Origin of the sequence: Paenibacillus sp. FJAT-27812 (assembly GCF_001273905.1) — a bacterium.
Taxonomy (GTDB): Bacteria; Bacillota; Bacilli; order Paenibacillales; family Paenibacillaceae; genus Pristimantibacillus.
Genome location: NZ_LIGH01000001.1, coordinates 3,062,502 through 3,148,928, shown reverse-complemented (window position 1 = coordinate 3,148,928; position 86,427 = coordinate 3,062,502). Strand labels below are relative to the sequence as shown.

The following is an 86,427-nucleotide window of genomic DNA, read 5'->3' as shown; positions in this document are numbered from 1 at the left end:
CGAGACTACATCACTTACTATAACGCAATTCGTATTCAAACGAAACTAAAGAACCAGTCGCCGATTGATTACAGGCGACTGGCCGTTTAAACTTGAAAGGTGTTTTGATCCCTGTCTCATAAATGGGGTCAGTCCCCTGCGCCGTTCACGAGGCTTCTTTTATGCTTGTTGGCTGGTATGCAGATACTTACGCTCCGTCCGCTATGGACGAAGCGCTGCATGCGCGAAACACGGCTTCCGCTGCGCCTAACCTCGACAAATCGGGGCCGCCGTCCTTATCGAACAATGACTTGCTCTCATCCGTCTCTACGATAACGATTAGCGAGCCGCTTTGCAGAGCGTCACTGCATAGCTTTACTTCATCGCCATCCAGCCCAAGCGCCTGCAGCGTGTCGCTATGTTCGTCGTCACCCAGCAGCATTGCTGCCGCAAAGGGATAGCCGCCCGCAATATAGGGCGCTGAACCATAGCCTGTTATGCCATACACGGCATTGACGCCTGCTCCGCCAAATCCCGATGCAGCAGCCATGCCTAGGCTGCCGAGCCCTTGGCGATCCGGCATATCCTCAAGCTCGCTAAGCTCATCCACATGAACGTTGCTCTCTGCTTCGACGCGCCGGGAATGATAGGAATCCTTCGCCAGCACCTTAAGCTCGCTTTTTACGAACCCTGCTTGCTCAAGCTGCTCTATAGCCGTTATCGCTTGCTGCTCTGTGTCGAATACGCCTATTTTTTTTGCCATGTTTTCTCCTCCTAAATGACTTTGCAAATGCAAAAAGTGAATTGGAATGCAGCTGCTTGGCACACTTAAATCGTCTTATGATACAAGCTAATGTTGGTATGCCCTGTTTTATGCGGAATAAGTCGGATCGTGTCGGATTAAGGCACGTGCATGTAAAGGTTTTGTCTAATCCGCTTGGCAGGTTGTGCAAGCCTGCAGTTCGCGGTATGATGGAGAAATAGATATTGGAAAATCGGACAAGCAGGAGGCAAAGCGATGATCCATCGGATGCTTCGCTATCCCGCAGGATGGGAATGGCATGTGCTGCAGCAAGCAAGGGGCGAAGCCGTAAGGAAAGAACCCTTGCCAAGCAGAAAAGATGCGAATAAACAAACATCAGCTTCACACGAAGAGCGAAGAGCCGTCAAAGCCATTTCAAAAATGGAGCAGGATGAAGCGGTATCGCAAACGGATGAGTTAAAGAAGCTTTATCCGGAGTGCGCTTCCTGGATTGACGAATGCGCGGGAAGACGGACTAATAATATATCGGTTGGCGATGCATCCACCTCGGAGAAGCTGCTATACGGAACGGTCATGTTCCAAGTATCAGAGGATCAAACGGACATTCAACCCTTTCATTTCTGGCTGACAGATAAACGCCTGATTACGATGCATGAGGATATGCGCCTCCCGCTGCGGCTGCAAGCCATTGAGCATACGCCCAAGCTTGAAAGCTGCGAGACGGCGCCAGAAGCCTTATTTATAATGATCAGCATCATTTTAGACACCTTCCACGCCGGACTCGACGGCTTCGAGACGCGGCTCGGCGAGCTTGAAACGACGATGCGCAGGGAAAACCGCACCGGTCTTATCGATATTATTTTTGAGAGACGGTACGATCTGCTGCACTGGAGCCATCTGTTCATTCCGGTTAGAGAGGTGCATAGCGCCGCTCAAGAAGCTTTTATGGACGAGCTGACTGAAACGGACAGCTTCAAGCGGATCTCACATAAGCTTGAGCGAATCGAGGCGCTGCTGAAGCACTACGCTTTGGAGATTGATACGCTCATTTCGATGGATGACGCGATCTCAAACTTTCGCGGCAACGATATTATGAAGACGCTGACGATCTTTACGGTGCTCTTCCTTCCCGCTACGATCATAGGCGGCATTTGGGGAGTCAACTTCGAGAACCTTCCTTTTAAAGAAAACAAATGGAGCTTTGCCGCGATGATAGCGGCGATTGCTGCCATTACGGGCTTTATGTATATATGGCTGTGGAAGAAGGGTTGGACGGGCGATTTGCTAAACGGGCGCAATCCGAAGGAAATTGTCGCGGACAGCTCGACCACGCGCCTCAAGAGATCGCAGCGCACGAAAGCCAGCCGTTCCGAGCAAGCCGCTTCGGCTGCTGCCGAGCAACCTCAGGCGAATACGCGCTCTGCAAGAAAACGCAGGTAATGCAATCTCTCTCTTTTTCAAAAAAAACCGTGCACCAAGGCAAAAGCCTCGATGCACGGTTTTTTACTTTTTTACAGCTTCACCGGCAGCCCTGTGCGCGCAGAATCATTTGCTGCAATCGTCACGTTATGCGTTAGCACAGCATCTGCATAGGTTGAGCGAATTTGCGAAGTATCGCCCGTTTTAAGCGCATGAAGGAAAGCTTCGTTCTCTCGCTCGTAAGGATCGGATGCATTGGCATATTCCGTCTTGCGTCCTGCTTCCGTATCGATCAGCCCGCCATGGGTCAGCTCAAGCACGCCTTTATTCGTATAGATATGAAGTCCAGCGCGGTCACCTGCAGGAATTGCGCATGTATTGCTGATCGTCGCCACCGCGCCCCCAACCAGCTTTAAGGTAACGGTTCCAACATCGGGCACGGTTACGCCGTCCTCCACGCTGCTCATAAAACGATCGCCATATGCGGCATATACCTCGCTTACTTCGCCTACCGTATATCTCAGCAAGTCGACGATATGGGTCGTTTGCTCGACAAATTGCCCGCCGGAGCCTTCCATTTTGCGCCACCAGCTCACGCCCGGCATCGATCCCATCCAGTAACCTAGCGCCATGAGCGCCGTCCGATCGCGCAGCAGCTCTTTAGCGCGGTCTGTTCCGTCCATGTAACGGAAGTGATAGCCTACTGATGTAATCAGCTTTTTCTCTTGTATCCCTTGCAAAATCTCCGAAGGAAGCTGCTCGTCTACGCCAATCGGCTTCTCTACCAGGAAAGGAATGCCGCGCTCAATCAGCGCTTTCTCGATTTCTCCGTGCGCGAACGGCGGCACACAAATATAAACGGCATCAAGCTTCCGATCATCCAGCATTTGATGAATAGATTCATAACCGCGTGCACCATCAAAGCGCCGTGCTGCCAAATCCGCTTTTTGCTGATTCGTGGCCACGAAAGCCGTTACCTTAACGCCAGGCAGCTTAGCCAGCTTCTCCGCGTGCATCATTCCAAACCAGCCTGTCCCAACAATACCTATTTGAAGTGTCATATATGAATCCCCTTTCATAATGGGTTTACTCCCCGATTATACTTGCAGCTGCAGCGTAAAGTCCATTTTCTATCCGCTGGTACCCATCCGCCCATAGCGTCATACAATACAACATCAGTATGGCCGGAGTGGTATGAGCGGAGGGATGATATGAGAGCCAAAACAAGAAACACGGTTGCAACGCAGCAACTCGATCTTCGAACTGCCCTATTTTTAGCTGCGGTTTGCGGACAAACGTACCTGCAATACAATAACAAGGACGGACTGTTTCTGGTACCAAGAACCTATAGCTTAGTAAGCGAATTCACAGCAAGAGCCTATGAGAGCAGCGATGAGAGATTCGGCTTTGTGCTGACCTCGGAGCGTGCGTCTGTGCTTGCTTTTCGCGGAAGCGGCTCGGCCGTCGATTGGGTATCGGATTTCATCGCTCAGCAGACGACTTATCGTCCGGTCAAAAATACGGGCCTCACCCACAAAGGCTTCACTGACATTTACATGTCCGCCCGCACTCAAATCTTCGAAATATTAAAGCAGCTGCCGCCGGATAGGCCGTTATTCATTACCGGCCACAGCCTTGGAGGGGCGCTTGCTACGCTGGCATCAATTGATCTGGCCCTCAATTCCGAGTTTACACCTATCGTATATACTTTTGGCGCTCCGCGAGTCGGCGATCCGAAGTTTGCAAGCAGCTATAACGCAGCCGTCGCGACGCATTGGCGTTTTCAAAACGAGTTTGATATCGTCCCTCATCTGCCTACGCTCGTCTATCAATCGCCAAATACGAAACAAACCTATTACTACATGCACGTAAAGGGCGAGGTGAAGCGGTCCTTCCGGATGGGCTCCGTCGCCGGCAACCACATCTTATCCAGCTATTTCGCTGATCTGGTCAATGAAGAACCCGAGTTTGCTCTAACCGTATGCACGGAGCCGCCGGGCTGGTGCCCTGCGATTGAGCTTTAATCTATGTTAGCCCAAATAAAAATAGTGAAGGCCGTATTATTCACCAAGAAGCTAACTTCACGTTGAATAATATGCCTTCACTATTTTCGAATAAGGCTTCTATTTTGGTGCGGCTTCGTCACGCCGGCAGCACATACAGCAAAATGGCGAAGAAATGGACGATCGACCCGCCCAGAACAAACAAATGCCATACGGCATGGTGATACGGAAAGCTGCGCCACATATAAAATACGGTACCAAACGTATACAGCAAACCTCCGGTAATGAGCAGCTGCACGCCGCCTGGCGCAAGGTGAGCGGTCAACGGTTTCCATGCGAATACGATAATCCAGCCCATTGCGATGTATACAAGGGTTGATGTGAACAGGAAACGCGAGGCGAAAAACGCTTTGAACGCAACGCCGACTACGGCCGCTCCCCAGACGATGCCAAACAGCACCCAGCCCAGCTTCCCCTGCACGATATGGCATAGAATCGGCGTATAGGTGCCGGCAATAAATACATAAATAAAGGAATGGTCCAGCGATTCGAACACGCGCTTCGCCTTCCCCTCAGGAAAGCTATGTACGAGTGTGGAAGCCAAATAAAGCAGCAGCATCGCTGATCCATATATAGTAAAGCTAACGACATGAAAGGGCGTTCCTTTGGTTGCCGCGAATACGATAAGCACAACTAATGCTGCAACGCTGAGCCCTGCGCCGATGCCATGTGTAATTGCATTCGCTATTTCTTCCTTCTTGGAGTACGTATGGGTATTCGCCATAGGCTACTCACCTCCTAAGTGGCAAACAATCGCTGAAAAATGATTTTAGCGCTGTTTGCTCTCCCCTTAGTGTAAAGGATCACACCCACCCTTTCAACCAGTCGCGCATGCGATCAACGGTTTTGTCGAGATTGCAGACAGCCTCTTGGTCCGTATAGTCCTGTGTATGGCGAAAATAATCGGCATGCCCGCCGACCATCGGAATGCCTTCCACATAGCCAGGCGCATATTTCATGCGGTTCCACCTCGGCACCTTAAATCCCGTTCTGCTCCAGCCGCCCCATGTTCCGATTCGGCTGATCGGATCGTTCAGCTTGCCAAGGCTGTCGATCGAATGAAAATAACTGACGCGGTCCTGGAGCTTAGGCTCGATTGGCGTTCTTGGCGAACCGACCTGCACGATGCGAAAATCCTCGATGCTGTCTTGTTCATATAGCATCTTAGCCGCTTGGTAAGCTGCCGCGCCGCCTCCGCTGTGACCGATCAGCAGCAGACGTTCGCTGGTTAACGTTTCTTTGATTTTGCTGAGCGCTAGCTGCCCGCCGATACGTCCAGCCGTAAGCCGGTTGGACAAGTCGCTCTTCACCTCAAGCACCTGCCTAACCACGCTGCGGCTGGCATCCCCATATGGAAAGATGACATGGATGGCTGGCTCGATTCCGTCTGATTGGAACATTTTTTCGAGCTTTATTTTGCATTCGGTAAAAATACTATTGGATGTTGCCACACCGGCAAGCAAATAAATGCTCATTCGTGATGGTTTGGTCGCCGTCATAACGAATCCCTCCGTAATTCCTTCGTAATAAAGGTTAAACAGCCTTGCTTTTAATAAGCATCATCGTATATTCATTATGTGGGTTTGCTGCTGAAATCATTCTTGTATATAAATGTTATTCCCGTATAGGTTGACCTCATATCCGATGCCTTTCGCTGTTTGCTTTAGGGGCAATGCTTGTACATTTCGGTAAATAAGCCGCTGATCTCTCGTTTTTGTCCCCGTCCATATTTTACGTTGAATGACCTTAACAGGTGCCATCGCAGCCATCGTGCCGTCCTTATGGAAAATACGGGCGGTTTGTGCCCCGCTTCTATCCTGCCCCAGCTTCACCTGCAGCTGCATCACCCGCGAGAAAAATTGCTCATCCACATACGTAATCCCGTTCTCCCGGAAAACATAACCGCGGTACGTGAAGCGCTGCTCGACCGGTTCTTTTGGCAGCGACTGCGCATCCGGCATTTTGCTCAAAAAATGCTCCGACTCCGTAGCCTTCCGATACGCCTCAAGCAGCTCCTGATCGCTTGTTATCGAATAGTCATTAACCTTGCGCGCTTCATTATAGGCCTCTACATTGTTCACGTCAAAATAAAAGACCGCTTTAACTCTCGGGTAGTCATTCCGCAGGTGGCGGTATAAGCGGGAAATCCGATTAATCGCGAAGCTGTTGTCCTTTTGTCCGTCCGTCGTGTTGTAATGGGTTACCCCGAATTCAGACAGCTGAATCGGCTTCGTTCGGCTAAAACGGTTATATACATAATTGATCAAATCAAGCGGATCCTCGTCGCTTGCTTGATGAACTTTGTCGCCATTATGATACTTCACATTGTAAACATTCACGCCAACCCAATCCACATACGCATCGCCGGGATAAAAGCTCTCGATCGTCCTCATCGGAAAGGTAAGCACCGTCCATACCATCACCACATTCGGTGCATGCTCCGCAAATAGGTTATGAACCATCCGCCAGGACCGCTTATAGGCTTCCGGATCGCCGCTGTAATTCGTCCATGTGCCGTTCATTTCAGAAGCAAACCGCAAAAAGACGGGAACTCCCGCTTGCTTCGCCTGCTCCGCGAATGATCGAATGTAAGCAGCGTCCTTCACCTCATCCAGCCCTTTATTCGGCTCCCAAGCAATATGCGGAAATGCGCCTACCGCTTTCACCTCCTCGACCCATTCTGAAGGAAATGGCTTGCCGAAGCCGACGTACTTGAAGAAGCTCGCGTGCTGCTTGCCTGTCCGCTCGTTAAAAGCATGCATGCTGTATCCTATTGCGGCATCCTGCAGGACGTACGCACCCAAGTATACGCCTTCCACAGGCTCAGCATTAGCCAGCTTGTAGGACGGCTCAGATGGAATAAAGTGAACGGTCCAATCCTCCTTAGGAGCGACTTTAAGCTCAGGGCTTTCAAATCTGGAATGCCTGTCCGCTGGCGCGCCTTCTACGCTTGGAACTGCTTGCAGCAAGGCTGCTATAACAAAAACAAACACGAATAACCTCTTCCGCCTTGAACGTCCGGCGCTGCTTGGGCTAGCTGTATATTGCTCCATCACCTTTATTCTCCTTCCAACACAGAAACAATCGGTCTATTGCTCTCAGCATTTGCTATCTGGGCCGTCGTTATTCCACCTGACGCTAAACTGCCTTTGGACAAAAGAAAGAGCGCCTGGCTGTTGCCAGCCGGCGCCCTTCTTCGTTGCTATATCTGCGGCCAAAATAACGACTCCAGCAGCTATACACCCATTTTTTTACGCTGATTGTTTACCTTCTTCGTGTTTTGGCTCTTCAGTGCCTGCGTCCCTGTGGAAAGATGCGTTTGGCCAGGAGCTCCGCCAGCTTTCGCTTGCTTCTTCTGAGCGAGCAGTTGCTTCGCTTTCTCCGCTTGAGTCAGCTGCTTCGGCTGCTCTTCGGATTGGTTTTGATCAATTGTAGACATAGGTTCACCTCGTTTCATGCGCTACATAATTCTTATTCTACTACACTTATATATCTGGTAAAAGAGGCTTTACTCAGGGTTGTGCTTTTCGTTATCCGCCAGGATGCTTTCTCGAGCTGCGCGGCGATCGGAACAGTCGTCACAATAACCGCCCGCTTCGCCCATTTCCTTATGGCTAGCAGCATTTCAAGCTGCTCTTCCTCCGGCAGCACGGAGCATAAATTGTAAGGCATATCTACAATCGCCGCATCGTATTGCCCTTCCAGCAGCCTCATATCGCCAAGCTTCACCCGGTCCGGATAACCAAAATGGGCCAGATTGATGCGCGCGCCCCTCACCGCAAGCGGATTAAGGTCCACGCCCTCTATGTCGATGCCCATCGACATCGCTTCGATTAGAACCGTGCCCATTCCGCAGCACGGATCGATGACCCGCAGCTGCCCAATGGCCGGCCCTGCCGCAACATTAACCAATGCTCTCGCCGCTCTTGTCGGAAGCGCCGTCGAATAGTTTTGCGGCTTGCTCTGATGCTTCAGCCAAGCGGCGCCGTTTTCCTCGCACGGCCCGAAATACCAGCGTCCGTTCAGCTTCGTCAAGCCATAGAGACATTCCGCTCTCCGCATATCCGCCTTGCCGCGAATTACAGCGCCTGCTGCCCGCTCATGCTGGCGCTGCTCCTCAAAAGCAAATGACTCATCGCCGGGTGTAAACAACACTTTAAACGTTTTGCCTCCGAGCTCTAAGGCAGGAAGCTGCAAGGCAAGCTCCTCAAAGCTGTTGGCTTCCAGCATTACGGATATTCGCCGCTTCATGAACGGGCTGCGATCGACCGGCAGCTCATAGGGGCTGCTAATCGCTCCACCGCAAACGTCCTCGTAACCAAACAGCGTTTGCAGCTCGAGCTGGCATAAGTTTGCCTCATCCTCATGGCATGCATACGTATAAATAAACATGATTGGCCTCGCTATCTAAGTTGTGTTAGTCGACTTGCGGCGCTGCTTCCGCTTGTTTCGGCTCAGAGCCCAGCACTGACGGGGAAATGCCAAGCCGTTCTGCTTCAGCCGTCAGGGAAGCCAGCTGCTTCTCCAACGATTTTACGGTTCGCTGAAGGCGGATCTGGCGAATGAGGCCTAGCAGCCCTACCGTTACGCCTCCAAGCAGCGTCGATACCAATATGACGAGAATAAGCGGAAGCGTCGTCTTCGCAAAGAAAAAGTTAACCTGTACGGAATCGACATTAATTACAGCAAATATCGCAATAAGAAGCGCAAACACTAACGCGGATATAAGTACGCCTTGTCCCTTCACTCCGTTCCCTCCCTTTTCCAGAAATCATACCATAAACCCCATCGATTCGCCTATCATCGCCGAATAGGGAATTCGCCTCGCAAAAAAGCAGATGCCTGCTTATGGGCACCTGCCTTTGCACAATTACTTTACATTTGCTGTCTTGCGCGCCGGCGCCGATTTGAGAAGCTGCGTCACGCACACTTTAACGATAATGTACGCAAGCACCGCCAGCTGCGGCAGCGTTGTTTCCCATGTCGGATAGACGCCAAGCGCCCCTATGGTCGGCAAGCCCGCTGCTGTATGCGACGATACCCATCCCGATACCTGCAGCGAGTGAATGCTCTCGCCTAGGAAACGAATGACCAAATAATAGATAAGCGCAGAAGCCACTAGAAAGAATGGGCGAATCGGTAGCTTGCTGCTGAACTTGATTATGGCAAAGCCAAGTGCGAGCAGCAGCACGAACGTAACGCCAAAGCCTAGCGCGAGCTGAAGCGGATCGATGGAAGGAGCCATTCCGACATAAAAGATTGTCGTCTCCGCGCCCTCGCGGAAAATCGCCAGCCCCGATACAGCGAACAGCGACCACAGGCTGCCCCGCGCCAGCGCGCTGCCCATTTGTTTATCGATATATTGATTCCAGTTGTTCATATTCGATTTTTTGTGCAGCCAGTTGCCGACTGTGAGCATCAGCACGACGGATAACAAGCCTGCGATCCCTTCAATCGCCTCCCGCATGCTGCCGGCCGCAATCTGGGCAATCGCGTAAGTAAGCACAAAGGCCATAATACCGCTTAATAATAGCCCTACCCATACGCCGGACCATACCCATTTGCGCTTATCATGATTGCCCGTACGCTGCAAATAAGCCAGCAATGCGGCAAGGACCAATATCGCTTCAAGCCCTTCGCGCAGCAAAATCATGCCCGCATCCCAAGCGGTATAACGCGTCTCCTGCATCATCGGCTCAAGCTGGCCCAGCATCTTGCCAATCAGCTCCTCAGCCTTGCCTGCCGCAGGCGGATCGGACAGCAAATATCCGCCTACCTCTGCCATGCTAATCTCGATGCTATTGTACAGCGTGGCGGACCGCAGCCGAACCGTTCCCTCGACCGCCGGCCACTGCATGATAAAGGCTTCCATTTGACCGGATGCCTCAGTAAAATGTCCCTGCTGAACGTCACGCAGCGCTTGATTAAGTATTTCGACTTGATCCGTAATCGTCAGGCCCGAGTCCTTCGGAGCAGCGGCAACTTTACCATCGCGGTAATCATTAATTAATTGAATGAGCGCAGCCGCTTCCGTCTTCGCTTGCTCTGCGCGCGGCGGTTCGGCTTGCACGGCGATCCGAAGCATGCTCATCTTCGTCTCCATGCCACCGTACACGCTGGAATTATCCGCCCGAACCGCAGGCTCGACCTTCGGCCAGCTGGCGTTCAACTGCAGATAATCAGCCTTTGCCTTTTCCCAGTCGCCAGCCTGTACGCTTGCCAGCAGCTGCTCCGTAAGCGGCAGCATGTTTACCGCCGCCTCTTGACCGGTTAACTGCGGCGTTTCCGGCTGCAAGCTCTTCACATATTTATTAAATGCCTTCGCCAGCGACGATAACGAAGCCTTCGCGGCATCTGAATCATCCGCAGATCCGGATAACGCTTTAGCAGCTCCCGCTAGCGCGGAATCTACAGCCGCGGCTTCCTTCGACGCCGCCGGGTCCAGCTGCTTCCACTTTGCGGCAGCTTCCTCCACATGCGCTGCAGCTTCCTCCCATTTGCCTTGCCCGACCTCAACAAGCGCACTGCCGACTAGCGGGAGAAGCCGATCCAGCTCGGCCGCTTGGTCTCCCTCAGCATATGCGTGCAATCCACTACTGCTTACCATTATCAATAGAAAAACAACGGAGAAGAAACGTAATACATGCCGTTTCATACCGTTGTTAGGTTGTGCGAACATCATCGTCCGCCCCTTTCGTCATAAAACTTCTATTTTATTTATGAATGCGCTTAGCTATCCGTTAAAACAGCGTCTCACCGATATATCCGCCTTGACGCACGCCAGGAAAACATGCAAACATCGCGCTGCCAGTATGAACGATATACTCGTTTAGCAAATCGCTTTGTCCAAGCTTCTGCTGCATCGGAATAAATTGCTTGCGCGAATCGCGATTAAAGCAAATAAACAACAGCCCCGCATCCAGCTGGCCTGTCTTATGATCCATACCGCTTGAATAGGAGAACGAACGGCGCAATATTTTGACCGAGCCGTCTCCATGCGCTAGGCGGATATGTGAATTCATCGGGATAACCGGCTTGCCCTTCTCATCCTTTTTGTCCAAATCGATTTTATCCGTTTCATGTACGGAGCCGATCGGAGCGCCGCTGTTGCGGTGACGGCCAAAGGTCGCTTCCTGATCGCCAAGCGTAGAGCGGTCCCACACCTCGATGCGCACCCGAATACGCCTTACGACCATATAGCTGCCTTGATCCATCCAAGGCGTCCCATCGGAAGCGGCTGCCCAAACAACCTTTTTCATCTCCGCTTCATCGCTGACGTCGGGGTTATTCGTCCCATCCTTAAAGCCCATCAGGTTACGCGGCGTTGCACCCGCAGGATCAGCGCCGCTGGTCCGCTGGAAACCTTCCTGCGTCCAGCGGAGAACGGCCTTCCCCCTCGCGATGCGGGCAAGGTTGCGTATCGCATGAAAGGCAATTTGCAGATCATTCGCATTCACCTGCACGCCAATGTCGCCGCCTGACCATTCCTCGCGAAGCTCATCGCCGCCGAAGGCGGGCAGATCAGCCAGCGCGGCTGGCCTCTTGCCTGCAAGGCCATACCTTCCGTCAAAGAAGGATGCGCCCACGCCGAACGTAATCGTCGTGCGAGAAGGCGACAGCCCCTCTGCTTCACCCGTATCCGATGGCGGCAAATTCAGATTCTCGTTGTTGCTGCCAAGCATCTCCCCGCTTGTCATCGCAGCGGCTGCAGCCGTCCACGCCTGGAACAGCTTGCGAACATCGTCCAGCGAATTCGCCGTTAAATCAAAAGCGGCAAAAACGATAAAGTCCTGCGGCGGGGTCGTAATGCCCGCCTGATGCGCGCCATAAAAATCAACGATTTGACCGCTATCCGCTTTAGCTGCTTTGGAAGCGGGCTTCGCCGAGCTTCGCTCCTGCACAGAGAATAGCCCGCCCATTCCCGTCGCACCAAGCAAAAGCCCTGCTCCGCCTACGCCAGCCATGCGCAGCAAATCTCTCCGGCTGATTTTTTTGTCGATAATGCCCGGCTTGCCTTCTTCTTGAGATTGTCCATTCTGTTCTGAATCGCTAGGTCGTTTCATGTTGTTTTACGCCTCCAAAATAGTTCCCATTTGCGAAAGCGGTTCTGCGAGCGCATCGATAAGCTGGCTTAGCTTCTTTGTATCTTCCTGTTTCAATTCCAAATAGGATACGTAACCATCACCTGATTTGTAAGCAGCCAGCGCTTGCTCCAAATCTGCGAAGCCTTTGCCGATCTGCTCATCAAGCGCAGCATCCTTCTTATTCAGATCCGCCTTAACCAGCTGATAGATTTTGTTCGCGCCTTCTACGTTTGCAGCAAAATCATAAAGATCCGTATGCGAATAACGTTCTTCCTCGCCCGTTACCTTCGAGGCGGATACCTCATTAAGCAGTTCCACCGCACCGGTAACAAGCAAGCTAGGCTCAACCTCTACCGTTTCCATCAAAGCGCGAAGCAGCTTCGCGTCCTCGAGAAGACGATCCGCATAGTCTCCCATGCCTTCTGTCGTGTTTTTCTCCCAAAGCGCTTGCTCTAGGCGGTGGAATCCGCGCCAGTCCTTCTCTTCTACATCGTTCTCACGCGCATCGATATTCGGGTCTAAGTCGCCAAGCGCTTCAGCAATCGGCTCAATCCGCTCGTAGTACATGCGAGTCGGCGCGTACAGCTTCTTAGCCGTCTCGATATCGCCGGCTTTGACCGCATTTACAAATTTCTCTGTTTCCAGAATAAACGTATCTGCCTGTTCAATCGTAAACTGGCGGTAGCTCTCCAAAATCGGAGCCCAATCTTCCTTAGCAACGGCTGTTTCAGCCGTTTTATTGCCTTCTGCTTCTGTTTTAGCCGGTTCATTCTTCTCCGCTGCATTCGATCCGCAACCTGTAAATACGATCGTACATGCCAGTAAAAAAATGGATAACTTAAGCTTCATTATAATAGCTCCCCTGCTCCAATAAATTCGTTCTGTTTTTGTCCTAAAATGAAGTATATTCGCAATTGATAATCATTGTCAATCCGAATGTTTTGGAAGAAAAAAAAGGACTTTCCCTGATGCTGTGTAAGCATTCACGCAAGTCCCTCATCAATCGTTATTTCATTTTAGATGCTGCTTCAATAAATCAAGTGAAGACCTCTGCATTTCGCCCAATCTCCATATCGCCGCTTTGCCGTATCCGGCTTGCCCGGCAACCTCGATCCATTGCGACAACGTTTCTTCGTCCGCATACCATACCGTATGCTTCACTTGATCCTCGGCCGTATAATCAAAATATACGCTCCCGCTTGCTTCATCGCGCCGAATCGTACTGCCTGTCTGCTTTGCCAAAATGGACGCCTGCACCTCAGTCAATGCCTTTGCCTTGCCGCCCTCCTGCCAGTCAAACCCTCCGACAGAGAACGCAATATACGGCTGTCCAGGCAAAGAGCCCATTCGGCTCGTTAATTCCTTAATAAAAGCATGGTCAGCCTTCGGCCCCGGACCGCTGTGTGAGCCATATAAATTATAAGCCATCATGACATAATCAGGCCCCTCCGGAAGCTTAAGCTCCTCGATCTTCGCCCTAGTCTCGAGCACGATGCGAAGCGACTTCCCTTTTTCCTGCAGGCGAGGGTATAGGTCGGAGAAAAACAGCAGCAGATTGTCCCAATCCTCATCCGCCACTCTCTCATAGTCCAACTCGATGCCGCCGAAGCCGTACTGCTCCAAGGCCGCTATCAATTCATCCGCATGTTTCCTGCGGCTCTCCACCGTGCCCATCAAACGCGTAATCAAAGCCGGGTCCTTCTGCACCGATTCGCCGCTCGGCTGGAATTGATCATTCACAACGGTCAAATAGACGTGATCAAGCCCGCTATGCTCATAAAGCTTTAATACCTCAGGCAGTGCCTCGTGGAAGCTATCGGTGAAATAGAGGCTGTCCGTTTGATCAAAATAGGCAGCGAACATCTGCAGGCTCGTCAAGCTTCCCTTTATTGCATCCAAATTCTCAAGCCCGGTTTGCCATTGCCAATCCGCAAGCCACGCAGAGAGCTCGGACGTCTGCCCCTCCTCTTTAGAAGGCCCGACCAGTTCATCCATACATACCGCTGCGCCAATGAACAAGATAAGCAAGCTCGCTGTTAAAAACACCTTCCGGCTTCTAACCAATCTTAACACCCCGTTTTTGTCATTCATAATCAACCTAGAAGGTGTCGATCGCCCAGTCAAAGGAAGCATTAACCGCATTCCTGATTCTGCTGATTATTCCTTCAATGCCGGCGTATCCATTTTTGTACAACAGCTTCTGCTCGCTTCCAGCTTCCGTTACGGACATCACTTTGATGTCATCAAATACCGCATCGTATATGTCGTCCTTCAAATTCGCCCTGCTGGCTTCCGACGCAAGCGCAATCTCGCCGCCGTTGATCGTGCCTTTAATCTGCTGCCCGTTAAACAGCTGAACATCATCCAGAGACAGCTTCAATTGATTGCCGTGCATAACGATCTCCAGCTTCTTGGCAGCATCTTCTGCCGCGTTCTTCAGGGTATACTCTTGAAGCTTCTCTGCCTTGCCGCCCTTTTCCTTCTGCTCAACGATTATCTTGTTGTCCTCAAGCGATATGCGCACATAGGAATCCTGCTTCCGGTTATACCTCACATAAACCGACTGTTGGCCAATCGCGTGGCCCTTTAGCTCTGCGGTTAGCTTAACATCGCTATAAGCCCCGCTGCCCTTCAAATAAAGCAGGCCTTTGCCTGCCGGAAGCGACGTTAACGCGATGCGGTTATCAGCGAACTCAGCAGCGCCGCTGCCAAGGGTCCATTTTGCCGCACGCTTCTGATCGCCGGTTACAAAGCTGACTTTCTCGCCCGTATCCTTGCGCAGCTTCATAAGCAAATGATTCGTATACCAATAAGACGCCGGCTGCACTCTTGTTAGATCATATAAACTCTCATCGCTATCATTGAAGGAGAATCCTTCGCGGTTAAAATGCATGCCGAACATCGACTTAATGTTATCGGCATTCACATTTTCAACTAGCCGGTTCATCCCTCCGTAAAGATAGTTGGCATGCATGATCATATACACATTAGGCACAAAACCGAGCGTGCGCTTATAAATGTCGTTCATGGACTTATAATCCGCATTTATGCGGGCTTCCATTTGCTTGCGGTTCTCGGTGGGCACAAGATTCTCATCCCGAATGAAGTCCATCAGATAGTGGGTATAGTAGCTTGCGTTTTCTCTATCCTTAAATTCATTCTCGTCCTTCACCCCGATCAGCTTGCCTGCCTTGTCAAAAATATTAATGTACGTGAGGCGGTAGCCATTGCTGCCCAGCTCCCAGTAGCCGGTTTTCATCATTTTGAGCATGTCCTTGGGTTGAAGGAACTTGGATTCCTTGCTGCCAACCTTGTTCGCATACGACAAAATGGTTGCCTTGAAGTTGTACTTCTCAAGCAGCGGCTGCGCAAATAAGCTCGAATCGTTTCTTCCGTCCTCGAACGAGAGGAATAGCGCTTTAGGCGGCAATGGCTTGCCGCTCTTGTAGTAGTCCAATACATCCTGCTGCGAAATTGTCGTATAACCTTGATCGTAAAGCGCCTGAAGCTGCTGATCCAATCGTTTTTTGGCAATCAGCTCCGAGGTGCCCGTTCTTGCCACGCCAAAATAAGACAGCGCAACAAATCCGTTCGTGTTGCTCCACTGCGCATGGTCAGGCACCGCATACTGCTTCGTATCGAAAATCGCATGATAAAGAATGAAGCCAACAACAAGCAAAATAATCGATTGTATAATCGTTTTGATAATCTTTATTTTATTCTTTTTCTTATAATCAAAGGCTCCACTCGCAATTCCCTTTTTCATGGCGGCCATCCTTCATCCTTGAAATAGGCCATGCTTGCTCTAAAGCGGCACGTCCATATTTTTTTTGTTTTTGTTCTTCCTGGCTTCCTTTTTATTCCTAGCCTCGATATCCTGCGGCGTTTCTCTCGTTCCCCAAGTCGACTTCCAGAACGTTACCCACGCGACAGGCATTTGCCACAGCAGCACGAGCTCGTAGAAGACACAGAATACGATCCCAAAAACCCACAGCTTGCTCTTGCGAAACAGCAGATGGGCAAAGCTCATGAGCAGCGCCATCAGCAGCAGCCCCATTAGAAAGGTGCTCGGGAATACGTGATGCACGATCGGCACATAAAACAAGTTGTATAACACGATAACCGGCGCGGCTATCGGAACGATAAGCCCGATGTAGAAAAACAATGCCATAAACGGCTCTTTGCGCCAAATAAATCCGCCTGCCCGAAGCGATTCGCGCAGCCAGGAACGCTTCCACCGCATTTGCTGCTTTAAGAAAACAAACATGTCGGATGGCACGATCGTCGAGCAAATCGCCGTGTCCTGGTAGCCTGTCCGATGGGTTTTCAAAATAAAATTCGTCATGCTTCGGTCATCCCCGAACGTTGCCGGCTGACCGAGAAACTTCTGATTAAGCCAAGCATCCTTGTGCTTCAGGACCAGCTCTTTCCGGTAACAGGACAAAGGCCCGGACAAGCAGGTTACGCTGTCGAACCATGACTCCGCTGCCTTCATAATGCGGAAAGCGATGTAATAGCGCACCGTTTGCAGCTTCGTAATGGAGTTGGTGTATTTATTCTCTACGTCCGTTCTTCCAGCTACGCCTCCCATTTGCGGATCTTGAAACGGCTGAACGAGATGCCTGATCGCGGTTGGCTCCAAGAAGCTGTCCGAGTCGACGAATACGACCAAATTATGCTTCGCCATCTCTACGCCCTTGACGAGCGCGACGCGTTTGCCTCCGTTTTCGGCGAGCACATGCATTTTCAACCGATCCTTCGTTGCATACCGCGCCGCCTCTTGATGAACAAGATCGATGACCTTCTGGATTTGCTCTACCGAACGGTCCTTGGAGCGGTCATCGACAACGATCACTTCAAGCTTATCGACAGGGTAGTCCTGATTCATACAGCTCAAAATCGTGCGGTGAATCCATTTTTCTTCATTGAAGCAGGGAATGATTATCGACACGCCAGGCGTATAGTAAGGGTCAATCGGCACATCCCGGTGCAGCGCCCCGAAGAAATAACGCGTCAGCAGGAAGGCCGCCGCCGTGATGCTGTATAAATAAAGCAGAAAGTTGTATTTGAAATAAATGATGCTCTCCACGCGCATCAGCATAATGATGCCGACGGCAACAAACAGCAAGCTGCTCGCCATATAGACGGAGTAACCCCATCGTTTCCGCTGCAAGTACGCCGATATCGGCTTAACGAATTGGAAAGCGATTAATAGCTTTATTCCTTCTTCACTATCGCGCGTGAATGTCCGAATAATGACGGCTTCCAGCTTTACCGACGATTCAAAACCTTCCGGCATCGTACCCGGAGGAATATCGAAGCTGAGCTGATAGTTGCCTCCCTCCCGTAACGAATGGTCGGCAAGGCCAGGGTCCAGCTCAATTAAGATGCCAGTGGAAGAAATATCGACCGCCTGTCCTTTTATCCGTGACTTCTTGCTTCGTCCTTTTCGAAGAAACCAAACGTCAAAGCTCGCCTCGTAGCGCAAGCTTAGCTCACGCATTTTTTTCATATTAGCCGAATCAAAATAGCCGTCAGCAGGTTGTCCCTCGGCCGCTCCTCTTCGATCAACCTTTAATCTAAGCTGTTCCGGGTCAGGTACGTTAGAGAGGGTTCGCCTGTCCGTTCTTGGAACAGACAGCACTTCTTCAGGCTTCTTTTTTTGTCGCTTAAACATAGCTGCTGTCTCCAATCTGGCACTACAGGCTCCAATACTCGTAACGGTGTTCCTCAAATTCGTTTTTATTGAATATTCCTTTTATATCAATGAGTAGCTTCGTTTTATGATCCTCGTACAGCTTGTCAAAATCACTCACGCCCATCTGCTTAAACTGACTGTGGGGCACGGCCACAACGACTACATTCAGCCCTTTGAGCGCGTCCATCTCAACAAGCTCGATGCCGTATTCCCTATACACCTGCTGCTTGTCCACATTCGGATCAGCTACAAGCGTCGTAATGCCGTACTCCTCCAGCTCGCGAATGATGTCGGTTACCTTCGTATTGCGAATATCCGAGCTGTCCTCCTTGTATGAGAGGCCGAGGAAGCCGATTTTGGCCGTATTCATATTTTCCTTCAGCTTGACCAGCTTCTTAATAATTTGCTGAGCTACATATTTTCCCATTCCATCGTTTATATGGCGTCCTGCTAAAATAATTTTCGAATGATAGCCAGTGTCCTCCGCTTTGTAAGTGAGATAATAGGGATCAATTCCGATACAATGTCCGCCCACCAGTCCTGGCGTAAAGTTTAGAAAATTCCATTTGGTGCTTGCGGCTTCCAGCACGGCTTTGGTGCTGATCCCCATATTGTTGAATAACATAGACAACTCATTCATAAAAGCGATGTTAATGTCCCGCTGCGCGTTCTCGATCACTTTCGCCGCCTCGGCTACCTTGATGCTCTCGGCGCGGTATACGCCAGCCTCAATAATAAGCTCATACATGCTCGCTACTATATGGAGCGTATCCTCATCCATCCCGGATACGATCTTCGTAATGTTCTCCAGCCGGTGGACTTTATCACCCGGATTGATCCTCTCTGGCGAATAACCGACCTTAAAATCGACGCCGCAGGCCAGTTCCGACTCCGCCTCGAGAATCGGCACGCAGATCTCCTCCGTTACTCCCGGATACACCGTGGACTCAAATACGACGATTGAGCCCTTCTTCAGCTGTCTGCCGACCGTCCGGCTTGCGCTTTGCACATATTTCAGGTCTGGAACATTGCCGCTTTGAACAGGCGTCGGCACAGCAACAATGAAGAAATAAACATCGCTCAGCTCGTTCTCATCGGAAGTAAACCGGGCCGTGCTGCTCCCGAGAACGTCATTGCCGACATCCCCCGTTGCATCGAAACCTCGTCTATAGGCGTCAATCTTTGCCTCGCTTACGTCAAAGCCGATCACATCCACTTTTTTGGCAAAAGCGACCGCGATCGGTAATCCCACATACCCTAGCCCAATGACAGCCATTTTCTTCTGTTTTGCAACAATCTCTTCGAATAACGCCATATGCCCAACTCCGTCTAGGTAGAAAATGTTATTTCAAAGCCATTTGCGACATGGGAACAAATTCATAGCCTTTGCTTCTCAGCTTCTCAATGGCGATCGGCAGCGCCTCAATCGTATGGATATCATCAAGCATATGAAGCAATATGATACTGCCGCTTACCGTTTGATCCAGAATGCCATTTACGATATGGTCGGCATCGCTGGCAGAATCCCAGTCGAACACCGTAACGTCGTACATGGCGATATCTGTGTAGCCGGTAGCTGCTACCATCCTCGCTCTATCATCGTCAATGGCACCGGTCGGCGGCCTGAACAGCATCGTAGGCTTTTGCTGAATCGCCTCTGTTATGACTTGATGGGCTTTTACAACTTCCTGTTGCAATTGCTCTGGCGTTATCTTCGTAATAACGGGATGGCTGTAAGTATGGTTAGCAACATCATGGCCTGCGTCTGCAATGGCCTTAGCTAAATTCGGGTTTTTCTCAGCCCCGTTCGCACGCAGGAAGAAGGTCGCCTTAATATTGTATTTAGCCAATATATCAAGCAGCTTGGTAACCGTATAATCAGTGCCCCAATCATCAAAGGTCAAGGAAACGGTCTTCTTATTCATCCCGAGGTTATTGATAAGCTGATACTTGGCATCCTTGTAGTTTAAATTGATTTTCGCAGCGTCGTAACCCGGGATTTGTTCCAGCGGCTTTCTCTCATGACCGCTCTCAATCAGCTTTCTAAGCGGAATCAGCTTATAGCCGACATCCTCTGCCGCCTTTGCGATAAACGGAACGGATTCGAGAACATGGGTATCCAGCTCTGAATCCAGTGCGATGATTCCGCCGCGTGTGACATATTTTCGAATGTAATTGGCTTTTTCTTGTTCGGTTTCATTTTGCCACTCATGCAAATTAAGGCTGTACGATACAACGCCCGACAACCCGCTCTGAGCCGCGGCTAAACGGACATTGTCGTTATAGTCGCCTGATCTCGTTCTCAAATATTGCGGAGTGACGCCTGTTTCTTTTTTTATAACTTCATTGCTCACATGAATTTCCTTGTAAACTTGCTCGTAGGTTAAATTAGTAAGATCCAATTGGTTCAGCGTATTATTCTCGATTTCATGCCCTCTGGCCAAAATCTCATTCGCGATATCCGGCTCCTCCGCCACCCTCTCCCCTGGCAGGAAAAAGGTCGCCTTGATACGGTATCGATCAAGCTCATCAAGCAGCTTAGCCATAATTTCCTCGTCACCCATGCCGTTGAAGGTAAGCGAAAGCTCTTTATTCGTCGTGTACACGAATGGAATCGCCTTGCTCATCTCACCGTTATAAGGCATTTGTGGCTGATTCGTTTCCTCGCCTGCTGCCAGGTTCGCGTCTCCGGAGTTCGAGCGGTTACCAAATAAACTGCAGCCCGTTAGAATAGACATCGTTAATAGAAACGCTAGAATGAGTGTTGCCGTTCTTTTATCGTTTTTTTTGTTGAGGGAAAACATCCGCTTACTCCTTTATACCCATGATTATTCCAATAAAGTAAATTATTTTATCAATTATATCCGACAGAAATGTACAATTTCTGTACAATTCGACCCGCTAAAACAAAAAACGACTCAATCACAATGGTTGTGATATAGAGTCGTCTACTATAATTATATTTTATCATAGGGCTAGGAAAACCCCTGCATGTAAATGGTACCATTTTTGTGTACTATATGTCTTATTATCTCGTCCAAATCTGCTGATCTGTATGAACAGTTTGACCTGATTCAATCGCTTGTCCCATCATTAGCGCCAGATAGTGATCCTGAGCTGCTTCGGCAAGACTGTAAAAGGAAGGTCCTCCTGAAGCGTAATCGCCCATGCGAAGCAAGCATGTAGCTATCGCGATCTCGTCATCGCTTAGCCTTGCGGGAGCGACCGGATTTTGGTACAGCCACTCCCCGTCCGCGGTGACGCCGCGATGGTAATAGCCCTCCAAATTGCCGTGATGTCCGGTATCTATCCTACGAAGCTCAGTGTGGATAGGTGTAGCATAGTCCTTTAAGTAGCTGACATCGGAGTCCACCAGCTCGCCCTTGCTGCCTCTGACGAGAACGCGGCTGCGCCGAATCCAAGAGAAATATTGGTCGCCTGTAAAATCGTAAACAGCCAGCTTATCTCCAAAACGGAACGTCGCGATCCGTTGAACCGACTGCACGAAACGTTCCTCGATAGGGTCGCCTTGCCGGCTTGGCCCTTGCATGATCGTCGATTCAAACTGCTGGCCGCTAATGGCGGCCGTCTCGAAGCCAACGCCAAGCAGCTGTCTAATAAGGCTAATGCCATGATAATCATGAGCAGCCGAGACCTGTACATGCTTCACCTCGCCCAGCTTGCCGGAGCGCGCGATCTGAATGCGGGCGGCATGCATTGGCTGGAATAAATACTGCTCCGCAACCTGTACCTTTGCACCCTGTGGCAATGATCCATAAAGCGCATTAAGAGCAGCCAAATCCGCGGCCGGCGGCGTCTCTGCAAGCACCGGAATCCTATGCTCGGCTAATTCACGGAGCATGTCCGGAACTGCGGTACGTGGCACGGATACGACTGTGAAGCTCATATTCGCCGCCTCTTCTATGAATTGTTCCATGTTGCGGACCGTTCGAATGCCCCATTTTGCCTCGAGAGCCCGTCCCTTCTCCTCATCCCGCACAAGCATCGTATGAATACGAAAGCGCTCTGGCAGCGCTTTTGCTATCCTTATGTAAAACTCCGCGCGCCAGCCTCCGCCGATAATGCCAAAACTGATCATGGACATTTTGAAAGTCAGCCTCCCCGATCTATTGTTGATTCCTTTAAAAAGAAAAAGATCTCCTCATGAGAGATCTTTTATTATGCCGTTCGGAAAGTGCCTGTCGCCTTTATTTCCTCTTTGACGCCCGTATAGGCATGCAGCTTGCCGTGGTATACTAATTCTAATAATGCCGTATTCTCCAAATCAGCCGGCGTTACGAATAAAGATGGCTTGTTGACCAAATTCACTCCGCTTTCTTCGAAAACCGAAGCGACGAACTGCGAACAGAAGTAAGCGTATTCTCGTTTCATCTCGATATTAAGCATGATGCCTAACATGCCAAGCAGATTATATTTGTATTGGTCTCTATTCTTCTCCATATAGTGAATCTGGTTTCTAATATTGATATAAGCGCAATGGCTGATCGTGCATCGGTATAGAGCACAGGTAGAATGCTCAAAAAACTCGCCGCGCACATCCTCCTTCACAAACCCCGCAAAAAATGGGTTGCTCGGATTTTTTCTCCCGAAGCTATACACTTCATTCAAATCGCTGTCAAATGCTATTGATGCATGGTTTAACATATTTTTCGTATACCATCGAATGGTCTTTGAGAATAATGTACCCGTATTCGTTAAGAGCACATAAATTTCTACATCTCTATTCATGCCGTACTACCTCCACATTAAAGAACTCTCATCTTGGTATTAACTTTAATGCAGGAGAACAAAATTCTAAACCTGCTCAGGTAATAGGTATGTCCCCGACCTTAGTCCAGTTTTGTAAACATAGTGTGACAGAGGGTCTTCTACCAATCATTCAAACTTCCATAGCTTTACTCTATTTTACTGGATTTTCTCTTTTTACTCAATAAGGTAGTTCGCCTTTTTTACCTCTTGCTTAAAAAAATGTTAACATTTTCTTATTTGGAAGATGGTATAGTAGGAAAAGATTTACACGGTTCATTTACTATTTATATGCGCCAACTTACAATTTAGTATATTCATTTCAATTCCTATAAATGGTCACGGAGGGTTTCGATATGGAATGGTTTACTCGATATAAAACGCAGCTGGAGCAAGTTTATATGGAAGCTGAGCGCCGTATTGCCGTTTTTCCAGAACCGCTTAACGCGATTGGCCTTGCTTACGCCGACAAGTTCAATCCTGTGAAGCATGATAGCGGCAAGGATTACATATGCAGCCTGCTTCCCTTCTGGGTCAAGGAGCCGAGCGGCATTAGTGATGCACAGTGTGAGAAGCTCGCTTTAGCTAATGTATATGGAATGCTCTATTTTTTTATTCAGGATGACGTGATGGACAGCCTTCCCTCTTCCCGCTGGAAGGAGCAGCTTGCTCTCGGCAGCCTGCTGCAGCTTGAAATGTTCAGCCTCTTCCGCGAGTTGTTCCCTTCCGATCCCGTGTTTTGGTCCTATTATCAACGTTATGTGACGACATGGGCTGACAGCGTCGTGAACGAGAATCGCCAGGATTATTTTATTAACGATCGGATCCGCACGGCAGGCAAAGCAGGTCCCGTCAAAATCGCAAGCACGGGCGCGCTTCTCTTAACAGGGCGGACAGAGCTAATCGACAAGCTGGAGCAAATGATCGACATCGTGCTTATGACGCTTCAGATGGCGGATGACTATGCGGACTGGCGGGAAGATTTGGCAGATGGCAGCTATAACGGCTTGCTTGCGATGATTGCTGCCGATCGCCCTGCTGGAACCCTTTTGACAGAGAAGGATGCTGAAAATGCCATTTACATTCGAGGATGCCTAAAGCCATATGTGCAGCTGGCCGAGGATAATCATGCGAAGATAGCGGCTATGGAAGCGGGAGCTGGGGAATTGATAGAGTTTCACGCTTTTATAGTGAATCATTTGAACCATGTATATGAGACGATTGAATCAAAAAAGAAAAATCTGCTTAAGGGCGGATTTAACTATTTTTTCGGAAATCAATCAATTGAATAGGTGCAAAAGATTCTATTATTTGTCGAAAAATTGAAAATATATATGGAATATGTCGAATGGTCATGCTAAACTGAGTATGGTAAACATATACATATTCGGAAGGGTGATCATTGTGTCCACTAAACAATCATTGCAAGAACAAATCATTCAAAAAGCCTGGGAAGATGCCGAATTCAAAAAACAACTTCTAGCCGACCCGAAAACAGCCGTTAAAGACGCTTTTGGCGTTGATGTACCGGATACAATCGAGGTAGAAGTGGTAGAAGAGACAGCAAATAAATTTTATCTCGTTCTTCCCGTTAACCCTGCTGAGAAACAAGATGAAGCTCAAGTATTCTTCCCGATGTGGGTATAAGAATAAAAGAAGTCTCCTTACTTTAAAGTAAGGAGACTTCTTTTATCTCTTGCTGAAATTCAATAATTGCTTCAGTACCAAAACCCTTTTTACTTGTAAAATGCAATGTCCCCTGCATCACTTCGATAATTCGGAATGTGACCATAAGACCAAGACCAGTGCCTTTAGTCTTCTTAGAATAATAAGGCTCACCAAGCCTTTTCAAATCATTCTCTGTCATGCCTTCTCCGTTATCTTTAATTCGAATAATAACATTTTTTGTATCCTTATTTTCATAAGCACGAATATGTATGGTACCTTCTTGGCCCAATGCCTCAATACTGTTCTTGATAATATTAATCAGTGCTTGCTTAAACTTTGATGAATTTCCTCGGACATAAAGATTTGATTCCAAATCTACTGTAATAAGCCCCCCTTGCATTGTCGCTAAAGGAACAAGAATTCCTTCTATTTGCTGCAGCTCTTCTCCAATGTTAAGAATCGTAGTCTGTTCAAGTTGGGGCTTGGCGAAGGTAAGAAAGTCAGTAATGATTTCTGAAGCACGATCTAGCTCTTCAATGGCAAGCAGCATAAACGTTTTATCCTTCTCACTGTTAGCCTTCTCCCCGATAATTTGTAGAAATCCTCTTGTAACTTGTAATGGATTACGAACCTCATGCGCAACTGAGGCGGCAAGTTGGCTAATGATTTCCATCTTCTCAGACCTCTGCAGCTCATTGTTAAATATATCCATTTGCTTGGAGTATTTAACCATTTGCTCGTAATTAAATATGCTTCTACGAGCTAGTATAATAACTAATGCACCTAAAAAACAAAGAATTCCCCATTTCCAAACAAACATGTAGTAGTCCAATTGTTTAATATAATACCAAGCTAATTCACCTCCACCTATTACAGCAAACATACTAAAACCGACTGATAGGATAATGGCTTCCTTGTTTCTTTGCTTACAATAAATTGCAAGTAAAATTATTAACAGTATATTGCTTATTAAGATAAAAATTGCGAATACTGCTGCACCAAAAATCGTGTACCAGTCTCTTACTTCATGCGATATAAAACTAATAATTAAAAATACTGTATTAATAACTGCAAAAATAACATGAAGCTTTCTAAAACGATAAATTAGCTTAAAAGGTCCCTTACCAAAAACTCGCTCAAAGAAGAAAAAAATGGAGGGCATTAAAAGTGTCGAACCCAGATCAAATGAGTAATATGAAATAATACCTATTTGAGGATACATCATATGTAAAAATGGAGAGTATGTAAAAATCATTAATCCTACAGATAAAATAATAACTGTTAAAGAGTTTCCAGCAGCTAAATATGATTTTTTAATAAATATAAAACATATTAGTAGGCCACATGCTATAAACACTAGTGCCGCACCTAAAATAACATCTAAAATTCCATACTTCATAAACCCTTTTTCAAGTTGTTGAAATTCACCCAAATGTATATTGCCTTGAACTCCAATTAACCCTACATTAGTAGCTAATTTTATATAAACGACTATATTAGATTCGTTAGCCGAAAGTGGTAAGATAATTTCATTTTTATTGTATGGATAGTTTCGATGTGAATTGTAAACGATCTGATTATTAATGTATATCGTCACATCTCTAGCGGTTAATCTTTTTATTGATAAAGCTGGTCTTACTAAATCAAAAGAAGGCACTTTCACTCTCATCCATGCGGTATCAATATCAACAGGTTTTCCAAGAGATGCGTTACCTTCAGAAAATAGCGCCCACTCCCCTTCCCTTTCCTTGGAAGAAACATCCTGAACCGTACTATCAGGATCCTCTTCCCACATCATTTCCCACTCCGTGATGGCAGTAGTCGCAGCAGAAGACTGCGCATAGGCGGACACAGCCAGAAAGGCGCTAGCAATAAATAACGATAGGACGATAACAATTACATATTTATGTAAAGCTTTCATTGAACACCTCATATGATAAGAATCACAATTCCTTATACGGTACTATATTTCGACAATCTTCGATTTAGAACCTTCTGACTTTACCCTTTATTTAAAATAAACAACAAGTTAGAACCAGATAAAATGGGTTATTAAGCTAATTCCAGTTTATTCCCTTTAGTGAAAAGGCACAATAGTTTCTATTATTTGTCGAATATTAGAAATTTACGTTTTATAACATATATCGTAAAATGACAAAAAAAGCGCTCGTCCACTCTAATATGAGCAGACAGCGCTATTTTTTTGCTGAAGGGATGTGGATGACGGCTTCCGTACCCACGCCTTTTTTACTATTAAACTTAATCTTCCCGCCCATAGCTTCAATAATACGGAAGGTCACCATCAATCCTAAGCCGGTTCCTTTCGTTTTTTTGGAGTAATAAGGCTCGCCTAATCTCTTCAGGTCGGCCTCGTTCATCCCTTCCCCATTATCCTTTATAGTAATGACCACGTTGTTGAAATCATTCATGTAGGTTCGAATCAAAATGGTTCCATCTTTGTTTAGAGCTTCAATACTGTTTTTGATAATATTAATTATCGCTTGCTTTAGTTTGGATGAATCACCGCGAACGTATAATTGAGGTGATAACTCCGCCTTGATAACGCCGCCCTGCATGTTCGCTAAAGGCACCAGTATTCCCTCTATTTTCTTAAGCTCGTCGGCAACGTTCAAAAGCGTCATTTCTTCGAGCTGCGGCTTAGCAAATGTTAAAAAATCCGTAATAATATCAGCCGCCCGATCCAGCTCATCTATTGCCATCACCATAAACCCTTTGTCTCTTTCGTTCGTTGATTTCTCACCGAGCAATTGAAGAAAACCTCTGGTCACTTGCAGCGGATTACGAACCTCATGGGCTACCGAAGCGGCTAATTGGCTGATGATATCCATTTTTTCGGCACGCTGAAGCTCATTATTAAAGACTTCCAACTGCTTGGAATATTTTACGACCTGCTCGTAATTCAACAATATTCTTCTTACTAAAATAATAATTAAGGAGGCAATAAAACTAAAAATGCCCCATTTCCAAAATATCAAATCATAATTTTTGTCTTGAATAAAGTACCAGCCGAGCTCTAACGCTGCTATCGCTGCGAAAGTGCCGAATCCAATCGTAATGATGATAGCTTCTTTGTTCCGTTGCAGACAATACTTGATGAAACAGCCAATAAGCAGCATGTTCCCAAAAACGACCGTCCCGGCAAACGTGAGCGTCGTCACGAGTATATAATACTTTTCAATTCCATCCGATAGGAAAGAAGCAAAAAACCAAACAATAGAAATCGCCGAAACCATGACCTGCAGCTTTCTAAAACGCGTAATTAATCCGTAGGGACCTCGTCCAAATATTTTCTCAAAAAAGATAAAAATAGAAGGCATCAATAAATTTGAGCTGACATCAAACGTGTAATAAATGATAAATCCATATTCCTTATATACCGAATGGACATAGGGAGATAAAGAAAGAAGCATTACCCCGATTGAAAAAATAAAAACACAGAGTGAATTTATCCCCGACAAATAAGATTTATTTAAAAATAAAAAACATAAAAACATAGCCAGCGATACAAATAAAAGCGATGCCCCAATAACGACATCGAACATTTCCTGCTTCATAAACGCTTTGCTGAGTATCTGGCCTTCACCAATCATAATGGGTTTCTTTAGGCCAAGCCAATCTGAATCGGTATGCAAAAGGATATAGACCATATGATTAGCTTCATGTTCCGTAATAGACAAAAGAATCTCGTTTTTATTATAAGAATAATTACGGTCTGACTCATAAACGAGCTTATTATTGATAAAAATCGAAACGTCCTTGGCTGTTAACTTGCTTATTAATAATACAGGCCTTGCCAGATCATATTCCGGCAGCTTAAACCTAACCCATGCCGATTGAATATTAGCTGGTTTCTTCGGCAACGCATCCCCATAGGTAAATGCTTGCCACTCGCTTGAACGCTCACTTGAAGAAGCATTTTGAACGGTCTCATGCGAGTCGTCCTCCCACATCATTTCCCAATCGGTTATAGCAGCCGGAGTAGAATTCGATAACGCATAAGTGGGTGTTGAAAGGAGCGGAATGGCTATAAATAACAATAAAACAAGAGCCTGCATAAATTTATGGGAAGCCTTCATCGAACACCTCGGCATGTTGAAAATACTATTTTATATTTCTACTATATTTCGACAAACTTTGATACGCCTCCTTCTTCTTTCCCACTATTTCCAAAAAGCACAATCATTTTCGCCAAGGGGGAAAATAAACAAAGCAGCCCCAAAGATCGTCACGACCTTCAGCAGCAGCCTTGTCATTTGCTATTAAAACATTTTTTTCTTGATCGCTACACGGCGAAGGATCCTATCGTTCAGTACCACGATAATCGCTATCACGAGGATGGCAAGCAGTACGACTGCAGCGACTGGCGTATGCTGGGCATTAAATGGGGATTGCAGCAGCTCGCCCAGCCACTTTGAGGTTAATACGATGTCCATCGCCACTGCCGTAACAATCGCCACAAGTGTAATAAGCAACCCGTTCCGCCAGTGGAACCGATAATAACCCGAACCGATGAGCCAACCGCTGCCAAAGTAAGCAAAGAACAAGCAAAAATATTCAACAAAAACCAAGCCTAGCTGCGAAGGGGAAGTAAATAGATGAGTGTTTTGCAGCTCAATGGACCAATTATTCCGCTCATAAATAAACTGCTCGAACGAAATGCCTGCCATCATAAGGAGCGCTAACAGCGCTGAGCTCACTGCCATGAAGAGAGTCACGCCCCGTATGAAATGCCGCCTCGTAACGCCGCACGCAACAAAACTCGCAAGAGACGCGGGGGTCAGCAAAATGCCGATGACCATGAGAAATATTTTAGGGGAAATCGTTACGCTCTCCCATATTTCATTTAAATTCAATTCTCCGTCAGGAATGACCTTTTCATTTACTAAAACAGCAAGGCCAATAAAGACCAATATGAAAATAATCCAATAGAAGAAGAACGTCCAGCGAAAGGTGTACAGCAGATGCTGTGCTACATTCAGCACGGGATGTTTTCTCTTGCCGCTCATAACTCATCCCCTCGTTTCTTGGTCAAATGAACGAACAGATCCTGCAGCGATACAGGCCCAAGCTCAAGCCCTTCCGCCAATGCTGCCTTTCGTTTTTGTTCCGTGAGTTCGCCGAACACCGTAGCCGACTTCGTCTTGCCCAGCTTCTGTTCGCCAAGCACCGTCAAGCCGCTAACGAAACGGTCTACGCTGTCGCTTGGTCCGGTAATGGATGCGCCGCGCGCGCGAAGCGCCTCTGTTTCCTCATGCATGAGCAAGCGCCCTTTATCCAAAATAAGCACCTCCTCAAACAAGGAGCCTACCTCCTCAATTAAATGCGTGGATAAAATGAATGTCCGAGGCGCCTCCATATAATCATTTAGAAGCTCTTCGTAAAAGGTATAGCGAGAAGGAGCATCCATGCCAAGATAAGCCTCGTCAAAAATCGTAACCGGGGCGCGGCTGGCAAGGCCTAATGTCACGCCAAGCGCAGATTTCATTCCTCGCGAGAGCGATGCCACCCGCTTCTTCAGCGGAAGCTCATATTGACGTATGAGCCGGTCTGCGTAATCAGCATCCCAGTTCTGCCAGCAGCTTGCTGCTAGCTTTAACACATCTCGTACGTAAAGGGTTTCGGGCATGTGGCCGCTTTCTTGAACGAAGCATACTTGCTCCATAATTCGCGCATTTTCGAAGGGGGCTTCGCCATCAATGGCTACGTTGCCGCCTGATTGTTCGCGATAAGAGGCTAGTATCGATAGCAGACTTGTTTTGCCAGAGCCGTTCCGGCCTAGAAGACCGTATATTTTGCCGCCCTCCAGCTTAAACGAAATATCCTCAAGCGCCGCAAAAGAACCATAACGCAGCTGCAAATGGCTCACCTCTACCGGAAGCGTCATTTCCCGTCCCTCCCTCTCACCTGTTCGATTCGACCTATAATATCTGCCAGCGGCACTCCGATCTTCTCGGCCTCCGCAAGCATTTGATCGACAACCTCCTCAAAAAAACGCTCCCTGCGCTGCATAAGCAACGATTGCCGCGCTTCACCGCTCACAAACATGCCGATTCCCCTTTTCTTATACAAAATGCCTTCCTCCGTTAACAAATGGAAGCCTTTCGCTGCGGTAGCCGGGTTTATGCGATAAAACGCAGCATATTGATTCGTAGACATCACCTGCTCATCTTCTTGCAGAACGCCGCTAATGATATCGTCTTTAATTTTGTCAGCAATCTGCTGGTATATGGGACTTCGGTCATCAAACACGCCATCACCTCTTTGCTTCTACGGTTCATTACTTATGTAACTAACCATACAACTAACATTATCCGATGTCAAGCCTATTTGGATACAGCTCGTCTTTTTACAAAACAAAAAAAGCCGCCCCATCAGGTCATTGACCTCATGAGACAGCTTCTTGTCCTTACTTTATGCCAAGCACAGCAAGACCATTCCATCGTTATGGATATTTACTCAGATGCGTGAATACCCTTCATCCAACCAAGCAGCTCGCGGCTAACCTGATCCAGCTGCTCCTGTGGCGTAATGGTCGCTTGTTTATCGCCCTTTTGAACGCCGTAGGAACCGAATTGGCCGTGGTTGCCGCCTTCAATGGTGACATACTGCGTATGGCTAGGCATAAACGCCTTCCCCTTGCCCCAGTCCTCCCAGTTCAGCACCCCATCGTTAGAAGCGGTAATTTGCAATACCGGAAGCTTTGCATCGGCTAGGCTTCCGGCCTTTTCCGCATAAGCCGCCAAGAAGAAAATGCCCTCGATTTGATCCGGATGCTCAGCGGCATACCTTGACGCAAAAACACCGCCAAGCGAGTGTCCGCCTAGCACGTAACTCTCGTTAGGATGCTCGGCAATGAAGGCATCCGCTTTATTTTGCCCCATAAAAGCAAGGTTGAGCGGCATGCTGGCGATGTATACACGGTGACCGGCCTCTGCCAATTCCCGCGCAAAAGGAGTGTAGCTCTTAGGATCTACCAATCCGCCCGGATAAAAAACAACATTCGGCTGCTTCACAGCCGCCTCGCCTGCAGCAGGCTCAAAGCGATAGCCGGCTTGTCCGATGCCGACCGTTACCTGGTCATCGCTTTTCATTGCCGCTTTAGCTTCCGGCGACGGCGAATATACCATAACCTGATACACGATAACGAGCGTTAATAATAGAGCTAATACAATGCCTGCCGCCCAGATCAGCACCTTTCTTCTACGCCCCTGCTTCGGTTTTGGCAAAGCCGCTGAATCCTGATTCATTTCATACACGTCCTTAATTCAGCATGCTCATCAGCAGCTGTTGTGATTTCAAAGCCTCCTCGCCATCCACGGCGAGTTTCTGATCATGAATGATGCATTGCACAAAATGATGCACGGCATCCTCGAAGCCGCGCTGCTTCAAAATCGTCTGCCAAGCCGGAGGGAAAATCGTTGTAAGCTTATCATCCCGCTCCACCTCGAGCAAACTCATATTTTTGACGCGAATCATTTCGCCTGCCGCGACGATTTCAAGCTGTTCGATGCTTGTGCCGGCATTGCGATGCATCGCGGTCGATACGCTATAACCAGCTGACGCATTGTATTGGTGCTGTGCATATAACAGTTGATTTTCATCGTTGATCCGGACGATCCCGTTTTGCAAATCGGCTTTGCCATCCGCCAACCATCTTGCCGTATCCACCAAATGCAAATAATCATCCAGCATCGTAAAATTCACCATATGAGGACCGACCGAATTTGTGCGATGCTTCTCCATTCGAATCCATGCAGCCTGAACCGTATGCTGCTTCGCCTGTACGTATAACGGCGCGAATCGGCGGTTGAAGCCAACCATAAGCTTTCTCCCAAGCTTCACGCTTAGCTCCGCAAGCTGCTCCGACTCCTCTAAGGTTGCCGCAAGCGGCTTATCTACATATACATCCTTACCCCGATTGAGGAGAGTAGACACAACTTCAAAATGGGAATCCGTCGAGCTATGTACAAATACCGCATCGCAGCTTTCTGCTAGCTCGGATAAGCTGCCGAACGATTCGATTCGATACTCCCCGCAAATAGCCATTCGTTTCTCCGCACTAGGAGAATAAGCGCCTGCAAACGTCCAATCCGAGGCTCTTGATAATAGGGGGAGATATACTTTTTGAGCGATACCGCCAAGTCCAACCATTCCGATACGAAGCTTACTCATTCTCTGGCACCTCTTCATTTGCTCATTTTTTTAGCCTTGCATAAGCATGTTAACAAATTTTATATCCGCGGGAGCAAAAGAATAATCAGCTAATTGCTCTGAGCGGACCCAGCGATACTCATCATGATCGATCAGTGCAATAACGCCTGCAATAAACTTCGCTCTATAAGCTATTAGTTGAATCTGTAAGTCACCATACCAATGCTCATTTATGCCAAAATACGTTTGCACTTCGATCTCGACGCCCATTTCCTCCATCAGCTCTCTGCGCAGACACGCCTCAGGCGACTCCTCCTCCTCCAGTTTGCCGCCTGGAAACTCCCATAGTCCACCCTGTGATTTTTCTATTCTGCGTTTTGCTATGAGCAGCAATCGCTGCTCATTCTCAATAATAGCTGCTGCTACCCGAATCAATCAGACACACATCCTCTAATTGCGAACTCCTTACCTCCCATTTTGGTATTCATTCTCGAAATTTGCAAGCAAGATTCCTTGCGCATATTTGATCGCAGCCAAAAAAAGCCGTTGGGTTGTTGAGGTTGATGCTGCTACGCTTAAAATAAAAACGAAGCTGATGACATCCGCTTACAGTTCAGCTACAATACTTTTAGGTGAAGAACACCGCTTATTCTCTGGACCATTGTCCGAAGAACAAGCGGTGTTTTTTTATTTTCAGGAGATAGGAGCGGGTCGGTCTTATGGAAAATCGAATGACGTTTGACGGCGTGAATATTGGATCAACCATTAAATKGGGTGAATCCGAGCTGGCTTATCGGGAGTGGATACTCAAGCATACCGAGCTGCGTGATCCAACAAGTGAGCGAAGGCGACGGTTAGTGGAGCGGGACGATCATGGAGAGCAGCTGTTTGCAATCGGCATCTGGTTGCCTGTTCTGCAAAGCTTTGAGCATTTGCATCCGGAGTACGAGGTGAATGATTATCGTGATGGGAGCCGATTTTTAGACTTCACCTATATGCGTCCACCCTATCGCATCTCCATTGAAATTGACGGCTATGGACCGCATCAAAAAAACGCCTCACGACGCAAATTTTCAGATGACCGCTTTCGGCAAAATCAGCTTGTCTTGGACGACTGGATCATCGTCCGTTTTTCCTATGACGACCTTCGTGAAAGGCCACGGCAATGTCAGCAATTTATCCAGCAGCTGCTTGGCAAATTGTACGGCCTGGGTCGTGATCAATTGCTGGATCAACCCTTGCCTGCGTTCGCCCGTGAGCTCCTGCGTTCCGCACAACGCCGTGGTAATAGAGCACCCTTCAGCCCTAAAGATGTCGAGAAGCTGCTTGGAGTCAGTCACTCTACAGCTCTTAAATACCTGAAGCAGCTGCTGAAGCAAGAGCTTGTTGAACCAGCATCCGGAGAAAAGCGGATACGCACCTATTGCCTTACAGCCAAGGGTGCTCGATTGCATCTGTAAGCATTTTTTCTGAAATCCGCCCTTTTCGGTGGGCGAGCTGGCAGGGGCGGGACGAGTTAGGTCCACTTTCTAGCTCTATTTTGTGAAAATTGGTTAATTGGGTGGGTTTAGAGCTAGTTTCTAGCTCTATTTCTCTGGAATCAGCCCTTTCCGGGGCAGATTGACCGGGGCGGGGAAAAATTGATCTACTTTCTAGCTCTATTTTGTGAAAATTGGTTAATTGGGCGGGGTTAGAGCTAGTTTCTAGCTCTATTTTTCAGATGCCAGCTTTATGGGCCTGGTCGGCAAGGGTTGCCGTGAATATGAAGCCGCTGTGGAAGTTGACTGGGCACACGGTGGGCCGAACTCTCGCGACAGGCTGGCTGCGTACGCGATAAGCCTGCATTTCAGGCTAGATTCCCAGTACGGGGGCCGAGCTAAAGAAAGGGCATCCCTTTAGCAGATAAAACGGCTAAAGGGATGCCCTTGTGCTTTAAGTTAGTTACTCATTAATCAGTTCGAGCTTTTGCATCATATTGTAGATGAGAACAGCGCCCTGGGCACGGTTTGCCACGTCGGTTGGACTGAGGCTGTTGCTTGTAGTGCCGCGGATTATACCTTGCTTTAATGCATACGCGAGCGCTTCGCGCGCCCAAGGCGCAACACTTGCCTCATCGCTGTATGCACTTAGCAGTTGTTTCGTTTCTTCTTCCGACAAAACTTCAATTTTGCCTGTGTATTTGATTGCATGGTATAGGATGGTCACCATTTCTTGTCGGTTCAGAACGCCTGCCGGTCTAAACGACCCATCCTCATAACCATTAACCAGTCCCATTCCATACCCGGTTACAATCGCATCGTTATGCCATTGTCCCGCCTTTACGTCCGTAAAGGCCGCAGCAGAAGTGCCAGACGGTCTAATGCCAAGCGCCTGCAAAATCATCGTAACATATTGAGCGCGAGTTATTTCGCTGAATGGCTTGAAGCTGGCTATGCTTATGCCGCGCAGCACAAACTTATTGCTCAAAGCTTGAATGGCTTTTGTCGCAAATGGAGCAACTGTGCCGTCCGCAAACGTCCGCATATGCCGCCAAACCGTATATGCCCCGCTACCCTTAAGCTTTAATTCCACTTTGGTTACTATGTTAGCCTCGCCGCTAAACAAGGCAGGAACCGAATAAGCCTCGCCATTCTCGCCGTTCCCAATAGATACGCCGGCTAATTCATACGCTTTAATCGAGCTGGCATCGTTCGTCGGCAGCTTCATAATAAGCTGAGCGTAGCTCCCCTTATACTCGAGTGCTTTAGAGCCGCCATCCTTCTTCACTGCTTTTAGTTCAAAACCTACTACCGGCAGCCCTATTGATGAAGCACCGTTGAATGGAAGAGCAGACTCGGCACGCTGAGCCTCTTGGCTTTTCTCGTTAAAATTTAGGACAACATGAATGGTGTCCGTCTCCGTGTTCACTTGATCCTTTAGCTCTGCAAGCGGCAAGCGCAATGCGCCAATCGCCGTCTGGATTTCTAAAAAGGCTTGCGGATTATTGGTCGACAGTTCGACTATCGCTGCGGGGATGGCAAGCAGCACTTGCTCCGCCGTGTCGGATATAACCCCCACGCTAACAGTGGCTGGTCGTGGGGAAAGCGCTAGCAGCGCGTCCACTCCCTTACTGCTTATAACAACCTCTACATTGCCATTCGCGGCTTGACTTGCAACGGCATCCTTCAAAATCGCTTGCCCCGCTTGTCCGCCAATCGTTTTATCAAGCAGCTTCTCACCAGGATTGGTCACATTTCCGCTAGCTCCCCCTGTTCCGCTATTTCCGCCAGTACCGCCATCTCCGCCAGTACCGCCGTCTCCGCCAGTAGCTGCAGCTCGGAATACAGATACGGTGTACGTTCGGGACTGTCCGTCCTGAGCTGTTACTTTCACAGTAATCGGAGTTTGGGCCCCAGCAATAAGCTCGATGGATGCCGATGCCGTTCCGCTGTCTACCTTCACGCCGTTCACTTCAATAATAGCTGCCTCGTCAAAAGCTGTCGGCGTAACCTTGATCGTTGAAACCTGATTGGCTGCATCTGCTCTGTACGCGTCCTTCTTAGAATCAAACGGTGCATTTAGCGTAGCCCCCGATAGTGAGAGTGCCGCTAATTGATTTCCTGCAAAATCAAACTTCTGTACCCGGAAATTATAGCTATCCGTTACAAATACATTACCAGTCCCGTCCACCGCTATGCCTCGCAGTCCGTCGAATTCGCCTTCTAACTTCCCCTTGCTTCCCCAGCTTTCCAGCAATTGCCCTTCCGGTGAATATTTACGAACCAACTCGTCCTCGCTGTCCGTAACATACACGTTTCCGACACTGTCTAGCGCGATATCCGAAATATTTCCAATGGTCTCTTCATTCAAATTCCCCCACTCTGCTTCCAACTGCTCGCCGCCAAGCGTGAACGTTTGAACATGGTACGTATCCGTTGTGTATACGATGCCCCTCTCGCTATCAACCGCAATGCTTTGTGGCCTAAAATAAAACCCGACCGCGTAATCCGGCTCGCCAACGAAGCTGTTCACCTGCTCATCCTCTGCATTAAAGACTTCAACGGTATGTCCGATTGTATTAGCAACATAAACATGGCCATTACGATCAGTCGCTACGTCCTGCGGATCGCCAAGCGCGCTATCCACTACTTTTATCGACTCATCAGACGGATTGTATTTTATTAAGTCACTATAGCTTGTTATATAGATTTGCCCTGCTGCATTGGCAGCTAGACCATATGGCGAGAAGTTCGAGTCCCCGCCCTCCTCTTCCAAAAAATTCAGTCTATTATCGAATTTTTGCACACGATTATTGCCTAGGTCTGACACATAAATACTGCCGTCCGCGTCGATGGCTATATTTTCGGGCATATAGAACTGACCGCTCTCGCCCCCGAGGCTTCCCCATGTGTCTAAGTGCTGCAGCGCAGCATCAAACTTTTGGACGCGGTTATTATATTTATCAGCCACATAGACACTGCCGTCGCCTGCTACAGCAATGCCCTCCGGCTGATCGAACTGGCCATTTCGCCTGCCTTCCTCACCGATAACCGCCGCATTCCATGATGAATCAAAACGAACAACACGGTTGCTCGATCTATCCGTTACATATAGATTGCCGCTGCTATCCGCCGCGATTCCTCCGATTTCATCAATCATCACATGAGTTGAGCGATTAAGTTGCTCTTCGTTCCCCTCGCTTCCTTGCCATTGATCCAGCAGCCTTCCTTCGTTATCCAGCTTCAAAATCCGGTTTTCATCCGATACGTATAAATTACCCGCATGATCGACCGTTAGGGCTGACAGCTGTTGGAATGGGCTGCCTCCTTCATCCCCAATGTCATACGAATCAAGGCTTGCGGACACCGGCTCTCCCGCTTCCAAAATCCATATTTTATTGTAATAGTTATCGGCTGCATAGAGCTTTCCGCTCTCGGAATCAACGGCCAGTCCGCCAATATAGCCAAAAATCTCCTCGCCATTCCATTGCTCCACTTGCGAAAAAACAAAGCTCTCGCTCACCGCCAGTTTATAAATTTCGCTTCCGTTAGTCACATACACAAAACCGTCCTGGTCAATAACGATATTGCTTGGCCGGAACTGCCCTTCCCCAAAGCTGCTCGTTGCCCCAAGCTGCTTTCCAGCCGCATCAAATACAACAATTTGACGGTTAGCCCAGTCGGCTACATACACATTTCCGTTTGTATCCGTTTCTACATCACTAACAATTTCAAAGTAATGTCCTTGCTCCGGCGTCATCCGCTCGAACCTATAGCTGCCTCCCGCTCCTTCTGCCGCGGCGCGCTCCACCGAGATGCCTGCTGCACTCGATGCAAGCAAGCATGTGACCAGCAATAGCCGTGCTGCCTTTTTGATTCCGAAAAATCGTTCCATCCTTTTCACTTCCCTTTCTTCAAGCTGCTTTATCGTCGTCTACGATTCTAGCAACAGAAAAAAAGGAAAACGATTGCCGAAAGTTAACTTTTGCTCGATTTTGTCAGAAAAAGTAGCCTATAATAGAAAAAAAGAGAAATTTGTCATCATTTGTGGAGGCGTTATGAATCCATCACCCAATCATGTTCTTTTGCAAACAAAAACCGTGCTTCCCCAATTAAGAAAAAATCTAGTGCCGCGCAGAAGGCTGACGGAGCTGTTGGACCAAGGAACAGAACGCCGTTTGACGACTGTTTGCGCGCCCGCTGGCTTTGGCAAAACAACGCTGCTCAGCCAGTGGATTGATCAAACAAGCAGCCTTGTTAGCTGGCTTTCCTTAGAAAAAGGAGACAATGATTTAATCCGCTTTTGGCGATATGTCGTGCAGTCCGTCGCCGCGAGCGCCTCCCCTCATTTGGTTAAGCGAGTCTCGCAGCACTTGCCTCTGCTTCCCGCTGCGTCTATCCATACTTTCCTTGATGCATTTATTAACGATCTCTATACGATTGCTCAGCCGGTCGTCCTTGTGTGGGATGATTATCAATATATCGAACTGCCGGACATACACGCCAGCGTTGCCTATTTTATCGACCATCTTCCCGGGCATGTCCGCCTCGTCATCGCTGCCCGCTCCGAGCTGCCTTTCTCCACTGTGAAGTGGACCGCGAAGGCTGAGCACACCGCGATTGATGTTCGTCAGCTGCAGTTCACGCTGGCAGAAACCGAGGCCTACTATAGCCATACTGCCGCGCTTCCCCTCACTCGCGCGCAAATGGATGCTTTGTTCGAGCGAACGGAGGGCTGGGTTACCGCGCTGCAGCTTATTTCGATCTCGCTTCAATCAGACTCTGATTATGATAGGCTCATCGATAGTTTTACAGGGGGCCATCGCGCCGTCGCCGACTATATGTTCCAAGAGGTATTGTCCGAGCTGTCCGAGGAAATGCTGCAATTTCTGCTTCAGACCTCCATGCTGGGGCGAATGGATGCTGCGCTTTGCGAGGTTGTTACCAAGAACCAAAACAGCCATCAACTGCTGGAGCAGCTTAAAGCGCGCAACCTCTTCCTTATTTCACTGGATGAGCATAACGGCTGGTTTCGGTACCATCATTTATTTGCTGAATTTTTGCAAAATCGGATGAAGCGGCTTCAGCCTAATGAGTGGTTAACCTGCAACCGCGCGGCAAGCATAAGCTTCGCATCGCGAGGTTATGTGATCGAAGCGATCGACCATGCGATAGCCGCCTCTGATTCTGTGCTTACGGAAAGCCTGCTAGAGAAGTATGCTCCCTACTTGCTCATGCAAGGCGAATTTACGGCGCTGCTGCGATGGCTGGACAGCTTCCCAGAGGATAGGATGAAGCGATCGCCCGATACGGCGCTGCTTCATGCCTTTGTCCTTATCGTGACCGGACAGTCCGATCGCGCCGAGATGATGATAGAGCGCATTCAGCAGCTGCCTGATCATGAGCTAGGGCAAGAAATACAGAGCGGGCTGTTATTCGTCAAATCAAATTTGCTGTTTACGAGCGGCCGATTCGAGCAGTGGATAGCCTTTGCAAATGGGGGATTAGACGAGATGCTCCCGCAAAGCTCCATCTACTATAATTTCAATTACAACCAGACGGAGCCGCTTGTGCGGCGAACTTCCTTTGGCATGAACGGGACGCTGACCGCTGCTACCGAGAGCATTGCCCATCTTTTTACAAGCACGCTGAGAAGGCATAACTGGAATGAATCGCTCATCAATCTCTATGTGATGCAATCGCTATGCGAGGGCTACTACGAGTGGGATCGGTTAGATGACGCCGCTGCCCTTCTCCCGGTTGTTGAACGAGCCGCGCGCGCAAACCAAACGCCGGGGCTGTACATTCCTAATCAAATCACGCAAGCTATGATTTACATGGCGCAGGGCATGGCGTATTTGGCTCATGATACGATTGATGCAGCCCTTCAAGCCATGACAAGAGAACGCGAAAGCTTGCACTGGAAGCAGGCGCTGATCGCATGCAAAATCAGGCTTTATCTAAGGGAAGGCAATCTCCCGCTTGCGAGGAAAGAACTGCCTAAGCTCCATATTTCCGCGAAGGAGCGGCCTGTGCTCAGCCGATGCTACGAATACGTGACGCTCGCGAGGCTGCTCGGCGCTCAGCACAAGGAAGCCGACGCGCTTCGCGTCCTCTCGCTGCTCAAAGCTCAAGCGGTTAGAGAGAATCAGCTCATAAGCGTCGTGGAAATAACGATACTCGAAGCTTGTCTCACGGAGCAGCGCGGGCATCGGGCGAGCGCGCTCCGTCTTCTGCACGAGGCGCTGACTATTACCGAGCCTTTTCACTATATAAGAAGCTACGTCGATGAAGGAGCAAGAATGCAGGGGTTGCTCCAAAAATATGCAATGCAGCGGTCGCTCGCTCCTGATTCCCCGCTGAATAGCACTGTTGCAAATGAATACGTACAAAGGCTGCTGCAGCATTTTCCGAGCAGGCTTGAAGAAGCTGCGGAGGCAGCTCCTACTGAGGAGTTAACCCGCAGCGAGCTTGAGCTGCTTAAGCTGATCCGCCAAGGAGCTTCGAACAGATCAATTGCCCAAACGCTGATGCTCGCAGAGGGAACCATCAAAGTATACGTCTCCCGCATTTATGCGAAGCTCGGCGTCTCGTCGCGAACGCAGGCACTGCTGGCTGCACAGCAGCTGCAGCTGCTGGACGGGGAATAATTTTACACAAATGACCTTCTTTTCGCGCAACTATAACCGCAATCCTTTCGTTAAGGAGGGTAACCAAATCTTGCTAGATAACTGCATCATCAAAAATAGGAAATAGGAGGGTTATTCATGCGAAAAAAAGCGGCTGCTGCGCTGCTTCTAGCTGCGTTATTGCTTCTCGCTCCCGCGGCCGGGGGGCCGTTCCTGAAACAGGTTTCCGCGGATTCTGATATTCAGCTTGTCGTTCGGGGCACAAAGCTAGCTTTATCTACCCATGTTTTTATCGAGAATGGCAATACCGTTGTTCCATTGCGGGAAATTTCGGAAGGTTTAGGAGCAGAGGTCAGCTACCAAACCGGAACAAATGGTCAGCAAATGATTACGCTCAAGCGCGATGATCGAACCGCTTCTCTCACAATCGACTCTGCCTTAATGACCGCAAACGGCAAGAGCATTCGATTAGAAGCACCCGCCCGCCTCTATCACGACGTTACAATGGTTCCGCTCCGTGCCATCTCCGAAGCGCTAGGCGCTGTCGTAGCTTGGGATGCTGTCAATCGGATCATAACGATTGACGATCCGCTGCAGCTGCCGACGATTGGCTCTGAAGAGAAACTCCGCGAGCTAATGGGAGCAAGTAACGCCCAGGGCGGACAGCTTAATAAGATCGAAATACTAGCAGGTCAAAACGAGATTGTCGATAACGCAGCCCCCGCCTCGGAGGAGTCCAAAAGCGATGGCGACTATTCTCAAACGAATGTACAAGTTGGCGGAGTAGATGAGGCGGACTGGGCCAAAACGGATGGCCGCTTCATCTATCAGCTTAGCGGATCGCGCGTGCTCATTACCGATATTGCTGATCCTGCTAAGCCGAAGCTTGCAGCAACGGTTGCATATGCGGCGAAGGACGGCTTCACGCCACTAGAATTTTATGTCGATGACAACCGTTTAGTCGTCATTGGCCATCATCAAGCCAGACTGCCCAATAATGCGGATACCGGCACTACGCCAGCTGCAAGCGGCAATGTCGCAAGCAAGGAGAGCGGCACGGCTGCCTCAACCGCCTCTGAGGCAAAAAGAGGGTTATGGATGCCCGTACCGATGCGCTATACGGTAAAAACGCTTATCTACGAGCTGAATGAAGCGGGTCAGCCGAAGCTTATGCGCGAGATCGAGCAGGAAGGCAGCTACGGCTCCTCGCGTAAAATCGGCAGCGCTTTCTATATTGTGACCAACAAGAACAACTATGCTTACCCGTTGTACGATAAACAGAGCGGCGGCGATGCTGCGAAAGATCAATACGCCCTCTCCTTTCAACCCGTGTATAGCGATTCGGCGGTGTCTAGCGAGCAAAAATCACTGCCCCTTGATTCGATTCGCTATTTCCCTGATTCACCCGAACCGAATATGATGCTCGTCGGAGCAATCGACCTTGATGCTGCTGATCAGCCATTGCAATTATCAGCTTATCTCGGTTCAAGCGAGACGATTTACGCCTCTGAAAAACATTTATACGTTGCCATTTCCAAATATACAGCGAAGGATGGCACCTATAAGCAGGAGACGCAAATTCACAAATTCCGCCTTGACCAAGGACGAATCGTCTATATTGGCGAAGGGTCGGTTCCCGGCACTATTTTAAACCAGTTCTCGATGGATGAGCATGAGGGCTTCTTCCGAATTGCATTGACGAAGGACGGCATGCTCGCAAACGGCAAAGAAGGCTCAACCAACAACCTCTACGTGCTGGATGAGAAGCTTAACACGGTCGGGAAGCTGGAGGGCTTGGCGCCAGGCGAGCGCATTTACTCCGTCCGCTTCATGGGCGGCCGCGCTTATATGGTTACCTTCCGCAACATTGATCCGCTGTTCGTCATTAATCTGAATAACCCGGTTAAACCTACGGTGCTCGGGCAGCTGAAAATTCCCGGCTACAGCGACTACTTGCATCCTTATGACGAGAACCATATCATCGGCTTCGGCAAGGAAACGATCGAGCTCCCTTCCAAAGGAATGAGCGCTGATGAGACGACCGCTTTTTACCAAGGGATGAAGATCGCCCTGTTCGACGTCTCGGACGTTAACCACCCTAAGGAAAAGTTTAAAGAAATCATCGGTGATCGCGGCACGAATTCCGAGCTTTTGCAGGATCATAAGGCATTGCTCTTCTCCAAGGAAAAAGGGCTGCTGGCGTTTCCGGTAGAGCTTCAGGAAATTAAGAACAAAGCGACGCTTAAGCCTGCCGATTCGCTCTCTTACGGTGAATTCACGTATCAAGGAGCCTATGTCTATGGCATTGACTTGCAGAAGGGCTTTACGCTGCGCAGCCGGATTACTCATTTGACAGCAGAAGATCTCGCGAAGAGCGGGCAATACGGCTTTGATTACGAAAAAGCCGTTCGGCGCATTCTCTATTCGGGAGATATGCTCTATACGCTGTCTGATCGTATGCTCAAAGCAAACAATCTAACTACGTTAAAAGAAAGCGGCTCGCTCACCTATCCGGCTAAGCCCGAGGAAAGCACGGTATATCCGGACGGCCGGCTGGTGCAGCCATTGATGGTTGCCGAATAACCTGCATCTTCGAAATCTGTCCATTAAGCAAAAGATCGCCTTCGTCTTCCCTAAGGGTAGAACATGGGCGATCTTTTACTACTCTGAATATGAAAAATGGCCCATTGTGTAACAATATCTCCCAAATTTCAGCTTTTTGTATAAAACCTCCAATAATCGCTATGAATTTGCTACACTAATAAAAAATGATCAATAAGAGGATGATGACGATGTCAGATCATAACGACCGCGATGAGCTCGCCGATCGCCGTCGCAATAAGCTGAAAGTGCTTCATTTTGATGCAAACGGCAAAGATTTAATTGAATCCGAGAAACCGGATGAAACTTTCGCTGATGTAGGCGGACTTGAAGAAGTGAAGAAAAAAATTCGCATGAACTTTATTTTGCCGCTGAAGCAGCCTGAGCTGTTTGCTGCCTATGGCAAAGAAGCGGGCGGAAGCCTGCTGCTGTACGGCCCTCCCGGCTGCGGCAAAACCTTTCTGGCTAGAGCGGTAGCCGGAGAGATTGATGCGAACTTCATGCACATTGAGCTGCAAGCTATTCTTGGCATGTACGTTGGGCAAAGCGAAAACAATTTGCACGATATTTTCGAGAAAGCGCGAGAAAATAAGCCCTGTGTCATCTTTATAGACGAGCTTGACGCGATGGGCGGCAGCCGCAACCAGATGCGTCAGCATCATGACCGCATCTTGGTCAATCAGCTGCTGATGGAGCTTGACGGGCTTCGCACGTTTAACGATCAAGTATATGTCATTGGCGCGACGAACACGCCTTGGTACCTCGATTCAGCGCTGCGCAGGCCCGGTCGGTTTAACCATATGATCTTTGTACCGCCGCCGGAAGAAAACGAACGGGAATCGATTTTGCGGCTGAAGCTTGCAGGCAAACCGCTTGCCACGCTTGATCTGAGCAAAATATCAAAGGAAACAAAACATTTCTCAGGCGCTGATTTGGAGCAAATCGTGAAGGATGCCGTTGAAGAGGCCTTGGAGAGAACGCTGGAATCCGGTGTCATCGAGCCGATCTCGCAGGATGATTTGAAGAAAGCGTCCAAGCAGCGGAAAGCCACTACGCTTGACTGGTTTGCCACTGCCAAAAACTACGCAACCTTCAGTGATGTCAACCAAGACTATCAAATCGTACTCGATTATATGAAAAAAAACAGTTTGAAATAATCGACTAATAGCGAGGTAGGCATATCTATGATAGAGACGGCTATAAGCAGTCAGCGTTATGATCGCATTACACAGCTGATGCAGTGGAGCAAGTATAAAGAAGCATCCGAGGAGGCGCTCCAGCTTATTCGGGAAATGCCGGAAGATCCGGATGCCTACGCGCTGCTTGGACATGTATGCTTTCGAACGGAAAACTTTGACCACGCCCTTCGCTGGTCCGGCGAGGCGCTTAAGCGTGATCCGGAAAACGGGCTGGCCTGGTTCGTTAGAGCCAATTCCTATTACGCGATGGAGCAGTGGGCCGATTCCTTGCAAGCAGTTGACGACGCACAGCGAATCGATCCCTATGAGCCGCACTATTTTTTCTTGCGCGCTAATATAAGCAACAAAAAAGGGAGATTTGAAGAAGCTAGAGACTACCTGTTGAAAGGTCTTGAGATTTCGCCTGAGAATCCGCTTTATCTGGCTAACCTAAGCTATAACGAAGCTCTGCTGCAAAATTTCCCCGAATCCAGACGGCTGTCGAACATCGCCTTGCGCCTTGAGGTAGAGTCGGATTTGGTTTATTTGTATCTGGCTTGGTCCGCCGAAAGGCGGAATGATTATGACGATTATCTGCTCATGCTCAAAAACGCCATCAGGCTAGATCCGGATAACAAGCAAATTCGCGAGGAATTTCTGAAAGGGCTCCAAAAAAATTATAAATTTTATCGTATTATGCTTCTGCCAGGCAATCTGATTAAGAAAATGAAGCCGTGGCAAATTTTCCTCAGCTGGATCTTTCTTTGGCTCTTGTTTAAACCGCTCGTCATCCTATTTATCGTCCTATATATCATTACCCACTGGGTTACCAAGCTTCTTGTTCATGTCAAAGTGTATGGCTGGACGCGCCGAAGATAAGCCGCACAATAGCAAAAAGACGTCTTTACGGCCTTCATGGACCGTATAAGACGTCTTTTCTTTTGTGATGCCTATTCTCGTGCTATTCCAATGCTTTGTCTAATCGTCCGATTGTAATGTAAGCTTGCTGGCGCGTATACGTGCCTTTTGGGCTGAAGTTTTTACTGTCCGTTCCTTTCATGATCCCGAACATAAATACAAAATCAACGCCCGGCTTCGCCCAGCTCGCGATGCTGCTGCTGTCAGCAAATGCCGAAGCATCTACTTCCGTTTCATAGCCCAGCACCTCCGCCGTATTCGTGAGCATAATAGCCGCTTCTTGTCTGGTGATGCTGCCGTTAGGATCAAACTTTCCATTTCCTTTGCCGTTAACGATCCCCATCAAATTAGCAGCAATAACTTCTTTAATCGCTGTATCCGTGAATGGATTGTCGGCAAGGCTAACTTCATTTTCCAACAAGATTTCATCGATGGTTTGCCCTGTTTTGACCTCTAGCAGTTTAATAATGATTTTCGAAAAATCAGCTCGTGTAATTTTTTGTTTATAGTTTGTACGCAGCTCAGTCGGTACGAGCCCGGCAGCAATGGCTTCATCCACCTCAGCTTTTGCCCAAGCATCAGGCTGGTCCGTTGTAACCGCACCTTTTTCAGCCTTGAAATAATAAATCGTTGTATTCTCTGTTGCCTCATCCCATATGAACAATTCATAGTAAGGCAGCCCGTAAGAGAAATTCACGGTCACGGTCGTATTTGCCTTCAGGTCATTCGTTCTTACCTCTTTGCCATTAATCGTCCAAGGCAATTCGTTTCTGACCATAATACCGTCCTTCAAAATGTAGCCCGACACGCTAGCTTTCATATCAACCTTCGGCGTGAAAGTTAAAACTGTATTTTCCGGAACGATAGTAGCTGTAATTTCTAAATCCTCGTAAATATCTCCAAAATCGTCAAGTGTGATCTTTTCCTTTACTTCACCCGACTGTTTGGACACAGAAAACGTATAGTTTTCCTTAGGAATTTCGGCTGCTGCAGCCGGAATAGCGAATGAAACCGCCATTAAACATACTGTAAGCAAAAATACAAAAGCTTTGTTACCTTTCTTCATGCCTTAACCTCCAAATAAAATGAATAGTACTTCCAAATTAATAATTCAACAAAAGATCCAGCATTCCCTTTTTCCCCCTACATATTTCCAAACATTTATGGCTCAAAAATCAGGGTTGCGCTTTCATAGCGCAATTGTTATCATCATCCTAGCTTTGAGCACCAGCATAAAAACTCTATAAAAAAGGCGGTTAGTAAAATGGCACAGCCCTATGATTTGCCCCTTGATCAATTGCGGGAATATACGCCGGCCCTGACGCGTCGAGCGGATTTTGATGATTTCTGGACCGCGACGCTAGCCGAATTAGCCGCAGTACCGCTTGCTTATGAGCGCTCTGAACTGAACTATCCGGTTAAAGGCTTAAAGGTTTACCGCGTGTTCTACCAAGGCTTTAATGATGCGAAAATCGAAGCGATTCTCGCTTTGCCCGTACAGGCGGAGCCGCTCCCGGGCATCGTCTCTTACCACGGCTATAATTGGTGCGTTGATGGGGATATTCATGATACGGTTAACCTTGCTTTGAAGGGCTATGCCGTACTGAAAATGTTCTGCCGAGGCCAGCATGGCGAGAGCGAGGACAATGTTGTTTCATCTAACGGCCATGTAGCCGGTTGGATGGCGAAGGGCATCCAGAACAAAGAGGAGTATTATTACCGGGCCGTCTACATGGATGCGGTGCGCGCCATTGAAGTATTAGCCGCTATGCCCGAGGTTGATGCCAGCCGAATCGCCGTAACCGGCGGCAGCCAAGGCGGCGCGATTACGCTGGCGGCAGCCGCCCTATCGGATGTGCCTAAGCTGGCGGTTGCCGATCACCCGTACCTCTCGCATTTTGAGCGCGCAATTGACGTGACGCCGCGCGGACCTTACAGCGAGTTGAACGACTACTTCCGCCGCCACTCCGGCAGCCCTTTGATCGAAGCTAACGCGAAGGACACGTTAACCTATTTCGATATTATGAATTTGGCACCGCGCATTCGCTGCTACTCCTGGCTGACGATCGGGCTCGTCGACGATATTACGCCTCCATCCACCGTCTTTGCCGTTTACAACCATTTGGCATGCGAGAAGGACATCGCTGTCTATCGCTACTTCGGGCATGAGCTTGTGCCTGGCTCCATTGCGCCGCGCCTGCAATTATTTATAGATTATTTGCAAAAATAAAGTCGTAAAAACGCCAAAGGACACCTGTACACGACCCCCGTGCGCAAGTGTCCTTTGTTATTACATCTGATGCTGATGAATCAGGTCCCGCTTCAGCTCCCATAACGCTACGCTTAAATTAACGCGATACGCTTCAGCGTTCAGCTTGCGCAAATATTGCGGCCAAAACAGCTCGAACTGTCCGCTATGATAAGTGCGGATTTGCTCCAAGCTCGGAAGCTTGTACACTAATTCCCCCTGCATAAAAATCGGTTTTAAAAGCGGGATCGCTTCATAGCCTTCAATGTATTTGTGTATATAAGGATGAATGGGATCGAATAGCTTAATTCGTTCTCCCCTTGCGAGATGCTGTTCATCTCTAAGCGTAATATAATCCGCCTCCGCTTTCCCGGTTTGTGTATTAATGATTCGGTACAGCCCCTTAAAGCCTGGGGTCGATACCTTCTCCGGGTTAGCCGAAATTTTGATAACCGGCTCGTAGCCGCCGTTCTTCTCACGCGCGACCAACTTGTACACGCCGCCAAGCGAAGGCTGATCCGTAGCGGTAATTAGCTTCGTCCCTACGCCCCAGACATCAATCTTGGCTCCCTGTGATTTGAGATTAGCGATAATCGCTTCATCCAAGTCGTTAGAAGCAACGATTTGAACGTAAGGCAATCCCGCTTCATCCAGCATCTTACGCGCCATCTGCGACAAATACGCGAGATCGCCGCTATCAAGGCGGATGGCATTCATCCGTTTTCCTTGTTTCTCTAATTCATGGGCAATTTTAATGGCGTTCGGAACTCCGCTTTTGAGCGTATTATAAGTGTCAACCAGCAGCGTCACATAGTCAGGCAGCGAATTCGCATAAGCGCGGAACGCATCTTCCTCCGTGTCATGACCCTGTATCCAAGAGTGCGCATGCGTTCCTTTGGCAGGGATACCGAACAGCATGCCCGCTCGCATGTTGGATGTCGCATGAAAGCCTGCAATATAGGTAGCCCTTGCTCCCCAAATGGCGGCATCCGCCTCTTGCGCGCGCCTTGTCCCGAACTCAAGCAGCACATCATCCGGCGCCACCTGTTTAATCCGTGCAGCCTTCGTCGCAATCAGCGTCTGGTAGTTCATGACATTAAGAATCGCCGTTTCCACAAGCTGCGCTTCAAATATGCGCGCCTCCACGCATAGCAGCGGCTCGCCGGGAAAAACCAGCGTTCCTTCTTCCACCGAATAAATATTGCCCGTAAAACGAAACTCGCGCAGCGCATCCAGAAACTCCTCTTTGTAGTTCTCCTCCTGCGTGCGCAAATATGCAATTTCCTCATCGCCAAAATGGAGCGAGCGGATATAATCGACAATTCTCTCTAGTCCCGCAAATACGGCAAAGCCGTTGCCAAAAGGCAGCTTCCGGAATGAAGTTTCGAATACAGCCTTTTCATTCATCGTTCCTTGCAGAAAGTGCGCGTACATCATATTGATTTGATACTTATCGGTATGAAGTGTCAAATTCGTATAGCTCATCCCATTAACTCCCTTCCTTTAGTAATCTTTCCTGAAGTCGGATCGATCACTCTGAAACAACAAAAAATACGCCCGTGAGAACGTCATAGCCGTCTCCATGGCGCATTATGATTTCAGCTTTTGTCCGCCTGATAATTTTTGATTCGCTTTGCTGATTCGATCGATTCTCGTTTCAGCCTTCTTCGCCGATTCAATCCAGCTCACGCATTCTTTCTGACCTGAGTAGGCGAGGCTTGCCGCGACCTGCGATTTTTGCCCAAAATGCTCTTCCACGTCAAAAGGAACCGTTACATATGTCCAAGCCCCGACTGCTGCCGGCTTCACCAAAACCGCTTCAAAATTAAGGACTTTCATTTGAACCAGCCCTTCTCTTTAAAACGAGTAATCGCTTCAATGCGGTTGCTGACATCAAGCTTATCGAGAATGACGGAAATATAATTGCGGACCGTTCCCGTCGTAATGAACAGCTCGCTTGCAATTTCCTTCGTGTTCTTCCCGTCTGCAACGAGAACAAGCACTTCCTTCTCCCGCTCCGTTAACGGATTTTCCTGGCCGTATGCCTCATCCACCAGCTCGGAGGCGAAGATGCGCCGTCCCGCCATCACGCTGCGAATCGAATCGGCAAGCTCCTCGCTTGGGCTGTCCTTCAGCAAGTAGCCGCTCACGCCTGCTTTGAGCGCACGTTCAAAGTAGCCCGACCTTGCAAATGTCGTCAAAATGATGACCTTGCAGCCTTGCCCCTTAAGCTCCTCGGCAGCATCAAGCCCCGTCTTTGCCGGCATTTCAATATCCATAATACAAATGTCAGGCTTATGCTGATGAACTAAACTAATGGCGTCTTCTCCGTTGCTCGCTCTTCCGACGACCTTCATGTCCTCTTCCAAATCAAGCAGAGAAGAGAGGGCGCCAAGCAGCATGCGTTGGTCCTCGGCAATAACGATTCGAATCATAACCCTCAATCCCTTCGTTCGCAAAGCGTTAGTTTTGTTTAATGACATTCGGAACCCTTATCACGAGCTTTGCCCCGTCTTCATTGACGATATCGAGGCTGCCGTTTACGAATTCAAGCCGCTCCTTCATGCCTTGAAGGCCATGCCCGCCGTAATTTCGAGCCTCATCGGGAATACCGACGCCGTTGTCCTTTACCTTAAGCAAAAAATCGGTGCGCGAGGATTCAATCGCAACCAAGCAAACCGTTGCCCCGCTATGCTTCACGACGTTCGTTACCGCTTCCTTCAAGCACATGCTGAGTACATTTTCGGTCAACAGATTCGTTTGTCCCAGCTTCAAATCGCCCTCAAGCTCGAACTCGATTTCGGCCGCCTTCAAAATCTGCTTTACCCGAAACATTTCGTCCTCAAGCCTTGTGCCGCGCATTTGCGTAACCATTTCCCGCACTTCCTTTAATGCCATTCTCGCCGTCTGGCGTACGTCATTAATTTCAGCTTGGGCCTGCGCCGGGTTTTTGACCATTAGCTTTCCTGCCAGATCGCTCTTTAAGCCGATGAGAGAAAGCTTTTGTCCAAGCGTATCATGCAAATCACGCGCGATCCGCTGTCTTTCCTCAAGCTTAACCAGCTCTGATATTCGCTTATTCGCATCCTCTAGCTGCCCTTCCAGCTGTCCCTGCTTATTCCGGCTGTACGTGTTGAAGGGAAGGAGAATAACGACGATAAGGCTGATCAGGATGAATGGGAACTGTGTGAAAAATAAGGAGTTTTGCGTGGCAAAGCCGTAATTGACCGTAACGAACGTACTTACGATATGAATCGTATACAGCGTGAAGAAGCCAGCTCGATTCTGAATATTGCCAATAAAGAAGGCCAAAAAAATCGAAAAATAGACGTAGCTGAACAACATCGTCATCGCAATCGATATGACGATTTGCACACTCGTCCAGAAGTATACGAGCCATCCTTTGGAAACGAAGGATAACCGATAACAAATAAAGAACAGGATAATCATAATAATGCCGGATACGACCTCGTAAGGCGAGGAAGATCGGAATATAAAGTAAAAAGGCAAGATACAGAAGACTACCCATACGTAAGGGCTCAGACCTGTATTTTTATGAAAAATCTGATACCACTTGTTCATGGTCGTCCACCCTTTTTTTGTGCCATGCTTTGATTGCGATTGTTGTTGCCTTCATTTTATCATATACGTTTGTACAAGTATTTATTTTCCTTGCAAACCATAAACGCCAGAAGCCAGCCTTTTACGGCATGGCTTCTGTGAGTCGATGCTATATCACGGTCTAAACTTCAAGCTTGGGACGCGTTGTTTTGAGCTTCTCAGAAGCCTTTTCCATTTTCCGAAGACGCTGCTTGATCCCTTTGAAGCTGACGAATTTTTTGTCCGTTTCATCCCATAGGCGGAATTGAAGCGACTCCAAGCTCTCGCTAATCGTAATGGTCGTCGCTTTGTGAAGCGGCGGCGTCGCATTATGCGCCTTCTCCAAGTTATAATTCGGCACTTTCGGGCTCAAATGATGAACATGGTGGAAGCCGATGTTTCCTGTGATCCATTGCAGCACTTTTGGCAGCTTATAGTACGAGCTTCCATCAACGGCAGCTTTCACATAGCTCCACTCATCTTCATTTTCAAAATAGGAATCCTCGAATTGATGCTGCACATAGAACAACCAGATGCCGAGCAGTCCCGATACGAAGAACACAGGACCCTGCACAAGCAGAAACGCTTGCCAGCCGATCGCCCAAATAAGCAAAGCATACACGCCAACGATCAATGCATTCGTTAAATAAGTATTCATCTTTTCTTTGCGACGTGCGCCTTTTACGTTAAAACGGTATTGAATAAGGAATACGCCGATTGGACCTAGTCCAAACATGACGAGCGGGTGGCGGTACATGCGATAAGCGATGCGGCGCATTAGCGGCGCTGCAGCATATTCTTCAACCGTTAGAATCCACAAATCGCCAACGCCGCGTTTATCGAGATTGCTGCTCGTTGCGTGATGAATGGAATGGGAATTTTTCCACTGTCTATAAGGAACAAGCGTAATAACGCCCGTAATGGTACCAATGATGTCATTTGCCTTTTTGCTCTTGAAGAACGAGCCGTGGCAGCAGTCATGGAAGATGATGAATGTCCGAATCACAAAACCGGAAGTAAGCAGCACCAGAGGAACCGTAAGCCAGTACGATATCGAGAGACTATAGTAAGCGGCATACCAGAGCAGAACAAGCGGCACTAAGGTGTTAATAAGCTGTCTGATGCTCGACTTTAAATCCGTTTTCTCAAATGGGGCAACTTCTTTCTTCAGGTGAGCATGTTTCGGCTCTGTCATCGCATTCTTCCTCCTCAATATGACGCTTGGAGAGTATCCCGGACGTCTAACGCAGTATTCTAACTTTATTGTAAAGAAAAGTGTCAGGTCATCACAGTCATAAACGTCAATACGAGGACATGACAAATGTCATATAGCGAGCTGGAAAGTTACCGGATTAATGTATCAAGTCCCAGAAAACAACAAAAAAGAGCTGTCCGAAAGAAGCTGCGCTTCTTCCAGATAGCCCTTTAACATCATTTTGGATTAAATTGCCCAATTTCCTTTACGGAAGATCGGTACAACCTTGCCGTCCTTCGTAATGCCGTCGATATCCATCTCGGCGGAGCCGATCATGAAATCGTTATGCGTAAGGCTCGCGTTGACGCCGTGCGCTTCAAGCTCTTCCGGGGACATCGTCTTGCCGCCTTCAATGTTGAAGGCATAGCCGCTGCCGATTGCAAGGTGATTCGAAGCATTCTCGTCAAACAGCGTGTTATAGAACAAAATGTTAGACTGTGAAATCGGCGACTCATGCGGTACGAGCGCGACTTCGCCAAGATAATGCGAGCCCTCGTCGATATCGACCAGCTGCTGCAATATCTCTTGCCCTTCCTCGGCCTCAACCTTCACGATGCGGCCATTCTCGAACGTCAGCTTGAAGCGGTCAATAATGTTGCCGCCGTAGCTTAATGGCTTGGTGCTTGAAACATAACCGTTCACGCCCGTTTTGAGAGGTACGGTAAATACTTCTTCCGTAGGCATGTTCGCCATGAACGGAACGTTGTCTACGTTCGTGCTGCCCGCAGCGACCCAAATATGCGTCTCAGCCAATTCAATCGTAAGATCAGTGCCCGGAGCGGTGTAATGCAATTTTTGGAAACGGTTCTGGTTAAGCGTCTCGCCTTTGCTATGTAGGGTTGCGTTATGCTCTTCCCATGCTTTGACCGGATCAGCCGTATGCAGCCTGACGGAATCAAAGATTGCCTTCCACAGCAGCTCAACCGCTTCTTCTTCTCCTGCTTTAGGGAATACTTTTGTTGCCCATTGCTTGCTGGCAGCCGCAACGACGGTCCAGCTTACTTTGTCAGACTGAATCGCTCTGCGGAATTCTTTTAGCCCTTGGCCCGAAGCCTTCTGGAAGTTCGAGATACGGCCCGAATCGATTCCTTTCAGCAAATCAGGGCTTGAGGAAACGATGGAAATAAATGCGGCGCCGCGCTCCACGAACGAATTGCGCTTGCCTGTCTCCCATTCCGGGAACCGCGTGAACACCTCATCCGCCGCTTTCTCATATTTCAATCTGGACAAGGAATCATCTGTCCAATCCACATGCACATTGCTCGCGCCTGCTGCATATGCTTTGCTTGCGACAAGCCGAACGAGCGCCGCATTATCGACAGCTCCCGTTATGAACACCTCTTGTCCTTGCTGTACGTTCACGCCGATCTTAACGATTAGTTCCGCATACTTATCTAAATGATTTTCAAACCCGCTCATCATTCATAATCTCCCTTCCATGATAACGACTAGGTACTCGGTAAATCCATGCTATAACCTAAATTGTATCGAATGAAGAAGCCTATAGTCAAATTACGCAAAGTAGAGCAGCATAAACAAAGATCGTCCTCCAGACTTGCCGGAGAACGATCCTTATTAAAGCTTCTGTTAAATTGCTATTCCACGGCCGTCCATATCATTTTGGCAATTTCGGCGCGCGTTACATTCGCTTTTGGCTCAAACCGGTTGCCTCCCTTGCCGTTAACAAGTCCGAGCGCTTGCGCTGCTTCAATGGACTCCCGTGCCCAATTCGAAGCTAATGCAATATCGTCGAATGCTTTGCCAGCAGGGGCTGCTGCGCTTGCAGGGTTCACATACGCATAAACTCTCATTAAAATCGCTGCTGCTTCTTCGCGTGTAATCGCGGCATCCGGTCTAAATTTACCTTGATCGCCCGTTACCAGCCCAAGCTCAGAAGCTTTATTGACATATGCCGCATAATATTTGCCGGAAGCAACATCTGTGAACGCATTTGCTTCAGCTTTCGCATCGAGGAAGCCCAGCGCCTTCACTGCAATAACCGCAAAGTCTGCACGCGTTATCGCTTTGCTTGGCGCATAACGATTCGCATCGACGCCGGTAACCGCATGTTTGGCTGCCAATTTCGAGATGAATGGCTCTGCCCAGTGCCCGGTTACATCCGTAAACGTTTTGCGATATTCAAGAATTGCATAATGAGAGAAATGATTCGTTACAAAGGTTACTTTGTTGCCTTCAAACGTACTTGGCACATATTCTGATGTGCTGCCGTTTAAGTAATACACACCGGCATAATCAATATCAAATGCCTTTAGCTCGTCTGAGGAGAGCGTGCGTGTTACCTTAACCGGTTGATTAAAGTGATGAACGGTTTCAGCGGTGCCGCTGCTGTTTACGCTCTTCAGCTCCAGCGTATAGACAAGTCCGGTCGCAGCAAGGCTTTTGTTTTGTTCTACAGCCGCTCCAGTCGCCGAGGTCGTCTCATCCGTCGCTTTGACGTTCATGATCAATTGTATGCTGCTCGCTTGTACGGCAGCTTCCGGAAGCGCTCCGGCTGGCAAATCCAGCGTTACGGTTCCGGAAACGATACGAATGGGATGCGAGCTTTGCTGCAGTGCTCGAACACCCTCTCCGGCAAGCTCAAGCAAGCTAGCTCCAGCCGATGCTGGCGAAGCGAGTCTCAATTCAATGACCGCGTTTGCCGCTGCGCTGCTAATCGCTTTCTGAATCGCATCTTTGTCTAGCTTAAAGCTGCCGTCCTTGCTTGCTTCAAGCTCAATAACAGCTTGAGCCCCACCGCCTGGTTTAGGTGTTGGCGACGGTGATGGCGTTGGCGTCGGCGTTGGTTCGCCTGGATCGGGATTTGATGCGCCTGTAGAGAAGCGCCAAACGTCCGAGAGCGCTAAACCGCTATGCTCATCCTCAGCTACCGCATACCATTCATATTCGGAATTAGAGTCCAAACCGCTCCATAATGTCGATGCTTCCGTACCGCTTTCAGCGTTTACTGTCTCTCCAATTTGGTTGCCCGTATAGACGCGTACGCCAAAATAGTCCGTTGCAACACGTTTGGTCGTTGCGCCTAGATCCAAATCAAGCGAGAATTCATCCTTGCCAGGAAATTCTTTAGGATCGTAGTAATTGTAATCATCAAGCGTAGGTGAATAAGTCTTAATATGCAGCTTGTTATTTTTCATATCAAATTGCATCAGTCTCATATAACCAAGACCGCCATCCTCTGCGCCTTGGTAATCAGCAAGCATTTGATACACCGTACGGTCAGCTACACCGTCGCCGTTATCGTCAATCGCATCCGACTTCAGCTCGGCATCGTGATAGTGGCCCGATAGCGTAGCGAATACGTTTTTGTTAGGAAGAACAACCCGCTCATACACCTTGTCAGCGATTGGCGCGCGGTTGCCCGATACAAGCAGATATTCATGAAAAGCCAATATCGCCTTGCGGTTCGGGTATTGCTTCACGATCTTGTCCATCCAGTCGATTTCAACATCGCCAAGGCCCCAGCCCATATAGACGATGATAAAATCGTTTCCGCCTGCCGATACCAAATCATAATGCCCCATGTTGTTCTTATAAGAGCCGCCGAACGTTGGCTGGTCCTTGAAGCGGTCCTCGCCAAACCATTTCCAGTAGTCTAAGTAAGAGCCTTTCTGATGATCAACGTCATGGTTGCCGGCTAATACGCCGTAAGGAATTTTTGCGTCATCAAGCACCTTCATGTTTTTATCCGCTTCAATCCACTGATATTCCTTGTCCGATTCATCTACGATGTCACCGGTATGGATGACGTATTTGATTTTGTTATCAGCCAAATGATCGCGAATCCAAGCTACATTGTCGCGGTAATATTGGAAATAAGTCTCGGAATAATATTGCGTGTCTGACATCCAGACGAAAGAGAAATCATACGGATCGTCAGATTCCGCAACCTGATCCTGCACCATGACCTGAATGCTGTTTCCATTTCTATATTGGCCAGCCTTCACCTCAGCGCCAAGCTCAAAATCCTCGTTGCCCGCTACGACCGTATCCAGCATCTCCCACTTCCCAGCAGAAACGCTCCATGCATACAAGCTGACTTTCCGGCCTTCAAGCGATTTACCCTTCCAGCTGATTTCAACCAGATCCGAATCGACGACCGAATGATCCAGCGTAATCTCAAAGCGCTGATACGGGAATTGCTCTACCGAGTCGTCTACTAAGTATTGTCCGTCGATCTTGCCAATTGCCTTATATTCCTCTTCTGCAAAAGCTTTCTCTCCGGCAGGCGCCATCTCCTTCGGCGGCTCAACATCCGCTGCGTTGCGATATGCTTTGAAGCCGGCCTTTGCGTTCGCATCATATTTGAAGCCTTGGAAGAACAGAACCTTCATGCTGTCACCCAGCGGATCCTTCACGTTGACCGACAGCTTGACCGAGTTGCCCAGATCAGCTGCATCCTGCTGAGGCGAAACGAGCTCTGGCGCAAGCGGATTTTCATCCGGCACTGTAAAATTCACCTTAGCGGCAGCTGTATTCCCAACCTGATCCGCAGCCGTTACTTCAAACGTGTGCGCTCCATGCGCAAGCTTAGCGGAAGACGTCGGGAAAGGCAGCTCGATTATTTTGCCGTCAAGCATGGCTTTCGTTTCCTTTACTCCTGCAATCGCATCGCTAACGTCTGCGTCAATTACGAATGAACCGCGATAGTCTTTCCCCTCTGTTAATGACGGCTTGATCACAGGAGCGGTATTATCGACCTTCACCTTGCGGCTAATCGTACCCGCTGCATTATGGCTGAGCGCAATCGTATGCTCGCCATCCGCCGTTTCTTTCGTGTCCCATTTGTAAGCTTTTGCATTCAGCTTTGCATCCGGAATCGCAAATTTAAAATCAACAAATTCATGCTTGCCCGCGCTGTCGCCCATTTTAATAGAAGCGGTCTTGCTTGCAAAGGCAGGATCATAAATTTCAGTGCCGTCCGCAAGCACGAGGCGAACATTGCGCACCTCAAAGTCATCCTTATTCTCATCCGGACGATCATCGAACGGTCCTGATTTGGAGCCCGCGTAAATGGACAATACATTCTCGCCTAGCTTAAGACGATCCGCGGAGATTGGAACGGACAATGTAGACCAAGACGGGATAGGATCAAGGAAGGTATGCAAAATTTCCTTGTTTTGAACAACCGCGTTTTTGAAATAATAATCCGCGCCTTGCACCTCGAAAGCAAAGTACGCATCTCGTTCCACGGCGTTGTAAGTGTCCGTATTTAATGCCTTGCCGTCAATGGATAGCGTAAGCTCGTCGGCTGCAGCTGCCTCAGCTGTTCCCCGCAAAATTTTGGTGCCTGCAAGGATATCCTCGTTCGATACGTTGAGCCGCAGATCCGAACGATCCGCCCCGCCAAGAATAGTTACTCGCTTTGGATGGGTCGTTACCGTATTCGTACCGTCGGATACCTCAAAATAATAGTCCATATATTTGCGGCCAATAAGCTCCGGTGAGAACAACGTGTGATGATACAAGCTGTCATCATAGCTTTTGGTCAAATAACGTTTGGTATAGTCCGTTTGAATATCGGATTTATAATGCAGAAGGACGGTCTTCACGGATTGCTCGTCCTTTGCGTCGCCTATTATTTCAAGTGACTTGGATTGGTCGACCTCAGCCGCCGCCGTTAAATCATCAATCGTAGGCGGTATAAGATCCGCCACAACATGAACCGGCTCAGCCGGAGCTTGCCCTGCAAGAATACTGCCTGGCGTCGCTGCCGTGCGGCCAGGACTGTATTTGATCATCGTCGTGGTGCCGTCTGCCGGATATTTATAAAAAATGCCTTTATCCGCTTTCGTTTCTTCGTCGTTATCGTAATAAGCAGCCGTTATTTCTATTCCGCTGTTCGTTGAAATGACGATCGCGCGTTTTCCGCCATTCGCCATGCCATCGCTGTAAAGCTTGAATAGATTAACCCCTTCCACAAGCTGCGTGCCGCCATAATTGGCATTAAAGCTAGCCGCTGTCGCAGCGGTATTGTAGCTATTAATGACCCAGAATACGGCCGTCTCCCGAGCCGGAATAATGATATCTTCATTAGCGGTTGGCCAAATGACATCTGCCGAAGGGCCGGAATCGGTATAGCGGTAGCGTATTTTGTAATCCTTCAAATGGATAGGAGCATCGGTGTTATTGTATACCTCCGCGAATTCATATCCGTCTCCGCCGCCAATATTAGTCGAGTCTGGCACAAGCTCTGTCAATAGCAGCGCCGGAGCCTTCTGCGAGTCAAACTTCTCTGTATTTACGGTTACCGGATACTCGGCGGTCGTTGCTTTATGAACGCCGTCGCTGGCTTCAATATAATAAAGCATCGTAGCTTCCGTAATCGCTGAATGAGGAATAAGTGCCTTATAGCTGCCAGCCGTGTACGAAAGCGGAGCCGCCGTGAATTGCTGCTGTGAAACCGTCTTGTAATAAATAGAGGCCTGAAGCGCCTCCGGCTTCTCGTCCGTTATGGCAGCGGAAACTTGGATGCCGCCTTCAATCTTAGCGTAGCTTACCGATGAGACAACCGGCGCAGCATCAACCGTCTCCGGCAATTTCACCGTTTCAGCCGGAAGCTGCTCCGAAGCATTGGTGCCGGGCGTTGCAGCCAGCTTCCCTGGCTGGTCCATCATTCGCATCTGCTTGCTTCCATCAATCGGATAAGCATAAAAAATGCCTTTGTCGGCAACGGTTTGCTCATCGTTTTGGTAGGATGCGACGGCAATATCGACGCCGCTGCCGTCTTTTATAACCAAGTCCCTAGCTGATCCGTTTGCCATGCCGTCATACGTTTGCGTAGGAAACAGCGTTTTGTTCGGGACGAGCGCTGTTCCAAACAAGGCATTGAAATCATCTGCGGTGTAGCTGCCGTTGAACTTGTTCTTCACCCAAATGACGATCGCTTGGCGTGATGGGATAAGCGCGGCATCCGCCGTTTCGAGCGCCCATGCCACATCGGCGCTTGGGCCTTTGTCCGGGTAACGGTAGGCTAAGCTGTATGTTTTGAAATCAATCGTTTGATCGGTATTGTTATAAATCTCAATAAATTCAAATGCGTCGCTTCCGCCGCTATCCGGCACGTTTGTGCTATCGGGCAGCAGCTCCGTAATAAGAAGCGGAGGAACTTTGCTGTAATCAAAAACGTTCGTTTTCACCGTTACTTGATAGATCGAGGTTTTCGACGTCTCAACGCCATCCGATGCCTCGATATAGTAGTTCAACTGCGACTCGGTCAGCTTTTCTTTTGAAATGACTGCTTGAAAGCTGCCGTTCTCGCTTGTCATCGCCTGCTGCGTAAAAGCAGCATCCGAGCTGTTCTTATAGTACACGCTAGCAGTTACCGTAGCGCCCGATGATGCCGTGATTTGCGCGGAAACCGTCAAGTCGCTCTCATACGTTGCGTTCGTTACTGCCGCGTGCGCAATGGCCGGAGGCAAATGAGGCTCGCCCGGAACCTGCGCGGGGTCGACGACGCCCGGTGTTGCCGCCAGCTCGCCTGCTCTTGCCATCATGACCATATTTACGCTTCCATCCGTAGGATACGAGTAGAAGATCCCTTTGTTTTCTTTCGTTTGATCATCATTCTGATAGGAGGCGATTGATATGATGTTGTTTGCCTTATCCTTGATAATCAAGTCGCGAGGCGCACTGTTGCTCATGCCGCCGTCCGTTTTCATCTCGAATACATTTACATCCTCCGCCAAGGATGAGCCATAGTTCGCATTGAACTGGCTTACGGTAAGAGCTGGATTTAGCTCATATATCGTTTTGCCCTTCACCCAAAAAACAACCGGCTTATGAGAAGGTATCATCACTTCTTTGTCCGTTGACAACGTCCAAGGAATGTTCTGCTCGACATTGGAAGAATCAAAATAGTGATAGATCAGGTTATAATCCTTAAAATTAATCGGCTGATCCGTATTGTTATAAAGCTCGATAAACTCATAAGCGTCCGCGCCGCCCGCATTTTTCGAATCAGGCACCAGCTCTGTAATCATAAGAGCAGGACCGTTCGCTGCTTCTATCGTCTGCGGCTGTGTCAAAGCTTCTTCCGCAAAGCTTGGCTGCGCTAGCGCTCCGAATAACATGGTCGTTAGCGTCACTGCCGATATCCATTTTTTTATCCGTCTAGGCATTGCTTTCACTTGGATAACACGCTCCTCAAGTAATTTCAGCCCGAATTCGGGCGCAGGAAAGCAAGCGAAGCCTGATTAAGCTCCGCCTTATCTGCTGCTTCCCTGTTTATTGCTGGACGTACCTCTTATAAGCCTGCTCATAGATACGCATATACTCATCCAGCCCCATTGTCTCTAAGGTAGACGTATAGCGGTCCCATGCCGTGAACGGAACATTGCCATTCACAAATTTCAATTCCATATCGCTAACGTAGCTCTCCATATCCGCCCCGATGGTAGACATAAACAAAGCCTCGTCCTCGGTAAAATTGAATTTTCCCCACACTTCCTTTATCGCATCCGGCTTTGCTTTCTCCGCTGCTGCCAGCGCTTCCGGCAAGGATTCCGAACCCTTGAAGTAGGATTGCCGCACAAAGCCCGGATAGCTGCCGCCCAGCCAAGTGACATAAGGCATAAGCGCCTGATCCTGCGTTAAGCCGTCCGAATGACGGGTGATGGAATCGACATATTCAAGCGTGCCGTCAGGCTTCTCGGTATAGGTTACGCCCTTCTCTCCCATGAAGAAAAAGGTCGCTCCCTCCTCGCCAAAAAAATAATCCATCCAGCGTACCGTAGCTTCCGGATAACGATTGGCTCTCGTTATGGCGAACGCCCCTTGATGGACAAGCGGAACTTTCATTTGCGTATAGAGATGATCGCCATGCGGTCCTTGCAGCGCTCCGAGGCCGACAAATTCATCTCTTCCCATCACCGTTGCCGGATTTGGGACAATCGCAGCGCCTAACAAACCGTTTTTTCCTTTCGCGTTCAACGCGCTTTCTTTAATGGAGAAAATCTCCTTGTCCAGCAGCCCGTCTGCCTTCAAGCCATGAATATACTGCAGCAGCTCCTGATAGGCTGGCAGCGACTTGGTGAATCTCAGCTGCCCTGTTGCGGGATCAACATCGACCAGCTTATGCCCAAGTCCCCGGTTGCCGAGTCCCCAAGCTCCCTTTAACTGATTGATCAGCGTGCCTATGCCGACGCCGCTATAGGGCACCTCGTCATGGATTCCGTTTCCGTTCAAATCCGCAGCTTTCACTGCGAGCAAATAGGCTCGAAACTGCTCCGTCGTTTTGGGTTCAGCCAAACCTAGCCTCTCCAGCCATTCTTTGTTCACCCAAAGCGGCGTTCCGATCTGCATCGACAAATAGTCCGGGTCATAGAAGGACGGAAACGAATAGATATGGCCATCGGGCATCGTAAGCCCTTTGCGCAGAATCGGATACTTGTCCAGCAGCGCTTTGAAATTAGGCGCATATTGTTCGATTAAGGCATCAAGCGGAATAAGCACACCCTGCTCGCCATACTTCGCCAGCTCCTCCGATGTCAGCCGTGCCGAATAGAAGGCATCGGGCAACGGCTCGCCTGCTAGCGCCAATGCCCGCTTATCCGCCAAAACCTCGAAGGGTACAAGCTCAAATCGCACATTCACATTCGTAAGCTTCGCATAGCTTTTCCAAACGAGTGTTTCCTCGAAGGGTTCGCCATTGTTCGGAGATTTACCGGTGAAGAAGGTGAGCGTTATCGGTTCTTTCACGATAGGCATACCGGCCTTGCCGCTTCCTTGCACGTTATCCCGATTCTGCAGCGCTGGGCTGATCGGCGCTAACGGAGCCTCGCCTCCACACCCGGCAATTGCTGCCACTGCCAAAATCCACATCGCAATCACATATCTAATAGGCTTGTTCACCCGCAAGCAGCTCCTTCTCATCTCACTCCCCGTTAGATCTGGATCATGCTGCAGTCCGATCTTATAACGGAGCGTTTATTTTTGTGTATCATCGTTTCTTTCGATAGTTGCCCTTTCTTTAGAAACCGCATTAACAATGGAAATTTCAGTATAAATAGGCACTAGACCGAAGCATTAACGGCCTCTCTTTACAAAAAATCAAAATGGCTGACATACCGCTGGACCCATGCTTGCAGTAACATAAAGAGAGAGCCCGTCCCATACACCATCGTTCAGTCCTCATGCCGAAAGGAGCTTATTGCCGTGACACTCCGACGCTATTTGCCGTCACGCTCGCTTTTTGTTACGAGCTTGCTATGCTTTATATGTATCATAGTTTTGTTTTCGCTGTTTAACGGACTTAGCTTTACGTTCTTTAAATCAAAGCTGGAGCGAGAAATTATCGCCTCCAACCGGATGCTGCTTGAGCATACAGCAGAGCGTTACGCCAACCATTTCTCTAGGCTGGAGACGCTTCTCTACAATAGATACAAGAGCAAAGAAGTGCAGAGCTTCAACCGGCAAATCCGCATGTTCGGAGAAGCCGATACCGACTACCTGACCGCTAGCAAAATATCAGCAGGACTTCGGCCCGAAGCCAATGATCCGCTGTTTTATTTAGAGAGCCTTATCATTCATTTGGGGGGAAATGCGTTCGCGGTTGATCAGGAAGGCAGCAGCAGCGCGGAGGATATGTTCGAGAGAGCGTATGCGAGCAGTACTTATCCTTATCCATTCTGGCAAGATCAGCTGCTTACGGCGAGCTCGCTCACTCTTTTGCCTGCTGCGATATATAAGCATTCTGTGGAATTGCCTGCGAGCAGCACGCTCATGCCGCTAGTATTCAAGCTCCCCGGCGATGACTATCAAATCATCGCTTTGCTCGACATGGATAAGGCCCGGCATGCGTTCTTTGGCGATTCATCCACTCAGCAGCTTGCCATATTAGACGACAACGGGCGTTTATTGTACCCTGCCGAAGGAGCCTCCGCACTAACTGCCATACCGGAATTCAATAAGGGTCAAAAACATATGCTCCGGGATGGGAAGTACTGGTTTAGAGCTACCGATTCAAAGGGTCTTACTTACATATCCGCTGTTCCCGCCATTGAAATCACGTCGAAGCTTCGCAAATGGAACGTCCTTGCCGCTGCTTTGGCCGCTATCATGCTGCTGGTTGGCTTAGGCGCATCCATTCTCTTCAGCAAAAAGCTGGAACGTCCGGTCAAGCAGCTTATCGCTGCCGTCACGAACCGTCATGCGGATACGGCGGATACGGTACAAAGCCAAATTAAAGAATTCACGTTTATTGACCGCAGCATCAAGGAGCTGCTCAAGGAACGCGAGGAAGTTCAGGCGAAAATGACCAAACAGCGCTCCATCTTAACGAGCTTCGGTTATATTAGCCAGTTGAAAAATATTAACGAGGATATTGTGGAATGGGAACAATTTTTGTCCACGAATGAGAGCTATACAGTGGTGTTATACGAGCTGCGCTTTCGCAGCCCCGTGCTTGGCGAGCTTAATATCAGGCCGGAGCAGGCTTCACTTGCCATTCGTGAGCATATCCGCCTTATTGCCACTCAGCATTGTCCGGACTCGCATACGTTTCAAATGGAGAAAAATTATATTTTGACCGTAGTCAAAGGCAGCCAAAAGCATGAAACCGGAGAGATGCTGGGGGAGCTTAAGGAAATGCTCGACCTAAATAAGCATTATTGCCTAGTGACTGTTGCGGTTAGCTCGCGATTCGAGCATCCCTCCCAGTTCAACTATGCCTACGAGCAGGTGCAGGCGCTTGCAAGGCAAGCCTGCCTGTTGGAAGAAACGCAGCTAATTACAGAGTTCCGCGAAATACCGGATATGGTTCGTTTAACGGCGATGCAGGAGCAGGAGCTTGCTGCCGCTCTTCAAGCCGGACAGGGAAATGAAGGATACAAGCTACTTGCGTATATGCTGGATGAAATGTACAGCCGAGGGGCGTCTGCGCTCCAATACGAAACTTTCGCTGAGCATGTGTATGCCATGGCGATATCGCTGCTGGAGCAGCAGCGCATCGAGGCCAGCCAGTCATGGTCGATCAAGCCGATTCATTACCGGCTTGCTGCCTGCTGTACGCTGGAGGAATATAAGGATGTGCTTTACCGGCTTATGGAAGCGTCGGGGGAGCTGGTGAAGGAGAATAAGTCGGACGCTGCCGCCGACCCGATCATCGCGCGGGTTATGGCTATCATTGAGACACAATTCGCTGAGGAGCTGTCGCTTGATTATTTGGCTGATAAGCTGAACATGTCGGGCGCTTATCTCTCCGCTTATATTAAAGAAAAAACGGGCATCAATTTCAGCGAGCATCTGAACAGCATTAGAGTCGCGAAGGCGAAGGAGCTGCTGACCGGCACCACATTAAATATTAATGATATTAGCCGCCAGGTTGGATACCATAATATTACTTCGTTCAACCGCATGTTTAAGAAAGTAACCGGGTTTGCGCCAGGTGAGTTCCGCAAGCAGCATGTGCTGGAGAGGCAGACGGGATAGCCGCTTATTATTTATACTCTACTGCAACCCATAATGAATATTGATTGCTCTTGCCTCCTCCATAACTCTTGACCGCAGTTCAGCAGGCTCAATCGCTACAATGCGCGAGCCATAGCTTAATATAATTTCGCATGCGGACTCCAGCCCTTGAAATTCAACCGCTGCTGTTAGCCAGCCCTCCTGCCCGGAGGGCTGGCTTTCGATTATTTTGACATATCGCTCCTTGGACAGCCGTGTTAGCACCGATTCCAATACGTTCACCTTGGCTGGATATTGCGGCAGCCGCTGCTTGAACTCGCCCACAGACTGCTCCCAGTAAGCCGCCAAATCGAAATCCGAAGGCCGCTCAAACCTCTCCGCTAACACCTCAGCTCCCAAAAGGCGCGAGATGCGGTAAGTCCGCATCTCGCCCTCTATTTCGCCGACCAAATACCATACGCTGCGCTTGGCCACAAGGCCTAACGGGCGAATGATTCTCTCCGCTTCACCATCCTCCCGCTGATAGCGCAGCCGCAATAGGCGTTCCTCCCATACCGCCTCCTGCGCGACAGACAAGAGAGGCATAAGCTCCTGCATTTGGTGCCAGCCCGCTCCGTCGATATGAATTTTCTGCCTTGCGAGAGCAGCTCCCTTGCTTACTTCTGCCGGAGAAGCTGCAAGCAGCTTCTGCACGGCGGCATCGTACTGGCCTTCGATTCCTAGATCACCAAGCAGCGCAGAGTGGCTGGCGACGAGGACGGAAACCAGCTCATCCGTATGCATGCCGGTCAAATTGGTCCGATAGCCCTCGGACAACACCCATCCCCCATGCTGCCCTCTCTCCGCATACACCGGAACGCCCGCTTCGCTTAACGATTCCATATCGCGAATAATCGTCCTCTCGGATACCTCAAGCTTTTCTGCCAACGCCTTCGACGTCATCTTCCCGTTGTTTTGCATCAATAATACGATTGCGATTAAGCGCCCCGCTCTCATGCGCCCTTCCTCCTCTGCCGCTCACATTCTTTTTTATAATTGTAGCATGAATATATGACAGGAGCTGTCGTATATCGTTTGCTAAACTGACAAAGAGTAAACCTTATAACGATGATTGGAGAGATCAGGATGAAACCATTACAAGGTAAAATAGCTGTCGTTGCCGGCTCCACACGCGGCGCAGGCAGAGGCATCGCAGCAAGTCTAGGGGAAGCGGGCGCGACGGTATATTGCACGGGCAGAAGCATTCGCGGCCATGCCTCTGACCTGAACAGGGCGGAAACCATTGAGGAAACAGCAGAGCTAGTCACGGCACGCGGCGGTATCGGCATTCCGGTCAAGGTTGATCATACGGTGGAAGAGGAAGTACAAGCGTTATTCGAGCAAATCAACATGGAGCAGGACGGCCAGCTTGATCTGCTTGTCAATAATATTTGGGGCGGAGAGAAATTAACGGAATGGGGAAAGTCATTTTGGGAGCATTCGCTTAGCAAGGGGCTGTTAATGCAGGAGCGTGCGGTGAAGGCGCATCTGATTACGAGCCATTACGGCGCGCCTTTGATGGTTAAGAGGAAAAAGGGGCTCATCATTGAAGTAACCGACGGGATCGATTACCGTTATCGCGGGAGCTTATTTTATAGTTTGGCCAAAATATCGCCGATCCACCTTGCCACCGCTATGGCAGCCGATTTGCAGCCATTTGAAGTAGCCGCCGTTGCGGTAACGCCCGGATTTCTTCGTTCGGAGGAGATGCTGGACCACTTTGGCGTGACGGAGGACAACTGGTTTGATGCGGTGCACGGCGGCAAGCAAGATGCCGAGCATTTCGCCCAATCGGAAACGCCGTATTTCGTCGGCCGCGGGATAGCTGCGCTTGCAGCAAGCAAGGATCTTTTGGAGAGATCAGGTCAAGTTTTCCCAAGCTGGCAGCTGTCCGATGAGTTCAACATCATCGATGTTGACGGCAGACAGCCGCACTGGGGAAATTACGCGAAGCAGCATGGTTTCCTGTAATTCATTCCATTGTTCTTTATCCGTTAACGACTTCTCCGCCATTGATATGCAGCATTTGGCCGGACATAAAGCTGGAATCGTCACAAGCCAAGTAGACGTACGCAGCTGCCAGCTCATGCGGCTGGCCCGGCCGCTTCATCGGCGTATCCGAACCAAACGTCGCCACGGACTGCTCATCGAACGTCGCTGGAATCAGCGGCGTCCAGATCGGTCCGGGCGCGACACCATTAACCCGAATGCCCTGCTCCGCCAAATTGACCGAAAGCGCGCGGGTAAACGAAACGATCGCTCCCTTTGTAGCCGAATAGTCGATTAACATCGGATTGCCGCGGTATGCGGTAATCGAAGCCGTATTGATGATCGCGCTTGACGCCTTCAAATGCGGCAAAGCGACAATCGTTAAATAGAACATGCTGAACACATTCGTCCGGAATGTCGCAACAAGCTGTTCGGATGTAATATCCTCAAGCTTCTGCTGGACATGCTGCTCGGCCGCATTGTTTACTAGAATATCAAGCTTGCCGAACGCCTTTATCGTCTGTTCGATTACGCTCTTGCAAAACGCCTCGTCACCGATATCGCCGGAAATCAGCAAACATTTGGCGCCAGCCTTCTCGGCGATCTCCTTCGTTTTCTTCGCGTCCTCATGCTCGTTCAAATAAACGATCGCAATATCGGCGCCTTCCTTCGCGTAAGCAACGGATACCGCGCGGCCGATGCCGCTGTCGCCTCCGGTAATAATGGCCGTCTTCCCCTTTAGCTTCCCTGCCGCCTTGTACGAATCAGATTCATAGATCGGCAGCGGGTTCATTTCCGATTCGATACCCGGCTGGCGATTTTGGTGCTGCGGCGGGTTTATCGGTTTTTGGGATGCGGAATTTGGCATGAGAAAATCAGCTCCTTATATTTTTTCCATAAAAGATTTCATCCATCTCGGTCTTCAATCTTCTCGTTATTTCTTCTTGTTCCTTAGCTGTCAGCGAATCCTTCGTATAGCCGAACAAATAATTGTTCAAATCGAATTGCTTCAGCTTGCACTTGGTATGGAACACATTTTCCTGATAAATATTAACGTCGATCATGTCATACAAAAGGCACTCTTCCTTCGGTATGTAATTTTGGATCGAGTTGATGTCATGATCAATAAACAGCTTGTGGCCGTTAATGTCACGCGTAAAGCCGCGTACGCGGTAGTCAAGCGTCATGATGTCCGTATCAAAGGAATGAATTAAGTAATTCAACGCTTTCAAAGGCGATATTTCGCCGCAGGTAGACACATCGATGTCTGCCCGGAAGGTGCTGATTCCTTCATTCGGGTGATACTCGGGATACGTATGGACCGTTATATGGCTTTTATCCAAATGCATCACAACTGAATCAGGCAGCGGGCCCGGCGATTCCTCGAACGATTCATTCGGCCCGCCGACGATAGGGCCTTCCGATACGAGCAAGGTCACGCTGGCGCCTTGCGGCTCATAGTCCTGCTTGGCAATATTCAGTACATGCGCGCCGATAATGTCCGATACGGTGTTTAAAATTTTCGTCAGCCTATCCGAATTGTATTGCTCGTCAATATAGGCAATATAAGCTTCGCGCTCTTCCCTTGTTCTCGTATAACACACGTCATACATATTAAAGCTGAGCGACTTCGTTAAGTTATTAAAGCCATGCAATTGGATTCGCTGTTCCGGCGTTAGCTTCAAGCGCACATCCCCCTTCTTTCCTTACTACTATTTCCTTTTACCCAAAGCGCGATGCGATAAAACGGCAATCTGCAATAAAAAAAGCATTTCACGCTCGGGATTAGCCAAGCGCAAAATGCTTTTTATAGTCAAATCTATTCAGATGACACCGGCTGTACGCCTTTGATTTCCAGACCAAATGCCAAAGCCCGTTTGAGTGAGTCCTCCGTAAATTTCGATTTCGGATATTTTTTCTCCACTTCCTCTTTTGTAAGCGGGATCCATCTGAAATCTTTGTTTTGGTAAACGTACTTCTTCATGCCCCAGTCAACATGAATCGTTCTGCTGGCTACCTTCGTCACCTTGCCGATCTCCGTTACCAGGTTTGAGGAACCAAATGTTTTGACGCAAAATTTGTTCACGATATCGTTCATGCTCTACTCCTCCTATCCGTATCCTTTAACAACGTATTTTATCATCAATTAAGCTTTTTCAATTCCTTTATTCGGAGTATGGGGTCGCCCACATAGACTTGTGTTTGGGGCAAAATGCCGTCGCGCTGTTTAATCGCAAGCAAATTAAGCGCATTGACGAGCTCTTCATGCTCCTTCTCTTTCATTTGAAATTGCACGCCGTATTCATAAATATCATTGTCCAGTTCATTGTACCAGACTATAAAGCCATATAGCACGTACATTTGATTGACAATTTGGGTTTTGAACATCAGCAGAATATCGCTGTTGACGGGAAGCTTAACGCCTACCATAAACCGAAGGCCGCCTGGACCGATATTTCGGACGAGCACCTCCGTGCTGCCGAGCCGCACGCTTCGTCCCTTAAACATCGTAATCGTCATCTCTGCCAGCAAGCTGTGCTTCATCTCGATTCGAAAGTATTGTCTGCGGTTTGGGATCGGCTCCATGCTGCTTCTTAGCAACGCTGGCTCCATAAACGTTTTTTTGCGCAGCAGCTGAACGATGCTCTCAGGGTCAACGGGTCGGCTAAAATAATAGCCTTGGATCTCGTCGCATTGCTGCTCCCTTAAATAGTTGAATTGCTCCTTGGTCTCCACGCCCTCGGCAACCACATGCATTTTCAGCTCTCCAGCAAGCCGAATCATGCATTCGATAATGCTCTTATTGCTTGGCTCCGTCATCATTTCCTCTACAAACGACCTGTCTATTTTGATCGTATCCAGCGCTAACCGCTTTAATAGATAAAGAGAGGAGTAGCCCGTGCCAAAATCGTCAAGCGATACTTTAATTCTACGCTTCCTCAGCTCGAGCAGCAGCTCCGTTACGACCTTCTCATTGCTGATGAAGGAGCTTTCCGTAATTTCGATTTCCAACCGATCTGGCGATAAGCCTGTCTCTTCGACGATGCAATCAATCGTCTCTAATATATTTTGTTTCAGCAGCTGCTGAACCGAGAAATTGACCGACATAATAATAGGAGGCAGCCCCATGTTCTGCCAACGTTTGCTTTGCATGCAAGCCTCTCGAAGCACCCACTCGCCTATCGGCACGATAAGTCCGTTCTCTTCCGCGATCGGGATAAACTCCGACGGGGATACCAGCCCCCAATCCGGATGGTTCCACCGCAGCAGCGCCTCAATGCCAACAACCTCCATCGTTTGCGCGTGGACGCGAGGCATATAATCGAGGAAAAACTCCCCTTTTTCCATCGCTTTGCGCAGATCATTGCTCAGTGAAAACAATTTAAAGGTTTTCACATTTAGCGAAGAGGAGTAATACTGTGACTGGTCCCGTCCTTTGGATTTGGCATGGTAAAGGGCAGCATCCGCGTTTTTCATCAAAGACTCAACCGTGCAGCCATCGTCCGGCGATTGACTGATCCCGATGCTTGCTGTTACATTCAGCTCAAATCCATCTATAACAAATTGCTCTTTAATGAGCTTAATAAGCTGCTCCGCAGCGTCCGTCACATCGCTCTGCTGCTGCACATTTGCCAGTATGATCGAAAACTCGTCTCCGCCAACCCGGTAAGCTACTTGCGATTCGCTAAAGCTGCTCATCACCCTCATCGCGATTTGCTTCAGCAGCGCATCGCCAATGGGGTGCCCGAGCGTATCATTTACATATTTAAACCGGTCTAAATCGATGAGCAACACAGCAAGCTTTTGGTTAAAAAACTCGCTTATTCTAAGCTGCGTATCGAGCTGCTCCTCGAACTTCCTCCGATTGGGCATGCCCGTCAAGTAATCGTGGTAAGCCAAATACTGATTTAACTCCTGCGCCTTGTTCCGCTCCGTAATGTCCAAGACGGTGCCTATAATGGCTTTTTCCCCCATATGGGACACTCGGTTAACATGCACTTCGCAATGAATGACCGTTCCGTCTCGTTTAATCGCCCTCTGGCAAAAATTAGGAAGCGTCTGTCCTTCCGTAAGCTGCATGACCTGACTAATGATCGATTCACGATCGTCGATATGTATCGTTTCTTCAACCGCCACTCCAATTAGCGATTCATATCCAAGCATTTTATCCAGCTCTTTGTTCGTGTAAACAAAGTTTTTTTTCTGAGCGACAAATATGCCGACGATAGACTGTTCTATGATGCTGCTGAATTTCAATTCCGTCTCCGAAAGCGACCGCTCCATTTTCTTCTCCTGCGTAATATCCTTAGCTATGCCATATATCCCGACAAGCTCGTTATCGATGATCATCGGTATATTGGTCACATTGACATCGATCTTTCGTCCGCTCTTCGTCACGCCCCTCGTATCATAGTTACAAGGCCTCTGTGTTCTAACCGTTTCCTCAAATAAATGAGTCGTACTCTCCAAATACTCCTTATCCACCATCTGGTGGAAGTTGCCCCGCATAATTTCGTCTCTCGTATAACCAAACATTTGCTCCAAGGCAGGATTGCAAGACAAAAAATGTCCGTTAATGTCAAATGAAAAGACCGCATCCGGATTATTTTCAAATATCGCTTTATAATGCTGTTCTTCCACTATTAATCGATGCTTCAAAATTTTATTTTCCGTGACGTCCTGAATCGTGCCTACCGTTTTCGTTACTTCGTTGTCATCGCCGAGAATAAATGAAATATGCTCCAGTACATAACGAATCTCCCCGCTCTGGCGAATGATCCGATATTCGCTGATGAACTCTTTTTTCATTTCTGCCGATTCATAGAACTGTTTCTTAATACGCTCGCGATCCTCGGCATGAATAAGATCAAAAAAATCTTCCTGCTTTACCGAGAAATCCGTACTCATCCCATATATATCAAACATTTGATTCGACCAAGACGCTTGTTTCCGAACATGATCGAATTCCCAGTATCCTAAATTCGCGATTTGCTGAACAAGTTCAAAGCTTTTGCCGTTGCCGTTAAAAAGCTGAATGTTTTTATCCATTGCTTAATATCCTTCCCTCTTATTAACATTTGCGGTAACCTGTAGTTTTGAGGAAGAGGATATAAGTATAGTATCTCTCATCCCTTTGGCAACCCAGCCACCTTTGGAAATTCCCTTTAGGCCTGTTGGCTTTGCGTCATTGTCTTTCGACAACTTTGCTCTTTACTAGGACTTTTTACTTATATGATTATTTCATACAATTCCGATATATACCATATGCAATTTCAGAAAATAAGTCGAAATTTGTCAAAAAACCTCCCCTGAGGGGGAGGTCAAATGCTAGAGACAGATCATTACAAGCGTGGATCAATCTCCTTCTCTCTGGCAACCTCAAATAGTAGATTTGCAGCAGCAGCCTTATACGCTGCGTTATCCGGCGCAATCTCAGCAAATGGAATCGCCAGCATTTTTTGCCCGAGCCGGTGCTCTTTTAAAGAGGTGCGAAGCTTCAGATGAATGCTCTTCTGTCTAATGAGTTTGTTGTACTTATGCGGGAAACGATAATCATAGCCATAAATAATCGACATATAGTTCGCATTACGCACCTTCATATAAGGAACGATATGCGGATCTGAGTATTCTTGCTTAATGACGACTCCCTCCATATGGTTATCCACCGTGAGCGTTAAGAAATACTGCTCCGCTTGCTCATAGCTCTCCTCTGCGGATAGATTGAGCGCAAGGAACGGATCATCCGAGAGGAAATGATACATCTCCGATGTCTTCCATTCAGGCAGCATCTCCCGGCCATCCTCATAGATGATTTTGAGCAGCGAGAACGGTTTGTATGCCAGCTCGCCAGCCTCCGCATACAGCTCAAGCTGCTTCTTGTACGTGCTGTAGGCGTCCATATGATCGGCAAGAGGCATATGCTTCTCCAAAACCGAATGAACATATTTGTAGCTTTGGTAGACGTTCAGGCCATATTTTTCATTAAGCGCCCCTTTGGACAGATGGAATTGATCCTTCTCAAAGCCGCTTTCCTTGTATCCTAGCGCAAGCTTATCGAACGCTTCCTCGAACCCATTCGCCTTAAGGAACGCAAGCTCCGACTCAAGCGCCTTTTCGATCGGTTTAAACTGCTTCTCTATAAGGCCTTCTCCGAGCGCCTGCCAAGGCAGCAATTCACCGTCGAGAATGAGCATCGCAATGCCGTTTTCCTTCATATAGCTTCCTAGTCTTTGCTGCAATCTCTCGTATACAGCCGTAAGATCAATCTTATTGATCTTATAACCATTGCGGCTTACCGCAAAACATTGCCCAAGCTCCGCATGCAAATAGACATTGCATCTTGATCCCATATATTTAGGCTGGAGCACGACCTCTTTAACGCCCTGCCTTGCAAAATAGTCCAGCCCTTTCCTCAGCGATTCAAGCTCCTGCGCTGCCTCATCCTTGTCTGCTGGCGCCATCGTTCCCGATATAAAGTTAATCTTATTAGCCGAGCAGTATTGCAGCCTGCGCGCTTCATCGTCACCGAGCTCCTGCAGCGACACCTTATGCTCTTCCTTGAACAGCGTGTGCAGCACATCCGTCATAGCCGCTTGCTCTGATTTTTGCGATTTATACATCGGCTTCGCCGAGAGTATCACCGAGGTAAGCAAATTGCCGTGCACCGCACCCGAATCAAGATGGATTTTATTTTTAATTCGGAACGCGTTTTTGGCTGCGATATGACCGAATACGTGATAAGGCTGATTATATGCCGCCTCCCGCTTCAAGAACGAAAGCTGCTCCTCCAGCGGCGCCGAGCGGTCGATCCGGAAGTTCCGCTGATGCCTAACCGAGTTCGGGTCCAGCTTGCCCAAATATTTATTCGCACAGGGCGCATGCGTCACATAGAAGGATGCTCCTCTTTTGCCCACCATCCGATAGAAGGGCTTTGATAGCGACACTAGATGATTAAACCGCCGAAGCAGCTCTTCATCCTGACGAAGCACCTCGGTTGAATCAAAGTACGAATGAAGCAGCTCCTCTTCGACGCCTTTAATTTCTCCGCGCATAAATTTATATACGAAGTTCTCATGGTTGCCTAGCACGAACAAGAAATGCTGCTGATTCGTATATAGAAAATCGATTATTTCCTTCGTATGGCCGCCCTTGTCGATCCAATCCCCAACAAGCAGCACCTTCGTGCCCTTCAGCTTCTCCGTTTCAATCAGCTGGCCGTCTTCCAATTGAAAGCCATGGCTAACGAGCAATCCTCTCAGCTCATCTGCGCACTCGTGAACGTCGCCTACCATAATCGTTTTTTGATCAAGCGGCAAAATAACATCCAAATAGTCGTCCGCATCCTCAACGATGACCTTATAATCCGCATTAGCTATTCCGGCAGACGGTGAATAAAAGTCCTTCGCGCGAACTTTATGTATTTTGGAGTAGCGCTCCCTCGATAATGAGCCAAGCACCTCTTTGCGCAATCGGTTGATATGGCTTGTAATGAGCTTCTTCGATCGCTCCGATGCGTAATAATCATCCCGCTTTCGGTAATCGAACAGCACTACCTCAAGATTGTAGTTGTTTTCATTTGCAATATCCTTTACCTTCGCCCGAAAATCCTCAGCCAGCCCTGTTGTGTCCACGACAACAAATTCCGCATTTATAGGAAAGGACGTGACCAGCCTCAGCTTCTCGAACAGAAGGCGGAAAGCCTGATCGCTCGCTTCCAGCATCACTTGGTCATATTTATCATAGTCAAAGCCAAGCAGCTCCTGGCGGATGCTATCAGAGGAAATATACTGCACATTGGCATTTACTCCTTTAGCCTCATCACTAAACCGCAGCTGCCGCATAAGAATCTCGTTTGCGAATGTCGTTTTGCCGCATTCCGTCGAACCGATCAGCATAAATATCGTATGGACTCTCGTTCTCATTTCCATCTCCGCTATTCCCTCCTTTTCCTCAAAATCGCTCCCTGCGTCGTCTGAATGCCATTCACGCCATCGCCGATTGCTACAAATTCCGTATCAACGTTTTGTTCTCTCACTGCTGCTATCAGCCATTCCTGAAACGCTGCTGTCCCAAGCTCCCATTTATGGTCATCATGACGGAAATCGTCCAGCTCATAATATGCGTTAAATTCCGCATTCGGAGTGGTCAGCACAAAATGATCAAAATCGATCTGCCCGCAAATTTGCCGTATAAGCGCGCTAGCCTCGTCCAGACTCATATGCTCAATAACCTCTGTCAAAACAACATCCACCTGCTCTCCGTTATACTGCTCAATAAAGTGATCGATGGAAGGAAACGTTGCGATGTTTTCCAGCTCCTTCGCATCCGCTTTTCTTTGTACCACCTCTAGCAATGGCTCGCTTATATCTATCGCATAATAGCTGGCTTCGATCTTGGACGCAAACGGGATCGCATAAAAGCCTTCTCCGCAGCCTACGTCCACAATCGATTTATCGAAGGGAAGCACGCTGCCGATGTAGCTCCTCCGCTGCTGCGCCGTGCCGCCAAAAGCCAATTGGATCGAATACCGCTCCGTCTTCTCAAGCTCCTCCTTGTACTTCTTGAAGCGATCTCTGGATGCAAGGAAGTTGCGGGCAAATAAGCTGCGAAGATAGAACGGCGCATCTATAATTTGAATGCTCTTCACATATTTGATCAAAATATCATCGGAAATATCAATGTACTCATCGCTGAATATCGATAGGAACAAACAAAGCACGCTTACGACATGCATAAGCTCATACAGCGATTTCTGCGTCTTGATCGTCAGCGAATAGCTTTTGTGCGCTAGATGCACCGTTTCAAACGAGTAATCCGTCAGATGCTTTTCAAAAAAATGAATATAGCGCAGAAGCTCGATATGGATCATGTTGATATGGAAGGAGTGCTCATATTGTTCCGTATCCTTTGGATCCTGTGCTTTGAGCGGCGCAGCAAAAAATTCGTTTATCGCTCCTAACACAAACAGCGGCGTATTATAACGAGACACATTAAGATATTCAAACTGGTCCTGTCTATGCTGTTTATAAGAAACCTCGTTGTCTGCATCCTTAAAATAAACGTTGAACGTCCCTTCATCCGTATACCAGCCATACGCCATTCCTTTGCGTACGGCGCGCAGCAGCATGCCGGAATGCGGATTCTTTTTGATGACGAACGAAAAGCTTGGGTTCGTCGACTTCACTTGCACGATTGCCATATTTACCTTCCCCTCACCTATCAGTTGCTTCCTTAACGCCATACCTCTTGTAAAGCGCTCCGGAACAAATCATCTAGCTGCTCATCCCGCGCTTCCTTGCCGTCCCCAAGCGCCAGAGCTGTTCGCTCAAAATAGGCGATCCGATCCTCCAAATAATGATTGATCGGATGTATCCTTGGCTCCAAGTCCAGCTCCTCCCCTGCTTTCTTCCGCTGCAATAACTGTTCGATTGCCGCACGCAGCTCGCTTCTCGGCGGAATTAGCGCCTCTACCAAACGATCAAATGCAATCGGTGGCATCGTATGGTAGGTCTCAATCCATTCGCATGCCAGAATGGGCCTTAGCACGTAAAAGTATTTTTTTATTTTCACTTGCTCGCCTTGCAGATACTCTCTATAGTTGCCCTTCGCCATATTGAGATAATGATACATACATGATTTAGGCGAAAAAGCTAACGGTGAAATGCTGCGAATTTGCTCAGCCACCGTGTATTTCGTGTAATAAGGCATCGGCGATTGCAGCCATTCCATCAGCGGCGGATTCGATTTGCGGAACAGGTTAAGCGCCTTGCGTAAATCCCAGCCGTTAATATCCAGCAGGTTGCTGATCGGGCGCTCGATAACATCCCGCTTATTAAAGATCGATAAATACCATTCCACTGGCCTGACGTAGAGGAAACGGACGTCATAATCGCTGTCCTTTGACGGAAAACCCCATGCCCTGCTTCCCGATTCGCAGGCGTATAGAATGCGCACTTGCTCTTCGCGCTCAATGCGGTCCAGCTCCTCAAAAATGTCAGCTCGTATATCAGTCATGCTAATGACTCCCTTCTTCAGCTTTAGCATAAAAAAAAACCATGGACAAATTCGTCCATGGTTAGCAATGATGAATAGGGTGCGCTGGGGCTAACGCTAAGCCCGCACACGCCTCCCTTCAAATACCGTACAATGGGTCCGATGAAAAAAGATGCTCGCTTATACGATTGTAAGAGTTGATTTGTTCGAACCCATTTAATGGATGATTTTCTAGTTGATTGTTAACCATTCTACTCGGACCCCCTCAATACCTTTTTGTTTAAGTTCCTTTTACAGCTGCAAGCGGCTTGCACTTCGCAACCACCTGCGCGAGCCCCGCGCCTACGACGCTCTCAATGATTTGATCAACATCCTTGTATGCCTGCGGCGACTCATCGACCAGCGATTCCATGGAGCGCTGATTCACAACGATTTCATCATCCGTACCTACCCGCATCGCGGCGGCTACCTCTTCAACGGATACCAGCTGCTTCGTCGCATTGCGTGAGCGTATGCGCCCTGCTCCATGACAGATGGAATAATGATTTGCTTTTCCTTCCGGGCTGCCGACCATAATATACGAAGCGGTTCCCATCGAGCCTGGTATAAGCGCAGGATGCCCCGTACTGCGGTATGGCTCCGGATTGTCCGGATGCCCCGCCGGGAGCGCTCTTGTCGCCCCCTTGCGATGAACGAAGTAGGCTTGCTCATCCTGCTCTTCCTCCCACGCATAGTTATGCATGAGATCATACRACGTACGCAGCTCGAATTTGGAGCCGAATACATCCTTGCCCGCCTCGCGGACTGCATAAGCGATCAAATGACGATTCACAACTGCGTAATTGAGCGCGGAGTACATGAGATTCACATAGGTTTGCCCGAGCGGATGGGAAAGCGGCGCGTAAAGCAGCTTGGGATCAGCGGTGCCGATTCCTTCATGACGCATCATTTTGGCAATATCGGTGCCGCAGTATTGACTGACCGCGCCTCCCCAGGCACGCGAGCCGGAATGAATCATAATGACGACCTGGCCGTCGTATAATCCCCACTCCTCTGCGATTTCCCGGTTTTCCTCGGCAATTTCAATCGCTTGAATCTCGACAAAATGATTGCCGCCTCCAAGCGTGCCAAGCTGGCGATGCGCGCGATGCCATACGACCTCCGGAAACTTATCCAGCACCTCTTCGTCAAAATAAAACCGGCTGCTCTCCACATGGGTTAAGGAGGTTGCTTTGCGCGGCGTGTACGCATCGGGAATATATTTTTTGGGCAAGCCGTGCAGCCCTTTCTTCACCACATTCTCAAGTCTAATATCCGAGAAATGGCCTCTTGCGTGCTCCTCCACCGGCAAATGCTTTTCAATCGCTCTAACCAGCTTCCGGCGCAGCTTTACCTCCTTCAAGTCATCCTTATGGAGACTCGTGAGCTGTACGCGCATCCCGCAGCCGATATCGCTGCCCACAATCGACGGGGATACGAAGCCGTCGCTCGTATTCCACACCGCAGTTGTGCCAATGCAAGTACCTACCCCAACGTGAACGTCCGGCGTATAGCTCATATAAACCTGATTCGGAATTTGCAAATTGTTGTTCGCCATTTCAAACACTTTATAATCTAAGGACGCGAATAGCTCCGGTCCCGCATAAACATGCACCTGCCCCGAAGGCAGCTGAACTTTCTGATAATAGGTTTCTTTCATAAACGTTAAAACTCCTTAAATTCAAATGAACACAAAAAAGCCATGGACCCTAAACATGTCCATGGCTTTACTTGCGCCTTTATTTCCTAAACTGTGCAGCTATAGCTTGCAAAATTTTAGAAAACAGTCACAGGCCACGCAGAGGCCGATGAAATGGACTTGCTATATGAAGCTGCATTAAATGCTAAATTATGTTCGTGCATGTTCATCGGCCTCCCTTCATTTGATTTACATCATAATACGCCCGTCACCCAGCATCTGTCAACCTTTTTAGAAATTTTCCAATAATGACTCTGCTGCTTCCGCACGGCGTATTCCCATTTACTCGTTTATAATTGATCCAATAAGTTCGCGCGCACCTCTGCTAGCGTAAGATCCCGAATGAGCTTCCCGTCCTCAAATACCACTTCCAGCTGGTCTTCTGCCGCGCGCGCCTCATACTCCGCAAGGCTTAAATTATCGGTAAAGCCGAGCTTGCCATCCTGCTCCGTCACGAGCACTAGACCCGTTTGCGATTTTTTCACGCCGTTATCGGTTTTCGGATCTTTATAAATTTTTCGCTCCTCGCCGTTCACAACGGTAAAGGTCGATTTCAAAGCGAAGCCGAACGTATCCCGGGTATTGTATTGGTACGTAAACGAACCGATGCCGTACACCATATTCGTCGAAGCGAAGCCTTTGCCCGCAAGCCGTTCGCAAATTTCGCGGCAGCGCGAAATCGTAATCGCATCGCCGTATATCGCGCCAATGTGGCTGTCGAGCTGCTTATAGCCCTTCTCCGTCACCGTCCCGCCAAAAATATCCCATAGTATTTCGATAACGCCCTTGCGCTCGAACTCGCTCTCCCCATCCGGGTCGCCGCAGATGATTTTAACCGGATCGCCGCTGTCAGGCCGTATGACCACCTTGCCGTCCCTGCTCATGATATCTTCCTTCAAGCCGCGGATAACAACGTCCAATACGCTCCACAAGTCCCATGTATCCGATACGATCGAGACGAAGCCGCTCGGATACACCTCTTTGATCAAGTAACGGTACGATGCCATTTCGTCCCGTCCATGCGCGCACATGACGCTGTGCTCCGTTGCCGGAATCGAGGTTCCGACCAATTCCTTCTCGATATTCGCATTATAGTAATTTTCCATATACAAAATAGCCGGTATCGTATCCGTTCCCGTGAACGAGAGCAGATGTCCCGCGCTGCTTCCAAGAGCCGATTCCAGGGCGCCCATGCCCCGCATCGAGAAATCATGGCCTTGGAAGGGCACGCCTGCCGTATCACCGTTTGTATTAAGCGCATACGCTTCTAATATTTTGCGATATTCAAAGGCCAGCGTCGCGCTCGTAGCCGGCATCCACAGCTGGCACGACATCAACGTCTCCAAATAATTGGTGAGCCAGAAAAACTCCGGCTTCGTATTCTCGATCGTCAGCATCGGCACTTTTATGGGAACGAGGGCACCCTCTTTGATCGCTTTGATTTTGACCGGCAAGTAGCCAAGATCATGCAGCTCTTCGATATGCGAAGCATCCGGCTCCGCCGCGCCAAGCGCATATTGAATGACACGTTTGTACTCTGCCGCTACTTCTTCTTTTGTCCTAGCAAAAAAATGCTCGTTAAAATAATCGATCAAATATTGTTTAATAAACGATTGGAAGCCAAATGCCACTACCTCGTTAATATCATCCAAGCGGCTTGTACGTGCTGTCCAGGTCGAGTAAACGAGCTCCGTGCCTTTTGGATACTGATTTTTATGGCTCACCTTGTAAAAATCGCACAACAGCGTAGCTGGATAAACGAATGTTTGCGTCATCTTATAAACCTCCCATTTCGAATACGTGAATTTTATGGTGTTCAGCCTTGCCTAGTATCGTATCGGTCGTATATACCTTATCAATGAGATCCGATTCCAATATTTTTCCTTTGTAAATCGAATTCTCGCAATGCCCGACCAGCAAATAAATATGCGTGGCTCCTATCTCCTTCAGCTTCTCCGCGCTAAGCATAAACGTGCCGCCATACGAGCATAGGTCATCCACAATGATCGCTTTAAAGCCTTTGCCATCCACATTCCCGACTACATCAAGGCTCTTGATTTGTCCCGTCTGAAAGTCCCTCGCCTTAAAGCCTACCAGCTGCTTGTAGCCTTGCACCTTGCTGTAGCGCTTCTGCGCGCCTGCATCCGGGAAGAACAGGTAATCCTGCTCAGGATCAAAGCCCACCTCGGCAGCAACCTGCTCCAGCAGTTGAATCGTCGGATATTTTCCGATGCTTCGGTCGATCAGCGCGAGCGATACATCCGAATGCGGCTCAATGATCGTCACCGACTCAAAATTCAAGCTATTGATGAAGGCAGCCGTATATTTTAATGTAAAAGCGGACGTTCCTTCTACCCGGTCCATCCGGCTATAGGGCAAATAATAAATCGTCAGCGTGCTTTTGACTCTGCGGTCATCGAGATAGCTCTTAACGAACATCAGCTTGATGAGATCGCCGTCATCCTCATACTTCCAGACGATCGTATTGAAATCCGCCATATGCGTTAAAATCTCATCCCCGTTCACAAGCGTCTCGCCGTTTGGGAACTGCTTTAAGCCAAGCTCCACTCCATTAAACTTCAGCATGCCGTCACTCTCCTCATAAGCATTCAGCTATAGATAGACAATCTAGGCTCTTCCTTCGTAAAACGGTACAGCTGCGCCGCTCGCTGCGAATACTGCTTGGATTGCTTCGGCATGCCGTCCTCATCCGTCGCTTCCTCGATGATCGTACTGCGGCTCTTCGTCGACGTTAGCTTGCGAATGAAATTCGGCTCCTCAAAGTCTGGCACAACCGTCTGTATGACCTGATACAGCTCGCTAAGCGTGAATTCCTCTGGGAGAAACTCCTTCGCAATCGTCGTCGTGAGCATTTTCTTGCGAATCCCTTGCAGCGCATCCAGCAAAATTTGCTTATGGTCAAAAGCCAGCTCCATCTGGAGCGCTTCCTCGACTGTGAACAATTGCACATCTGAGGCATCAACGGCTGCCGCCCGATTTGCAAGCACCCGCTCATTAACGAGCGCCAGAAACGCGTGGGAGATGATCCAGCCCCGCGGATCACGGCCGGGCGCGCTGTATACGTTAAAATATTCGATATGCACATCCTCGACTGCCGTCTCCTCCTGCAGCTCGCGCTTCGCGCAATCGTATACCGTCTCGTTCTCCAGCGTGAAGCCGCCCGGCAATGCCCACTTGCCCTCAAACGGCCAAATGTTCCGCTGAATCAGCAGCACCTGCAATTCCCGCGTAGGCAATGCCTTCTTCGCTGATTGCTTCTCCATGGATACGATTGTAAAGATAACGATATCTGCCGGTGCGCCGTCCGGCGTGCGGTAGTGGCTTGCAGAGTAATTCGCTTCATGTTCAACCATCGTTTTTCTCTCCCGATCCGAATGTTGTTTCGTTTTGATATTATCATAATGACATTATTGATTATCGTTGTCAATGCCTTTTACAAAAAATAGGCATTTGGTCTTGGCCCGCAGCGAGTAAAAAAAACGAAGCAGCTGCCCGCCACTTCGTTTCTCTTAGATGTCTTTATAGGGATGCCGCTGCATCCGCAGGGTAGGCGAGTCCGATTTGCTTACGCGCCTCGTCCATGATTTCCATCGTTGCAAGCGAATTTTCAAATGTATTTACCGATGACTCCGTACGTCCTGCTCTAATAAGCGCGATAAATTCCTTCGCCTCATAGAACATCGATTTGCTGTTTGTATGCTGCGAAAGATCCTCTGCTTCTCCCTTTCGATATTGGAGTTCGATCTTGGCAGGCTCGCTAATTTTATCAATGACAATGCTTCCGCTTTCCCCTTGGATTTCGGAAGGCAGCGACGAGTGCGTAATTTTTGAATACATGATAACCGCATCCATGCCCGCATATTGCAGCACGATGCTGCCTTCGCCATCCACGCCGGATTCCAGCATAACGCCTGTAGCTTTAATCGCATCCGGCTTGCCGAATAGCGCCACAAGCGGATAGATGCAATAGATGCCTAGATCCATCAGCGCGCCATTGGAGAATACCGGATTAAAGGCGTTAAGCACCGTGCCTGCTTTGTAAGCATCGTATCTCGAAGAGTATTGGCAGTAGTTTGCAAAATAGCGCCGTACCGTCCCCAGCTTATGCAGATTGTCCTGAACCGCCTTGAAGCTCGGAAGCAGCGTCGATTTGAGCGCCTCCATCAATAGAACGCCGTTCTCTTTGGCTGCGGCGATCATTTGACGAAGCTCATGGGCGTTCGAAGCGATTGGCTTCTCGCAAAGCACATGTACCCCGTGGTTCATGCACGTTATCGCATGTCCCGCATGAAACGAGTTCGGGCTCGCAATATAGACCGCATCAATCTCTCCGCTTGCTGCCATCGCCTCCACGTCCGTAAAGGTAGCTGCGATGTTATGTTTAGCCGCGAATGCGCTCGCCGTCTCTAATGAACGCGAATAGACAGCCGAAAGCTTAAAGCCTTCAACCTCGCTTGCCGCGTCGATAAATTGTTCTGTAATCCAGTTTGTACCGATAATGCCAAATCGAATGGTAGTCGTCATTCATGTCTCTCCTTGAGGTTATTTATTGGATAAAAGCTTTACGCTATTAATCATTGGATAACAAATTCCGCTACTGCTTATTATAGCTATTTTAGGGTGAGCCTGTCCAAGCTAACCCGCTTGCATTTTTGACAATCCGACTAATTTGTATTAGTATTCGTAATACAAATAATACTTTGTAAGATGGGGTGATCCGATGATTATGAAGCTTGATTACAACAGCGAAATACCGATCTACGTCCAGCTCCGCAACCAAATCGTCATCGGAATTGGCGTAGGCGGGCTTGAGTACGGCGAGCGATTGCCAAGCGTAAGGCAGCTTGCTGATGATTTAGGCGTTAATGCCATGACGGTGAACAAAGCATATGCCATTTTGAAAAACGAAGGGTTCATATCCATTGATCGGAGGCATGGCGCCAAAGTGTCTACAGTGTGGGGCAAGCAAGCCGGCTTCATCCAGAAGCTGGAGCGCGAATTAAAGCTTGTCATATCAGAGGCCAGCTTGAAAGGTGTTGGACAAGAGCAATTTATGCAGATTTGCTCGGACATCTTCGCTGCCGCAGCCAGCAAACATCATTCCCTGCCAGAATAGGAGCGTTTTCATGAACAATCTTTTATTGATTATTCCAGCCGCAATTGTTTATATCAGCATTCTTGTTATGTTTTTTAAGCAAGCCAATCCCAGCAACCATATTTTATTCGGTGTGACTCTCCCGCCCAAGGCTTTTAATGATGCCGCAATCAAGCAGTTTCAATCCGAATACAAAAAAGCCTACGCCATATACGGGATCATCGCGTTGATTACCTTAGCTCCATTTTTCCTGCTAAGCGATTACTTCTCATTGACCCTTAGTTATATGTTTCTTTGGTTTGCTGCGTTCCTTTATTCGTCTAAGCTTCCGTTTAACAAAATCCATCACAAAACAGCTGCGCTCAAACGTGAAAAGCAGTGGTTTGTTGGGGAAAAGAAGATCATCCGTATCGATGCTAAAGTAACGCAGTTAAAAAAATCAACGCTTGCTTCGCCCTATTGGTTTATGATTCCCGCACTATTATCCGTCGTGCCCATCCTCCTATCCTTTATAAACACCAATATGCTCTTGCGAATGACTGGATTCGCTTCACTTGCGATGACCGTCATTTTGTATGCCATATACGCCGCTTTTGGCAATATGAAGACGAAGGTGTATAGCAAAAATCACGATATTAATGCCGCTATCAACCGTGCTGCAAGACGCTACTGGTCCATCCTATGGCCAATTCTCGCTATTTTTGAGAGCATCAACGCATATGTCGCTTATACGATTTTGACGCAGGGAAGCTCCCTTAGCTTCACGCAATGGATCATTGGCATTATTATGGTATCGCTGGTTCCACTAGGCAGTATTTTCTTCGTACATAACAAGGTACATGCGTTAGAGGAAAGTCTGGCGGAGACGGATGGCGAGTCCATTGTTACCGATAATGATGCCTACTGGATCAATGGCTCGACTTATTTTAACCCGGAAGATAAAGCGATCATGGTGCCAAAACGCGTGGGCATCGGTTCAACGGTCAATATGGCAACCCGAGGCGGAAAATGGATTCAATACGGCGGGATCGTGCTTGCACTTGTTATCATCATTCCGCTTGCGGCGTTTGCCGTGCAATCAGACAACACGTCCCCATTACTTACGATTAATGATAGCGGCAGCGTCTCCATTGATTACCCGCTCTACGATTACAGCTTTAATATGAGTGATGTAAAGGAAGTCACGCTTGAAAATGAGCTGCCTAGCGGCTTTAGAACAAATGGCACGGCAACAGCCGAATATGCCAGAGGCAACTTTTCATTAGATAAGCTAGGGGCCGCCAAGCTGTATGTATTCAAAAATTCACCGCCATACATTTTCATTCAGCTAGACGGCTTGTACGTTGTTTTTAACGATAAGGATGCCGCTAAGACGGAAGCACTCTACCATGAGCTAGCTTCACGCAAGCCACAGCCTGCAGCAAGCTAGACGGAGCCATCGTATACGAAGCGCTCCAGCACTGCCAGCGATTGCTCATCCAGTCCTTTAGAGTTGTCAAAATAAAGCACAGAAGAAGCTGGAAGACGCCATTTCAGCTCTCTTCTAACTAATGAGCGGCTAAACTTGCTCCAGTTGTCGAGCTTGTACTGATCCAGCGCTGAACCTCTCTGAACGATTCGATCGTAATGGAGCTTATCATCCCGCAGATAGACGAATACAACCTTCACATCCACATCAAATAACGTCGCCCCGATTGTAGAGAGCTCCTGCTCGATCCAACGCGGGGTTTCCGTTTCCTTCGTGAAGGGCCCAATAACAAAAACATCCACGTCATTAGCGATATTCTCAAGTGCGGCGTCCATCGTAATCCGATAACCTAAATCACGGCAAAGCGTTTTGTACGCACTGGAATCTCTATCGTTCGGATCAAGCCCAGCTTGCGTCATAAGCGCCACCGCAGCCGGACGCAGCAGCGTATCCATATCTAGAATGGCTACCCCTTTCTCCTTTGCCAGCGTCTTCGCAAGCGTCGTCTTGCCTGCCCCAGCCCCACCAACAAAAAATACTAATTTACGCATGGCGTCCCCCCTCATCGACCGTTATTCTCTTATTCATAACAAAAAAACACCCCGCAATGCAAGGTGTTTTGAATGTGTTAAATTGGAGCGGAAGACGGGAATCGAACCCGCGACCCTCGCCTTGGCAAGGCGATGCTCTACCGCTGAGCCACTTCCGCAAATCAATGGCTGGGGATTCAGGGATCGAACCTGAGAATGACGGAGTCAAAGTCCGTTGCCTTACCGCTTGGCTAATCCCCAACATCTATTTTCTGTGCTTTTTAGTTAAAATGGCGGAGCTGACGGGATTCGAACCCGCGGTCTCCTGCGTGACAGGCAGGCATGTTGGGCCACTACACCACAGCTCCATATGTAAGCTCGGATAAATCCGAAGGTGAAACCTTGGTTTTGGTTGCGGGGGCAGGATTTGAACCTGCGGCCTTCGGGTTATGAGCCCGACGAGCTACCGGGCTGCTCCACCCCGCGTCAATTAAAGCATATAGTCAGAACAAATTGCGCCCTGAAAACTGGATACGAAAGATTAGGTTTGCTGAAAACCTCTTTAACTGTGTCTGCTGGATGTATGGGTCGCAGCAAACGGTTTTAGG

The 86,427-nt window shown here is 48.7% G+C and carries 65 protein-coding genes, 4 tRNA genes and 1 riboswitch; of the genes, 15 read left to right on the top strand and 54 right to left on the bottom strand.

Annotated features, from left to right (window positions below; genetic code table 11):
- Positions 1 to 90 (top strand): IS3 family transposase (locus tag ADU23_RS34220; protein WP_442950646.1); only part of this gene is annotated, 90 nt, incomplete at its 5' end.
- A gap of 97 nt (positions 91 to 187) precedes the next feature.
- Here ADU23_RS34220 and ADU23_RS13220 read toward each other — a convergent pair.
- Entirely contained in the window at positions 188 to 742 is a 555-nt protein-coding gene (locus ADU23_RS13220) for a general stress protein (protein ID WP_053374166.1), read from the bottom strand.
- Positions 743 to 997: 255 nt separating this feature from the next.
- Between ADU23_RS13220 and ADU23_RS13215 the strand changes: the two genes are divergently transcribed.
- The gene (locus ADU23_RS13215) at positions 998 to 2,182 is read left to right on the top strand and encodes a magnesium transporter CorA family protein (RefSeq protein WP_053374165.1); all 1,185 of its coding nucleotides are present in this window, start codon (positions 998 to 1,000) and stop codon (positions 2,180 to 2,182) included.
- A gap of 71 nt (positions 2,183 to 2,253) precedes the next feature.
- Here ADU23_RS13215 and ADU23_RS13210 read toward each other — a convergent pair whose 3' ends face one another.
- On the bottom strand, positions 2,254 to 3,222 hold the full coding sequence (locus ADU23_RS13210; RefSeq protein WP_053377612.1) for a Gfo/Idh/MocA family protein: 969 nt from the start codon (positions 3,220 to 3,222) through the stop codon (positions 2,254 to 2,256).
- Positions 3,223 to 3,372: 150 nt separating this feature from the next.
- Between ADU23_RS13210 and ADU23_RS13205 the strand changes: the two genes are divergently transcribed.
- Positions 3,373 to 4,185, top strand: coding sequence for a lipase family protein (locus ADU23_RS13205; RefSeq protein WP_053374164.1), 813 nt, complete (start codon positions 3,373 to 3,375; stop codon positions 4,183 to 4,185).
- A 118-nt stretch (positions 4,186 to 4,303) separates the two neighbouring features.
- On the opposite strand, the gene trhA is transcribed toward ADU23_RS13205, so the two are convergent.
- The 16 genes from trhA to ADU23_RS13125 form a co-directional block, all read right to left on the bottom strand.
- Positions 4,304 to 4,948, bottom strand: coding sequence for a PAQR family membrane homeostasis protein TrhA (gene trhA, locus ADU23_RS13200; protein ID WP_053374163.1), 645 nt, complete (start codon positions 4,946 to 4,948; stop codon positions 4,304 to 4,306).
- 79 nt (positions 4,949 to 5,027) lie between these two features.
- A complete protein-coding gene (locus tag ADU23_RS13195) occupies positions 5,028 to 5,723 on the bottom strand; it encodes a lipase family protein (protein WP_053374162.1) in 696 nt (231 codons plus the stop codon).
- A 96-nt stretch (positions 5,724 to 5,819) separates the two neighbouring features.
- The gene (locus tag ADU23_RS13190; RefSeq protein ID WP_053374161.1) at positions 5,820 to 7,277 is read right to left on the bottom strand and encodes a glycoside hydrolase family 26 protein; all 1,458 of its coding nucleotides are present in this window, start codon (positions 7,275 to 7,277) and stop codon (positions 5,820 to 5,822) included.
- Between the two features lie 182 nt (positions 7,278 to 7,459).
- Positions 7,460 to 7,663 (bottom strand): hypothetical protein, encoded by a 204-nt coding sequence (locus tag ADU23_RS13185; RefSeq protein ID WP_063845995.1) that lies wholly within the window; start codon positions 7,661 to 7,663, stop codon positions 7,460 to 7,462.
- 32 nt (positions 7,664 to 7,695) lie between these two features.
- On the bottom strand, positions 7,696 to 8,616 hold the full coding sequence (locus tag ADU23_RS13180) for a TRM11 family SAM-dependent methyltransferase (RefSeq protein WP_053374159.1): 921 nt from the start codon (positions 8,614 to 8,616) through the stop codon (positions 7,696 to 7,698).
- Between the two features lie 25 nt (positions 8,617 to 8,641).
- Positions 8,642 to 8,971, bottom strand: coding sequence for a LapA family protein (locus ADU23_RS13175; RefSeq protein ID WP_053374158.1), 330 nt, complete (start codon positions 8,969 to 8,971; stop codon positions 8,642 to 8,644).
- A 123-nt stretch (positions 8,972 to 9,094) separates the two neighbouring features.
- Positions 9,095 to 10,906 (bottom strand): FTR1 family protein, encoded by a 1,812-nt coding sequence (locus ADU23_RS13170; RefSeq protein ID WP_082311084.1) that lies wholly within the window; start codon positions 10,904 to 10,906, stop codon positions 9,095 to 9,097.
- Between the two features lie 58 nt (positions 10,907 to 10,964).
- Positions 10,965 to 12,287, bottom strand: a complete 1,323-nt coding sequence (gene efeB / locus ADU23_RS13165) for an iron uptake transporter deferrochelatase/peroxidase subunit (RefSeq protein WP_053374157.1) — start codon at positions 12,285 to 12,287, stop codon at positions 10,965 to 10,967.
- Positions 12,288 to 12,293: 6 nt separating this feature from the next.
- Complete coding sequence (efeO, locus tag ADU23_RS13160; protein ID WP_053374156.1) at positions 12,294 to 13,157, bottom strand: iron uptake system protein EfeO; 864 nt, start codon at positions 13,155 to 13,157, stop codon at positions 12,294 to 12,296.
- Between the two features lie 162 nt (positions 13,158 to 13,319).
- Positions 13,320 to 14,354, bottom strand: a complete 1,035-nt coding sequence (locus ADU23_RS13155; RefSeq protein WP_231637364.1) for a glycosyl hydrolase family 18 protein — start codon at positions 14,352 to 14,354, stop codon at positions 13,320 to 13,322.
- A 52-nt stretch (positions 14,355 to 14,406) separates the two neighbouring features.
- Positions 14,407 to 16,074 (bottom strand): polysaccharide deacetylase family protein, encoded by a 1,668-nt coding sequence (locus ADU23_RS13150; RefSeq protein ID WP_053374155.1) that lies wholly within the window; start codon positions 16,072 to 16,074, stop codon positions 14,407 to 14,409.
- Between the two features lie 39 nt (positions 16,075 to 16,113).
- Positions 16,114 to 17,985, bottom strand: coding sequence for a glycosyltransferase family 2 protein (locus tag ADU23_RS13145; RefSeq protein WP_053374154.1), 1,872 nt, complete (start codon positions 17,983 to 17,985; stop codon positions 16,114 to 16,116).
- Positions 17,986 to 18,007: 22 nt separating this feature from the next.
- Positions 18,008 to 19,321: a nucleotide sugar dehydrogenase gene (locus ADU23_RS13140; protein WP_053374153.1), complete on the bottom strand. Its 1,314-nt coding sequence runs from the start codon at positions 19,319 to 19,321 to the stop codon at positions 18,008 to 18,010.
- Positions 19,322 to 19,349: 28 nt separating this feature from the next.
- The gene (locus ADU23_RS13135; RefSeq protein ID WP_053374152.1) at positions 19,350 to 20,810 is read right to left on the bottom strand and encodes a polysaccharide deacetylase family protein; all 1,461 of its coding nucleotides are present in this window, start codon (positions 20,808 to 20,810) and stop codon (positions 19,350 to 19,352) included.
- Positions 20,811 to 21,034: 224 nt separating this feature from the next.
- The gene (locus ADU23_RS13130; RefSeq protein WP_053374151.1) at positions 21,035 to 22,111 is read right to left on the bottom strand and encodes a Gfo/Idh/MocA family protein; all 1,077 of its coding nucleotides are present in this window, start codon (positions 22,109 to 22,111) and stop codon (positions 21,035 to 21,037) included.
- Between the two features lie 74 nt (positions 22,112 to 22,185).
- Entirely contained in the window at positions 22,186 to 22,755 is a 570-nt protein-coding gene (locus tag ADU23_RS13125; RefSeq protein WP_053374150.1) for a hypothetical protein, read from the bottom strand.
- A gap of 374 nt (positions 22,756 to 23,129) precedes the next feature.
- Between ADU23_RS13125 and ADU23_RS13120 the strand changes: the two genes are divergently transcribed.
- Both ADU23_RS13120 and ADU23_RS13115 read left to right on the top strand, forming a co-directional pair.
- Positions 23,130 to 24,065, top strand: a complete 936-nt coding sequence (locus tag ADU23_RS13120; RefSeq protein WP_053374149.1) for a hypothetical protein — start codon at positions 23,130 to 23,132, stop codon at positions 24,063 to 24,065.
- A 112-nt stretch (positions 24,066 to 24,177) separates the two neighbouring features.
- Complete coding sequence (locus ADU23_RS13115; protein ID WP_053374148.1) at positions 24,178 to 24,420, top strand: NHLP leader peptide family RiPP precursor; 243 nt, start codon at positions 24,178 to 24,180, stop codon at positions 24,418 to 24,420.
- 22 nt (positions 24,421 to 24,442) lie between these two features.
- On the opposite strand, the gene ADU23_RS13110 is transcribed toward ADU23_RS13115, so the two are convergent.
- From ADU23_RS13110 to ADU23_RS13075, 8 genes are all read right to left on the bottom strand, one after another.
- Positions 24,443 to 26,362 carry a sensor histidine kinase gene (locus ADU23_RS13110; protein WP_053374147.1) on the bottom strand — a complete coding sequence of 640 codons (1,920 nt, stop codon included), beginning with the start codon at positions 26,360 to 26,362 and terminating at the stop codon, positions 24,443 to 24,445.
- A 274-nt stretch (positions 26,363 to 26,636) separates the two neighbouring features.
- Positions 26,637 to 28,538, bottom strand: coding sequence for a sensor histidine kinase (locus ADU23_RS13105; RefSeq protein WP_053374146.1), 1,902 nt, complete (start codon positions 28,536 to 28,538; stop codon positions 26,637 to 26,639).
- A 183-nt stretch (positions 28,539 to 28,721) separates the two neighbouring features.
- Complete coding sequence (locus ADU23_RS13100) at positions 28,722 to 29,468, bottom strand: hypothetical protein (RefSeq protein ID WP_053374145.1); 747 nt, start codon at positions 29,466 to 29,468, stop codon at positions 28,722 to 28,724.
- Positions 29,465 to 30,346: an ATP-binding cassette domain-containing protein gene (locus ADU23_RS13095; protein WP_053374144.1), complete on the bottom strand. Its 882-nt coding sequence runs from the start codon at positions 30,344 to 30,346 to the stop codon at positions 29,465 to 29,467. The genes ADU23_RS13100 and ADU23_RS13095 overlap by 4 nt, the downstream gene beginning before the upstream one ends.
- A complete protein-coding gene (locus ADU23_RS13090) occupies positions 30,343 to 30,711 on the bottom strand; it encodes a GntR family transcriptional regulator (RefSeq protein ID WP_053374143.1) in 369 nt (122 codons plus the stop codon). Before ADU23_RS13090 ends, ADU23_RS13095 begins: the two co-directional genes overlap by 4 nt.
- Before the next feature lie 203 nt (positions 30,712 to 30,914).
- Positions 30,915 to 31,709 (bottom strand): alpha/beta fold hydrolase, encoded by a 795-nt coding sequence (locus ADU23_RS13085; protein ID WP_053374142.1) that lies wholly within the window; start codon positions 31,707 to 31,709, stop codon positions 30,915 to 30,917.
- A gap of 13 nt (positions 31,710 to 31,722) precedes the next feature.
- A complete protein-coding gene (locus ADU23_RS13080; protein ID WP_053374141.1) occupies positions 31,723 to 32,634 on the bottom strand; it encodes a Gfo/Idh/MocA family protein in 912 nt (303 codons plus the stop codon).
- A 30-nt stretch (positions 32,635 to 32,664) separates the two neighbouring features.
- Complete coding sequence (locus ADU23_RS13075) at positions 32,665 to 33,048, bottom strand: (deoxy)nucleoside triphosphate pyrophosphohydrolase (RefSeq protein ID WP_053374140.1); 384 nt, start codon at positions 33,046 to 33,048, stop codon at positions 32,665 to 32,667.
- Positions 33,049 to 33,332: 284 nt separating this feature from the next.
- Between ADU23_RS13075 and ADU23_RS13070 the strand changes: the two genes are divergently transcribed.
- Positions 33,333 to 34,073 carry a hypothetical protein gene (locus ADU23_RS13070; protein WP_053374139.1) on the top strand — a complete coding sequence of 247 codons (741 nt, stop codon included), beginning with the start codon at positions 33,333 to 33,335 and terminating at the stop codon, positions 34,071 to 34,073.
- Positions 34,074 to 34,554: 481 nt separating this feature from the next.
- On the opposite strand, the gene ADU23_RS13065 is transcribed toward ADU23_RS13070, so the two are convergent.
- The gene (locus ADU23_RS13065) at positions 34,555 to 37,986 is read right to left on the bottom strand and encodes an S-layer homology domain-containing protein (protein WP_053374138.1); all 3,432 of its coding nucleotides are present in this window, start codon (positions 37,984 to 37,986) and stop codon (positions 34,555 to 34,557) included.
- Positions 37,987 to 38,149: 163 nt separating this feature from the next.
- Here ADU23_RS13065 and ADU23_RS13060 point away from each other — a divergent pair, with 163 nt between their 5' ends.
- From ADU23_RS13060 to ADU23_RS13045, 4 genes are all read left to right on the top strand, one after another.
- Positions 38,150 to 40,741, top strand: a complete 2,592-nt coding sequence (locus ADU23_RS13060) for a LuxR C-terminal-related transcriptional regulator (protein WP_053377610.1) — start codon at positions 38,150 to 38,152, stop codon at positions 40,739 to 40,741.
- Between the two features lie 117 nt (positions 40,742 to 40,858).
- A complete protein-coding gene (locus ADU23_RS13055) occupies positions 40,859 to 43,303 on the top strand; it encodes a beta-propeller domain-containing protein (protein WP_053374137.1) in 2,445 nt (814 codons plus the stop codon).
- A gap of 209 nt (positions 43,304 to 43,512) precedes the next feature.
- Positions 43,513 to 44,478, top strand: coding sequence for an ATP-binding protein (locus ADU23_RS13050; protein ID WP_053374136.1), 966 nt, complete (start codon positions 43,513 to 43,515; stop codon positions 44,476 to 44,478).
- Between the two features lie 27 nt (positions 44,479 to 44,505).
- Positions 44,506 to 45,378 carry a tetratricopeptide repeat protein gene (locus ADU23_RS13045; protein WP_053374135.1) on the top strand — a complete coding sequence of 291 codons (873 nt, stop codon included), beginning with the start codon at positions 44,506 to 44,508 and terminating at the stop codon, positions 45,376 to 45,378.
- A gap of 82 nt (positions 45,379 to 45,460) precedes the next feature.
- On the opposite strand, the gene ADU23_RS13040 is transcribed toward ADU23_RS13045, so the two are convergent.
- Positions 45,461 to 46,483 carry an S-layer homology domain-containing protein gene (locus ADU23_RS13040; protein WP_053374134.1) on the bottom strand — a complete coding sequence of 341 codons (1,023 nt, stop codon included), beginning with the start codon at positions 46,481 to 46,483 and terminating at the stop codon, positions 45,461 to 45,463.
- Between the two features lie 198 nt (positions 46,484 to 46,681).
- Between ADU23_RS13040 and ADU23_RS13035 the strand changes: the two genes are divergently transcribed.
- Entirely contained in the window at positions 46,682 to 47,647 is a 966-nt protein-coding gene (locus ADU23_RS13035; RefSeq protein ID WP_053374133.1) for an acetylxylan esterase, read from the top strand.
- 60 nt (positions 47,648 to 47,707) lie between these two features.
- Here the strand turns inward: ADU23_RS13035 and ADU23_RS13030 are convergent, their stop codons facing one another.
- The 8 genes from ADU23_RS13030 to ADU23_RS12995 all read right to left on the bottom strand — a co-directional run bounded on the left by ADU23_RS13030 (position 47,708) and on the right by ADU23_RS12995 (position 62,360).
- Positions 47,708 to 49,150 carry a nicotinate phosphoribosyltransferase gene (locus tag ADU23_RS13030; protein WP_053374132.1) on the bottom strand — a complete coding sequence of 481 codons (1,443 nt, stop codon included), beginning with the start codon at positions 49,148 to 49,150 and terminating at the stop codon, positions 47,708 to 47,710.
- A 105-nt stretch (positions 49,151 to 49,255) separates the two neighbouring features.
- On the bottom strand, positions 49,256 to 49,504 hold the full coding sequence (locus ADU23_RS13025) for a YdeI/OmpD-associated family protein (RefSeq protein ID WP_053374131.1): 249 nt from the start codon (positions 49,502 to 49,504) through the stop codon (positions 49,256 to 49,258).
- Positions 49,501 to 50,100: a response regulator transcription factor gene (locus tag ADU23_RS13020; protein WP_053374130.1), complete on the bottom strand. Its 600-nt coding sequence runs from the start codon at positions 50,098 to 50,100 to the stop codon at positions 49,501 to 49,503. Before ADU23_RS13020 ends, ADU23_RS13025 begins: the two co-directional genes overlap by 4 nt.
- 28 nt (positions 50,101 to 50,128) lie before the next feature.
- Positions 50,129 to 51,247 carry a sensor histidine kinase gene (locus ADU23_RS13015; RefSeq protein ID WP_053374129.1) on the bottom strand — a complete coding sequence of 373 codons (1,119 nt, stop codon included), beginning with the start codon at positions 51,245 to 51,247 and terminating at the stop codon, positions 50,129 to 50,131.
- Positions 51,248 to 51,407: 160 nt separating this feature from the next.
- Entirely contained in the window at positions 51,408 to 52,460 is a 1,053-nt protein-coding gene (locus tag ADU23_RS13010; RefSeq protein WP_053374128.1) for a fatty acid desaturase, read from the bottom strand.
- 246 nt (positions 52,461 to 52,706) lie between these two features.
- A complete protein-coding gene (locus ADU23_RS13005; protein ID WP_197286150.1) occupies positions 52,707 to 53,939 on the bottom strand; it encodes an aminopeptidase in 1,233 nt (410 codons plus the stop codon).
- Positions 53,940 to 54,115: 176 nt separating this feature from the next.
- On the bottom strand, positions 54,116 to 60,658 hold the full coding sequence (locus tag ADU23_RS13000; protein ID WP_231637598.1) for an S-layer homology domain-containing protein: 6,543 nt from the start codon (positions 60,656 to 60,658) through the stop codon (positions 54,116 to 54,118).
- A 106-nt stretch (positions 60,659 to 60,764) separates the two neighbouring features.
- Entirely contained in the window at positions 60,765 to 62,360 is a 1,596-nt protein-coding gene (locus ADU23_RS12995) for an extracellular solute-binding protein (protein WP_053377609.1), read from the bottom strand.
- A 333-nt stretch (positions 62,361 to 62,693) separates the two neighbouring features.
- Here ADU23_RS12995 and ADU23_RS12990 point away from each other — a divergent pair, with 333 nt between their 5' ends.
- Positions 62,694 to 64,967 carry a helix-turn-helix domain-containing protein gene (locus ADU23_RS12990; protein ID WP_053374125.1) on the top strand — a complete coding sequence of 758 codons (2,274 nt, stop codon included), beginning with the start codon at positions 62,694 to 62,696 and terminating at the stop codon, positions 64,965 to 64,967.
- An 18-nt stretch (positions 64,968 to 64,985) separates the two neighbouring features.
- Here the strand turns inward: ADU23_RS12990 and ADU23_RS12985 are convergent, their stop codons facing one another.
- A complete protein-coding gene (locus ADU23_RS12985; protein WP_053374124.1) occupies positions 64,986 to 65,942 on the bottom strand; it encodes a helix-turn-helix transcriptional regulator in 957 nt (318 codons plus the stop codon).
- 129 nt (positions 65,943 to 66,071) lie between these two features.
- On the opposite strand from ADU23_RS12985, the gene ADU23_RS12980 reads away from it, so the two are divergent.
- A complete protein-coding gene (locus ADU23_RS12980; protein WP_053374123.1) occupies positions 66,072 to 66,956 on the top strand; it encodes an SDR family oxidoreductase in 885 nt (294 codons plus the stop codon).
- 16 nt (positions 66,957 to 66,972) lie between these two features.
- Here ADU23_RS12980 and ADU23_RS12975 read toward each other — a convergent pair whose 3' ends face one another.
- The 12 genes from ADU23_RS12975 to ADU23_RS12920 form a co-directional block, all read right to left on the bottom strand.
- Positions 66,973 to 67,842 carry an SDR family oxidoreductase gene (locus tag ADU23_RS12975; RefSeq protein ID WP_053374122.1) on the bottom strand — a complete coding sequence of 290 codons (870 nt, stop codon included), beginning with the start codon at positions 67,840 to 67,842 and terminating at the stop codon, positions 66,973 to 66,975.
- 7 nt (positions 67,843 to 67,849) lie between these two features.
- Positions 67,850 to 68,659, bottom strand: a complete 810-nt coding sequence (speD, locus tag ADU23_RS12970; protein ID WP_053374121.1) for an adenosylmethionine decarboxylase — start codon at positions 68,657 to 68,659, stop codon at positions 67,850 to 67,852.
- Positions 68,660 to 68,793: 134 nt separating this feature from the next.
- Positions 68,794 to 69,072: a hypothetical protein gene (locus tag ADU23_RS12965; protein WP_053374120.1), complete on the bottom strand. Its 279-nt coding sequence runs from the start codon at positions 69,070 to 69,072 to the stop codon at positions 68,794 to 68,796.
- Positions 69,073 to 69,116: 44 nt separating this feature from the next.
- Entirely contained in the window at positions 69,117 to 72,023 is a 2,907-nt protein-coding gene (locus tag ADU23_RS12960; protein WP_053374119.1) for an EAL domain-containing protein, read from the bottom strand.
- 84 nt (positions 72,024 to 72,107) lie between these two features.
- A riboswitch (cyclic di-GMP riboswitch) is annotated at positions 72,108 to 72,193 on the bottom strand.
- A gap of 123 nt (positions 72,194 to 72,316) precedes the next feature.
- Positions 72,317 to 74,902 carry a metallophosphoesterase gene (locus ADU23_RS12955; protein ID WP_053374118.1) on the bottom strand — a complete coding sequence of 862 codons (2,586 nt, stop codon included), beginning with the start codon at positions 74,900 to 74,902 and terminating at the stop codon, positions 72,317 to 72,319.
- A 5-nt stretch (positions 74,903 to 74,907) separates the two neighbouring features.
- Complete coding sequence (locus ADU23_RS12950; RefSeq protein ID WP_053374117.1) at positions 74,908 to 76,173, bottom strand: class I SAM-dependent methyltransferase; 1,266 nt, start codon at positions 76,171 to 76,173, stop codon at positions 74,908 to 74,910.
- Positions 76,174 to 76,205: 32 nt separating this feature from the next.
- The gene (locus ADU23_RS12945; RefSeq protein ID WP_053374116.1) at positions 76,206 to 76,988 is read right to left on the bottom strand and encodes a nucleotidyltransferase domain-containing protein; all 783 of its coding nucleotides are present in this window, start codon (positions 76,986 to 76,988) and stop codon (positions 76,206 to 76,208) included.
- A 259-nt stretch (positions 76,989 to 77,247) separates the two neighbouring features.
- Positions 77,248 to 78,666, bottom strand: coding sequence for an RtcB family protein (locus ADU23_RS12940; protein WP_053374115.1), 1,419 nt, complete (start codon positions 78,664 to 78,666; stop codon positions 77,248 to 77,250).
- 329 nt (positions 78,667 to 78,995) lie between these two features.
- On the bottom strand, positions 78,996 to 80,480 hold the full coding sequence (locus tag ADU23_RS12935; protein WP_053374114.1) for a nicotinate phosphoribosyltransferase: 1,485 nt from the start codon (positions 80,478 to 80,480) through the stop codon (positions 78,996 to 78,998).
- 1 nt (position 80,481) lies between these two features.
- A complete protein-coding gene (locus ADU23_RS12930) occupies positions 80,482 to 81,291 on the bottom strand; it encodes a ribose-phosphate pyrophosphokinase (protein WP_053374113.1) in 810 nt (269 codons plus the stop codon).
- Positions 81,292 to 81,314: 23 nt separating this feature from the next.
- Positions 81,315 to 82,079 (bottom strand): NUDIX hydrolase, encoded by a 765-nt coding sequence (locus tag ADU23_RS12925; protein ID WP_053374112.1) that lies wholly within the window; start codon positions 82,077 to 82,079, stop codon positions 81,315 to 81,317.
- A 166-nt stretch (positions 82,080 to 82,245) separates the two neighbouring features.
- Positions 82,246 to 83,250, bottom strand: coding sequence for a Gfo/Idh/MocA family protein (locus tag ADU23_RS12920; RefSeq protein ID WP_053374111.1), 1,005 nt, complete (start codon positions 83,248 to 83,250; stop codon positions 82,246 to 82,248).
- A gap of 196 nt (positions 83,251 to 83,446) precedes the next feature.
- On the opposite strand from ADU23_RS12920, the gene ADU23_RS12915 reads away from it, so the two are divergent.
- The gene (locus tag ADU23_RS12915) at positions 83,447 to 83,842 is read left to right on the top strand and encodes a GntR family transcriptional regulator (RefSeq protein WP_053374110.1); all 396 of its coding nucleotides are present in this window, start codon (positions 83,447 to 83,449) and stop codon (positions 83,840 to 83,842) included.
- Between the two features lie 10 nt (positions 83,843 to 83,852).
- The gene (locus tag ADU23_RS12910; protein WP_053374109.1) at positions 83,853 to 85,250 is read left to right on the top strand and encodes a DUF5808 domain-containing protein; all 1,398 of its coding nucleotides are present in this window, start codon (positions 83,853 to 83,855) and stop codon (positions 85,248 to 85,250) included.
- Here the strand turns inward: ADU23_RS12910 and ADU23_RS12905 are convergent.
- The 5 genes from ADU23_RS12905 to ADU23_RS12885 all read right to left on the bottom strand — a co-directional run bounded on the left by ADU23_RS12905 (position 85,247) and on the right by ADU23_RS12885 (position 86,305).
- Positions 85,247 to 85,840, bottom strand: a complete 594-nt coding sequence (locus ADU23_RS12905) for an AAA family ATPase (protein ID WP_053374108.1) — start codon at positions 85,838 to 85,840, stop codon at positions 85,247 to 85,249. The two genes, ADU23_RS12910 and ADU23_RS12905, sit on opposite strands and share 4 nt — an antisense overlap.
- Positions 85,841 to 85,923: 83 nt before the next feature.
- A tRNA-Gly gene (locus ADU23_RS12900) sits at positions 85,924 to 85,998 on the bottom strand.
- A 7-nt stretch (positions 85,999 to 86,005) separates the two neighbouring features.
- A tRNA-Gln gene (locus ADU23_RS12895) sits at positions 86,006 to 86,080 on the bottom strand.
- Between the two features lie 30 nt (positions 86,081 to 86,110).
- A tRNA-Asp gene (locus ADU23_RS12890) sits at positions 86,111 to 86,187 on the bottom strand.
- A 41-nt stretch (positions 86,188 to 86,228) separates the two neighbouring features.
- Positions 86,229 to 86,305 (bottom strand) — tRNA-Met (locus ADU23_RS12885).
- Positions 86,306 to 86,427 lie beyond the last annotated feature (122 nt).

Bases quoted from the DNA above. Each gene is read 5' to 3' on its own strand.
- ADU23_RS13220 (WP_053374166.1), bottom strand. From the start codon at position 742: ATGGCAAAAAAAATAGGCGTATTCGACACAGAGCAGCAAGCGATAACG.
- ADU23_RS13215 (WP_053374165.1), top strand. From the start codon at position 998: ATGATCCATCGGATGCTTCGCTATCCCGCAGGATGGGAATGGCATGTG.
- ADU23_RS13210 (WP_053377612.1), bottom strand. From the start codon at position 3,222: ATGACACTTCAAATAGGTATTGTTGGGACAGGCTGGTTTGGAATGATG.
- ADU23_RS13205 (WP_053374164.1), top strand. From the start codon at position 3,373: ATGAGAGCCAAAACAAGAAACACGGTTGCAACGCAGCAACTCGATCTT.
- trhA (WP_053374163.1), bottom strand. From the start codon at position 4,948: ATGGCGAATACCCATACGTACTCCAAGAAGGAAGAAATAGCGAATGCA.
- ADU23_RS13195 (WP_053374162.1), bottom strand. From the start codon at position 5,723: ATGACGGCGACCAAACCATCACGAATGAGCATTTATTTGCTTGCCGGT.
- ADU23_RS13190 (WP_053374161.1), bottom strand. From the start codon at position 7,277: ATGGAGCAATATACAGCTAGCCCAAGCAGCGCCGGACGTTCAAGGCGG.
- ADU23_RS13185 (WP_063845995.1), bottom strand. From the start codon at position 7,663: ATGTCTACAATTGATCAAAACCAATCCGAAGAGCAGCCGAAGCAGCTG.
- ADU23_RS13180 (WP_053374159.1), bottom strand. From the start codon at position 8,616: ATGTTTATTTATACGTATGCATGCCATGAGGATGAGGCAAACTTATGC.
- ADU23_RS13170 (WP_082311084.1), bottom strand. From the start codon at position 10,906: ATGATGTTCGCACAACCTAACAACGGTATGAAACGGCATGTATTACGT.
- efeB (WP_053374157.1), bottom strand. From the start codon at position 12,287: ATGAAACGACCTAGCGATTCAGAACAGAATGGACAATCTCAAGAAGAA.
- efeO (WP_053374156.1), bottom strand. From the start codon at position 13,157: ATGAAGCTTAAGTTATCCATTTTTTTACTGGCATGTACGATCGTATTT.
- ADU23_RS13150 (WP_053374155.1), bottom strand. From the start codon at position 16,074: ATGAAAAAGGGAATTGCGAGTGGAGCCTTTGATTATAAGAAAAAGAAT.
- ADU23_RS13145 (WP_053374154.1), bottom strand. From the start codon at position 17,985: ATGTTTAAGCGACAAAAAAAGAAGCCTGAAGAAGTGCTGTCTGTTCCA.
- ADU23_RS13140 (WP_053374153.1), bottom strand. From the start codon at position 19,321: ATGGCGTTATTCGAAGAGATTGTTGCAAAACAGAAGAAAATGGCTGTC.
- ADU23_RS13135 (WP_053374152.1), bottom strand. From the start codon at position 20,810: ATGTTTTCCCTCAACAAAAAAAACGATAAAAGAACGGCAACACTCATT.
- ADU23_RS13130 (WP_053374151.1), bottom strand. From the start codon at position 22,111: ATGTCCATGATCAGTTTTGGCATTATCGGCGGAGGCTGGCGCGCGGAG.
- ADU23_RS13125 (WP_053374150.1), bottom strand. From the start codon at position 22,755: ATGAATAGAGATGTAGAAATTTATGTGCTCTTAACGAATACGGGTACA.
- ADU23_RS13120 (WP_053374149.1), top strand. From the start codon at position 23,130: ATGGAATGGTTTACTCGATATAAAACGCAGCTGGAGCAAGTTTATATG.
- ADU23_RS13110 (WP_053374147.1), bottom strand. From the start codon at position 26,362: ATGAAAGCTTTACATAAATATGTAATTGTTATCGTCCTATCGTTATTT.
- ADU23_RS13105 (WP_053374146.1), bottom strand. From the start codon at position 28,538: ATGAAGGCTTCCCATAAATTTATGCAGGCTCTTGTTTTATTGTTATTT.
- ADU23_RS13100 (WP_053374145.1), bottom strand. From the start codon at position 29,468: ATGAGCGGCAAGAGAAAACATCCCGTGCTGAATGTAGCACAGCATCTG.
- ADU23_RS13095 (WP_053374144.1), bottom strand. From the start codon at position 30,346: ATGACGCTTCCGGTAGAGGTGAGCCATTTGCAGCTGCGTTATGGTTCT.
- ADU23_RS13085 (WP_053374142.1), bottom strand. From the start codon at position 31,709: ATGAATCAGGATTCAGCGGCTTTGCCAAAACCGAAGCAGGGGCGTAGA.
- ADU23_RS13080 (WP_053374141.1), bottom strand. From the start codon at position 32,634: ATGAGTAAGCTTCGTATCGGAATGGTTGGACTTGGCGGTATCGCTCAA.
- ADU23_RS13065 (WP_053374138.1), bottom strand. From the start codon at position 37,986: ATGGAACGATTTTTCGGAATCAAAAAGGCAGCACGGCTATTGCTGGTC.
- ADU23_RS13060 (WP_053377610.1), top strand. From the start codon at position 38,150: ATGAATCCATCACCCAATCATGTTCTTTTGCAAACAAAAACCGTGCTT.
- ADU23_RS13055 (WP_053374137.1), top strand. From the start codon at position 40,859: ATGCGAAAAAAAGCGGCTGCTGCGCTGCTTCTAGCTGCGTTATTGCTT.
- ADU23_RS13050 (WP_053374136.1), top strand. From the start codon at position 43,513: ATGTCAGATCATAACGACCGCGATGAGCTCGCCGATCGCCGTCGCAAT.
- ADU23_RS13045 (WP_053374135.1), top strand. From the start codon at position 44,506: ATGATAGAGACGGCTATAAGCAGTCAGCGTTATGATCGCATTACACAG.
- ADU23_RS13040 (WP_053374134.1), bottom strand. From the start codon at position 46,483: ATGAAGAAAGGTAACAAAGCTTTTGTATTTTTGCTTACAGTATGTTTA.
- ADU23_RS13035 (WP_053374133.1), top strand. From the start codon at position 46,682: ATGGCACAGCCCTATGATTTGCCCCTTGATCAATTGCGGGAATATACG.
- ADU23_RS13030 (WP_053374132.1), bottom strand. From the start codon at position 49,150: ATGAGCTATACGAATTTGACACTTCATACCGATAAGTATCAAATCAAT.
- ADU23_RS13025 (WP_053374131.1), bottom strand. From the start codon at position 49,504: ATGAAAGTCCTTAATTTTGAAGCGGTTTTGGTGAAGCCGGCAGCAGTC.
- ADU23_RS13020 (WP_053374130.1), bottom strand. From the start codon at position 50,100: ATGATTCGAATCGTTATTGCCGAGGACCAACGCATGCTGCTTGGCGCC.
- ADU23_RS13015 (WP_053374129.1), bottom strand. From the start codon at position 51,247: ATGAACAAGTGGTATCAGATTTTTCATAAAAATACAGGTCTGAGCCCT.
- ADU23_RS13010 (WP_053374128.1), bottom strand. From the start codon at position 52,460: ATGACAGAGCCGAAACATGCTCACCTGAAGAAAGAAGTTGCCCCATTT.
- ADU23_RS13005 (WP_197286150.1), bottom strand. From the start codon at position 53,939: ATGAGCGGGTTTGAAAATCATTTAGATAAGTATGCGGAACTAATCGTT.
- ADU23_RS13000 (WP_231637598.1), bottom strand. From the start codon at position 60,658: ATGCCTAGACGGATAAAAAAATGGATATCGGCAGTGACGCTAACGACC.
- ADU23_RS12995 (WP_053377609.1), bottom strand. From the start codon at position 62,360: ATGTGGATTTTGGCAGTGGCAGCAATTGCCGGGTGTGGAGGCGAGGCT.
- ADU23_RS12985 (WP_053374124.1), bottom strand. From the start codon at position 65,942: ATGAGAGCGGGGCGCTTAATCGCAATCGTATTATTGATGCAAAACAAC.
- ADU23_RS12980 (WP_053374123.1), top strand. From the start codon at position 66,072: ATGAAACCATTACAAGGTAAAATAGCTGTCGTTGCCGGCTCCACACGC.
- ADU23_RS12975 (WP_053374122.1), bottom strand. From the start codon at position 67,842: ATGCCAAATTCCGCATCCCAAAAACCGATAAACCCGCCGCAGCACCAA.
- ADU23_RS12965 (WP_053374120.1), bottom strand. From the start codon at position 69,072: ATGAACGATATCGTGAACAAATTTTGCGTCAAAACATTTGGTTCCTCA.
- ADU23_RS12960 (WP_053374119.1), bottom strand. From the start codon at position 72,023: ATGGATAAAAACATTCAGCTTTTTAACGGCAACGGCAAAAGCTTTGAA.
- ADU23_RS12955 (WP_053374118.1), bottom strand. From the start codon at position 74,902: ATGGAAATGAGAACGAGAGTCCATACGATATTTATGCTGATCGGTTCG.
- ADU23_RS12950 (WP_053374117.1), bottom strand. From the start codon at position 76,173: ATGGCAATCGTGCAAGTGAAGTCGACGAACCCAAGCTTTTCGTTCGTC.
- ADU23_RS12945 (WP_053374116.1), bottom strand. From the start codon at position 76,988: ATGACTGATATACGAGCTGACATTTTTGAGGAGCTGGACCGCATTGAG.
- ADU23_RS12935 (WP_053374114.1), bottom strand. From the start codon at position 80,480: ATGACGCAAACATTCGTTTATCCAGCTACGCTGTTGTGCGATTTTTAC.
- ADU23_RS12930 (WP_053374113.1), bottom strand. From the start codon at position 81,291: ATGCTGAAGTTTAATGGAGTGGAGCTTGGCTTAAAGCAGTTCCCAAAC.
- ADU23_RS12925 (WP_053374112.1), bottom strand. From the start codon at position 82,079: ATGGTTGAACATGAAGCGAATTACTCTGCAAGCCACTACCGCACGCCG.
- ADU23_RS12920 (WP_053374111.1), bottom strand. From the start codon at position 83,250: ATGACGACTACCATTCGATTTGGCATTATCGGTACAAACTGGATTACA.
- ADU23_RS12915 (WP_053374110.1), top strand. From the start codon at position 83,447: ATGATTATGAAGCTTGATTACAACAGCGAAATACCGATCTACGTCCAG.
- ADU23_RS12910 (WP_053374109.1), top strand. From the start codon at position 83,853: ATGAACAATCTTTTATTGATTATTCCAGCCGCAATTGTTTATATCAGC.
- ADU23_RS12905 (WP_053374108.1), bottom strand. From the start codon at position 85,840: ATGCGTAAATTAGTATTTTTTGTTGGTGGGGCTGGGGCAGGCAAGACG.